The 113816-nt window shown below is 72.7% G+C and carries 112 protein-coding genes and 1 riboswitch (2 of these 113 only partly in view); of the genes, 89 read left to right on the forward strand and 23 right to left on the reverse strand.

The genetic code is table 11. The features are described 5' to 3' along the window. Together ABZ808_RS16140 and ABZ808_RS16145 are read right to left on the reverse strand one after the other, a co-directional pair. On the reverse strand, positions 1-355 hold the 5' end (the start) of the coding sequence (locus ABZ808_RS16140) for a peptidylprolyl isomerase (RefSeq protein ID WP_357006446.1). Its footprint begins 485 nt before the window's first position; the window shows 355 of its 840 coding nt (coding positions 1-355); it begins with the start codon at positions 353-355; its stop codon lies off the left edge, out of view. Positions 356-414: 59 nt separating this feature from the next. Then, the gene (locus tag ABZ808_RS16145) at positions 415-1299 is read right to left on the reverse strand and encodes a peptidylprolyl isomerase (protein ID WP_357006449.1); all 885 of its coding nucleotides are present in this window, start codon (positions 1297-1299) and stop codon (positions 415-417) included. A 264-nt stretch (positions 1300-1563) separates the two neighbouring features. Here ABZ808_RS16145 and ABZ808_RS16150 point away from each other — a divergent pair, with 264 nt between their 5' ends. The 3 genes from ABZ808_RS16150 to ABZ808_RS16160 all read left to right on the forward strand — a co-directional run bounded on the left by ABZ808_RS16150 (position 1564) and on the right by ABZ808_RS16160 (position 4686). Next, a complete protein-coding gene (locus ABZ808_RS16150) occupies positions 1564-2274 on the forward strand; it encodes an MBL fold metallo-hydrolase (RefSeq protein WP_357006452.1) in 711 nt (236 codons plus the stop codon). A gap of 70 nt (positions 2275-2344) precedes the next feature. Then, complete coding sequence (gene hisS / locus ABZ808_RS16155; protein WP_357006455.1) at positions 2345-3673, forward strand: histidine--tRNA ligase; 1329 nt, start codon at positions 2345-2347, stop codon at positions 3671-3673. A 71-nt stretch (positions 3674-3744) separates the two neighbouring features. After that, on the forward strand, positions 3745-4686 hold the full coding sequence (locus tag ABZ808_RS16160; RefSeq protein ID WP_357006458.1) for an acyl-ACP desaturase: 942 nt from the start codon (positions 3745-3747) through the stop codon (positions 4684-4686). Positions 4687-4816: 130 nt separating this feature from the next. Here the strand turns inward: ABZ808_RS16160 and ABZ808_RS16165 are convergent, their stop codons facing one another. Further along, the gene (locus tag ABZ808_RS16165) at positions 4817-5323 is read right to left on the reverse strand and encodes a PaaI family thioesterase (RefSeq protein WP_357006461.1); all 507 of its coding nucleotides are present in this window, start codon (positions 5321-5323) and stop codon (positions 4817-4819) included. Positions 5324-5378: 55 nt separating this feature from the next. Between ABZ808_RS16165 and ABZ808_RS16170 the strand changes: the two genes are divergently transcribed. Both ABZ808_RS16170 and ABZ808_RS16175 read left to right on the forward strand, forming a co-directional pair. Continuing rightward, on the forward strand, positions 5379-5855 hold the full coding sequence (locus ABZ808_RS16170) for a helix-turn-helix domain-containing protein (protein ID WP_357006464.1): 477 nt from the start codon (positions 5379-5381) through the stop codon (positions 5853-5855). 355 nt (positions 5856-6210) lie between these two features. Continuing rightward, complete coding sequence (locus ABZ808_RS16175) at positions 6211-7257, forward strand: S1 family peptidase (RefSeq protein WP_357006467.1); 1047 nt, start codon at positions 6211-6213, stop codon at positions 7255-7257. A gap of 114 nt (positions 7258-7371) precedes the next feature. On the opposite strand, the gene ABZ808_RS16180 is transcribed toward ABZ808_RS16175, so the two are convergent. Both ABZ808_RS16180 and ABZ808_RS16185 read right to left on the reverse strand, forming a co-directional pair. Next, a complete protein-coding gene (locus ABZ808_RS16180) occupies positions 7372-8019 on the reverse strand; it encodes a DUF998 domain-containing protein (protein ID WP_357006470.1) in 648 nt (215 codons plus the stop codon). Between the two features lie 26 nt (positions 8020-8045). Next, positions 8046-8765, reverse strand: a complete 720-nt coding sequence (locus ABZ808_RS16185) for a DUF998 domain-containing protein (RefSeq protein WP_357006474.1) — start codon at positions 8763-8765, stop codon at positions 8046-8048. A gap of 154 nt (positions 8766-8919) precedes the next feature. Between ABZ808_RS16185 and aspS the strand changes: the two genes are divergently transcribed. The 4 genes from aspS to ABZ808_RS16205 all read left to right on the forward strand — a co-directional run bounded on the left by aspS (position 8920) and on the right by ABZ808_RS16205 (position 13614). Further along, complete coding sequence (gene aspS, locus ABZ808_RS16190; protein WP_357006477.1) at positions 8920-10725, forward strand: aspartate--tRNA ligase; 1806 nt, start codon at positions 8920-8922, stop codon at positions 10723-10725. A 100-nt stretch (positions 10726-10825) separates the two neighbouring features. Beyond that, positions 10826-11638, forward strand: coding sequence for a sugar nucleotide-binding protein (locus tag ABZ808_RS16195; RefSeq protein ID WP_357006480.1), 813 nt, complete (start codon positions 10826-10828; stop codon positions 11636-11638). Between the two features lie 72 nt (positions 11639-11710). Further along, a complete protein-coding gene (locus tag ABZ808_RS16200; RefSeq protein WP_357006483.1) occupies positions 11711-12319 on the forward strand; it encodes a helix-turn-helix domain-containing protein in 609 nt (202 codons plus the stop codon). After that, positions 12316-13614 carry an MFS transporter gene (locus ABZ808_RS16205; protein WP_357006486.1) on the forward strand — a complete coding sequence of 433 codons (1299 nt, stop codon included), beginning with the start codon at positions 12316-12318 and terminating at the stop codon, positions 13612-13614. Before ABZ808_RS16200 ends, ABZ808_RS16205 begins: the two co-directional genes overlap by 4 nt. Before the next feature lie 178 nt (positions 13615-13792). Here the strand turns inward: ABZ808_RS16205 and ABZ808_RS16210 are convergent, their stop codons facing one another. Next, a complete protein-coding gene (locus ABZ808_RS16210) occupies positions 13793-14533 on the reverse strand; it encodes a GNAT family N-acetyltransferase (RefSeq protein ID WP_357006489.1) in 741 nt (246 codons plus the stop codon). A gap of 140 nt (positions 14534-14673) precedes the next feature. Between ABZ808_RS16210 and ABZ808_RS16215 the strand changes: the two genes are divergently transcribed. The 22 genes from ABZ808_RS16215 (at position 14674) to ABZ808_RS16320 (ending at position 41283) form a co-directional block, all read left to right on the forward strand. Then, positions 14674-14886, forward strand: coding sequence for a hypothetical protein (locus ABZ808_RS16215; protein WP_007458297.1), 213 nt, complete (start codon positions 14674-14676; stop codon positions 14884-14886). 75 nt (positions 14887-14961) lie between these two features. Beyond that, entirely contained in the window at positions 14962-16500 is a 1539-nt protein-coding gene (locus ABZ808_RS16220; protein WP_357006492.1) for a replication-associated recombination protein A, read from the forward strand. Positions 16501-18878: 2378 nt separating this feature from the next. Further along, a complete protein-coding gene (locus ABZ808_RS16225; RefSeq protein WP_357006821.1) occupies positions 18879-19577 on the forward strand; it encodes a hypothetical protein in 699 nt (232 codons plus the stop codon). Between the two features lie 141 nt (positions 19578-19718). Next, a complete protein-coding gene (locus ABZ808_RS16230; protein WP_357006495.1) occupies positions 19719-20183 on the forward strand; it encodes a DUF948 domain-containing protein in 465 nt (154 codons plus the stop codon). 29 nt (positions 20184-20212) lie between these two features. Beyond that, positions 20213-20518, forward strand: coding sequence for a hypothetical protein (locus ABZ808_RS16235; RefSeq protein WP_357006498.1), 306 nt, complete (start codon positions 20213-20215; stop codon positions 20516-20518). Beyond that, on the forward strand, positions 20515-23193 hold the full coding sequence (alaS, locus tag ABZ808_RS16240) for an alanine--tRNA ligase (RefSeq protein WP_357006501.1): 2679 nt from the start codon (positions 20515-20517) through the stop codon (positions 23191-23193). The genes ABZ808_RS16235 and alaS overlap by 4 nt, the downstream gene beginning before the upstream one ends. A gap of 72 nt (positions 23194-23265) precedes the next feature. Then, the gene (gene ruvX, locus ABZ808_RS16245) at positions 23266-23724 is read left to right on the forward strand and encodes a Holliday junction resolvase RuvX (protein ID WP_357006505.1); all 459 of its coding nucleotides are present in this window, start codon (positions 23266-23268) and stop codon (positions 23722-23724) included. Next, positions 23724-24917, forward strand: coding sequence for an endolytic transglycosylase MltG (gene mltG, locus ABZ808_RS16250; protein ID WP_357006508.1), 1194 nt, complete (start codon positions 23724-23726; stop codon positions 24915-24917). The genes ruvX and mltG overlap by 1 nt, the downstream gene beginning before the upstream one ends. Further along, on the forward strand, positions 24917-25738 hold the full coding sequence (locus tag ABZ808_RS16255; protein WP_357006511.1) for a shikimate dehydrogenase: 822 nt from the start codon (positions 24917-24919) through the stop codon (positions 25736-25738). The genes mltG and ABZ808_RS16255 overlap by 1 nt, the downstream gene beginning before the upstream one ends. 189 nt (positions 25739-25927) lie before the next feature. Continuing rightward, positions 25928-27637 carry a glycosyl hydrolase gene (locus ABZ808_RS16260; protein ID WP_357006514.1) on the forward strand — a complete coding sequence of 570 codons (1710 nt, stop codon included), beginning with the start codon at positions 25928-25930 and terminating at the stop codon, positions 27635-27637. 224 nt (positions 27638-27861) lie between these two features. Beyond that, positions 27862-29793 carry a hypothetical protein gene (locus ABZ808_RS16265; protein ID WP_357006823.1) on the forward strand — a complete coding sequence of 644 codons (1932 nt, stop codon included), beginning with the start codon at positions 27862-27864 and terminating at the stop codon, positions 29791-29793. Between the two features lie 93 nt (positions 29794-29886). Then, the gene (locus ABZ808_RS16270; protein WP_357006517.1) at positions 29887-30438 is read left to right on the forward strand and encodes an acyltransferase; all 552 of its coding nucleotides are present in this window, start codon (positions 29887-29889) and stop codon (positions 30436-30438) included. Next, entirely contained in the window at positions 30431-32026 is a 1596-nt protein-coding gene (locus ABZ808_RS16275; protein WP_357006520.1) for a lipopolysaccharide biosynthesis protein, read from the forward strand. The genes ABZ808_RS16270 and ABZ808_RS16275 overlap by 8 nt, the downstream gene beginning before the upstream one ends. Before the next feature lie 63 nt (positions 32027-32089). Continuing rightward, complete coding sequence (locus ABZ808_RS16280; RefSeq protein ID WP_357006523.1) at positions 32090-33391, forward strand: O-antigen ligase family protein; 1302 nt, start codon at positions 32090-32092, stop codon at positions 33389-33391. After that, a complete protein-coding gene (locus ABZ808_RS16285) occupies positions 33388-35001 on the forward strand; it encodes a lipopolysaccharide biosynthesis protein (protein ID WP_357006526.1) in 1614 nt (537 codons plus the stop codon). Before ABZ808_RS16280 ends, ABZ808_RS16285 begins: the two co-directional genes overlap by 4 nt. Before the next feature lie 8 nt (positions 35002-35009). Beyond that, positions 35010-35912: a sulfotransferase domain-containing protein gene (locus ABZ808_RS16290; RefSeq protein ID WP_357006825.1), complete on the forward strand. Its 903-nt coding sequence runs from the start codon at positions 35010-35012 to the stop codon at positions 35910-35912. Then, positions 35909-37171 (forward strand): hypothetical protein, encoded by a 1263-nt coding sequence (locus tag ABZ808_RS16295; RefSeq protein ID WP_357006528.1) that lies wholly within the window; start codon positions 35909-35911, stop codon positions 37169-37171. The genes ABZ808_RS16290 and ABZ808_RS16295 overlap by 4 nt, the downstream gene beginning before the upstream one ends. A gap of 214 nt (positions 37172-37385) precedes the next feature. Next, positions 37386-37865, forward strand: a complete 480-nt coding sequence (locus ABZ808_RS16300) for a UDP-N-acetylglucosamine--LPS N-acetylglucosamine transferase (RefSeq protein ID WP_357006531.1) — start codon at positions 37386-37388, stop codon at positions 37863-37865. 68 nt (positions 37866-37933) lie between these two features. Continuing rightward, on the forward strand, positions 37934-38545 hold the full coding sequence (locus ABZ808_RS16305) for a glycosyltransferase (protein WP_357006828.1): 612 nt from the start codon (positions 37934-37936) through the stop codon (positions 38543-38545). After that, a complete protein-coding gene (locus ABZ808_RS16310; protein ID WP_357006534.1) occupies positions 38542-39462 on the forward strand; it encodes a glycosyltransferase family 2 protein in 921 nt (306 codons plus the stop codon). The genes ABZ808_RS16305 and ABZ808_RS16310 overlap by 4 nt, the downstream gene beginning before the upstream one ends. A 139-nt stretch (positions 39463-39601) precedes the next feature. Then, a complete protein-coding gene (gene aroC, locus ABZ808_RS16315) occupies positions 39602-40780 on the forward strand; it encodes a chorismate synthase (RefSeq protein ID WP_357006537.1) in 1179 nt (392 codons plus the stop codon). After that, positions 40780-41283: a shikimate kinase gene (locus ABZ808_RS16320; RefSeq protein ID WP_357006540.1), complete on the forward strand. Its 504-nt coding sequence runs from the start codon at positions 40780-40782 to the stop codon at positions 41281-41283. Before aroC ends, ABZ808_RS16320 begins: the two co-directional genes overlap by 1 nt. 5 nt (positions 41284-41288) lie before the next feature. Here ABZ808_RS16320 and ABZ808_RS16325 read toward each other — a convergent pair whose 3' ends face one another. From ABZ808_RS16325 to ABZ808_RS16340, 4 genes are all read right to left on the reverse strand, one after another. Then, complete coding sequence (locus tag ABZ808_RS16325; RefSeq protein WP_357006543.1) at positions 41289-42086, reverse strand: hypothetical protein; 798 nt, start codon at positions 42084-42086, stop codon at positions 41289-41291. Beyond that, complete coding sequence (locus ABZ808_RS16330) at positions 42086-42592, reverse strand: sigma-70 family RNA polymerase sigma factor (protein WP_357006546.1); 507 nt, start codon at positions 42590-42592, stop codon at positions 42086-42088. Before ABZ808_RS16330 ends, ABZ808_RS16325 begins: the two co-directional genes overlap by 1 nt. 122 nt (positions 42593-42714) lie before the next feature. Further along, positions 42715-43377, reverse strand: a complete 663-nt coding sequence (locus tag ABZ808_RS16335) for a hypothetical protein (RefSeq protein WP_357006549.1) — start codon at positions 43375-43377, stop codon at positions 42715-42717. Between the two features lie 153 nt (positions 43378-43530). Continuing rightward, positions 43531-44259: an alpha/beta fold hydrolase gene (locus ABZ808_RS16340; protein WP_357006552.1), complete on the reverse strand. Its 729-nt coding sequence runs from the start codon at positions 44257-44259 to the stop codon at positions 43531-43533. 129 nt (positions 44260-44388) lie between these two features. Between ABZ808_RS16340 and aroB the strand changes: the two genes are divergently transcribed. The 4 genes from aroB to nusB all read left to right on the forward strand — a co-directional run bounded on the left by aroB (position 44389) and on the right by nusB (position 47344). Beyond that, positions 44389-45468 carry a 3-dehydroquinate synthase gene (gene aroB, locus ABZ808_RS16345; protein ID WP_357006555.1) on the forward strand — a complete coding sequence of 360 codons (1080 nt, stop codon included), beginning with the start codon at positions 44389-44391 and terminating at the stop codon, positions 45466-45468. Further along, on the forward strand, positions 45465-45896 hold the full coding sequence (aroQ, locus tag ABZ808_RS16350) for a type II 3-dehydroquinate dehydratase (protein WP_357006558.1): 432 nt from the start codon (positions 45465-45467) through the stop codon (positions 45894-45896). The genes aroB and aroQ overlap by 4 nt, the downstream gene beginning before the upstream one ends. A gap of 456 nt (positions 45897-46352) precedes the next feature. Next, complete coding sequence (gene efp / locus ABZ808_RS16355) at positions 46353-46910, forward strand: elongation factor P (protein ID WP_357006561.1); 558 nt, start codon at positions 46353-46355, stop codon at positions 46908-46910. 23 nt (positions 46911-46933) lie between these two features. After that, entirely contained in the window at positions 46934-47344 is a 411-nt protein-coding gene (gene nusB / locus ABZ808_RS16360) for a transcription antitermination factor NusB (protein WP_357006830.1), read from the forward strand. 69 nt (positions 47345-47413) lie between these two features. On the opposite strand, the gene ABZ808_RS16365 is transcribed toward nusB, so the two are convergent. Continuing rightward, positions 47414-47902 (reverse strand): transcriptional regulator, encoded by a 489-nt coding sequence (locus ABZ808_RS16365; RefSeq protein WP_007458348.1) that lies wholly within the window; start codon positions 47900-47902, stop codon positions 47414-47416. Between the two features lie 288 nt (positions 47903-48190). Between ABZ808_RS16365 and pyrR the strand changes: the two genes are divergently transcribed. The 18 genes from pyrR to ABZ808_RS16455 all read left to right on the forward strand — a co-directional run bounded on the left by pyrR (position 48191) and on the right by ABZ808_RS16455 (position 69348). Then, on the forward strand, positions 48191-48775 hold the full coding sequence (pyrR, locus tag ABZ808_RS16370; protein WP_357006564.1) for a bifunctional pyr operon transcriptional regulator/uracil phosphoribosyltransferase PyrR: 585 nt from the start codon (positions 48191-48193) through the stop codon (positions 48773-48775). Further along, on the forward strand, positions 48772-49698 hold the full coding sequence (locus ABZ808_RS16375) for an aspartate carbamoyltransferase catalytic subunit (RefSeq protein ID WP_357006568.1): 927 nt from the start codon (positions 48772-48774) through the stop codon (positions 49696-49698). Before pyrR ends, ABZ808_RS16375 begins: the two co-directional genes overlap by 4 nt. Further along, the gene (locus tag ABZ808_RS16380; protein WP_357006571.1) at positions 49695-50972 is read left to right on the forward strand and encodes a dihydroorotase; all 1278 of its coding nucleotides are present in this window, start codon (positions 49695-49697) and stop codon (positions 50970-50972) included. The genes ABZ808_RS16375 and ABZ808_RS16380 overlap by 4 nt, the downstream gene beginning before the upstream one ends. After that, complete coding sequence (gene carA, locus ABZ808_RS16385) at positions 50969-52162, forward strand: glutamine-hydrolyzing carbamoyl-phosphate synthase small subunit (RefSeq protein ID WP_357006574.1); 1194 nt, start codon at positions 50969-50971, stop codon at positions 52160-52162. The genes ABZ808_RS16380 and carA overlap by 4 nt, the downstream gene beginning before the upstream one ends. Further along, entirely contained in the window at positions 52155-55502 is a 3348-nt protein-coding gene (carB, locus tag ABZ808_RS16390; RefSeq protein WP_357006577.1) for a carbamoyl-phosphate synthase large subunit, read from the forward strand. Before carA ends, carB begins: the two co-directional genes overlap by 8 nt. Then, positions 55499-56545, forward strand: coding sequence for a quinone-dependent dihydroorotate dehydrogenase (locus tag ABZ808_RS16395; RefSeq protein ID WP_357006581.1), 1047 nt, complete (start codon positions 55499-55501; stop codon positions 56543-56545). Before carB ends, ABZ808_RS16395 begins: the two co-directional genes overlap by 4 nt. 352 nt (positions 56546-56897) lie before the next feature. Further along, positions 56898-58172, forward strand: coding sequence for an adenosylmethionine--8-amino-7-oxononanoate transaminase (locus ABZ808_RS16400; protein ID WP_357006584.1), 1275 nt, complete (start codon positions 56898-56900; stop codon positions 58170-58172). Between the two features lie 73 nt (positions 58173-58245). Further along, a complete protein-coding gene (gene pyrF, locus ABZ808_RS16405; protein ID WP_357006587.1) occupies positions 58246-59082 on the forward strand; it encodes an orotidine-5'-phosphate decarboxylase in 837 nt (278 codons plus the stop codon). Between the two features lie 178 nt (positions 59083-59260). Further along, positions 59261-59578, forward strand: a complete 318-nt coding sequence (gene mihF, locus ABZ808_RS16410; protein ID WP_053655462.1) for an integration host factor, actinobacterial type — start codon at positions 59261-59263, stop codon at positions 59576-59578. A 25-nt stretch (positions 59579-59603) separates the two neighbouring features. Then, entirely contained in the window at positions 59604-60137 is a 534-nt protein-coding gene (locus ABZ808_RS16415; protein WP_357006590.1) for a guanylate kinase, read from the forward strand. A 63-nt stretch (positions 60138-60200) separates the two neighbouring features. Continuing rightward, positions 60201-60464 carry a DNA-directed RNA polymerase subunit omega gene (gene rpoZ / locus ABZ808_RS16420; protein ID WP_030335666.1) on the forward strand — a complete coding sequence of 88 codons (264 nt, stop codon included), beginning with the start codon at positions 60201-60203 and terminating at the stop codon, positions 60462-60464. Positions 60465-60478: 14 nt separating this feature from the next. Next, positions 60479-61687, forward strand: coding sequence for a bifunctional phosphopantothenoylcysteine decarboxylase/phosphopantothenate--cysteine ligase CoaBC (gene coaBC / locus ABZ808_RS16425; protein WP_357006593.1), 1209 nt, complete (start codon positions 60479-60481; stop codon positions 61685-61687). Positions 61688-61774: 87 nt separating this feature from the next. Continuing rightward, a complete protein-coding gene (gene metK / locus ABZ808_RS16430; RefSeq protein ID WP_357006596.1) occupies positions 61775-62968 on the forward strand; it encodes a methionine adenosyltransferase in 1194 nt (397 codons plus the stop codon). 59 nt (positions 62969-63027) lie between these two features. Further along, a complete protein-coding gene (locus ABZ808_RS16435; RefSeq protein ID WP_357006599.1) occupies positions 63028-65070 on the forward strand; it encodes a primosomal protein N' in 2043 nt (680 codons plus the stop codon). A 242-nt stretch (positions 65071-65312) separates the two neighbouring features. Next, complete coding sequence (locus ABZ808_RS16440; RefSeq protein ID WP_357006603.1) at positions 65313-66296, forward strand: AAA family ATPase; 984 nt, start codon at positions 65313-65315, stop codon at positions 66294-66296. 129 nt (positions 66297-66425) lie between these two features. Continuing rightward, positions 66426-66983: a peptide deformylase gene (gene def, locus ABZ808_RS16445; protein ID WP_053655520.1), complete on the forward strand. Its 558-nt coding sequence runs from the start codon at positions 66426-66428 to the stop codon at positions 66981-66983. A gap of 5 nt (positions 66984-66988) precedes the next feature. Then, positions 66989-67915, forward strand: coding sequence for a methionyl-tRNA formyltransferase (fmt, locus tag ABZ808_RS16450; protein WP_357006606.1), 927 nt, complete (start codon positions 66989-66991; stop codon positions 67913-67915). After that, positions 67870-69348: a transcription antitermination factor NusB gene (locus tag ABZ808_RS16455; RefSeq protein WP_357006833.1), complete on the forward strand. Its 1479-nt coding sequence runs from the start codon at positions 67870-67872 to the stop codon at positions 69346-69348. Before fmt ends, ABZ808_RS16455 begins: the two co-directional genes overlap by 46 nt. Before the next feature lie 66 nt (positions 69349-69414). Here the strand turns inward: ABZ808_RS16455 and ABZ808_RS16460 are convergent, their stop codons facing one another. Together ABZ808_RS16460 and ABZ808_RS16465 are read right to left on the reverse strand one after the other, a co-directional pair. After that, positions 69415-70305, reverse strand: coding sequence for a septum formation family protein (locus ABZ808_RS16460; protein ID WP_357006836.1), 891 nt, complete (start codon positions 70303-70305; stop codon positions 69415-69417). Between the two features lie 83 nt (positions 70306-70388). Then, positions 70389-71279, reverse strand: coding sequence for a septum formation family protein (locus tag ABZ808_RS16465; RefSeq protein ID WP_357006610.1), 891 nt, complete (start codon positions 71277-71279; stop codon positions 70389-70391). 253 nt (positions 71280-71532) lie between these two features. Here ABZ808_RS16465 and rpe point away from each other — a divergent pair, with 253 nt between their 5' ends. The 7 genes from rpe to ribH all read left to right on the forward strand — a co-directional run bounded on the left by rpe (position 71533) and on the right by ribH (position 77740). Beyond that, a complete protein-coding gene (rpe, locus tag ABZ808_RS16470) occupies positions 71533-72213 on the forward strand; it encodes a ribulose-phosphate 3-epimerase (RefSeq protein WP_357006613.1) in 681 nt (226 codons plus the stop codon). 1 nt (position 72214) lies between these two features. After that, positions 72215-73171, forward strand: coding sequence for a response regulator (locus ABZ808_RS16475; protein ID WP_357006616.1), 957 nt, complete (start codon positions 72215-72217; stop codon positions 73169-73171). 78 nt (positions 73172-73249) lie between these two features. Further along, positions 73250-73420: riboswitch (FMN riboswitch) on the forward strand. 161 nt (positions 73421-73581) lie between these two features. Then, the gene (gene ribD, locus ABZ808_RS16480) at positions 73582-74643 is read left to right on the forward strand and encodes a bifunctional diaminohydroxyphosphoribosylaminopyrimidine deaminase/5-amino-6-(5-phosphoribosylamino)uracil reductase RibD (RefSeq protein ID WP_357006621.1); all 1062 of its coding nucleotides are present in this window, start codon (positions 73582-73584) and stop codon (positions 74641-74643) included. Position 74644: 1 nt separating this feature from the next. After that, positions 74645-75286, forward strand: a complete 642-nt coding sequence (locus tag ABZ808_RS16485) for a riboflavin synthase (RefSeq protein WP_357006624.1) — start codon at positions 74645-74647, stop codon at positions 75284-75286. After that, complete coding sequence (gene pnuC / locus ABZ808_RS16490) at positions 75286-75975, forward strand: nicotinamide riboside transporter PnuC (protein WP_357006627.1); 690 nt, start codon at positions 75286-75288, stop codon at positions 75973-75975. Before ABZ808_RS16485 ends, pnuC begins: the two co-directional genes overlap by 1 nt. Continuing rightward, the gene (locus tag ABZ808_RS16495) at positions 75972-77237 is read left to right on the forward strand and encodes a bifunctional 3,4-dihydroxy-2-butanone-4-phosphate synthase/GTP cyclohydrolase II (RefSeq protein ID WP_357006630.1); all 1266 of its coding nucleotides are present in this window, start codon (positions 75972-75974) and stop codon (positions 77235-77237) included. Before pnuC ends, ABZ808_RS16495 begins: the two co-directional genes overlap by 4 nt. A gap of 2 nt (positions 77238-77239) precedes the next feature. Beyond that, on the forward strand, positions 77240-77740 hold the full coding sequence (gene ribH, locus ABZ808_RS16500; RefSeq protein ID WP_357006839.1) for a 6,7-dimethyl-8-ribityllumazine synthase: 501 nt from the start codon (positions 77240-77242) through the stop codon (positions 77738-77740). A 19-nt stretch (positions 77741-77759) separates the two neighbouring features. Here the strand turns inward: ribH and ABZ808_RS16505 are convergent, their stop codons facing one another. From ABZ808_RS16505 to ABZ808_RS16515, 3 genes are read right to left on the reverse strand one after another with little or no spacing between them, the layout of a single operon-like run. Continuing rightward, positions 77760-78503, reverse strand: a complete 744-nt coding sequence (locus tag ABZ808_RS16505) for an amino acid ABC transporter ATP-binding protein (protein WP_357006632.1) — start codon at positions 78501-78503, stop codon at positions 77760-77762. Positions 78504-78505: 2 nt separating this feature from the next. Next, positions 78506-79351, reverse strand: coding sequence for an amino acid ABC transporter permease (locus ABZ808_RS16510; RefSeq protein WP_357006635.1), 846 nt, complete (start codon positions 79349-79351; stop codon positions 78506-78508). Further along, the gene (locus tag ABZ808_RS16515; protein ID WP_357006638.1) at positions 79348-80211 is read right to left on the reverse strand and encodes an ABC transporter substrate-binding protein; all 864 of its coding nucleotides are present in this window, start codon (positions 80209-80211) and stop codon (positions 79348-79350) included. Before ABZ808_RS16515 ends, ABZ808_RS16510 begins: the two co-directional genes overlap by 4 nt. Before the next feature lie 145 nt (positions 80212-80356). On the opposite strand from ABZ808_RS16515, the gene ABZ808_RS16520 reads away from it, so the two are divergent. The 17 genes from ABZ808_RS16520 to argH all read left to right on the forward strand — a co-directional run bounded on the left by ABZ808_RS16520 (position 80357) and on the right by argH (position 97761). Next, positions 80357-80620, forward strand: coding sequence for a phosphoribosyl-ATP diphosphatase (locus tag ABZ808_RS16520; protein ID WP_030335709.1), 264 nt, complete (start codon positions 80357-80359; stop codon positions 80618-80620). A gap of 47 nt (positions 80621-80667) precedes the next feature. After that, a complete protein-coding gene (gene hisG, locus ABZ808_RS16525; RefSeq protein ID WP_357006642.1) occupies positions 80668-81513 on the forward strand; it encodes an ATP phosphoribosyltransferase in 846 nt (281 codons plus the stop codon). 361 nt (positions 81514-81874) lie between these two features. Continuing rightward, positions 81875-82345: a PH domain-containing protein gene (locus ABZ808_RS16530; protein WP_357006645.1), complete on the forward strand. Its 471-nt coding sequence runs from the start codon at positions 81875-81877 to the stop codon at positions 82343-82345. A 493-nt stretch (positions 82346-82838) separates the two neighbouring features. Further along, complete coding sequence (infC, locus tag ABZ808_RS16535) at positions 82839-83486, forward strand: translation initiation factor IF-3 (RefSeq protein ID WP_357006648.1); 648 nt, start codon at positions 82839-82841, stop codon at positions 83484-83486. Positions 83487-83505: 19 nt separating this feature from the next. Continuing rightward, positions 83506-83700 carry a 50S ribosomal protein L35 gene (gene rpmI / locus ABZ808_RS16540; protein WP_007458415.1) on the forward strand — a complete coding sequence of 65 codons (195 nt, stop codon included), beginning with the start codon at positions 83506-83508 and terminating at the stop codon, positions 83698-83700. A gap of 32 nt (positions 83701-83732) precedes the next feature. Next, a complete protein-coding gene (rplT, locus tag ABZ808_RS16545; RefSeq protein ID WP_091087503.1) occupies positions 83733-84125 on the forward strand; it encodes a 50S ribosomal protein L20 in 393 nt (130 codons plus the stop codon). Positions 84126-84154: 29 nt separating this feature from the next. Next, positions 84155-85006 (forward strand): RNA methyltransferase, encoded by an 852-nt coding sequence (locus ABZ808_RS16550; protein WP_357006651.1) that lies wholly within the window; start codon positions 84155-84157, stop codon positions 85004-85006. Positions 85007-85225: 219 nt separating this feature from the next. Further along, entirely contained in the window at positions 85226-86293 is a 1068-nt protein-coding gene (gene pheS, locus ABZ808_RS16555; RefSeq protein ID WP_357006654.1) for a phenylalanine--tRNA ligase subunit alpha, read from the forward strand. A 40-nt stretch (positions 86294-86333) separates the two neighbouring features. Beyond that, on the forward strand, positions 86334-88913 hold the full coding sequence (gene pheT, locus ABZ808_RS16560) for a phenylalanine--tRNA ligase subunit beta (RefSeq protein ID WP_357006657.1): 2580 nt from the start codon (positions 86334-86336) through the stop codon (positions 88911-88913). Between the two features lie 200 nt (positions 88914-89113). Further along, a complete protein-coding gene (gene argC / locus ABZ808_RS16565) occupies positions 89114-90115 on the forward strand; it encodes an N-acetyl-gamma-glutamyl-phosphate reductase (protein ID WP_357006660.1) in 1002 nt (333 codons plus the stop codon). A gap of 55 nt (positions 90116-90170) precedes the next feature. Next, the gene (argJ, locus tag ABZ808_RS16570) at positions 90171-91343 is read left to right on the forward strand and encodes a bifunctional glutamate N-acetyltransferase/amino-acid acetyltransferase ArgJ (RefSeq protein WP_357006663.1); all 1173 of its coding nucleotides are present in this window, start codon (positions 90171-90173) and stop codon (positions 91341-91343) included. A 114-nt stretch (positions 91344-91457) separates the two neighbouring features. Further along, the gene (argB, locus tag ABZ808_RS16575) at positions 91458-92363 is read left to right on the forward strand and encodes an acetylglutamate kinase (RefSeq protein ID WP_357006666.1); all 906 of its coding nucleotides are present in this window, start codon (positions 91458-91460) and stop codon (positions 92361-92363) included. After that, a complete protein-coding gene (locus ABZ808_RS16580; RefSeq protein WP_357006668.1) occupies positions 92360-93619 on the forward strand; it encodes an acetylornithine transaminase in 1260 nt (419 codons plus the stop codon). The genes argB and ABZ808_RS16580 overlap by 4 nt, the downstream gene beginning before the upstream one ends. Next, positions 93616-94569, forward strand: coding sequence for an ornithine carbamoyltransferase (gene argF, locus ABZ808_RS16585; protein WP_357006671.1), 954 nt, complete (start codon positions 93616-93618; stop codon positions 94567-94569). The genes ABZ808_RS16580 and argF overlap by 4 nt, the downstream gene beginning before the upstream one ends. Continuing rightward, positions 94566-95081, forward strand: a complete 516-nt coding sequence (locus tag ABZ808_RS16590; RefSeq protein WP_357006674.1) for an arginine repressor — start codon at positions 94566-94568, stop codon at positions 95079-95081. Before argF ends, ABZ808_RS16590 begins: the two co-directional genes overlap by 4 nt. Then, positions 95078-96280: an argininosuccinate synthase gene (locus tag ABZ808_RS16595; RefSeq protein ID WP_357006677.1), complete on the forward strand. Its 1203-nt coding sequence runs from the start codon at positions 95078-95080 to the stop codon at positions 96278-96280. Before ABZ808_RS16590 ends, ABZ808_RS16595 begins: the two co-directional genes overlap by 4 nt. Before the next feature lie 17 nt (positions 96281-96297). Next, positions 96298-97761 (forward strand): argininosuccinate lyase, encoded by a 1464-nt coding sequence (gene argH / locus ABZ808_RS16600; RefSeq protein ID WP_357006842.1) that lies wholly within the window; start codon positions 96298-96300, stop codon positions 97759-97761. A gap of 46 nt (positions 97762-97807) precedes the next feature. On the opposite strand, the gene ABZ808_RS16605 is transcribed toward argH, so the two are convergent. Further along, positions 97808-98161, reverse strand: a complete 354-nt coding sequence (locus ABZ808_RS16605) for an MmcQ/YjbR family DNA-binding protein (protein WP_357006681.1) — start codon at positions 98159-98161, stop codon at positions 97808-97810. Between the two features lie 111 nt (positions 98162-98272). Next, positions 98273-98725 carry a DNA-binding protein gene (locus ABZ808_RS16610; RefSeq protein ID WP_357006684.1) on the reverse strand — a complete coding sequence of 151 codons (453 nt, stop codon included), beginning with the start codon at positions 98723-98725 and terminating at the stop codon, positions 98273-98275. Between the two features lie 117 nt (positions 98726-98842). Here ABZ808_RS16610 and ABZ808_RS16615 point away from each other — a divergent pair, with 117 nt between their 5' ends. From ABZ808_RS16615 to ABZ808_RS16630, 4 genes are read left to right on the forward strand one after another with little or no spacing between them, the layout of a single operon-like run. After that, positions 98843-99943 carry a hypothetical protein gene (locus ABZ808_RS16615; RefSeq protein WP_357006687.1) on the forward strand — a complete coding sequence of 367 codons (1101 nt, stop codon included), beginning with the start codon at positions 98843-98845 and terminating at the stop codon, positions 99941-99943. Continuing rightward, entirely contained in the window at positions 99940-100257 is a 318-nt protein-coding gene (locus ABZ808_RS16620; protein WP_357006690.1) for a hypothetical protein, read from the forward strand. Before ABZ808_RS16615 ends, ABZ808_RS16620 begins: the two co-directional genes overlap by 4 nt. Positions 100258-100263: 6 nt before the next feature. Further along, positions 100264-100641: a YbaB/EbfC family nucleoid-associated protein gene (locus ABZ808_RS16625; RefSeq protein WP_357006693.1), complete on the forward strand. Its 378-nt coding sequence runs from the start codon at positions 100264-100266 to the stop codon at positions 100639-100641. 2 nt (positions 100642-100643) lie between these two features. Further along, a complete protein-coding gene (locus ABZ808_RS16630; protein WP_357006696.1) occupies positions 100644-101015 on the forward strand; it encodes a YbaB/EbfC family nucleoid-associated protein in 372 nt (123 codons plus the stop codon). 56 nt (positions 101016-101071) lie between these two features. On the opposite strand, the gene ABZ808_RS16635 is transcribed toward ABZ808_RS16630, so the two are convergent. Beyond that, positions 101072-101698, reverse strand: a complete 627-nt coding sequence (locus tag ABZ808_RS16635; protein WP_357006700.1) for a DNA-3-methyladenine glycosylase — start codon at positions 101696-101698, stop codon at positions 101072-101074. Between the two features lie 166 nt (positions 101699-101864). Between ABZ808_RS16635 and ABZ808_RS16640 the strand changes: the two genes are divergently transcribed. The 4 genes from ABZ808_RS16640 to ABZ808_RS16655 all read left to right on the forward strand — a co-directional run bounded on the left by ABZ808_RS16640 (position 101865) and on the right by ABZ808_RS16655 (position 105077). Further along, on the forward strand, positions 101865-102950 hold the full coding sequence (locus ABZ808_RS16640; RefSeq protein WP_357006703.1) for an exo-alpha-sialidase: 1086 nt from the start codon (positions 101865-101867) through the stop codon (positions 102948-102950). Further along, positions 102951-103226, forward strand: a complete 276-nt coding sequence (locus ABZ808_RS16645) for a ubiquitin-like small modifier protein 1 (RefSeq protein WP_357006706.1) — start codon at positions 102951-102953, stop codon at positions 103224-103226. 82 nt (positions 103227-103308) lie between these two features. After that, a complete protein-coding gene (locus ABZ808_RS16650; protein WP_357006708.1) occupies positions 103309-104448 on the forward strand; it encodes an LLM class flavin-dependent oxidoreductase in 1140 nt (379 codons plus the stop codon). After that, positions 104445-105077 (forward strand): FMN reductase, encoded by a 633-nt coding sequence (locus tag ABZ808_RS16655; protein WP_357006711.1) that lies wholly within the window; start codon positions 104445-104447, stop codon positions 105075-105077. Before ABZ808_RS16650 ends, ABZ808_RS16655 begins: the two co-directional genes overlap by 4 nt. Here ABZ808_RS16655 and ABZ808_RS16660 read toward each other — a convergent pair. From ABZ808_RS16660 to ABZ808_RS16670, 3 genes are all read right to left on the reverse strand, one after another. Further along, positions 105070-105942 (reverse strand): universal stress protein, encoded by an 873-nt coding sequence (locus tag ABZ808_RS16660; protein WP_357006714.1) that lies wholly within the window; start codon positions 105940-105942, stop codon positions 105070-105072. The two genes, ABZ808_RS16655 and ABZ808_RS16660, sit on opposite strands and share 8 nt — an antisense overlap. Positions 105943-106099: 157 nt before the next feature. Further along, entirely contained in the window at positions 106100-106981 is an 882-nt protein-coding gene (locus ABZ808_RS16665; RefSeq protein ID WP_357006717.1) for a universal stress protein, read from the reverse strand. A 154-nt stretch (positions 106982-107135) separates the two neighbouring features. Further along, the gene (locus tag ABZ808_RS16670) at positions 107136-109838 is read right to left on the reverse strand and encodes a cation-transporting P-type ATPase (RefSeq protein ID WP_357006720.1); all 2703 of its coding nucleotides are present in this window, start codon (positions 109836-109838) and stop codon (positions 107136-107138) included. Between the two features lie 207 nt (positions 109839-110045). Here ABZ808_RS16670 and ABZ808_RS16675 point away from each other — a divergent pair, with 207 nt between their 5' ends. The 3 genes from ABZ808_RS16675 (at position 110046) to ABZ808_RS16685 (ending at position 112652) form a co-directional block, all read left to right on the forward strand. Then, positions 110046-110546, forward strand: a complete 501-nt coding sequence (locus ABZ808_RS16675) for a GNAT family N-acetyltransferase (RefSeq protein ID WP_357006723.1) — start codon at positions 110046-110048, stop codon at positions 110544-110546. A gap of 9 nt (positions 110547-110555) precedes the next feature. Beyond that, complete coding sequence (locus ABZ808_RS16680) at positions 110556-111197, forward strand: hypothetical protein (protein WP_357006726.1); 642 nt, start codon at positions 110556-110558, stop codon at positions 111195-111197. Between the two features lie 123 nt (positions 111198-111320). Further along, complete coding sequence (locus ABZ808_RS16685; protein ID WP_357006728.1) at positions 111321-112652, forward strand: hemolysin family protein; 1332 nt, start codon at positions 111321-111323, stop codon at positions 112650-112652. Positions 112653-112656: 4 nt separating this feature from the next. On the opposite strand, the gene ABZ808_RS16690 is transcribed toward ABZ808_RS16685, so the two are convergent. After that, positions 112657-113046 (reverse strand): PaaI family thioesterase, encoded by a 390-nt coding sequence (locus tag ABZ808_RS16690; RefSeq protein ID WP_357006731.1) that lies wholly within the window; start codon positions 113044-113046, stop codon positions 112657-112659. Positions 113047-113145: 99 nt separating this feature from the next. Here ABZ808_RS16690 and tyrS point away from each other — a divergent pair, with 99 nt between their 5' ends. Then, on the forward strand, positions 113146-113816 hold the 5' portion of the coding sequence (gene tyrS / locus ABZ808_RS16695; RefSeq protein WP_357006846.1) for a tyrosine--tRNA ligase. 622 nt of this gene lie beyond the right edge of the window; the window shows 671 of its 1293 coding nt (coding positions 1-671); it begins with the start codon at positions 113146-113148; its stop codon lies off the right edge, out of view.

Below are 113816 nucleotides of genomic sequence, written 5' to 3' on the forward strand. Positions count from 1 at the left end.
CGGTGATCGGGCCCAGGTTGGTGTCGATCGTCATGGTCTGCACACCGGTGCCGGACTGCTGGTTGCTGGGCAGCCCGACGTCCTTGATCTGCGGGGACCGCTGGTCCGCGGGCAACTCGGTGAACGCGCACTCGGACGCGCCGGGCGCCGGGGCGGCGGTGTCGGTCTTGTCGTCGTCGCCGCCGAGGGTCATGGCCAGCCAGACGGTGCCGGCGACCACGAGAACCAGGGCAGCCCCCGCGCCGATGATCGCCTGGGTCTGCCGGCGCTTACGGGCCTTGCCCGCGCGCTCGGCCATCTCCTTCTCGAGCCGGGCGCGTGCCGCCGCGCGCTGCCGCTCTCTGGTGGACGTCACGCCTGGATCCTCCTGGCTGTCTGCTGCGGGGTGTCGCTCGGGTGGGTGGGGCGAGCTGTTCAGCCCGCGCTTGGGCTGCTCGCCGGGGCGCTGGTGGACGACGGCGACGGTGCCGCGCCGGTGGTCGGCTCACCGACGGTGAGGCTCTGGATCACCACGTCGGACTTGGGCCTGACCTGCGCCCCGGTCCCATTGTCCACGGTCGGCAGGGCACCGATCTTCTCCACCACGTCCAGCCCGCCGGTGACCTTGCCGATCACCGGGTACTTCGGGTCGGTGGTGGTGAAGTCCTTGAAGAAGATCAGGAACTGGCTGCCGTTGCTGCCCGGCGGGTTGGAGATCATCGCCACGGTCCCCTTGGGGTACGTCGGCGGCTGACCGGGCGCCGGGCTGGCCGACGGTGACGCGGACGGCACCGACGGCACGTCCTCGTCGTAGAACGAGTAGCTCGGGCCGCCGAGACCGGTGCCGCTGGGGTCGCCGCAGCGCAGCGCGCCCTCGGTGGTGATCTCGTGGCACTGGGTGTTGTCGTAGAACGACCGGCTCGCCAGGTGGGCGATGCTCGCGGCGGCACACGGGGAGCTGGTCAGGTTCAGCTCGGCGGTGATCGGCGCGCCCTGGTTGGTGGTGACCGTCATGGCCCGGGTGCCCTCGGTGGGCAGGTCCGTGGTCGCCGGCGTGCCGACGTCCTTGAGGTTGGTGTTGACCGCGGCGTCCTGCGGCGTCCAGATGCAGGTCTCCTCCGCCGCGGCGGTCTGCTCCGGCTCCGAGTCGAACGCCCCGAGCGCCCAGGCCGAGCCGGCCACGATCACCGCGAGGACCAGGAAGACGCCGACACCGGCCTGGATCTGTCGACGGCGCCGCGTGGCGGCGGCCCGACGGGCCATCTGCCGATCGAGCTTGGCCCGCGCGAGTTTGCGCTGCCGGTCCCTGCTGGAAGCCACCCGTGCTCCCCTTCCTCTGCCTGGTCGCCGCCGGCGGCCGGGCGTCCCGGCCCGTCCGGGCGTCACGTGTGTCGCGCCACACGCCCGCCAGAGTGTACGGCTAGCGACTGGGAATGGGTGTACGAGGTCCACCCCGTCCCGAGCAGCGCTTATCGGACGTTGTCACTGTGCCCGCCGGTGCCGGTGGGACGGACGCGGCAAACCCGCTCGCCGGGCCGGTTAGGCTGCTGGGCAGGACGACAGCTCGACGGAAGGACAGCGCCCGTGCTCGTGGCCGGCTTTCCCGCGGACGCCTTCGGCACCAACTGCTACGTGGTGGCGACCGCGCCGGGGGAGCAGTGCGTGGTGGTCGATCCCGGCATCGGGGTGCTCGACCAGCTCGACGCGCTGCTCGCCGAGCACCGCCTGCACCCGGCCGCCGTGCTGCTGACCCACGGGCACCTCGACCACACCTTCTCGGTCGCGCCGGTCTGCGGCGCCCGCGGCATCACCGCGTACGTGCACCCGGGCGACCGGGAGATGCTGGCCGACCCGGCCAAGGGTCTGTCGGCCGACCTGGACTCGCTCTTCGGCGGTCGGCTGAGCTACAGCGAGCCGGACGACGTGGCGGAGCTGATCGACGGCGCCACCCTCACCCTCGCTGGCCTGGAGATCGCCGTCGACCATGCCCCGGGCCATACCGGCGGGTCGGTGCTGTTCCGGCTGCCCGGCGCGGGCTCGGGCTGGGAGGCCGACGAGATCTGCCTCTCCGGCGACGTGCTCTTCGCCGGCTCGATCGGCCGCACCGACCTGCCGGGCGGGAGCATGCCGGCCATGCTCACCAGCCTGCGCGACAAGATCCTCCCGCTGGCCGACGACACCGTCGTGCTGCCCGGGCACGGCCCCAGCACCACCATCGGCCGCGAGCGCGTCAGCAACCCGTACCTCATCGAGGTGGCGGGGCCGGCGCCGGCCGCGCCCACCCGGGGTCTCTAGTCCCCGTCCGCGCCGCGCGCGGACCCACGACCGCACCGCGCCACGACGCGGGACCGCAAGGAGTGCGCCCATGAGCAAGCCCACGCCCATCTCCGGTTTCCCGGAGTGGACCCCCGGTCAGCGGATGATCGAGCAGTTCGTGCTCGACAAGATCCGGACCACCTTCGAGTTGTACGGCTTCGCCCCGCTGGAGACCCGCGCGGTGGAGCCCCTCGATCAACTGCTGCGCAAGGGGGAGACCTCCAAGGAGGTCTACGTGATCCGGCGGCTGCACGCCGACGCCGAGGGCGCGACCGGTGACGACCAGCTCGGCCTGCACTTCGACCTCACCGTGCCGTTCGCCCGGTACGTGCTGGAGAACGCCGGCAAGCTGGCCTTCCCGTTCCGCCGCTACCAGATCCAGAAGGTGTGGCGGGGGGAGCGGCCGCAGGAGGGGCGCTACCGGGAGTTCGTCCAGGCCGACATCGACATCGTCGACCGGGACACCCTGGCACCACACCACGAGGCGGAGATCCCGCTGGTGATCGGGGACGCGCTGCGGTCGCTGCCGATCCCGCCGGTGACCATCCAGGTCAACAACCGCAAGGTCTGCGAGGGTTTCTACCGGGGCATCGGGCTGACCGACCCGGAGGCGGCGCTTCGTGCCGTCGACAAGCTCGACAAGATCGGCCCGGCGAAGGTGGCCGAGCTGCTGGCCCAGACCGCCGGGGCGAGCGAGGCGCAGGCCAAGGCGTGCCTGGCGCTGGCCGAGATCTCCGCCCCGGACGCGTCGTTCGCCGACGCCGTACGGGCGCTGGGGGTGACCGACCCGCTGCTCGACGAGGGCATCGAGGAGCTGGTCCGGGTCGTCGAGACCGCCGCCGAGCACTCGCCCGGCCTGTGCGTGGCGGACCTGCGCATCGCCCGTGGCCTGGATTACTACACCGGCACTGTCTACGAGACCCAGCTGCGCGGCTACGAGCGGTTCGGCTCGATCTGCTCCGGCGGTCGGTACGACAGCCTGGCCAGCCTCGGCGCCACCTCGTTCCCCGGGGTGGGGATCTCGATCGGCGTGACGCGGCTGCTCGGGCTGCTCTTCGGCGCGGGCGAGCTGTCGATCTCGCGGGAGGTGCCGACCGCCGTGCTGGTGGCGGTGACCGGCGAGGATCAGCGTGCGGCCAGCAACCGGGTGGCCGAGGCGCTGCGGCGGCGCGGGGTGCCGACCGAGGTGTCGCCCAGCGCGGCGAAGTTCGGCAAGCAGATCCGCTACGCCGAGCGACGCGGCATCCCGTACGTCTGGTTCCCGGGCGTCGACGGCGCGCCGGGCGAGGTGAAGGACATCCGCTCGGGTGAGCAGGTCACGGCCGACGCGGGGGGCTGGATGCCGCCGGTCGAGGACCGTGAGCCGAGAGTCAGCTGAATCTCACCACTGGCGCGCAGCGCCGCGGGGACCTACGGTAGCGTAAGTTACGCCACCGTAGGGAGTTTCTCGTGACCTTGAGCACCACACTGAGCCAGACCGCACTCCTCGTCGAGCTGGAGCCGGTGGTCGCACGCAACCTCGACCGCCACCTCTCGCTCGCCAAGGAGTGGTTCCCGCACGAGTACGTGCCGTGGAGCGAGGGGCGCACCTTCGACGGCCCGCTCGGTGGTGAGGCGTGGTCGCCGACCGACTCGACGATCCCGGACGTCGCCCGTACCGCGCTGATCGTCAACCTGCTGACCGAGGACAACCTGCCCTCGTACCACCACGAGATCGCCACCCTGTTCGGCCGCGACGGCGCGTGGGGCACCTGGGTGCACCGGTGGACCGCCGAGGAGGGCCGGCACGGCACGGCCATCCGCGACTACCTGACCGTTACCCGGGCGGTCGACCCGGTGGCGCTGGAGCGGGCCCGGATGATCCACATGTCCGAGGGCTACACCAACGCCCACGGCGACGAGGTGCTGCACTCGCTGGCGTACGTCTCGTTCCAGGAGCTCGCCACCCGCATCTCGCACCGCAACACCGGCAAGGCCACCGGCGACCCCGCCTGCGAGGCGCTGCTGGCCCGGGTGGCCGCTGACGAGAACCTGCACATGGTCTTCTACCGCAACCTGCTCGCCGCCGCGTTCGAGCTGGCGCCGAGCCAGGCCATGCGGGCCGTCGCGGACGTGGTGGCCGACTTCCAGATGCCGGGCAGCGGCATCGAGGGTTTCGCCCGCAAGTCGGTGGCGATCGCCTTGGCCGGCATCTACGACCTGCGCCAGCACCGCGACGAGGTGTTGCAGCCGGTGCTGCGCCAGTGGGACGTGTTCAACGTGACAGGTCTGAACGCCGACGGCGAAGCCGCCCGCGAACAGCTCGCCGCCCAGCTCGACAACCTGGACCGCGCCGCGAGCCGCTTCGAGGAGAAGCGCGACGCCCGCGCAGCCCGCCTGGCCCTCCGCTAAACCCCCACCCCGGTCCCCGTCCCCGCACCCCGTCCCCGCGATCTTGCACTTGGTGCCCCCGCGAATCGGGGCAAGCCGCCTATTTCGGCGACCGAAAGTGCAAGATCGCGGGGTGATGGGGTCGGGTGGGTTAGGGCAGGGGGTAGATCAGGCAGGTGCTGGTGGCGTGGGCTATCAGGCGGGAGCCGGCGTCGGTGAGGCGGGCTTCGGCCAGGGCCGTACGGCGGCCACGCTGCAACACGGTGCCCTCGCAGCGCAGCATGCCGCTGTCGACGGTGACCGGGCGGAGGAACTTCACGTTCAGGTCCAGCGAGGTGTAGCCGACGCCGGCGGGCAGCGTGGTGTGCACGGCGCAGCCGGCGGCGGTGTCCAGCATCGTCGAGATGACACCGCCGTGGACGGTGCCCAGCGGGTTGTAGTGGAACTCCCGCGGGATCAGCTCGACGACGACCCGGCCCTCTTCGGCCTCCATCCGGCCCATGTCGATCAGGTCCATCACGGGTGGCCCAGCCAACTCCCCGGCGATCATCGCGCGGATCATGTCGATGCCGCTGCGCCGTCCGACCTGCGCGGCGTTGGTCGCCGGGTCCGACCAGGTGAAGGTACGGCTGCGCGCCGGCTCCTGGGTCTGTGTCATGGACGCAGCCTGGCAGCCGATTGCTGAGTCTGTCAATTAGACCTAGCCTGGTCGAATGAGGCCTGCGGCACTGGACTGGTCGGTGGAGAACTGCACCATCGCCCGCGCGATGGAGATCCTCGGCGAGCGGTGGACGCTTGTGGTGCTCCGCGAGGTCTTCAACGGCGTACGACGCTTCGACGACATGCGGGTACGCACCGGGATTCCACGTCAGGTGCTGACCAACCGGCTGGCCGTGCTGGTGGAGCGGGACGTCCTGCGGCGCGAGCCGTACCGGGAGCCGGGCAGCCGGTTGCGCCACGAGTACCGGCTGACCGAGATGGGCCTGGCCCTGTGGCCGGTGCTGGTCGCCGTGCTCGGCTGGGGCGACCGGTACCTCGCCGACCCGGAGGGCTCGCCGCTGCGGGTGGAGCACCGCGACTGCGGCGCCGAGGTGCGCGTCGAGCTGCGCTGCGCCGTGGGGCACGAGCTGGCCGAGCCCCGCGAGGTGCAGCCCCGGCCGGGTCCGGGCGCACGCCGCCGCACCCCCTGACACCGCCCGCCCGGGTCGCCCGCCGCGCCGACATGCCGCGCGCCGACATGCCGCGCCGATGTGCGGCGCGCCGACGCGCCGCGTTGTGGCGCGAAACGTGCCCCGGGACGGACGGTGTCCGAAACGGATCCGGCGGTCGTTCGGTGTGACGGTAGTTGTCCGCCAGCGTGTCAGTGGTGTTGCGGCAATGTCACCGGTGAAGGTCGACGAATTCGGGCGAAACCAAGTCTTGTTAATGATCTTAAGTATGTGAATACTTCAGTGCACTCGGACGGTTTTCCCAGATCGGCCGGGTTGCCCTCGGGTCAGCCGCCCTCCGGCGAGACCCGTACCCCCCGCCCAGGAGGTTTGTTACATGCGACCCACGAGGTCCTCATTCCGCGTTGCGGCGACCGTCGCAGTGAGCGGAACCCTGGTCGTCGGCTCGCTCATCGGCGCACCCGCCCAGGCCGCCCCCGCCGCCTCGCCCGACGCCGCCGCCGCCCTCTCCGCTCAGCTCGGTGACCGCTCCGCCGGCTCGTACATCGACGCCAGCGGCAAGTCCGTCGTCACGGTGACCGACGCCGCCGCGGCCAGCAAGGCGAGCAAGGCCGGCGCTGTCGTCCGGTACGTCACCCGCGGTTCCGCCGAGCTCAACCGGGCCACCGCAGAGCTGGAGCGCTCCGCGAAGATCCCGGGCACCGCCTGGTGGAGCGACCCGGTCACGAACCAGGTCGTCGTCTCCGTCGACAGCACCGTCACCGGCGCCAAGCTGGAGCGGGTCAAGGCCGCCGCGGCGCGTGCCAACGGCGCGGTGCGGGTCGAGGCCGAGGCCGGCGTGCTGAGCACCCGGATCTCCGGTGGCCAGGCCATCTACGCCGGTGGCGGCGGGCGCTGCTCGCTCGGCTTCAACGTGCGCAGCGGCAGCACCTACTACTTCCTGACCGCTGGGCACTGCACCAACATCTCGGCGAGCTGGTACTCGAACTCCGGCCAGACCGCGCTGCTCGGCACCCGGACCGGCACCAGCTTCCCGGGCAACGACTACGGCATCGTGCGGCACAACAACACGGCCAACGCCGCCGGCAACGTCTCGCTCTACAACGGCAGCTTCCGGGACATCACCGGCTCCGGCAACGCCTCGGTCGGCCAGGCGGTGCAGCGCTCCGGCAGCACCACCGGCCTGCGCAGCGGTTCGGTGAACGCGACCAACGCCACGGTGAACTACGCCGAGGGCTCGGTCTCCGGTCTGATCCGTACCAACGTCTGCGCCGAGCCGGGCGACAGCGGCGGCTCGCTGTTCGCCGGCGGCACCGCCCTGGGCCTGACCTCCGGTGGTAGCGGCAACTGCCGCACCGGTGGCACGACCTTCTTCCAGCCCGTCACCGAGGCCCTGAGCCGCTACGGCGTCAGCGTCTTCTGATCCACGCACCGCTCGCGGGCCGCCGGAGGATTCCGGCGGCCCGCGTCGTCTTGTCAGTCCCGCCGCTGTCGGCGGCGCCACGCGCAAACGGCGATGTGGTGCCCGCGACGGCGGTCAGCGTGGCCCGGACGAAGCCGGCCGTCGCTGAGAGACCAGCGCGGTCAGCACGGCGGCCAGTGGCACGACCGCCTCGGCGCCCGCCACCAGTCGCTCCGTCAGCCCGATCCGCGCTCCGTCGGTGAAGAACTCGACGGCGAACCAGCCGAGCAACCCGAGCAGGACCACCGCCGCCGCGAGCGCCGCCCCGCGTGCGCGTCCGCTCGGGGCTGGCCCGTCCGGTGGCTGGCGCTGATCCCCACCCAGGGACGGCGTCGCTCGGCGGGGCACGGCCAGGGCGGGGCAGACAGCCAACGCCACGAACGCCACACCGGCGGCGACGACGTGCGTCGTCGAGCCGTCCGGGCGCTGCGGGAAGGCGACCAGCACCAGGGTGGCCAGCCCGCCCAGCGCGAGCAGCCCTCGGCCCGCGGGCGCGGCGGTCACCAGGCCGAGCGCGGTCACCAGGTGACAGAGGCCCAGACCGGTCAGACCGGCCGTCATGATCCAGCGGTGGTCCGCGCCCGTGGCGGCAAGCGCGCTGATGGTCTGCCGGACCGGGTCGAACCCGTCGGGTTGGGCGGCCTGCGCCAGCGTCCAGCCCCCGATGAGAAACAGTGGTGCGCCACCGGCCGACAGCAGGGCCCAGCGGGGTACGGCGGACATCGGGTGATCGTAGCGGCGCGCCCGGCTCACGCGAGCCGGTCAGGCCCCGGGGCTGGTCGAAGAGGATCCGGGGGTACGACACCGGTCGCCGGTAGTTCGGGACCGACAGCTACGGCACCGCCAGCGGCCCACGCGAGGTGTGCCCGACGGGCCGACAGGACGGCGAGCAGCGGCCAGAGCGACACGGCCACCGCCGTCACCCGCTCGGCCAGGCCCGTGCGGGAGCCGCTGGTCACCTCGAACGCGAACCAGCCGAAGAGCGCCAGCAGCACGACCGTGGCGCTCAACCCGACCGCCCGGCGGAACGCCCAGGGCGGCTCCGGCGCGGCCGGATGCGCGGCGTCCCGGCCGCGCGGCAGCCGCAGCGCCGAGCCGGCCGGCCAGAGCGCCAGGGCGAGGACGGCCACGGTCGCCGTGATGCCGTGGCTGACGGAACCGCCCACCGTCGGCCGGGGGAAGGCGACAAGCGCGATGGTGGCCACCCCGGCGACGGCGAGCAGGAAGCGGCTGGGCAACCCGGCGGCGTGCAGCACGACGGCGATCGCCAGGTAGCAGCAACCGAGCAGCACCAGCGAAGTGATCATGATCCAGGCGTCGACGGCGTCGTGCCCGGCCAGCTCGCTGATGGTGTCCCGGATCGGGTCGTAGCCGGCGGGTTGCCGGGCTTCCGCGACCGTCCAGCCGGCCACCAGCACCAGGGGCGCGGCCACCGCCGTGGCGACGGCCCAGTTCGGTACGGCGCGCATTTCGCCACGTTAACCAAGACTTCGGGCCGCCGAGCAGGGTTCGCCCATCCACCCACCGGGGAATAGTCGCGGGCTGCCGGGGGCCTCCCAGGAAGACCGGCCGCCCCTGACAGAATGCGGAAGAGGACTGTTCCACGATGAGGAGTTGCCAGCCGTGATCCGTACCCACAATGCCGGAAGCCTGCGCGCGACGGACGCCGGCTCGACGGTGACGCTGGCCGGCTGGGTGGCCCGCCGGCGCGACCACGGCGGCGTCATCTTCGTCGACCTGCGCGACGGCTCCGGCGTGGTCCAGGTGGTGTTCCGGGAAGAGGACGCGCACGCGCTGCGCAACGAGTTCTGCGTGAAGGTCACCGGCGAGGTGACCCGGCGCCCCGAGGGCAACGAGAACCCGGAGCTGCCCACCGGCGACGTCGAGGTGACCGCCGCCGAGCTGGAGGTGCTCTCCGAGGCGGCGCCGCTGCCGCTGCCGGTGGACGACCAGGTCGAGGCCGGCGACGACATCCGGCTCAAGTACCGCTACCTGGACCTGCGTCGCAGCGGCCCGGCGAACGCGCTGCGGTTGCGCTCGCGCGCCAGCCACCTCGCCCGGGGCGTGCTGCACGAGCGCGACTTCCTGGAGATCGAGACGCCGACGCTGACCCGCTCGACGCCGGAGGGCGCCCGCGACTTCCTGGTGCCGGTCCGGTTGCAGCCCGGCAGTTGGTACGCGCTGCCGCAGTCGCCGCAGCTGTTCAAGCAGCTGCTGATGGTCGGTGGCATGGAGCGGTACTACCAGATCGCCCGCTGCTACCGCGACGAGGACTTCCGCGCCGACCGGCAGCCGGAGTTCACCCAGCTCGACATCGAGATGTCCTTCGTGACCGAGGACGACGTGATCGACCTCGGTGAGGCGATCGTCTCGGCGCTCTGGAAGGACCTGGCCGGGCACGAGATCAGCCGGCCGATCCCGCGGATCACCTGGCACGACGCGATGGCCCGGTACGGCTCCGACAAGCCGGACCTGCGCTACGGCGTCGAGCTGACCGAGCTGACCGACTACCTGCGCGGCACCGAGTTCCGGGTGTTCGCCGGCGCGATCGACGCGGGCGGCTACGTCGGTGCGGTGGTGATGCCGGGCGGCGCGTCGCAGACCCGCAAGGAGCTGGACGGCTGGCAGGACTGGGCCAAGGCGCGCGGTGCGCGGGGCCTCGCGTACGTCGTGCTGGACGCCGAGACCGGCGAAGCGCGCGGGCCGGTGGCCAAGAACCTCTCCGCCGAGCACCTGGGCGGGCTCGCCGACGCGGTCGGCGCCAAGCCGGGCGACGCGGTGTTCTTCGCCGCCAGCGCCACCACCCGGGAGGCGCAGGAGTTGCTGGGCGCGGCCCGCGTCGAGATCGCCAAGCGGGCCGGCCTGATCGACGAGAGCGCGTGGGCGTTCTGCTGGGTGGTCGACGCGCCGATGTTCGAAAAGACCGACGACGGTGGCTGGACGGCCGTGCACCACCCGTTCACCTCGCCGAACGCCGAGTGGGTGGACCGGTTCGAGGAGGCCCCGGACCGCGCTCTCGCGTACGCGTACGACATCGTCTGCAACGGCAACGAGATCGGCGGCGGGTCGATCCGTATCCACCGGGGTGACGTGCAGAAGCGGGTCTTCGACCTGCTCGGCATCACGCCGGAGGAGGCGCAGGACAAGTTCGGCTTCCTGCTGGAGGCGTTCAAGTACGGCGCTCCGCCGCACGGCGGCATCGCCTTCGGCTGGGACCGGGTCTGCATGCTGCTCGCCGGTGCGGACTCGATCCGCGAGGTGATCGCGTTCCCCAAGACCCGGGGCGGCTTCGACCCGTTGACCGGCGCGCCGACGCCGATCACCGGCCAGCAGCGCACCGAGGCCGGCATCGACGCCAAGCCCAAGCCGGCCGCCACCCCGCACACCGGCACCGCCGGCCCGGCGGCTCCGGTGGCCGACCCGGTCTGACCCCACTCGCCCCGTCGTTTGGTTGATCAAGAGGTTTGCGTCATCATCGCCCGGCGAGATGACGCAGACCTCTTGATCGTCGACGGGGGAGTGGGCTGGGATGCGGGTACTTGTCGTTGGGGGTAGCGGTTTTCTGGGGCGGACCGTCTGTCGGCGGGCCGTTGACGCCGGGTGTTCGGTTGTGGGGACGTTCCACTCCGGTGAGATCGCGGTGCCGAATGTCGCCGCGCGACGGCTGGACGTGACCGACCGGGCCGCCGTGCGCGCGCTTGTCGCGCAGGTGCGGCCGGACGCCGTGGTGAGCACCCCCTACCGGTACGACGACTGGACGGTCACCGCCGACGGGGCCGCGCACGTGGCCGTCGCCGCCGCCGAGGTGGGCGTCCGGCTGGTGCACGTGTCCAGCGACGCGCTGCACGCCGGCCGCCCCTCGCCCTACCTCGACGACGACGTGCCCACCCCGATCCACGCGTACGGTGCCGCGAAGGCGGCGGCGGAGACCGCCGTGCGGGCGATCGACCCGGGCGCGGCGCTGGTGCGTACCTCGCTGATCGTGGGGGAGGGCAGTAAACAGATCCAGCTCTGCAGGGACGCGCTCGCCGGCCGGGCCGTGCTGTTCACCGACGAGACCCGCTGCCCGGTCGACGTCACCGACCTGGCCGACGCCGTGCTGGAGCTGGCCTGCTCGTCGTACGCCGGCCTGCTCAACGTGGCCGGCCCCGACGCCGTCAGCCGAGCCGAGTTGGGCCTGCTGGTCGCCGCGCGGTTCGGCCTGGACACGGCCGCGCTGAAGACCACCACCGGCGGTGCCGCCGGGGTGGTCCGCCCCACCGAGGTACGCCTGGACTGCTCCCGCGCCGCCGGTCTGCTGCGGACCCGGCTGCGGGGAGTGCGCGAACTACTGGGCCGCTGAGCACTCGATCCTCTGCATACTTCTTGTGCATACATGTTGTGCACAAGAAGTATGCAGAGTTATTGTGCATGCATGGCGAACGACGGAGAGACCCCGCGGCCAGCGCCGCGCGAGGTGCGAATCGACAAGCGGCAGGTCCGGGTGCTCGCGCACCCCCTCCGGATGCGACTGGTCGGGGCGCTGCGGGTGAACGGCCCCGCCACCGCCACCACGCTGGCCGAACTGCTCGGCACCAACACCGGCGCGACCAGCTACCACCTGCGCCAACTCGCCGAGGTCGGGCTGGTCATCGAGGACCCTGACCGGGGCAGCGGCCGGCAGCGCTGGTGGCAGGCCGCCCACGACGTCACCAGTTGGGAGCCGACCGACTTCGATGACGACCCCGATGCCCGAGCCGCGATCGAGTGGATCCAGGGCGACCAGGTGCGCCTGCTCGTCGAGCACGCCGAGCGCTGGTTCGCCACCCAGCACGAGTGGTCCCCCGCCTGGCGGGACGCCCTGGGCATGGGAGACATCTTCATGACCATCCCGCCGGCCCGGCTGGAGGAGCTCAAGGCGGAGGTGTGGCAGGTGCTGGAGCGGTACCACCGCGAGGCCGAATCCGTCGACCCCGTCGACCCGGAGGCACGCCCGGTGCAGGTATTCCTGGCCGCCTACCCGTTACGGGAGGGCCTCCGGTGAGCGCGCTGACCGTACGCCAGGTCCGGCACCGGTTCCTGCTCCTGCACGGGCTGCGCTGGCTGCCCAGCGGCCTGATCATTCCGGTGATGATCCTGTTGATGCAGGAGCGTGGCCTGTCGCTGTCCCAGATCGGGCTGGTCACCGTCGCCCAGGGGCTGGTCGTGTTGGCACTGGAACTGCCCACCGGCGGCCTCGCCGACGCGCTCGGCCGCCGGCCGGTCCTCCTGGTGGCCTGGATACTCGGTCTGGCCTCCCTGCTGATCTTCGCGGTCGCCGACTCGTTCGCGGTCTTCGTGCTGGTCTGGGCCCTGCAGGGGGTCTTCCGGGCCCTCGACAGCGGCCCACTTGAGTCCTGGTACGTCGACGCCACCCTCGCCGCCGACCCGGAGGCGAAGTACGAGCCGGGCCTCGGCTACGCCGGCACCGTCATCGGCGTGGCCATCTCCGCCGGCGCGCTGCTGGCGGGCGGCCTGATCGCGCTCGGCCCGATCGGACCGGTCAGCGCGCTCACCGTCCCGGTGCTCGTCGCCGCGGCTTTCCAGGTGGTGGCCCTGGCCGCCCTGCTGACACTGCTGCGGGAGGCCGGCCCGGCCCAGGGCGCTGGGGCGGTGCGGGCGTCGATCGTCGAGGCGCCGCGGATGGTCGGCCAGGCGTTCGGGCTGCTGCGCCGCTCCCGGGTGCTGCTGGCACTCGTCGCGGTGGAGCTGTTCTGGGGCTTCGGCATGGTCACCTTCGAGTCGCTGCTGCCGGTCCGGCTCGCCGAGGTGGTCGGAGATCCGGACCGGGCGGCGGCGCTACTCGGACCGGCGAACTCGGCGGCCTGGCTGGCCAGCGCGGCCGGTGCCGCCCTCACCCCGCTGCTGCTGCGCTGGCTGGGCGCCGCGCCCAGCGCCGCCCTGCTGCGCATCCTGCAGGGCGCGACGGTGGTCGGGATGGGTCTGTTCGCAGGCCCGGTCGGGGTGCTCGTGGCCTACCTCGCCTGCTACAGCATTCACGGGGCGTCCAACCCGGTGCACATGGGGCTGCTGCACCGCCAGGTCGACGGGCCGTACCGGACCAGCGTGATCTCGCTGAACTCGATGATGGGCCAGCCCGGCTTCGCGGTCGGCGCGGTCGTGCTCACCGCCCTCGCCGACAGAGTCAGCGTCACCGCCGCGATGCTCGTCGGCGCTGTCGTGCTCGCCGTGGCCGCCCCGCTCTACCTGCCGGCCTGGCGGGCCGGTCGCCGGCCCGCGGACCCGCCGGCCGACCCGGGCGTGGTTCCCGTGCCCGCCGAGCCCTCGGCCAGTCGCTGAAGCCCAACACCTCACCAGCTCGCCGGACCGCGCCTCCCGGCCGCCGCGACCCAAGGGGGTCGCGCGTACCGCTCCGGCCGTGAGGGAAGGGGGCCCTGCCGACGGCCGCCCGCACCGCTCTGGCCGTCGGCAAGGGACTCCTGCTGACGGCCGGAGCTACCGGCCCCGGCGCCTCGTCTCAGGCGAGGCGCACCGAGGTGAGGCTGAGGGTGCTGGTGAAGCCGAGGCGCTGGTAGAGCCGTGCCGCTCCGACGTTGTCCAGGTAGACGCCGAGCGCGACGGTGTCGTGGCGTGCCAGCAGCGCCCGGGTCATCCCGGCGGTCAACGCCGCGCCCAGTCCTCGGCCACGCTGGTCGGGAGCGACGGTCAGGCCGGCGAGGAACCCGACGTCGCCCCGGCTGCGGTCCGCGCCGCACGCCACCAGCCGGTCGCCGGCCCGGATGCCGTACCAGTCCACGACCTGGTCGTCGCCAGGGCGGGAGGTGCTGCTCGGGAAGGCCTCGTCGATCAGCACCTCCAGCGCCGGGTGGTCGGCCTCGGTGAGCCGTACGACCCGCTGCTCGTCCGGTTGCTCCGGCGGTGGCGTGTCGGTCCAGTGGAAGTCCCAGTCCGCGTGCCGGTCCACCGCCAGGCGGCCCGCCCGTAGAGCGGGATCGTGCCGGGGCAGGTGCAGCCGGTCCTGTGGGCGCAGCACCCCGTCGGCGACCAGCGCGACGCAGACCTCGATCGCCGGGCTGGCCGGGCCGACCGCGCTGGCGGCAGGCCCGTGCGGGGACGGCGACAGCCAGAGCACCGTGTCGTCGCGCCGGTAGCCGCTCGCTGGCGCGTCGAGCCCGAGCGCGTACCGGGCGTACGGGTGGTGATCGGTGGCGGCCAGGATGGCGGTCCGGTCGTGGAGCATCTGGTCGGAGATGATCATGGCGGTCAGCCTATGAAGCCGATCCACGGGCGACCGCTCCGGGTCGGGTGGCCGGGCCCGATCCACGGTGGAGATTGACGAGTCGACCGATTGGGTACATCACGCGCCGACCTACTGGGAACCCCCACCGGAGGACCGACATGCTCGCCATTCTCGCGGCCATCGTCTTTGGCTTCGCCCTGCTGCTCGACCTGCTCAACACCGACTTCGGCGCGCCGGACCTGTTCAACTGGAACACGCTCGTGCTGATCGGGCTACTCCTGCTCTCGCTCTACCTGGCCGGTGTGGGCAGCGGCCCGCGCGGCGGTGGCGGCGGCCGCTGGTACCGGGGTCGTCGCCCCGGCCGTGGCTGACCGGAACCGATCATCGGTGGCCCGGTCCGCAGCGCGATTCCGGCGTCGCGGACCGGGCCCGGTACTGTCGTCGTGATGGAGTCCGACGCCCTCTTCACCCTCGGTGTGCCCACCGGGTCGCGCAGCGCGCCCGAGGGTCCTGCCGGTGTCGACGGCTTCACTCCGGTAGCGGACGATTCGCCCCTGCCCGTCCGGATGCGCCCGGCGACCCTCGACGAGTTGGTCGGCCAGGACCACCTGCTCGCCCCCGGCGCGCCGCTGCGGCAGCTGGTCTCCGGCGGCGCCCCGCTGTCGGTCATCCTCTGGGGACCGCCCGGCAGCGGCAAGACCACCATCGCGCACCTGGTGGCCGGGGCCACCGAGCGCCGGTTCGTCGCCATGTCGGCGCTCTCCGCCGGGGTCAAGGACGTCCGCGCCGTCATTGAGGCGGCCCGTCGCCAGCGCCGCTCCGGCGGCCCGCAGACCGTGCTCTTCATCGACGAGGTGCACCGCTTCAGCAAGACCCAGCAGGATTCGCTGCTCGCCGCCGTCGAGGACCGTACGGTGACGCTGCTCGCGGCGACCACCGAGAACCCGTACTTCTCGGTCATCTCCCCGCTGCTGTCGCGGTGCGTCCTGCTCACCCTGCAACCGCTCGACGACAGCGCGGTGCGCGGCCTGCTGCGCCGGGCGGTCGCCGACGAGCGCGGCCTCGGTGGCGCGTTCACCCTGGCCGACGAGGCCGAGGACCACCTGGTCCGGCTCGCCTCCGGGGACGTCCGCAAGGCGCTGACCGCGCTGGAGGCGGCGGCGGCCTCCGCCACGGCGCTCGGCGTCGGGCGGATCGACCTCGCCACCGCCGAGCAGGCGGTCGACGTGGCGGCGGTGCGCTACGACCGGGACGGCGACGCCCACTACGACGTGGTCAGCGCGTTCATCAAGAGCATGCGCGGCTCGGACGTGGACGCCGCGGTGCACTGGCTGGCACGGATGCTGGTCGCCGGTGAGGACGCCCGGTTCATCGCCCGCCGGTTGGTCATCTTCGCCAGCGAGGACGTGGGCATGGCCGACCCCGGTGCCCTGGGCGTGGCCACCGCGGCCGCGCACGCCGTCGAGTACGTCGGGCTGCCCGAGGCGCAGCTCAACCTTGCCCAGGCGGTGATCCACCTGGCCACCGCCCCCAAGTCGAACTCGGCGACCACCGCGATCGGTGCCGCCATCGCCGACGTACGGGCCGGCCGGGGCGGCCCGGTGCCGCGCGGGCTGCGCGACGCGCACTACGCCGGCGCCCGTGGGCTGGGCCACGGCACCGGCTACCGCTATCCGCACGACGACCAGCGTGGCGTGGTCACCCAGCAGTACGTCCCGGACGACCTGGTGGGCACCGACTACTACCAGCCCAGCCCGCACGGGGCGGAGCGGTCGGTGGCGACCCGGTTGCCGCTGCTGCGCCGGATCGTGCGCGGCCTGCCGGCGCCGTCCGCCCGACCGGAGGCCCCGACAGCCGGGCCACCCGTAACGGAGCGGACCCCACCGGCGCTTGCGGGTGAGAACGGTCGCCCGATCACGGGCACGGGCGGTCCCGGCACGATGCAGGACAGCGGCACGGACGCCGCAGGAGAGGGTCAACAGTGAGATCGCGTGGTGCGGACCGCCCGGACGAGGGCCCGGACGAGCGGCGTGATCCCCGCGCCAAGGGCCGCCGCTGGGGTCGAGGCCGAGCCGAGGCGGAGCCGGAGGAGCCGGTATCCGGCGAGGAGTTCGGCTGGATCGACGACCTGCGCTCGGCCAAGCAGCAACGCACCGAGTTGGGCCCGGACGGTGCGCCGGCCGAGCCCGTGCCGCCGCGCGCGGGTGCGCCCACGGCGCCGGACGCGCCGCCCGGTCCACGCCGGGGCGACCCGGACGGCACCGGGACGCGTCGTCCGACTGACGGCCCCTGGCCGGGCGAGCCGCCAGCGGTTCGCCGCCCGGACGAGCGGCCACCGGCCGACCGTCCCCGCGCCACCGGTCCCGGCGTCCCCGCCCAGGGCCAGCCGGCGCCGCGCGGCGCGCAGCCGGTGCCCGGCACCGGTCCCCGCGCCGCCGGACCGCCGCTGGCGCCACCCGCCGCCCGCCCGGCCGGCGGTGACCCGGCAGGACCGCCCGGGCCGCGGCCTTCGTCCGGTGCTCCCGCCGGCGCGGCACGACCGCGTCCGGCGACGGCTCCGCCCGGCCCACCCGTGGGCCCACCGACCTCGGGCGCCCCGGCCGGTCGCCGCCCGGATGCTGCCGCGCCGGCTGGCCGGGCGGACGCGATGCCGCCGCTGCGCCGCCCGGACGCCGTCCCGCCGAACCGCCGCCCCGGGGCGGAGCCCACCGAGCCCGGCCGTCCACTGCCCACCGACGGCCCGCCCACGGGTCGGCGCACCGCCGGGCCCGTCGCCGGTCCGGCGCGCACCGCCGGGCCACCCGCCGCCGCTGGTCCGGCCCGGTTCGACGGGCCGCCGCCTGGTGTCGTACCGCCGGTCTCCGACGGCCCGCGACCCGACCCCGCGATCGACCGCGACCCGCGCGGGGCCCAGCGTCGTCCCGGCCCGGTCGATCCGGGGGCGCCGCAGCCACCCGTTCCCCCCCGCTCGGCCGCGGGCGGTCGCCGCCGCGCCGCTGAGCAGCAGGAGCCCGTGGTGCCCCGCTCGGGCAACGCGCCACCGATGCCTCCCGCGTCCGCCGCGCAGCGCGGTGCCGCGCAGTCCGGCCCGCTGCCGACCGGTCTCGCGCCGTCCGTCCCCGCACAGTCCGGCCCGCCGCCGACCGGCCAGGGGCAGCCCGGCCCCGCGCAGCCCGATGCCGCGCCGGCTGGTCACGCGCGCACGGGAACCCCGCCGGCTGGCCCCGCACGCCCGGGGGCCGCGCCCACCGACGGTGCCGGCCGCCGCCGGGCAGCTTCCGACGAGCAGGGCCGGCGCGCTCCGGCCGGCGCTGAACCCCGGGCGGACCGCCCGGAGCGACCGGCCGACTGGCTGCGTCAGGCCGGCCGGCTGCCGCACACCGACCCCGGCCTTCCGGTGGTCAACCGGCGCGGCGGCGGTGCACCCGCTCCGGTCGGCAACCGGCCCGCCGGGCGTCGTCCGGCGCCGTCCGGCGGCGACCTGACCGGCTCCACCGGCCCGCTCGCCGTGCCGGACCCGGCTGCGGACCGCACCGCCGGCCAACGGCCCGTCGGGCCACCACCGGATCCGGGCGCGCCCGCTCGCGCCGCCCGGCCAGGCCTGGCGGAGTCCACCGGAGAACAGCCGAGCGGTGCCGTGCCGCCGGTCAGCGGCGAGCGGCCCGCCGGCCGCCGGGGCGCTCCGGCGCCCACCCCGGATCCGACCGGTCGGCGCAGACCCCACGCCCAGCCCGGCGCCGACGCAGCGGCCGCTGCCCGGCCCGGCGAGCGCGGCGACGACCCGTACGCCGGTCCCGCTGGCGGCGTGCCCGGCGCGCCCGCCCGGGGCGGCGCACGCTCCACCCCGCCCGGCGGGCGGGCACGGGTCGGCCCTGGCGACGCGCCGATCGCCGGCGCCGGTCGCCGGGGCCCCGACGGCCCACCCCGCCCCGGAACCGACGTACCCGACCGGGGCGCCCCACGCCCGGATGGTCCGGCTCGTGCCGCTGTCCCGCCGGGTGCCGGCCCGGATGGCCCGCCCCGACCGCGCCCGGACGGTCCGGCTCGTGCCGCCGTCCGCCCGCCGGGCGCCGGGCACCCGCCCGTCGGCGTCGTTCCGCCCGGCGGCGAGCCCGGCGGCGGTCCCGGGTCGCCCGTGGCGGCGCGTGGCGGTGCCTCGCCCGTTCGCCCGGCGGATCGCGCCGCCGGCCGTGCCCTGCCGCCGCACCGGGAGCCTGGCCGTCCCGAGCCGAGCGGCGTCGCGCCCGTGCCGCCGCCCGGACGCCCCGGCGAGCCCGTCGGCGTGGCCCGTGCCGCCGCCGTGGTGCCCGCCGCGACCGGGCCGGCGGACCGCCCGATCCCCGAGCCAGCCGGCGGGGCCGCGCTGCGCGCGGCCAACCAGGACACCCCCGACGACGACGGGGCCGCCCCGGGCGCCCGGGGCGAGCTGCGCCGGCAGTTGCGCGAACGACGCCGGCTGCGGGCGGCGGTGCTGGTGCTGGTCAGCGTCGTGCTGCTCGGCGCGGTGCCGCTCTTCTTCGGCGTCCGTACGCTGAGCCGGGACCCGGTCTTCGACAACCTGGACCAGCTCAACGTGCCCGGCTGGGCCGCGACGAAGACGGTCGACGACGTCAGCGGCAGCCGTTGGTGCCTGCTCGACTGCCGGCTCCGTGAGCGCACCGTCACCTCCGACAAGTCGCCGGAGGAGACGACGACGGTGTACGAGACGGCGCTGCGCCAGGACGGCTGGCAACCGTGGAAGGTGAGCCGCTGCCCGGAGCAGGAGACCAAGGGCACCTACACCTGCTGGCGTCGGGACGAGCTGACCCTCGACCTGTGGGTGCGTTCGCCGACCTGCGTGCCACCACCGGTCGACGGCGAGCCGGCGCTCGTGCCGTCACCGGAGCCGTCGGCCGCTGCGGCGGAGTGCACCGGCTCGTTGGTGTCGGTGAAGGTGCGTAATGCGATCGACGACGAGCGGACCAGGCCGCAGCCCGCCACCGACCCGTCACTGACCGGCGAGGATCCGTTCCCGACGGTCAGTGCGGATCCGCTCGGCGACGTGACACCCTCACCGTCCTGAGCCGGTCTCCATCACGGACGGTAGGGTCTGGGGCTGGCGGGCCCGCCCGCGACCGTTGACTGGCGACAGTTCGGTGCGGGTACAAGGTGGTGCGTTCCGGGGACGTCGGGTCCGGCGGAACTCTGTATGAGGAGGACAGGCGTGGGCGACATTGGAGAGGTCGCGGCGCTGATCGCGGCGTCGGCGTTCGCGGTGCTGGTGCTCATCCTGACGCTGCCGATTCTGCGGCTGCGGCACACGGTTGACGCCACCACCCGGATGATCAACGACCTCAACGATCGGACCGCGCCGCTGCTCAGCGACGTGAACACCACGGTGAAGAACGTCAACACCGCGCTGGAGCAGGTGCAGACCTCGCTCGACGGCGTGAACCTTCAGCTGGCGAAGGTCGACACCATGACCAGCCACGCGCAGAACGTCACCGCCAACGTCGCCAACCTGGCCACGGTGGTCTCCGCCGCTGCCGCCAACCCGCTGGTCAAGGTGGCCGCGTTCGGCTACGGCGTGCGCAAGGCCGCCGCCGGCCGTCGGGCCGCCGAGACCGAGCGCGAGGTACGCGACACCATCAAGCAGCAGCGACGGGCCGCCCGGCGCGGCAACCGCTGACCAGCCGGCGCACCAGGAGGTAGCGAGACATGAGGCGCTTGTTCTGGCTCGGCATCGGCGTGACCGTCGGCGTGATCGTGGTCCGCAAGGCGACCCGGACCGCCCAGTCATACACGCCGGCCGGTATCGCCAGCACGTTGTCGGAATCCGCTGGCGGCCTGGTCGAGTCGCTGCGTAGCTTCGTGGAGGACGTCCGAATCGGGATGGCCGAGCGCGAGCAGGAGATCCACCAGGCGTTCGCCCAGGGCGAGGCGTTCGACGACCAGTTCGCCGAGCTGCGGGAAGACCCGCGGATCGGCGATCGAGAAATCTTTCCGGAGGAACACCAGCGATGAAGACGGCGGAGATCAAGCGGCGGTACCTCGCGCATTTCGAGGCGAACGGCCACGCCGTGGTGCCGTCCGCTCCGCTGCCCGCCATCAGCGATCCGAACCTGCTGTTCGTCAACGCCGGTATGGTGCAGTTCGTCCCGTATTTCCTGGGTCAGCAGACCCCGCCTTACCAGCGGGCGGTCAGCGTGCAGAAGTGCATCCGTACCCCGGACATCGACGAGGTCGGTAAGACCAGTCGGCACGGCACGTTCTTCCAGATGAACGGCAACTTCTCCTTCGGTGACTATTTCAAGGACGGCGCGATTCCCCTCGCGTGGGATCTGGTCACCAAGTCGCAGGCCGATGGTGGGTTCGGTCTGGACCCGGAGCGGGTCTGGCCGACGGTGTACCTGGACGACGACGAGGCGTACGAGATCTGGCGGTCGGTGGGTGTGCCGGCGGCGCGGATCGTGCGTCGGGGCAAGGCGGACAACTTCTGGTCGATGGGGATTCCGGGGCCGTGCGGTCCGTGCTCGGAGCTGTTCTACGACCGGGGTCCGGAGTACGGCCGCGAGGGCGGCCCGGCGGTCGACGAGGACCGCTACATGGAGTTCTGGAACCTCGTGTTCATGCAGTTCGAGCGGGGTCCGGGCACGACGAAGGACGACTACCCGATCCTGGGTGAGCTGCCGGCGAAGAACATCGACACCGGCATGGGCCTGGAGCGGATGGCCTCGATCCTGCAGGGCGTCGACAATCTGTACGAGATCGACGAGGTGCGGCCCATCCTGGACCGGGCGGCCGAGCTGACCGGTAAGCGGTACGGCGCGCACTCCGGGCATGTGGCCAGCGAGTCGCACCCGGACGACGTACGGCTGCGGGTGGTCGCCGACCACGTGCGGACCGCGTTGATGCTGATCGGCGACGGCGTGACCCCGTCCAACGAGGGTCGCGGGTACGTGTTGCGTCGGATCATGCGGCGGGCGATCCGGTCGATCCGGCTGCTCGGCTGGCAGGACCGGGCGCTGCCCGAGTTGCTGCCGGTGGCGCGGGACTGCATGGCGCCGTCGTACCCGGAGTTGGCGAGCGACTTCGACCGGATCTCGCAGTACGCGTACGCGGAGGAGGACGCGTTCCTGTCGACGCTGCGCGCGGGCACGACGATCCTGGACACGGCGATCGCCGAGACCCGCACGGCGGGCGGCAGCGCGTTGTCGGGTGCGAAGGCGTTCCAGTTGCACGACACGTACGGCTTCCCGATCGATCTGACCCTGGAGATCGCGGCCGAGCAGGGCCTCAAGGTCGACGACGAGGGTTTCCGCCGGCTGATGGCCGACCAGCGGACCCGGGCGAAGGCCGACGCGCAGGCCCGCAAGACCGGCCACACCGACGTGTCGGCGTACCGGTCGGTGCTCGACTCGGGTGGCCCGGTGACATTCACCGGGTACAGCGAGGTGGCCCGCGAGTCGCGGGTGCGGGCGCTGCTGGGCGGGTCCGGCCCGCTCCAGGCGGCGACCGAGGGCGAGACCATCGAGCTGGTGCTCGACACGACCCCGTTCTACGCCGAGGGCGGTGGCCAGCAGCCCGACCACGGCATGATCACCGTCGGCGACGGCCAGGTCGAGGTGCTCGACGTGCAGCAGCCGGTGCCCGGCCTGATCGTGCACCGGGCCCGGGTGGTCCGGGGCGAGGTGCGCGCGGGCGACACCGGCTACGCCGAGATCGACACCACCCGGCGGCGGGCGATCTCCCGGTCGCACACCGCCACCCACCTGGTGCACCAGACCATGCGTAACTTCCTCGGGGAGTCGGCGACCCAGGCGGGTTCGTTGAACGCGCCCGGTCGGCTGCGGTTCGACTTCAACACCCCGACCGGTGTCTCCCCGACCGTGCTGCGGGACGTGGAGCAGCAGGTCAACGAGGTGCTCCTGGCCGACCTGGAGGTGCACGCCTTCATCACGTCGCTGGATGAGGCGCGACGGATCGGGGCGATGGCGCTCTTCGGCGAGAAGTACGGCGAGGAGGTGCGGGTCGTCGAGGTGGGCGACTACGCCCGGGAGCTGTGCGGTGGCACGCACGTGGCGCGCTCTGCCCAGCTCGGCCTCGTGAAGATCCTCTCTGAGTCGTCGATCGGTTCCGGTGTGCGCCGGGTCGAGGCGCTGGTCGGCATGGACGCGTTCGGCTTCCTGGCCCGCGAGCACCTGTTGGTGTCCCGGCTGGCCGAGCTGTACCGGGTGCCCAACGACCAGGTCGCCGACCGGGTGGAGCAGACCGTCACCCAGCTCCGGGACGCGGAGAAGGAGCTGGAGAAGCTGCGCGCCCAGTTGGTGCTGGGTGGTGCGGGGGCACTCGCCGCGCAGGCGAAGGATGTGCGCGGGGTGGCGTACGTGGGCACCGAGGCGCCGGAGGGCGCGGCCGGCAACGACGTGCGGACCCTGGCCCAGGAGATCCGCGGCAAGATCGACCCGGCGCGGCCGGCGGTGGTCGCGGTGGCGGCCCGCGCGAACGGCAAGGCGTCGCTGGTGGTGGCGGTCAACGCCGCCGCGCGCAGCCGGGGCCTGGCGGCCTCGGATCTGGTGAAGGCGGCGTTCTCCGGGCGCGGCGGGGGCAGCCCCGACCTGGCCCAGGGCGGCGGGCTGCCCGCGGCCGAGGCACCGAACCTGCTCCTCACCGTCGAGAAGGCGATCACTGAAGCGTGATACCACGATCGTTGTCAGCCAGGGCGGACCGATTGGTCCGCCCTGGCTCGTCTGGCCCTCAGGTGACCGTCGGTGAGTGAGCGCATGCGTGGTGTGCGGATCGGCGTGGACGTCGGTCAGGTGCGGGTGGGGATCTCCCGCTCGGATCCGGATGGCATCTTGGCCACGCCACTGGTCACCCTCGCCCGGGATCTCACCGCCGCGCCGGACGCGGTGCCCAGTGACCTTGCCGAGCTGGCGGCGCTGGTGGCCGAACATGAGGCCGTCGAGGTTGTCGTCGGCCTTCCGGTCAATCTCGCCGGCAAGCATGGTCCGGCGGCGGTCCATGTGAAGGCGTACGCTGACCGACTGGTCGATGTGATAGCGCCCGTCCCGGTAACGCTCACTGACGAGAGGATGTCGACCGTGGTCGCTTCTCGTAGGCTGGCCGAGCGTGGCGTTCGGGGCAAGCGTCAACGTGCGGTTGTCGACCAGGCGGCCGCAGTGGAGATCCTGCAGAGCTGGCTGGACGCGCAGCGGAGGCGGACGTAATGATCGACGATCTGGACCTTGGGTTCGACGAGCCGGAGCGCGGGGAGAAGGGGCGCCATCGGCGCGGCTTCCGCAAGCGCAAGGGCGGGTCCGGTGGCGGCCGGGGCAAGACGTTCCTGGCGCTGATGATGGCCCTGGTCCTGCTCGGCACCATCGGCGGCGGGGCATTCTACGGTTTCGACCGGATCCAGAACTACTTCGTCACGCCCGACTACGACGGCGCCGGGTCCGGCGAGATCACCGTCGAGATCAAGAACGGCGCACTGCTCGCCGACATGGCCGCCGCGCTGGTCGCCGCCGACGTGGTGAAGAGCCAGAAGGCGTTCATCGAGGCCGCCGAGGCCAACTCGCGTAGCAAGAACATCCAGCCGGGCACGTACAAGCTGCGCAAGCAGATGAGCGGTGAGAGCGCCGTCACCGCGATGCTCGACCTGAAAAACAAGATCGTCAACGGGCTGACCATCCCCGAGGGGCGCACCAGCAAGAACATCTACAAACTGCTCTCCGAGAAGACCAAGATTCCGGTGAAGGAGTTCGAGGCCGCCGCGAAGGACCCGGAGGCGCTCGGCGTACCGGAGTGGTGGTTCACGCGCGACGACGGCAAGAAGGTCGTCAAGTCCATCGAGGGTTTCCTTTACCCGGACACGTACGAGATTCCGCCGAAGGCCACCGCGGAGAGCATCCTCAAAATGATGGTGGACAATTTCCTGTCGGTGACCGGCGAGATGAAGTTCGCCGACCGGGTGCAGAAGGAGCGCAGGGTCAGCCCGTACGAGGCGCTGATCGTCTCGTCGCTGGCCCAGGCCGAGGCGGGCAACCCCGACGACCTCGGCAAGGTCGCCCGGGTGGCCTACAACCGGGTGTACGGCGAGTTCCCCTGCAACTGCCTGGAGATGGACGTCACGGTCAACTACTACCTGGAGTCGATCGGCAAGCCGACCAAGACCTCCGCGCAGATGACGGCATCGGAGTTGGACGACCAGAAGAACCCGTACAACCGTAAGCTGCGGGGTCTGATCCCCACGCCGATCAACAACCCCGGCAAGCAGGCGCTGGAGGGGGCGATGGCCCCGCCGGCGGGCAAGTGGCTCTACTTCGTGGCCATCGACAAGCAGGGTCACTCCGCCTTCGCCGAGACGTACCCGGAGCACCAGCGCAACGAGGCCAGGGCCCGCGAGGCCGGCATCATCTGATGGCGCCGCGTCGGAGGGCCGCCGTCCTGGGTAAACCGATCGGGCACTCGCTCTCCCCGGTGATCCACAACGCCGGCTACGCCGCCGCCGGGCTGGCCGGGTGGTCGTACACCCGGGTCGAGTGCGCGGCGGCGGAGCTGCCGGCCCTGGTCGCCGGCCTGGGCCCGGAGTGGGTCGGGTTGTCGGTGACCATGCCGGGCAAGGAGGCGGCGCTCGCGGTGGCCGCCGAGGCATCGCCGGTCGCCGCCGCCGTCGGTGCGGCCAACACGTTGGTACGGCGCCCGGACGGCTCCTGGTACGCCGACAACACCGACGTCGCCGGCATGGTCCAGGTGCTGACCGACGCCGGGGTGCGCGCTGGTGCTGCCGTGACGGTGCTGGGCGCGGGCGGTACGGCCCGGGCAGCGCTCGCCGCCGCCGCGCGGCTGGCCTGCTCCTCGGTGACGGTGGTGGCGCGCCGGGCGGAGGCGGTCGACGACCTGCGGCCGGTGGCAGACGCGGTAGGTGTCGTGCTGAACGCCGGGGCCTGGGGCGACGCGCCCCGGCACCTGGGCGCCGAGGTGGTCGTCTCCACCGTGCCGAAGGGGGTCGCCGACCCGTTGGCCGAGGAGGGGACCTGGTCGGCGGGCGCGGTGGTCTTCGACGCGCTCTACGATCCGTGGCCGACGCCGCTGGCGGCAGCCGCCGTCGCGGCGGGCCTGCGGGTGGTGTCCGGACTGGACCTGCTGCTGGCGCAGGCGGTCGGCCAGTTCGAGCAGTTCACCGGTGTGGCCGCCCCGGTCGAGGCGATGCGGGAAGCGCTGCTCGCGGCTCGACGCTGATAGTTTTGCCCCACAGGGATCTGTCCGATGTGCTCCGGTCCATTCGCCACCCGCCTCTGTTGGGCGACTGCCCAGCGCAGAGTCTTAGCTGACGCTTAAGACGCGCTTACGGAAATCTGTCCTGCCCGCGACTGTCCCTGGTCATGGATACGCTGCTCACCGTTACGCCAGCAGACACAGGGAGTTTCCTTGACCAGGCACGGACTGCACCGCATGGCCCGGTTCCGCTCCGGCCCCCGCCGCAAGGCGATCGCCCTCGGCGTGGTCGGAGGCTCCGTGGTGGCCGGCATCGTGGCGACCACGCTGCCGCTGCTGGCCAGCGACGACCTGTCGATCCGCGCGGTGGCGGACACCACCGCGACCGCCGTGTCCCAGGACGGCGACAACGCCGCCAAGACGACCCTGGCCACCTGCCCGGCGCGCTGTGACGGTAACCCGCGGGGCGGCCGGGAGGCCGTCATCGAGTTCGCCGTGACCACCGTGCCGGCAGCAGCCGTCAACGTCCGGGCGACCCTGCGGGTGCACGCCTGGCAGCAGTTCGCCGCTACGGTGACGGCGCACGCCTCACCGCTGAGCGCCCGCGAGACGCGGCCGCGCGTCGCGCCGGCCGGCACCGCTCTGGACACGGTGACCGGCGTCGCCAAGGGCGCCAACGAGTGGGACATCTCCAGGCTGGTCACGGGCAACGGCACCTGGACGGTCTCGCTGGCCCAGAGTGGCCTGGACACCCGGATCTACTGGGCGTCGGTCGAGAACAGCAACCCGGACCTGCGCCCCAGCCTGGTGATCAGCTACGACATCGGCACCGCGCCGTCGTCGGCGCCGACCACCCGTCCGGCGCCGCCGCCGACGACGCCGAGCGCGCTGCCGACCACCGCCGCGCCCAAGCCGTCGCCGACCGTCGCGCCGACCCGGACGCCCACCGCGACGGCGAGCCCGGCTCTTCCGTCCGGCAAGTGCGGCTCGGTGTCGGACAAGCTCGTCCCCTCCTGCGGCGCTTGGTGGGGCATGTACTCACCCGCCGGGGCGGCCGGCGGCTGGGACCACGGCAAGGCGGTCACCGACGTGGAGGCGCAGGTCGGCCGCAAGTTCGACATCGTGCACCGCTACCACGACTTCTCCAACGCGGGCAGCAACGGCGCCTTCCCCGACGCGTACGAGCAGCAGCAGATGCGCGAGGGCCGGTTGATGTTCTTCGCCTGGGAGTCCCGCAACTTCTCCGCCGGCACGACGATGAAGTGGGCCGATGTCTACAGTGGGCGGCAGGACGCGACGATCGACGCGGTCGCCGGTCGCATCCGGGCCGCCAAGGTGCCGGTGTTCATCGGCTTCGACCACGAACCGGAGGACGAGCCGGAGAAGGGCAGCGACGCCGAGTTCGTCCGCGCCTGGCGGTACGTGCACGAGCGGTTCGCCAAGGCGGGCGCGGACAACGCCGTCTGGGTGTGGACGATGATGGGCTGGTCCGGGCACTACTCCCGGTACGCCGGCCTCTACCCCGGTGACCGCTACGTCGACTGGGTGGCCTACGACCCGTACAACTTCCACGTCTGCAACGGCAGTACGGTGTGGAAGAGCCCGAGCACGACGGTGGGCAGTTTCTATCGCTGGCTGGACCAGAACGGCATCGGCGCCGGCAAGCCCCGGATGCTCGCCGAGTTCGGCACGAACTTCAACTCCGCCGACCCGGGCGCCAAGCAGCGCTGGTTCCAGGAGTTCCCGGCGGCCCTCAAGGCGCACCCGAAAATCAAGGCCGCCATCTACTTCAACTCGCCGGGCATGACGACTCGTACGGCGACCTGTGACATGACGATGAATCACAATGCCTCGGCATTGGCGGGCTTCGCTCAGGCCGGCCGGGATTCCTACCTGCGGCAGCCGACCGGAGGGAGCCGTTGATCACAAAGATGCCCTGACAGCACGCCGTTTACCGGGATCGGGCAGCCGATTCTCCGGCGTCTGTCGGTTTGCAGATTCATGCACCGCCCAATCGGCGGATGCGCCTGACAGGGTGGACGAGGCAGGCTACCTCGGGTTCTCATCCATCTTGGAGGCGCAGCGTGCCTAAAATTCCGCCCTTGTGGCGTTTGTCAGGAAGACGTCGTACCCGGGCGGCGGTCGTCGTGCTGGCGGTCGTCGCCGCGGCACTCAGCGTGCCCACGGCGTCCTCAGCGGCGGTGGTTCCGGTCCCGACGACGCAGACCCTGGTGTCCACGAATCCCGCCGACCAGACCCCGCACGCCCGCGACGGTGAGACCCGCGCCTTCGCGCAGGTCGGCAACACCGTGTTCGTCGGCGGCAGCTTCACCCAGATCCGGCAGACCGCCACGTCCGCCTGGGTCACCCAGCGTTACCTCTTCGCGTACGACCGCACGACCGGCGCCATCTCCACCACCTTCCTGCCGGTGCTCGACGGCGCGGTCAACACGCTGATCGCCGGTCCCGGAGGCACGCTGATCGTCGGCGGCGCCTTCAAGAACGTCAACGACGTTTCCCGCAAGAACCTGGTCGCGCTCGACCCGAGCACCGGTGAGATCATCGACAGCTGGGTCGGGCGCTCCGACGGCGGCAACGTCCGTGACATGGCGTTGAACGGCAACTGGCTCTACGTGGCCGGCGCGTTCAACTGGCTCAACGGCACCGCCCACGCCGGCCTCGCCCGGATCAACGCGACCACCGGTGCCATCGACCCGACCTTCAACATCAACGCCAGCGTCGGGCGGCGCGGCACCAACTCGTACGTGTGGGCGATCGACGTCGCGCCGGACGGCAACACGCTTGTCGTCGGCGGTAACTTCACGCTCGTCAACGACCTGCCGCGCAACCAGATGGCGCTGGTCGACCTCTCCGGCACCCCGACGGTGCTGGACTGGAGCACCGAGAAGTTCGTTCCGCCGTGCGCGGACCCGGCGACCTTCGTGCACTACGTGCAGGACGTGCGGTTCGGCGAGGACGGCAGCTGGTTCGTGGTCGGCACCAACGGCGGCTCCGGCTGGCCGGCCGCGTACTGCGACGCGCTGGTCCGCTTCGAGACCGCCGCCCGGGGCAGCGGTCAGCTCGCCACCTGGGCCGACTACACCGGCAACGACACCATCACCTCGGTGGAGGTGGCCGACAACGTCATCTACCTGGGCGGGCACTTCCGCTGGCTGAACAACCCGAACGCCAGTGACCGGGCCGGCAACGGCGCGGTCGACCGGCTCGGCATCGCCGCGGTCACCCCGGCCACCGGCATGCCGGTGAACTGGAACCCGCGTCGCAGCGGCAGCGCCTCGATGCCGTCGGGCACCAGCAACTGGGGCTCCGCGGTGCCGGTGCTGTGGCGTGGGACGGACGGCCTCTACTTCGGCCACAACTCCGACGGGATGGGCAACGAGTACCACGGCCGACTGGGCATGTTCCCGCTCGCCGGCGGGCGCACCTTCACGCCGAAGAACCCGCCGACGGCGACCACCGGCAACCTCTACCTGGGCACCGGCCCGGGCACGTTGGCGAAGGTGCCGTTCGACGGCACCACGCTGGGTACGGCGGACACGGTCAGCCAGCCCAACTACACGGCGGCCGGCGCGACCTGGCGGGTGGCCGACCGGATCTACTGGTCGCACACCGTGGCGGGCACGCCCACCGGCAGCCGGATCGACATCTCGATGTTCAACGGCGGCGCGATCGGCGCGCCGTGGGAGGCGTCCGGCTACAACGACTGGTTCAACGCGGCGGCGCTGACCGGCGCGTTCTTCCTCGACGGGCGGCTCTACTACACCCGTACCGGCGCCAACAACCTCTACTACCGCTTCTTCGAGATCGACGGCAACTACCTGGGTGCCACCGAGTTCGCCCTGCCCACCAGCGGCGTCACGTGGTCGACGGTGCGCGGCATGGCATGGGTTGACGGCAAGATCGTCTACGGTGCGACCGACGGCACGCTGCGCAGTGTGCCGTTCGACCCGACGGCCGCGCCGGCCGCGGTGGTCGTGGGGACGACAGCGACGGTGATCGCTCCGGCGACCACCGAGCTGTCCTGGTCCACCCCGTCGACGTTCTTCTCGGTGCAGTAGCGGTTAACCGTTCGTAACGGAACATCGGTAGATTGTTCACGTTGGGCCGGCGGCGGTGTCACCGCCGCCGGCCCCGCGACATGGGGAGGGTCGTTGGTCGGCGCCGCTGGCATCCGCGCGAAGAGCGCGGTGCGCCTGGTCTTCGCGGTCAAACGCGGTTGGTACCGGCTCCGCTACCGCCGGCTGACACTCGGCCGCGACGTGGAGATCCGGGGGCGGATCCGGCTGCGTCGCGGAGTGCGGGTGACCATCGGCGACCGGACCCGGATCAACAAGCTGGTCCGCTTCGCCGGCCCCGGCGAGGTGCGCGTCGGCGCCGACTGCCTGCTCAACGCCACCTGGATCGGCACCTGGACGTCGGTGACCGTGGGGGACCGCTGCCTGCTGTCCGACTGTGAACTTCTGGACAACGACTTTCACAATCTGCAACCCGAGCAGCGGCACGCGCCGCCCAGCCCGGCTACACGCGCCCCGATCGTTATCGAGGAGAATGTGTGGATCGGCGCGCATGCCCTCGTCATGAAGGGGGTCCGCGTCGGTCGGGACAGCGTCGTGGGCGCGGCGACGGTGGTCCGCACGGACGTGCCACCCCGCGTCGTCGTCGTCGGCAACCCCCAACAGACGGTGAAGAAGTTCCATGACTGACGCAGCACCCGCCTCCTGGTCGACGGACGGCCCGCCCACCGGAGCCGCCCGGTCCGTCACGCTGACCGACCTGCTGCGGGTGCCGCTGCACCGGCTCCGCCTGGTGGGCGCGGTCGCCCTGGTCGGCCTACTCGCCGCGCTCGGCTACGTGCTGCTGGTGCCGGCGGCGGTGACCGCGAGCGCGGTGGTCGCGGTCCGGCCCGTGGTCACCGACGCCTTCACCCCCAGCGGTGCGAGCGCCGACCGCGCGGTCAACATGAACGTCGAGAGCCGCATCGCCACCGGCACCGAAGTGGTCCAGCGTCTCGCCAGCGGGGTCGGCGGCGACCCGCGCGACATCCGCGACGCACTCGAGGTCGAGGTCCCCACCGGCGGGCAGATCCTGCGCTTCAGCTACCAGTCGAAGGACGCACAGCGTGCGGTGAGCGGCGCCAACCTCGCCGCACAGGCATATCTGGACGTGCGACGCGCCATGTACGAGCAGCAGCGCACCGAGATGGTCCGCTCCTACGACGAGAGCATCACCAAGGTCGCCGCCCAGCAGACCGCCGTGCAGAAGCGCGTGAGCACCGCCAAGGACTCCGCCGCCGGAGACGCCGCGCTGGCCGAGCTGGCCGGGATCAACAACCAGCTCACCCAGCTCAACTCCTCGCGGACCGAGATCGCGGCGGTCGACGTCAACCCCGGCTGGATCACGCAGACCGCCGAGCGGGCGCTGGCCAGCTCCGCCGGGAACCGGCCGCTCTACCTGGTCGCCGGCCTGCTCGGCGGCACGCTGCTCGGCGTCGTGCTGGCGTACGCCTGGGAGGCGACCGACCGGCGGGTGCGCTCGGTCGCCGACGGCCGGGACGCCACCGGCCTGCCGCTGCTCGGCACGGTGCGTCGCCCGACATTCCGGGGCAGCCCGCGAGCCGCCGACGCGGACATCCGGTACGTGGCGATGGCGGTCGCCGAGCGGGTTCGCCAGCCGGCCCGGGTGGCGCTGGTCACCGCCCGCGAAGACGCCACGGCGCTCACCGCCGGGCTCGCCGTGGCGCTCGCCGTCGACGGTCGGGAGGTCTTCGTCGCCGACGACAGTGGGCGGGCCGACCGGCTGCGCGCCGCCGTGCTCGCCGACCGTGGGCGGCTGCCCATCGACCCGTCCCGGCCGCAGGTGCCCAAACCCCGTCCGGCCGTCAGCCCACCCGCGGCAGCCACCCCGGACAGCGCCGCCACCCGGCGGCCCTCCCCGCACCCGCCCGGCGCCCGCCCGTCCACCGACCCGGACGCCACCCTGACGCTGCCCCGGGTCGCCTCCGCGCGCACCGACAACAGCCGGCCGGTCGCCCCGGACGAGGTGGCCGTGGGCGTGGGCACCGTCCGCTTCGGCACCTGGCGGCAGGGCGCGGACCACGGGCTGGTGCTGTACAACGCCCCACCCGGGGAGTCCGACGAGCGCGGCGTCGCGGTGGCCCGGCAGGGCAGCGCGGTGGTGGTCGTCGAGCGGGACCGCACCCGGCAGAGTGACCTGCGACGGCTGGTGGAGCGGCTGCGGGCCGCCGGCGTCACCCCGCTGGGCTTCGTGCTCACCCGCAACGGCCGGGCCTGACGGGTGTCGGTCACCCGCGCCCCGGCGACCGAACCGCCGCCCGGGGGCGCCCCGTCCGCCGGCGTGCCCACCCCGCCGACCCCGCCGCCCGCCCTGCTGCCGCTCTGGCCGCTGGCGATGATGTTCGGTCTGGTGCCGCTCTGGTGGCTGCTCGGAGCGTTCTACCTCGGCTGGCCGCTGCTGGGGGCGCTGCTGCTCGCGCTGCTGTTCACCCGGGGCCGGGTGCCGCTGCCGCCGGCCGCCGGCATCTGGCTGCTGTTCCTGGCCATCGTGGTCGTCAGCGCCACCCAACTGTCGTCGCCGGCCTCGCTGTTGACGTTCGGCCTGCGGCTGGCCTTCTACCTGACCGCGCTCGTGGTCGGCGTCTACGTCTACGCCGCCGCCCGGGAACGCGCCGACCTGGCGCCGGTGCTCATACCGCTCTGCGCGTTCTGGCTCGCGCTGGTGGTGCTGGGCTGGCTCGGGGTGCTGGTGCCCCGCCTGGCGATGACCACCCCGATGGAGGTGCTGCTGCCCGGCGGGGTGGCCGGCACCCCGTTCATCCAGGACATGGTGCACCTGACCACAGCGGAGTACAGCGCACGCTCGCTCAACCCCATCTACCGGCCGGCCGCGCCGTTCGCGTACACCAACAACTACGGCAGCGCGTACGCCATGACCCTGCCGTCCGTGGTGGCGTTCACCATGCTGTGCCGGCGAGGGCTGCTGCGCTGGGTGCTGCTGGTGTCGCTGCCGTTGTCGCTGGCGCCGGCGTTCCTCACCCTCAACCGGGCGATGTTCCTCAGCCTCGGCGCCGGGCTGGCGGTGCTCGGGGTGCGGGCCAGCCTGCGCGGCAACGTCCGGGTCGCCGCGTCCATCGTCGGCGTGGTGGTGATCGGCGCGCTGGCCACACTTGTCATCCCGATCACCGACCTGATCAGCCAGCGGGTTGACTCCAGCGACACCAACACCGACCGGCTCTCGCTCTACAGCGAGGTGATCCGCCGCGTGCAGGAGTCGCCGTGGCTGGGCTACGGCGCGCCGGTGAACGTCGACACCGTCTCCGCCGCCGCGCCGATCGGCACCCAGGGGCAGTTGTGGATGGTGCTGTTCAGTCACGGCGTACCGGCGCTGGTCTGTTTCCTGGCCTGGTTCGTCGCCGCCGCGGTGATCTGCGCGCGGGCGACCTCACCGGCCGGGCAGTGGCTGGCCGTGGTGCCCGTGGTCTGCCTGGTGCAGATCCCGTTCTACGGCATGGCCAACCAGAATCTGGCTGTCGCGTTCTTCGCGGTCGCCTTCGCAATGGCGCTGGCCGAACGGGAACGCCTGGCCCGGTCGGGCCGGTGGCATCCGCCGGCCGCTCGTCGCACGGCGGTGTCGGCATGACCGCCGCCACCCGAGGGCCGGCCGACGCCGGCACGGGCCACCCGGCGCCGCCGCCCGACGCGGCCGACGTCGGCGCGGCGGAGACGCGGCGCAGCGCGCGCAGCGGGGTCGCCGGGCTGCTCGGCGCCGCCACCAGCGGACTGTTCGGCTTCGTGCTGGCCGTGGTGATCACCCGGGGGTACGGCACCGCTGGCGCCGGCGCGTTCTTCGCCGCGATCGGGGTGGTCACCGTGGCCACCGCGGTCTGCACGCTCGGCGCGGAGACCGGCCTGATGTGGGCACTGCCCCGACGCCGGATCGGCCGACGGGGGGACGCCGCCCGGCTGCTCCCGGTGGCGCTGATCCCGCCGCTGCTGGCCGGGCTCCTGGTCGCGGGCGTCGGGATGCTGGCCGCCGACGCGCTCGCCCCCCAACTGTTGCAGGGCTCCGGCGCGGACGGCCAGGCGCTGCTCACGGTCACCTTCGCGGCGGTGCCGGTGGTGGTGGCGATGACGCTGCTGCTGGCCACCCTGCGCTGCGTGCGACCCATCCGCGCGTACGTCGGGGTGCAGTTCCTGCTGCTGCCGGTGGCCCGTCCGGCGCTGGTCGGTGCCGCCGCGCTGGCCGGCGCCGGCCTGCTCGCCGGCATGACCGGCTGGCTGGTGCCGGCGGCGCTGGCGCTGCTGGTCTGTCTCATCCTGGTGGCCGGCCCGCTCGGGCTGGGCCGGGGTGCGCCGCTGCGCTCCAGTCGCGCCGACTGGTCGACGTTCTGGCGCTTCGCACTGCCCCGGGCCGCCTCGGCGGCCATCGACGCGGGCAGCATGTGGGTGGGCGTGCTGCTCACCTCGGTGCTGGCCGGCCCGGAGGACGCTGGCGTGTTCGGCGCGGTCGGCCGGTACGTGCTGGCCGGTCAGTTGGCCATGCAGGGGCTGCGGGTGGCGGTGTCACCGCAGTTGTCCCGGCTGCTCGGCCGGGGCGAGCGGGCCGCCGCCGCGGCCGTGCACCGGCAGCTGACCAGTTGGGGTCTGGTGCTGTCCTGGCCGGTGTACCTGCTGCTGGCGGTGTTCGCGCTGGCCTTCCTGCAACTGTTCGGCCCGGAGTTCACCGCTGGCGTGCCCGCGATGACGGTGCTCGCGCTGGCGATGCTTGTCAACACCGGCGTGGGCAACGTGCAGAGCCTGCTGCTGATGGGCGGGCGCAGTGGGCTGCATCTGGTGTCCACCCTGGCGGGGCTGACCATGACCGTCGCGCTGGGGCTCTGGCTGATCCCGGAGCACGGCGCCACCGGCGCCGCGCTGGCCTGGGCCGCCGGCATCGCCACCGAGAACCTCAGCGCGGCAGGCTTCGCCCGGTCGGTGGTCCGGGAGCCGCTTGTCGACCGCACGACGCTGCGCGCGGCGGCGGCCACGGTCGCCGGTGTGGGTCTGGCGTCCGGCGTCGGCGTGCTGTTGGGCGGGCGCGGCCTGCCCGGCCTCACGGTGGCGCTGGGAGTGCTGCTGGCCGGTTGCGTCGGCTTGTTGACGTTGCCCCGGGTGCGCGCCGGCATCCGGGTGACCATGAGGCAGATCCGTGGGCGGGACGACGCGGCGCCGACCGCCGAACCCACCCCGGTCTCGACGAGAGGTAGGTGAGGTCCGTCGTGGCGTCCATCCGTGACCGGGTCAAGCAGTTGGTTCCGACCCAGGTGACCACCCGGGTGAAGGAGTCCCTGGTCGACTACGGGGTCCGTACCAGTGACCGGCGGCCACTGCCGGACTTCCTCATCATCGGCACCAAGCGGGGCGGCACCACCTCCCTGTGGAACTACCTCATCCAGCACCCCCTGGTGCCCCGGCTCTTTCCCGCGTGGAACACCAAGTCGGCGCACTACTTCGAGGAGCACTGGGGTCGCGGCGAGGCGTGGTACAGGTCGCACTTCCCGACCGAGCGGCACCGCGAGGCCCTGGAGAGGCGGCACGGCGGGCCGGTCCGGGTCGGTGAGGCCGCGCCGCTGTACATGTTCCACCCGCTCGCCGCGCAGCGGGTCGCCGCGCTCATGCCGACGGTGAAGCTGATCGTGCTCCTGCGCGACCCGGTGGAGCGGGCGTACTCGCACTGGAAGGAGCGCCGCACCCACGGCATCGAGCCGTTGGACTTCGCCGCCGCGCTGGCCGCCGAGCCGGAGCGCACGGCGGGGGAGCGGGAGCGGCTGATCGCCGAGCCGGAGGCGTTCAGCGAGGCGTACGACTGGTACACGTACCGGGCTCGGGGGCGTTACCTGGAGCACCTGGAGCCGTGGCTGGAGCGCTTCGACCGGTCGCAGATCCTCTTCCTGCCCAGCGAGGACCTGTACCGCGACTCGCGCGCCACCTACCGGCGCACCCTGGACTTCCTCGGGCTGCCGCCGTACGACCTGCCGGACTTCAAGGTGTACAACGACCGGCGTTCGGCGCCGTTGGAGCCGGCGGTACGCGCCGAGCTGACCGACTACTACCGGCCCTACAACGACGCGCTGCGCGAGCGGCTCGGATTGGACCTCGACTGGGCGGACCGGGCAGCGTGACCACGGAGGTCGCCCCCGCCACGGACCCTCGGTCCCGGCGCGACGGTCTGGGCTGGGTGAGTCGCGCCGTGTTCCCGGACGACCGGGTCGGCCTGACCGTGGGCGGCGCCCTGCCGGCCGGCCATCGGGCGGTGGCCCGGTACGCGGTGGTGCCGTCGGTGGCCCGTGCCCGGTTCCTGGTGCCGTTGGGCGCGCCCCGGGCCGGCACGGCGTCGCTGCTGGCGTACAACGCGTTGCGCCCGCCGAAGGTGCGTGCGCTGCGGGCGGCGCTCGGTGGGCTGGCCCGGTTCGGCGAGGCGGGCCTGGCGCCCTTCCCGACGCTGACCGTCTCGGTGCCGGCGGGGACGCCGGCGGTCGATCTGCTGCTGACCGAGCGGCTCGCCGCCGCGCTCGGCGGTACGCCGCTGCTGGCCGCCTTCGGGGTCCGCCCACCGGACCCGAACGGCAAGCCCACCCTGCAACTGTTCGACGCCGACGGTCACCCACGCGGTTACGCGAAGATCGGCTGGAACGACGCCACCCGCGCGCTGGTCACCGCCGAGGCGGCGGCGTTGCGGGAACTGCGCGCGGTGACCGGCGTCGCCGACCACCCGACACCGCCGGGGCTGCTCACCGAGACGGCGTGGGCCGGCCAGGTGGTGGCGGTGATCGAACCGTTGCCGCCCGAGGTGCGCGGCGTACCGGTCGACGACCCGCCCCGGATCGCGGCGCTGCTCGCGGTGGCCCGCCGAGGCGCCCCGGCGGGTGTGCCCCGACCGCTGGCCTCCTCGACGTTCCTGGCCCGGCTGGCCGCGCTGGCCGACCGGGCCGCCGTGGCCGAGCCGGCAGGTGCGCGGGCGGTCGCCGCAGTCGCCGCGCTGGCCCGCCGGCACGGCGACACCGCCGTCGAGTTCGGGCACTGGCACGGCGACTGGGTGCCGTGGAACCTGGGCCTGCACGCCGGCCGGCTGGTCGCGTGGGACTGGGAGCACAGCGCGCCGGACGTGCCGGTCGGCTTCGACCTGGCGCATGACGCCTTCCAACGATCGCTGGTGCTGCGCGGGGAACCGGCCGCCGTGGCCGCCGCGGCCGTCGACGAGCACCTGGGTCGGCACGGTGAGCGGCTCGGCCTGCACCCGGGGCAGCGCCGGCTCGTGGCCGACGCGTACCTGGTGGAGATGTGGCTGCGGACCTGGCGGTTGGCCGATGCCGGCGCGGGCTGGAACGCCGCGCTGCATCCCGCACTGTTGGACGTCATCGAGAAACGACATAGCGCCTGAACTGGGGAAACCGTGACGCGGTGAATGTGTCGTAGAGTGACGACGAACTAGCAGGTCGTGACGGTTGTCGATGGGTCCCGGACGGACGGTGGGCCCGGGCGCACCGGGTGGAGATCGTCACCTCGTCCGGTCGCGCTATTCAACGTCCGCGCAACGTGTGATCTGCTTCTGGCTGGCCTGAACCTGAATTCCAAGCGAACTTGTGGGGAGTCGCGTGGACGCGAACGACGACGACGGCGATTCGCCGGTGCTGCTACTGGTGGGATCCAGCGGCGGACACCTGGCCCAACTGCTCGCTCTGCGGCCCTGGTACGAACAGTGGCCGCGCCGCTGGGTCACCTTCGACACCCCCGAGGCGGTGTCGCTGCTGGCCGGCGAGGACCTGGTGCCCGCGCACCACCCGACCACCCGCAACATCCCGAACCTGTTGCGCAACGCGCTGCTGGCCTGGCGGGTGCTGCGGGGCCGGCGGGTCGCCGCGGTGGTCACCACCGGCGCCGGCGTGGCCGTGCCGTTCGTGGTGCTGGCCCGCCTGCGACGCATCCCGACCGTCTACATCGAGGTGTACGACCGGATCGACACCCCGACGCTGACGGCCCGGCTCTGCCGCCCGTTCCTGTCCGCGATGCTCGTGCAGTGGGACGAGCAGCGCCGGCAGTACCCGGAGGCCACCGTCGTCGGAACGCTGCTGTGAGCGGGGAGACGGGCACCGCCCGGCGTCCGCAGGCGCCCCACCCCGACAGCACCTCGGAGCCGGCCCGGCTGCCCCGCCAACGCGACACCGCGCCGGCCGCGCAGACCCGACTGCTCGTCGCGGTCGGCACCGACAAGCACCCCTTCGACCGGCTCGTCGACTGGCTGGCGCAGTGGCACACCGGTGCCGCCCAACCGGTCGGGCTGACCGTGCAGCACGGGCACACCCGGGCGCCGCACCTGCCCGGGGCGGTGCCGTTCCTCGGCCACGACGCTTTGCAGCGGGCGATGGCCGACGCCGACCTGGTGGTCTGCCACGGCGGCCCGGCGACGATCCTGGAGGCCCGCCGGCACGGCCACCTGCCCATCGTGGTGCCCCGCGACCCGGCGCGCGGGGAGCACGTCGACGACCACCAGCAGCTCTTCGCCCGCCGGCTCGGCGCGGCCGGCCTGGTGGCGCTCTGCGAGACCCGCGAGGCGCTGCACGACGCGCTCACCGCCGGGCAGGCCGACCCGTCCCGGTACGCGGTCGCCGCCGACCCGGACGCCCACGAGGCGCGGCGGGCGGCGGTGGCCCGGGTCGGGCAGATCGTGGAGGACCTGGTGGCCCGGTCGACCCGGCGCCGCCCCCGCTGGCGGACCTGGCCGCGTTCCGGCCAGGGTACGGAGGAGATTCGATGACCCGGCAGCCGACAGTGAGCGTCGTGGTGCCCACCCGGGACCGGCCCGAGCTGCTGCGCGCCGCGTTGGCGGCGATCCTCGCCCAGGAGTACGCGGGCGGAATCGAAGCCGTGGTGGTGTTCGACCAGTCCACGCCCGACGAGTCGCTGACCGGGTTGACCGGTCCGGACCGCACCGTGCGGGTGATCCGCAACGAGCGCACACCGGGGCTCGCCGGGGCCCGCAACAGCGGCACCCTCGCCGCCGAGGGTGAGCTTGTCGCCTTCTGCGACGACGACGACGAGTGGCTGCCGGGCAAGCTGGCCGCCCAGGTCGACGCGCTGGCCGCCGACCCGGCGGCCGAGTTCGTCTGCTGCGGCATCCGGGTCAGCTACGACGGGCACACCGTCGACCGGGTGCTCGACAAGGACCGGATCACCCTGGCCGACCTGCTGCGGGACCGCATGACGGAGCTGCACCCGTCCACCTTCCTGATCCGCGCGACAGCGCTGCGCGACGGGTTCGGCCTGGTCGACGAGGAGATCCCGGGCAGCTACGCCGAGGACTACGAGTTCCTGCTGCGGGCCGCCCGCAGCGCGCCGCTGATCAACCTGCGTACCCCGTCGGTGCTGGTCCGCTGGCACAAGCGCTCGTATTTCGCCCAGCGCTGGGACACGATCTCCGAGGCGTTGCAGTGGTTGCTGCGGCGCTACCCGGAGTTCGCCGACCAGCCGGCCGGTGAGGCACGCGTCACCGGGCAGATCGCGTTCGCCCGGGCCGCCTCCGGTGACCGGCGGGGCGCGCTGCGCTGGGCTCGGCGAACCCTGCGCCGCAACCCCCGCGAGCCGCGCGCCTACCTGGCGCTCGCGGTCGCCGGCCGGGTGGTTCGCGCCGACGCGGTGCTGCGCACCCTGCACAAACGCGGCCGGGGGATCTGATCCCGTCGCCGACGGTGGCCCGGCGGGGAGCTCCCACCCGGCCACCGTCGGCGGCTGCCCGCCGGCCTTCGCCGTCCGCAGGGCGGGACGCGGCGGGCAGCCCACCGGGCCGACGGCCCGGCGTGACAGACTGATCGCTGTGTTGCGCTGGTTGACTGCAGGTGAATCGCACGGTCCCGCCCTGGTCGCGATGATGGAGGGGGTGCCGGCCGGCATCGAGGTGACCACCACCGAGATCGCCGACGACCTGGCCCGCCGCCGGCTCGGCTACGGCCGCGGCGCCCGGATGTCGTTCGAGCGGGACGAGGTCGAGGTGATCGGCGGGCTGCGGCACGGCGTCACCCTGGGCAGCCCGGTGGCGATCCGGGTGGGCAACTCCGAGTGGCCGAAGTGGCGCACGGTGATGGCCGCCGACCCGGTCGACCCGGACGAGCTGGCCCGGCAGGCCCGCAACGCTCCGCTGACCCGCCCCCGGCCCGGCCACGCCGACCTGGCCGGCATGCAGAAGTACGGCCACACCGACGCCCGCCCGATCCTGGAGCGCGCCAGCGCCCGGGAGACCGCCGCCCGGGTCGCCGTGGGCGCGGTCGCCAAGGCGCTGATCCGGCAGGCACTCGGCATCGAGATCGTCTCGCACGTCGTCGAGCTGGGTCCGGTGGCCGCGAAGCCCGGGCTGCGCCCGAGCCCGCAGGACGCCGCCCGGATCGACGCCGACCCGCTGCGCTGCCTCGACCCGGAGGCCAGCGCCCTGATGGTCGCCGAGGTCGACGCCGCGAAGAAGGCCGCCGACACTCTCGGCGGCGTGGTCGAGGTGCTGGCGTACGGGGTGCCCCCGGGGCTGGGCAGCCACGTGCAGTGGGACCGCAAGCTCGACGCCCGACTCGCCACCGCGCTGATGTCCATTCAGGCGATCAAGGGAGTGGAGATCGGCGACGGGTGGCAGCAGGCCCGCTCGCGCGGCTCCGAGGCGCACGACGAGATCATCCCGTCGGCCACCGGTGTCCGCCGGGTCACCGACCGGGCCGGCGGGCTGGAGGGCGGCATCACCACCGGCGAGCCGCTGCGGGTCCGCGCCGCCATGAAGCCGATCTCCTCGCTGAACCGGGCCCTGGCGACCGTTGACGTCACCACCGGTGAGCCGGCGACCGCGATCAACCAGCGCTCGGACGTCTGCGCGGTGCCCGCCGCGGCGGTCGTCGCCGAGGCGATGGTGGCGCTGGTGCTGGCCGAGGCGGCCACCGAGAAGTTCGGCGGTGACTCGGTCGCCGAGATCCGCCGCAACCTCGCCGGCTACCTCGACGCGCTGGTCATCCGCTGATGGCGCCGGTCGTCGTGCTGGTCGGCGCGCCCGGCTGCGGCAAGACCACGGTCGGGCAGGCCCTGGCCGCCGCCCTCGGTGTGGAGTTCCGGGACACCGACGCCGACATCGAGCAGATGGCCGGCAAGCCCATCCCGGAGATCTTCATCGACGAGGGTGAGGCGCACTTCCGTACGCTGGAACGGGCCGCCGTGGCCGCGGCGCTCGCCGCCGGCACGGGCGTGCTCGCCCTCGGCGGCGGCGCGGTGCTGGCCGAGGAGACCCGCGCCGCCCTGGTGGGGCACCGGGTGGTGCACCTGTCGGTGGAGTTGCCCGACGCCGTGAAGCGGGTCGGGCTCGGTGCGGGCCGGCCACTGCTGGCGCTCAACCCGCGGGCCACCCTCAAGCACCTGCTGGACCAGCGTCGGCCGCTCTACGCGGAGGTGGCCACCGAGACGGTGACCACCGACGGCCGGACCCCGGCGGAGGTCGTCGCCGACGTCGCCGCGCTGCTGCCCCGCTGACCCGGTCAGCCGCCGAGCGGACGGCGGGCGGGGCCGTTGTCGACGAACCGGAACGTGCTGCGCAGCGGTGCGTCACCGACCTCCTCCAGGATGATGCCCCTGGTGGGGGAGTGCTGGAGGTACGCCGACGCGTTGCTGATGGCGTACGCGCGCTTGCCGCTGGCGGTGATGGTGAAGCGCTGCGCTGGGTTGTTGTTGTCGCAGACGGCCCCCTCGACCGTCAGCGGCCCCGAGTTGCCCGGGTTGTAGGCCTGCCAGCAGGCCGGTTCGTCGTTGGCGGGGTGGTTGTCGGCCTTGCCGTATGCCTTGATCAGGTAGGTGTCGCCGCCGAGCGGGGTGGGGACGAACAGTTGGCGGCCACTGTTGTCGTCGACCTCCATGAGCTCGCCGTCGAGGGCGATGCCGCCCTCGGTCGCCTGCACCCGCACGATGGTGACCTCCCGCGTGCCGGAGAGCACCGGGTCGGTCGGGCTCGACGGGGTGGACGGCGGCCCAACGGGCGGCGTGACCGTCGCTGTCGTGGTCGGTGACGGTGTCGTGGTCGGCGTCGCGGGCGCGGAGGGCGAACCGGATGCGGGAGGGCCGACCGGCGACGTGGGTGGACCTGCGTTCGGCCGGCCCACCGCTACGCCCACGGTGAGCAGACTCACCAGCGCGACACCGACCGCTACCGAGGCCGCGTGCCGCCGCGCGCGGTGCGCGTCGCCGCGCTGGCGGATGACCGCGGCGTCGGCGAGACGGCCGCGACGCGCACCGTCCTCGGCGAGCGAACGCAGGCCGTCGTCGAGGTTCTGGTCGGCCATCAGGACCGCGTCCCGTCCAGGACGTCCGGCTCGGCGCCGGTGACGTGCTCGGCCAGGGCTCGGCGGCCCCGCGCGAGCCAGGTCTTGACCGTGTTGGGCGACGTTCCGGTCTCGGCGGCGATCTCGGCGACGCTGAGGCCGACGAGGTGATGCAGGACGATGACCCGACGCTGGTCGGCGGAGATCAGGCGGAGGCCCCGCACCAGCGCCACGTGATCGGGGCCGACCGCGTCGACGTGCTCCTCGGTCGTGTCCCGGTGGTGCGCTCGGAGTCGGTTCACCGCCTTGCGCCACGCGGAGACCGCGATGCGGTAGGCGACACGACGCACCCATGCTTCGGGACTGTCGCACTCACGCACCCTGTTCCACCGATCCCACGCGCGGAGGTACGCCTCTGCCACGGCGTCTTCGGCCTCGGCGTGACTGCCGATCATCGCGTACACCTGACCCAGGACACGGCGGGAGGAGGCGGCGTAGAAGTCGTCGAACTCCTTCGCGTCGCGCATGTGCCGCTACTCCCGCCTGGACCGGACCGCGCTCCGGGTGATCCACCTGCCCGGCCCGCGGTCCGGTGCTCGCTGACCGTCCCCGACTGCCGTGCAGAAGGATAGATCATCCACAATGTAGGTCAGCCGCCGGCGGGGCGCCGGGCGGGACCGTTGTCGACGAACCGGAACGTGCTGCGCAGCGGTGCGTCACCGACCTCCTCGAGGATGATGCCCCTGGTGGGGGAGTATTGGAGAAACGCTGACCTGTTGCTGAGGGCGTACGCGCGCTTGCCGCTGGCGGTGATGGTGAAGCGCTGCGCCGGGTTGTTGTTGTCGCAGACCGCCCCCTCGACCGTCAGCGGCCCCGAGTTGCCCGGGTTGTAGACCTGCCAGCAGGCCGGTTCGTCGTTGGCGGGGTGGTAGTCGACCCTGCCGTACGCCTTGATCAGGTAGGTGTCGCCGCCGAGCGGGGTGGGGACGAACAGTTGGCGACCGCTGTTGTCGTCGACCTCCATGAGCTCGCCGTCGAGGGCGATGCCGCCCTCGGTCGCCTGCACCCGCACGATGGTGACCTCCCGCTTGCCGGAGAGCACCGGGTCGGTCGAAGCGGCCGGGGTGGACGGACCCGACGTGGACGACGACGGGCTGGGCGATGCTGGCACCGCCTCGGAGGCGGTGGCCGAGGCGGACGTGGAGGGCCCGCTGGATGCGACCGGAGCCGTGGTCGGATCGGACTGGCACGCCACCAGCGCGCTGCCGCACACCACCAGCACCGCGCCGGTGGCCCATTTCACCTTGGACATGCCCAACTCCTCACCTGCTGCCCCGCGGCTGCCCGCCGGGAGTCGCCATGGACGCCACGCCGGCCCTTCTCGCCAACGCGCCCCCAACACGCCTGCTCTCGCCCGCCGGTTTCACACGGTGCACAGGGAATCTCGGGCGGCGGCCCGGCCCGCTCAGTCGCGGGCGGCCGTGTCGAGCACGTCGGCCAGAGCCTTGGGCTCGCTGAGCATCGGCCAGTGCCCGGTGGGCAGCTCGAACAGCCGACCACCGGTCAGCCCGGCGAAGAACGGGTGCCCCTGGCCGATCATCTCGCGGACCACGGTGAGCGGGAAGGTGCTGGCGACCAGGGCGGTCGGCACCGGGCGGCCGCCGGTGCGGCGCACCGGGTCGGTCGCCGTGCGCAGCGGCTGCGGGGTGGCCCGCTCACGCAGCAGGGCCAGTGTCGGCTCGTCCAGCCCGGCCAGGTTGGTCGGGTCGGCCGCCGGGTCCCAGGCCGGCGGCGGCAGCAGATGCCCGGCGCCGATCACGGCCCGCAGCCGCTCCTGCTCCTCCGGCGGCACCGTGTCGAACTGCCCCGTGCCGTCCGGCAACGGCCCACTCTCCACGTAGACCGCTCGGGCGATGCGGTCCGGGATGCGGTCCGCCGCCTGGGTGACCGGCATCCCGCCGCCGGAGTGGCCAACCAGCACCACGTCGCGCAGGGCCTCGACCTCGATCAGCCGGACGATGTCGGTGGTGTGCGTGTCCAGGCTCACCTCAGGCCCGGCGAGGTGGTCGCGCTCGGCCAGCCCGGTCAGCGTCATCGGGTAGACCTCGTGCCCCTGCGCGCGTAGCGCCCCGGTCACGTCCCGCCACGCCCAGGCGCCCAACCAGAACCCCGGCACCAGCACGAACGTCGCCATCTGTCGCTCCTTCTCTCGGTTGTCGAGCCGACCCTACGGCCGACGGCCGACAGTTCTGTCCGGTTTCACCCTGTGGTCGCGGTCGTCTCCCGCCGCCGTCGCGCCACGCGCTGGACTAGGCTGCCGGCGATGGACGACGTGACCCGGATCCCGGTCGGCGGCGAACGGCCGTACGACGTGCTGGTCGGACGCGACCTGCTGGACGCGCTGCCCGGGCTGCTGCCCGGCGCGACCCGGGCGGCGGTGCTGCACGCGCCCCCGCTCAAGACCCTGGCCGACGCGCTCGGCGAACGGCTGCGCGCGGCCGGGGTCGAGCCGCTGCCGATCGAGGTGCCCGACGCCGAGTCGGGCAAGCAGATCGACGTGGCCGCCGCCTGCTGGGACCGGCTCGGCGCGGCGGGCTTCACCCGTACCGACGCGGTGGTTGGCGTGGGCGGGGGCGCGGTGACCGACCTGGCCGGCTTCGTCGCGGCCTGCTGGCTGCGCGGGGTGCGCTGGGTGCCGGTGGCCACCTCGCTGTTGGGCATGGTGGACGCCGCCGTGGGCGGCAAGACCGGGATCAACACCGCCGCCGGCAAGAACCTGGTGGGCGCCTTCCACCCGCCGGTCGGCGTGCTGGCCGACCTGGCCACCCTGGACAGCCTGCCGGCGATCGACCTGGCGGCCGGTCTGGCCGAGGTGGTCAAGTGCGGCTTCATCGCCGACCCGGTGATCCTGGACCTGGTCGAGCGTGACCCGGCGGCGGCCACCGACCCGCGCGGGCCGGTGGCCCGGGAGCTGATCGAGCGGGCGATCCGGGTCAAGGCCGACGTGGTCGCCGGTGACCTGCGCGAGTCCGGCCTGCGGGAGGTCCTCAACTATGGGCACACCCTCGCGCACGCGATCGAACAGAACGAGGGCTACCGCTGGCGGCACGGCCACGCCGTGTCCGTGGGGCTGGTGTACGCCGCGGCGCTGGCCCGCCTCGCCGGCCGGCTGGACGCGCCGACCGCCGACCGGCACCGGAGCGCCCTGGCCGCGCTCGGCCTGCCGGTGAGCTATCCGGCCGAGGCGTGGGAGCGACTGTTGGCCGTGATGCGGGTGGACAAGAAGGCCCGGGGCAGCAAGCTGCGTTTCGTGGTGCTGGACGCGCTGGCCCGCCCGGCGATGCTGGAGGGCCCGGACGACGCGCTGCTCGAGGCGGCCTACCGCGAGGTGTCCGCGCCGTGAGGGTCTACGTGTTGAACGGGCCGAACCTGGGCCGACTGGGCACCCGGGAGCCGGCGGTGTACGGCTCGACCAGCTACGCCGATCTGGTGGCGCTCTGCGAGGCCACCGGCCGGGAGGTGGGGCTGGACGTGACGGTCCGGCAGACCGACGCCGAGCACGAGCTGCTCGGCTGGCTGCACGCCGCCGCCGACGAGAGCGCGGCGGTGGTGCTCAACCCGGCCGCCTGGTCGCACTACTCGTACGCGGTCCGCGACGCCTGCGCGATGCTGCGCGGGCCGCTGGTCGAGGTGCACCTGTCCAACATCCACGCCCGCGAGGAGTTCCGGCACCACTCGGTGGTCTCGGCGGTGGCCACCGGGGTGATCTGCGGCCTCGGTATCGACGGCTACCGCCTCGCCCTGCACCACCTCGCCACCCGCGCCAGCTGACAAACGCCCGACGCCTCCGTCGCGCTCCCGCCCGCCGGGCCCAGCCCCTCCCGCAGCCTCGCCGTCTCGGCGCACCGAGCGTGATGCCGGCCCCCGGGCGCCCGGCTGTCACCGTCGGTTGCCCCCGCCCCGCCCGGCTCCGGGGACGACCCTCCCGGTTCGCTGCCTTTGCTCTGCTTCAACTGACGCAACACCGGCGGTGAGCTGCGCGTACCCGATGGTTGGTGTCGATCGGCCCTGCCCCTCGGGGTGCACGAAGGGTGACTGTTGCGTCAGGTGAAGCAGAGCAAAGGGCCGGAGAGGGTGGGGCCACCGTGACGCGTGGGTGACGACCTGTCACCACTGTCGGGTGCTGCCCCTGCGGCGGATGAGGCGGCCGACCACGGCGGGTAACACGTCTCGGTGCAGCTTGTAGACTTGGCAGGTCTGTCCGCCAATTGATGATCAAGGCAGGAAATGGCCTCCACCAACGACCTGAAAAACGGCCTGGTACTCAACCTTGACGGCGAGCTCTGGTCCGTCGTCGAGTTCCAGCACGTCAAGCCCGGTAAGGGTGGTGCCTTCGTGCGCACCACGCTGAAGAACGTGCTGTCCGGGAAGGTGGTCGACAAGACCTTCAACGCGGGCACCAAGGTCGAAACCGCGACCGTGGACAAGCGCACGATGCAGTACCTGTACGCCGACGGCGAGGACTACGTCTTCATGGATCTGGAGACCTTCGACCAGATCACCGTTCCCGGCGGCACCGTCGGGGAGGCAGCCAACTACCTGCTGCCCGAGGCGGAGGCGACCGTCGCCACCCACGAGGGTGTGCCGCTCTACATCGAGCTGCCCACCAGCGTCGTGCTGGAGGTCACCTACACCGAGCCGGGCCTGCAGGGCGACCGGTCGACCGGCGGCACCAAGCCGGCGACCGTCGAGACCGGTGCCACCGTGCCGGTCCCGCTGTTCATCACCACCGGTGAGAAGATCAAGGTCGACACCCGCGACGGCCGTTACCTCGGCCGCGCCTGATGGCTGAGGGTCCCAAGCAGCAGATGCCGGCGCGCCGCAAGGCGCGCAAGCGGGCGCTGGACGTCCTCTACGAGGCCGACCTGCGGGACCGGCCCCCCGTGGAGGTGCTGGCCGGCTACCTCCAGCGCATCGAAAAGCCCCACCCGGAGCATCTGGGTTACGCGGTGGGCCTGATCGAGGGGGTCGCCGAACATCTCAACCGGATCGACGAGCTGATCGCCAGCTACGCCGAGGGCTGGACCCTGGACCGGATGCCGGTGGTCGACCGCAATCTGGCCCGGGTCGCCGTCTACGAGTTGCTCTACGTCGACGAGATCGACGACGCGGTGGCGATCAGCGAGGCCGTGGAGCTGGCCCGACAGATGTCCACCGACGATTCGCCGCGCTTCCTCAACGGCCTGCTCGGCCGCATCGCCGAGTACGCCACCCGCTGAGGTCAGGCACCCGCACCAACGAAAAGGCCCGTGCCGGATGGCACGGGCCTTTTCGGGTGGATCGACAGCTCAGGAGGCGAAGAACGCCCGTGGGTCGGCGACCAGCACACCGTGCTCGGTGAGCCGCTCGATCAGCCCCGACGGCGAGGCGTCGTAGACGATCGCGAGCGCCCGCAGGTCGTCGGCGCGGATGGAGAGCACCCGACCGTTGTAGTCACCACGCTGCTGCTGGATGGCGCGGGCGTAGCGGGCGACGTAGGCCAGGTCCTCGGAGGCCTCGTCGTAGAGCCGCTCCAGGTCCAGGACGATCTTGCTGGTGGGCTCGTGACGGACACCACTGCCGTCGGGCAGCAGCTCCGAGACGGGGACACGGTAGAACTCGGCCAGCTCGGCCAGACGGGAAACCGTCACGGCCCGGTCGCCACGCTCGTACGAGCCGACCACCACGGCCTTCCACCGCCCGTTCGACTTCTCCTCCACACCCTGCAGGGACAGGCCCTGCTGCTGGCGGATGGAGCGCAGGCGGGCGCCCAGAGATTTGGCGTATTCAGAGGGCATTCGGACACTCCCAGTGCTGCTCGGGGTTCTCCCGTCGATCGCTACGGAGCGTGACGGTACGGGGAATGCGACACGTGGTCAAGTGGTCGGGACCCCACCGTTGGGGAGCACTGGGGGAGTTATCCCCATTCGTCGGCCTGATCCGATGGTCAGCAGCCGCCGTCCATCGGCGGGGTGACCACTGGTAACGTGGCGTGAAGCCCCGGCCCGAGTTGCGTCAGCGGTCCGGCCGGAGGTGCCCGACATCCTTTAACGACCCGTCCCGTGAGGCGGGGAAGGAGGTCTGCCGTGGCGTACCCACCGGCGGCCCGCTCGTCACCACCGCGACAACCCTCGGTGAAGGTCATCCTCGACAGCGCCGACGTGCAGCGCGTGGTCGACCGCATCGCCCACCAGATCCTGGAGAAGACCCAGGGCGCCGCCGACACCGTGCTGCTGGGGATTCCCACCCGCGGCGCGCCCCTGGCGCGGCGGCTCGCGGCCCGGATCAGCACCTTCGAGGCAGTCGACATCCCGGCCGGTGTGCTCGACATCACTCTCTACCGTGACGACCTGCGTCGGCACGGCACCCGCGCGGTCGGCCCCACCCAGGTGCCCAGCGGCGGCATCGACGGCAAGCGGGTCATCCTCGTCGACGATGTGCTCTTCTCCGGCCGCACCGTCCGGGCCGCGCTCGACGCGCTCAACGACGTGGGCCGCCCGGCGTCCGTGCAGCTCGCCGTCCTGGTCGACCGCGGCCATCGGGAGTTGCCGATCCGCGCCGACTATGTGGGCAAGAACATTCCCACCTCGCTCGCCGAGAGTGTCAAGGTGACGCTCGCCGAGACCGACGGTGTGGACGAGGTCAAGCTCTACGGAGGGGCAACGGCATGATCAGGCACCTGCTCTCGGGTGCGGACCTGGACGCCGACACCGCCACCGAGATCCTGGACACCGCCGCCGAGATGGCCACGGTCGCCGGCCGCGAGATCAAGAAGCTGCCCGCGCTGCGCGGCCGTACGGTGGTGAACCTCTTCTACGAGGACTCCACCCGCACCCGGATCTCGTTCGAGGCGGCGGCGAAGCGGCTCAGCGCCGACGTGATCAACTTTTCCGCGAAGGGGTCCAGCGTCACCAAGGGCGAGAGCCTGAAGGACACCGCGCTGACCCTGCAGGCCATGGGCGCCGACGCGGTGGTCGTCCGGCACCCCGCCTCCGGCGCGCCCCACCGCCTCGCGAACTGGGTGGACGGGTCGGTGGTCAACGCGGGCGACGGCACCCACGAGCACCCCACCCAGGCGCTGCTGGACGCGTTCACCATGCGGGCCCGGCTGGGCCGACTCGCCGGTCTGTCCGTCGCCGTGGTCGGGGACGTGCTGCACTCCCGGGTCGCCCGCTCGAACGTCCTGCTGCTCTCCACCCTCGGCGCGAAGGTCACCCTGGTCGGCCCGCCGACCCTCATCCCGGTCGACATCGCGGGCGCCCTCGCTCCCGGCACCGACGTCTCCTACGACCTCGACGCGGTGCTGCCCGACGTCGACGTGGTGATGATGCTGCGGGTGCAGCGGGAGCGGATGAAGGACTCCTACTTCCCCTCCGCCCGCGAGTACGCCCGCCGCTACGGCCTGGACGGCCCGCGCATGCGCCGGCTGCCCGAGCACGCGATCGTCATGCACCCCGGCCCGATGAACCGGGGCATGGAGATCACCCCCGAGGTGGCCGACTCACCCCGCTCCACCATCGTCGAACAGGTCACCAACGGGGTCTCCGTGCGGATGGCCGTCCTGTACCTGCTGCTCGGAGGAAACAACCGGTGACCGCGTACCTCATCACCAGCGTGAGCGTCGTCGGCGCCGCGCCGACCGACGTGCTGATCCGCGACGGCGTCGTCGCCGAGGTCGGGCCCGGCCTGTCCGCGCCGGACGCCACCGTCGTCGACGGCACCGGGCTGGTCGCCCTGCCGGGCCTCGTCGACCTGCACACCCACCTGCGCGAGCCCGGCCGCGAGGACGCCGAGACCGTCGAGTCCGGCTCCCGGGCGGCGGCGTTGGGTGGCTACACGGCGGTCTGCGCGATGGCCAACACCTCCCCGGTGGCCGACACGGCGGGCGTCGTCGAGCAGGTGTGGCGGCTCGGCCGCGAGGCCGGGCTGGTCGACGTGCAGCCGATCGGCGCGGTCACCGTCGGGCTGGCCGGCGAGCGCCTGGCCGAGCTGGGCGCGATGGCCGATTCGGCGGCCCGGGTGCGGATCTTCTCCGACGACGGGCACTGCGTCGCCGACCCGTTGCTGATGCGCCGGGCCCTGGAGTACGTCAAGGCGTTCGACGGGATCATCGCCCAGCACGCCGAGGAGCCCCGGCTCACCGAGGGCGCCCAGATGCACGAGGGCGAGGTCTCCACCCGGCTCGGGCTGATCGGCTGGCCGGCGGTCGCCGAGGAGGCGATCATCGCCCGGGACGTGCTGCTCGCCGAGCACGTAGGCAGCCGACTGCACGTCTGCCACGTCTCCACCGCCGGCAGCGTCGAGGTGCTGCGTCAGGCCAAGGCCCGCGGGGTACGCGTCACCGCCGAGGTCACCCCGCACCACCTGCTGCTCACCGACGAGCGGGCCGAGAGTTACGACCCGGTCTTCAAGGTCAACCCGCCGCTGCGGACGGCCGCGGACGTCGCCGCGCTGCGCGCCGCGCTCGCCGACGGCGTCATCGACATCATCGCCACCGACCACGCCCCGCACGCCGTGGAGGACAAGGAGTGCGAGTGGGCGTACGCCCGACCGGGAATGCTCGGTCTGGAGACGGCCCTCTCCATCGCGCTCGACGTGCTGGGCCCCGAGTGGGACCTGATCGCCGAGCGGATGTCACGCACCCCGGCCCGGATCGCCGGGCTGACCGGGCACGGCGTCGACCCGGCACCCGGTGTGCCGGCCAACCTGACCCTTGTCGACCCGACCGCCCGCCGCACCATCGAGCCGGCGGAGCTGGCCAGTCGCAGTCGCAACACCCCGTACGCCCGCATGACGCTGCCAGGTCGCATCGTGGCGACCTTCCTGCGCGGCGAGCCGACGGTCCTGGACGGAAAGGCTGTCAAGTGAGCAAGCGCAGGCCCGCGATTCTCGTACTCGAGGACGGGCGCACGTTCCACGGCGAGGCGTACGGCAGTGTCGGGGAGACCTTCGGCGAGGCCGTCTTCAACACCGGCATGACCGGCTACCAGGAGACCCTCACCGACCCCTCCTACCACCGGCAGGTGGTCGTGCAGACCGCCCCGCACATCGGCAACACCGGCGTCAACGCCGAGGACGACGAGTCCGACCGGATCTGGGTGGCGGGGTACGTGGTGCGCGACCCGGCCCGCATCGGCTCGAACTGGCGGGCCACCGGCGGTCTGGAGGACCGGCTCGCCACCGAGGGCGTGGTGGGCATCAGCGGGGTGGACACCCGTGCGCTGACCCGGCACCTGCGCGAGCGGGGCGCCATGCGGGTGGGCATCTCCAGCATCGACACGGACCCGCAGAGCCTGCTGGCCCGGGTCCTCGCGTCACCGCAGATGGTCGGCGCGGACCTCTCCGCCGAGGTGACCACCGCCAAGCCGTACGTCGTCGAGGCGATCGGCGAGCGGCGGTTCACCGTCGCGGCGCTGGACCTGGGCATCAAGCGCAACGTGCCACGGCGGCTGGCCGAGCGTGGGGTGACCACCCACGTGCTGCCGGCCTCGTCGAGCATCGAGGACCTGCTCGCCACCGGCGCGGACGCGGTCTTCTTCTCGCCCGGTCCGGGTGACCCGGCGACCGCCGACGGGCCGGTGGCGCTGGCCCGGGAGGTGCTGACCCGGCGGATCCCGCTGTTCGGCATCTGCTTCGGCAGCCAGATCCTCGGCCGGGCGCTGGGCTTCGGCACGTACAAGTTGGGCTACGGCCACCGTGGGATAAACCAGCCGGTGCTCGACCGGGTCACCGGCAAGGTGGAGGTGACCAGCCACAACCACGGCTTCGCGGTGCAGGTGCCGGGTGCCGGTGACGGCGCGGTCGTCCCCGACCAGGTGATCGACACCGAATTCGGCGGTGTGCGGGTGTCGCACGTCTGCCTCAATGACAACGTGGTCGAGGGGCTGCGTGCCGTGGACGTGCCCGCGTTCACCGTGCAGTACCACCCGGAGGCGGCGGCCGGCCCGCACGACGCGGACTACCTCTTCGACCGATTCGCCGAGCTGATCGAGGGCCGTGACCTCGACCAGCAGACCAGCGAGGGCCGGAACCACAGCGAGGGGCGCAGCAATGCCTAAGCGGAGCGATCTCAAGCACATCCTGGTGATCGGCTCGGGGCCGATCGTCATCGGGCAGGCCTGCGAATTCGACTACTCCGGCACCCAGGCGTGCCGGGTGTTGCGCAGCGAGGGGATCCGGGTCAGCCTGGTCAACTCCAACCCGGCCACGATCATGACCGACCCGGAGTTCGCCGACGCCACGTACGTCGAGCCGATCACCCCGGAGTTCGTGGAGTTGGTCATCGCCAAGGAACGCCCGGACGCGATCCTGGCGACCCTCGGCGGGCAGACCGCGCTGAACACCGCCGTCGCCCTGCACGAGAACGGCGTCCTGGAGAAGTACGGCGTCGAGTTGATCGGCGCGAACATCGACGCGATCAACCGGGGCGAGGACCGCCAGCTGTTCAAGGAGATCGTCGCTAAGGCCGGTGTCCGGCTCGGCGTCGACGACCCAACCGGGCTGGTGCCCCGCTCGCGGGTCTGCCACTCGATGGACGAGGTCGAGGAGACCGTCGCCGAGCTGGGCCTGCCGGTGGTGATCCGGCCGTCGTTCACCATGGGCGGTCTGGGCTCCGGCATGGCGCACACCGCGGAGGACCTGGCCCGCATCGCGGGCGACGGCCTGGCCGCCAGCCCCGTGCACGAGGTGCTCATCGAGGAGAGCGTGCTCGGCTGGAAGGAGTACGAGCTCGAGCTGATGCGCGACCGGCACGACAACGTGGTGGTGGTCTGCTCGATCGAGAACATCGACCCGATGGGTGTGCACACCGGCGACAGCGTCACCGTGGCCCCGGCCATGACGCTCACCGACCGGGAGTACCAGCGGCTGCGTGACCTGGGCATCGCGGTGCTGCGCGAGGTCGGTGTGGACACCGGCGGCTGCAACATCCAGTTCGCGGTCAACCCGGCCGACGGCCGGATCGTCGTGATCGAGATGAACCCGCGGGTGTCCCGCTCCTCGGCGCTGGCCTCCAAGGCGACCGGCTTCCCGATTGCCAAGATCGCCGCGAAGCTGGCCATCGGCTACACCCTCGACGAGATCCCCAACGACATCACGTTGAAGACCCCGGCGGCGTTCGAGCCGACCCTGGACTACGTGGTGGTGAAGATCCCCCGGTTCGCGTTCGAGAAGTTCCCCGGCGCGGACCCGGAGCTGACCACCACGATGAAGTCGGTGGGCGAGGCGATGAGCCTCGGCCGTAACTTCACCGAGGCGCTGAACAAGGCGATGCGCTCGATGGAAACCAAGTCGTCTGGTTTCTGGACCGTGCCGGACCCGGCCGGCGTGACCCTCGCCGACACCCTCGCCGCGCTGCGCATCCCGCACGACGGTCGGCTCTACACCGTCGAGCGGGCGCTGCGCCTCGGCGCGTCGATCGCCGAGGTCAACGCGGCGTCCGGCGGCATCGACCCGTGGTTCCTGGACCAGATCGTCGCGCTGATCGAGCTGCGGGCGGAGATCGTGGACGCCCCGGTGCTCGACGCCGAGCTGCTGCGCCGCGCCAAGCGGGCCGGCCTGTCCGACCGGCAGCTCGCCGCGCTGCGGCCGGAGTTGGCGGCCGAGGACGGCGTACGGACCCTGCGGCACCGGCTCGACGTGCGCCCCGTCTACAAGACCGTGGACACCTGCGCGGCCGAGTTCGAGGCGACCACGCCGTACCACTACTCGACGTACGACTCCGAGACCGAGGTCGTGCCGTCGGACCGGCCGAAGGTGCTGATCCTGGGCTCCGGCCCGAACCGGATCGGGCAGGGCATCGAGTTCGACTACTCCTGCGTGCACGCCGTTCAGGCGCTGCGGGCGGCCGGTTACGAGACCGTCATGGTCAACTGCAACCCGGAGACCGTCTCCACCGACTACGACACCGCCGACCGGCTCTACTTCGAGCCGCTGACCTTCGAGGACGTCCTGGAGGTTTGGCACGCTGAGGACTCGTCCGGCCGGGCGGCCGGCGGGCCGGGCGTGGTCGGGGTGGTCGTCCAGCTCGGCGGGCAGACCCCGCTCGGGTTGGCGCAGCGGCTCAAGAACGCGGGCGTGCCGGTCGTCGGCACCTCCCCGGAGTCGATCCACCTGGCCGAGGAGCGGGGCGCGTTCGGCGCGGTGCTGGCCCGGGCCGGGCTGCGTGCGCCGGCGCACGGCATGGCCACGTCCTACGACGAGGCCAAGGCGATCGCCGACGAGATCGGCTACCCGGTGCTGGTCCGGCCGTCGTACGTGCTGGGCGGGCGGGGCATGGAGATCGTCTACGACGACCCGACGCTGCGCGACTACATCGGTCGGGCCACCGACATCTCCCCGGACCACCCGGTGCTGGTGGACCGGTTCCTCGACGACGCCATCGAGATCGACGTGGACGCGCTGTGCGACGCCGACGGCGAGGTCTACATCGGTGGCGTGATGGAGCACATCGAGGAGGCCGGCATCCACTCCGGCGACTCGTCGTGCGCGCTGCCGCCGATCACCCTCGCCGGGTCGCACCTGGCCGAGGTCCGCCGCTACACCGAGGCCATCGCGCGTGGTGTCGGCGTCCGCGGCCTGCTCAACGTGCAGTACGCGCTCAAGGACGACGTGCTCTACGTGCTGGAGGCCAACCCGCGCGCGTCGCGGACCGTCCCGTTCGTCTCGAAGGCCACGGCGGTGCCGCTGGCCAAGGCGGCGGCCCGGATCGCGCTCGGCGCGACCATCGCCGAACTGCGCGCCGAGGGCCTGCTGCCGGCGACCGGTGACGGCGGCACGATGCCCGCCGACGCGCCGATCGCGGTCAAGGAGGCGGTGCTGCCGTTCAAGCGCTTCCGTACCCGCGCGGGCAAGGGGATCGACTCGCTGCTCGGGCCGGAGATGAAGTCGACAGGCGAGGTGATGGGCATCGACACCAACTTCGGGCATGCCTTCGCCAAGAGCCAGTCGGCCGCGTACGGTTCGCTGCCGACCGCCGGGAAGATCTTCGTCTCGGTGGCCAACCGGGACAAGCGGGGCATGATCTTCCCGATCAAGCGGTTGGCCGATCTGGGCTTCGAGATCGTGGCGACCACCGGCACCGCCGAGGTGCTGCGTCGGCACGGCATCGCCTGTGAGCAGATCCGCAAGCACTACCAGGCCGGTGAGGGGGACGACGCGGTGTCGCTGATCCTCGGCGGCCAGGTGGCCCTGGTGATCAACACGCCGCAGGGTTCGGGTGCCAGCGCCCGCTCCGACGGCTACGAGATTCGCAGCGCCGCCGTCACCGGGGACATCCCCTGCATCACCACGGTCCCCGGCGCCGCCGCGGCGGTGATGGGCATCGAGGCGCGGATCCGGGGCGACATGCAGGTCCGCCCGCTACAGGACCTGCACGCCATGCTGCGGGCCGCCCAGTGACCCTGTTCGAGCGGGCGGTACGGCCCGGGCTGTTCCGGATCGGCGGCGGCGACGCGGAGGCCGCGCACGAGTGGACACTGCGGCGGCTGGCCGCGCTGTCCCGGCGTCCGGCCGCGCTCGCCGCGCTCCGCGCCCGGTACGCGGTGAGCGCGCCCCGCACGGTCTTCGGCGTCCGGTTCCCGAATCCCGTCGGGCTGGCCGCCGGCATGGACAAGGACGGTGCGGCCCTGCCGGCCTGGCCGGCGCTCGGCTTCGGCTTCGTCGAGGTGGGCACGGTCACGGCCCACGCCCAGCCGGGCAACCCCCGGCCCCGGCTGTTCCGGTTGCCGGCCAGCGAGGCCGTGGTCAACCGGATGGGCTTCAACAACGCCGGTGCCGCCGCGCTGGCCGCCCGGCTGGCGGCGCTGCCGCGCCCGATCGGCGTGCCGTTGGGCATCTCGCTCGGCAAGTCCAAGGTGACTCCGCTGGACGAGGCGGTCGAGGACTACCTCACCTCGTACCGCGCGCTGCGCGGGCACGGCGACTACTTCGCCGTGAACGTCTCCTCGCCGAACACGCCGGGACTGCGCTCGTTGCAGGACCGCACACACCTGGACGCGCTGCTGGCCGCGCTGGTGGGGGAGAAGCCGGTCCTGGTCAAGATCGCCCCTGATCTGACCGAGGCGGCCATCGCCGAACTGCTGGAGGTCTGCCTGGCCCGGGGCGCGGCCGGGGTGATCGCCACCAACACCACCCTGGGCCGGGATGGGCTGGCACCGGTGGACGCGGAGCGCGGCGCGCAGGCCGGAGGTCTGTCCGGCCGTCCGCTGACTGGGCGGGCCCGGGAGGTGGTCGCCTTCGTCCACCGGGAGACCGGTGGCCGGTTGCCGATCGTCGGGGTCGGCGGAGTGCTGGACCCGGACGACGCCGCCCGGATGTTCGACGCCGGTGCCGCCCTGGTGCAGCTCTACACCGGCTTCATCTACCGGGGCCCCGCCCTGGTTCGGGCCGTCGCCCGCGCGACCGCCGCCACCAGAGCACCTGATCCGGTCCCCGGCCGGTGACCGTCGGGGCCGCTGTGCCGACTGCGGCCATCGTGCCTCGTGGTGGCGGCGGCGGTCGTGGTCGTGGTCGTGGTGGCCGTGGCGTCGCGTGTCACGCCGCTGCGGCCCCTGCCCTGTCCCTGCAGCCTTTGCTCTGCTTCAACCCACGCAACGGCCGACGTCCGGTATTCGGACACCGGGTGTTGCGTGGAGTGAAGCAGAGCAAAGGCTGTGCACACGTGGCCCGGCACCGCCGCGCCACGCCCGGCGTCCGGGCCGTGCCGACTGTTCGGGCCGTGCTGACTGTCCGGGCCATTCCGGCTGTCGGGGCCATTGGGGGCGACCGGCCCGTCCACGCCTGGAAGGAGCGCACGTGACACCCGAGGAGATCCTGGCTGCCGACCGGGCGCACGTCTGGCATCCCTACACCGCGCTGCCGCCGGCGAACCCGCCGTACGTGGTGCACAGCGCCGAGGGGGTGCGGCTGCGGCTGGCCGACGGCCGGGAACTGGTGGACGGGATGTCGTCCTGGTGGGCGGCGATCCACGGCTACCGGCACCCGGTGCTGGACGCGGCCGTGACCGACCAGCTCGGCCGGATGAGCCACGTGATGTTCGGCGGCCTCACCCACGAACCGGCGGTGCGGCTCGCCCGGACCCTGGTCGAGCTGGCCCCGGAGGGTCTGGAGCACGTGTTCCTGGCCGACTCCGGCTCGGTCAGCGTCGAGGTGGCGGTGAAGATGTGCCTGCAGTACCAGCGGGCGGTCGGCCGGCCGCAGCGGCGCCGGCTGGCGACCTGGCGGGGCGGCTACCACGGCGACACGTTCCACCCGATGAGCGTCTGCGACCCGGAGGGCGGGATGCACCACCTCTGGGGCGACGTGCTGCCCCGGCAGGTCTTCGCCCCGGTCCCGCCGGGTGGCTTCACCGATCCGCCCGACGACGCGTACGTGGCGGCGTTGGCGGACACGATCGAGCGGCACGCCGACGAACTGGCCGCCGTGATCGTGGAGCCGGTGGTGCAGGGCGCGGGCGGGATGCGCTTTCACCATCCCGGGTACCTCCGGGTGCTGCGCGAGGTGACCCGTGCGCACGGGGTGTTGCTGATCTTCGACGAGATCGCCACCGGGTTCGGCCGTACCGGCACCATGTTCGCCGCCGAGCACGCCGGGGTGGCCCCGGACGTGATGTGCGTGGGCAAGGCGCTCACCGGCGGCTACCTGACCCTGGCCGCGACCCTGTGCACCCCGGAGATCGCCCGGGGCATCTCCGCCGCGGGCGTCCTGGCCCACGGGCCCACCTTCATGGGCAACCCCCTGGCCTGTGCGGTGGCCAACGCATCCATCGGGCTGCTGCGGGCGGGGGACTGGGCGGGGCAGGTCGCCAGGGTCGGCGAGGGGCTGCGCATCGGCCTGGAGCCCCTGCGCGGCACGCCCGGCGTGGCCGACGTGCGGGTGCTCGGCGCGATCGGGGTGGTCCAGCTCGACCACGAGGTCGACCTCGGCGCCGCCACCACGGCGGCGGCCGAGCAGGGGGTGTGGCTGCGGCCGTTCCGCGACCTGATCTACACGATGCCGCCGTACGTCACCGACGACGCCGACCTGACCCGGATCGCGGCCGGGGTGGCGGCGGCGGTGGCGGCCGGCTGAGGCGGCCCGGCTGTCGGGTCGACGGGGTACTCCGGGCGGGTCGCCGCCCGGACGAGGAGAGGGGAAGTACCGGATGGAGAGTTTCGGCGCCCGACTGCACCGCGCCGTCGGCGAGCGAGGGCCGCTCTGTGTGGGCATTGATCCGCATCCCGGTCTGCTGGCCCGTTGGGGTCTCGCCGACGACGTCGACGGTCTTGACCGGTTCACCCGGACCGTCGTGGACGCCCTCGGTGACCGGGTTGCGGTGGTCAAGCCTCAGTCGGCCTTTTTCGAGCGTTTCGGGTCCCGCGGTGTGGCGATCCTTGAGTCAACTATCCGACAGTTACGGGAAGCCGGTTCGCTCGTTTTGTTGGACGTCAAGCGTGGCGACATCGGCTCAACGGTCAGCGCGTACGCCTCGGCCTACCTTGATCCATCCAGCCCCTTGTATGTCGACGCCGTCACAGCGAGCCCCTACCTGGGAGTAGGTTCGCTGGCCCCGATGTTCGAGTTGGCCGCCGAGCACGGCGGCGGTGTCTTTGTGCTGGCCCTCACCTCGAACCCCGAGGGAGCCGCCGTCCAGCGGGCTCGCACCGCCGACGGGCGCACCGTCGCGCAGACCGTGATTGACGAGATTTCCCAGCTCAACAGGGGTGCGACCCCGCTCGGAAGCTTCGGTCTGGTGGTCGGCGCGACCATTGGGGACACCGGTCACGACCTATCCGGGGTGGGGGGTCCGCTGCTCGCGCCGGGGCTCGGAGCGCAGGGTGCCGGCGCTGCCGATCTGCGGACCGTGTTCGGTTCGAGCCTCACCTCGGTGCTCCCGTCGTACTCCCGCGAGGTGCTCTCGGCCGGCCCGGATGGCACCGCCCTGCGGGCCGCCGCCGACCGGGTGCTGGCCGAGTGCAGGGCCGTTCTGGCTGCCCGGTGACTGACTGACGGCTCGGTCACTCTGCGATGATCATCGCGCGCCCACGTTGCCGAAAGCTCCGCTGACCGCTAGTTTTCCCCGCGCTGGGAACCACGGACCCCTTGGTTCACAGCGACACCACGTTTCACAGATGCGGCGGTGCGCCCCGCCCGCCGCGATAGGGACCTGAGGAGAACTGGTGCCGCTCCCGTCACTGACCCCCGAACAGCGCGCTGCCGCGCTCGAGAAGGCCGCGGAGATCCGCAAGGCCCGCGCCGAGCTGAAGGAGCAGCTCAAGCAGGGCAAGACCACCCTCGGTGCCGTCCTTGAGCGGGCCGAGGGCGACGATGTCGTCGGCAAGCTCAAGGTTTCGGCCGTCCTGCAGGCGATGCCGGGCATTGGCAAGATCCGGGCTACCCAGATCATGGAGAAGCTCAAGATCGCCGACAGCCGTCGCCTGCGCGGCCTCGGCGAGCAGCAGCGCAAGGCACTGCTTGGAGAGTTCGCCGCCAACTGAACCTGGCAGCGTGTAGAAACAAGCGGTGAGCACGGATGACGAGGCGCGCCCGGCGGCTCGGCTCACTGTCCTGGCTGGACCTTCGGGTTCCGGCAGGGAGAGTGTCGTCGAGCTTGTCCGGGCGCGTTCTCCGTCCGTGTGGATCCCGGTGCCGGCAACTACCAGGCCGCGCCGGGAGCCGGAGGTGGACGGGGAGGACCGTGTCTTCCTCGCCGCCGCGGAGTTCGAGCGCCGGGTGGCCGCCGGTGACCTGCTCGAGTGGTCCCGGATCGGCCCGTACCGCCGGGGCACCCCGTACCCCCCGCTGCGCGCCCGGCTCGACGCCGGGCAGCCGGTCCTGCTCCCGCTCGACCTGGCCGGCGCCCAGCTGGTCCGGGCGCGACTGCCCGACGCCCGGCTGGTGCTGCTGAGCCCACCCGGGCACCGGCCCGACGCCGCTGTGGTGGCGGCCTTCGCGTACGCGCTGACCCACGACCTCACCGATCGGGTGGCTACCGAGCTGGTAGGCTTACTCGGTTCTTCTTATCCGGATCCGGCCTGGTCGCGCGTGCGTGGCTGACGCCGGCCGCCGTTGAGACTCAGCACCGCGTCCGCGCGGCTCGAAAGACGCAGAGGTTAATTCGTGGGATCCATCGCCAACCCCGAAGGCATCACCAACCCGCCGATCGACGAGCTCCTCGAGAAGACGACGTCGAAGTACGCGCTGGTCATCTTCGCCGCCAAGCGTGCGCGCCAGGTCAACGCCTACTACAGCCAGCTCGGTGAGGGCCTCCTGGAGTACGTCGGCCCGCTCGTCGAGACCACCCCGCAGGAGAAGCCCCTCTCCATCGCCATGCGCGAGATCAACTCGGGCCTGCTCACCGCCGAGCCGACCGACCAGCCATAAGCGTCGGCACGCCGATGTCCGCTCGGATCGTCCTCGGGGTCGGTGGCGGCATCGCCGCCTACAAGGCATGTGAGCTCCTGCGGCTCTTCACCGAGTCAGGTCATCAGGTCCGTGTCGTGCCGACCGCGTCGGCGCTCCGGTTCGTCGGGGCGCCGACCTGGGCGGCGCTCTCCGGCCAGCCGATCGCCGACGACGTCTGGTCCGACGTGCACGAGGTGCCGCACGTCCGGCTCGGTAAGCAGGCCGACCTTGTGGTTGTCGCGCCGACCACCGCGGACCTGCTCGCCAAGGCCGCGCACGGGCTCGCCGACGACCTGCTGACCAACACGCTGCTGACCGCGCGCTGCCCGGTGGTGCTGGCCCCGGCCATGCACACCGAGATGTGGGAGCACCCGGCCACCGTCGCCAACGTCGCCACACTGCGCGCCCGAGGTGTGCGGGTCATCGAGCCGGCCGTCGGTCGACTCACCGGCGCCGACACCGGCAAGGGTCGGCTGCCCGATCCGTCGGAGATCTTCGCGGTCGCCCGTCAGATCCTGGCCCGCGGCGGGCCGGCGCCGGCCGACCTGACCGGTCGCCGGCTGGTGGTCACCGCGGGCGGCACCCGCGAACCCCTGGACCCGGTCCGCTTCCTCGGCAACCGTTCGTCGGGCAAGCAGGGCTACGCGTTCGCCCGCGCGGCCGTCGCCCGGGGCGCCCGGGTCACGCTTATCGCCGCGAACGTCTCCCTCGCCGACCCCGCGGGGGTCGACCTGGTCCGGGTGGGCTCCACCGCCGAGCTGCGAGAGGCCACGCTGAAGGCCGCCGTCGAGGCCGACGCGGTCGTGATGGCGGCGGCTCCGGCCGATTTCCGGCCGGCGACGTACGCGGCTGGCAAAATCAAGAAGTCGGACGACGGTGTCGCGCCGACCATCGAGCTCGTCACGAACCCGGACATCGCGGCGGAGCTCGGCCAGCGCAAGCGGCCGGAGCAGGTGCTGGTGGTGTTCGCCGCCGAGACCGGCGACGCGGAGGCCAACGGTCGGGCGAAACTCGCCCGCAAGCGGGCCGACCTGATCGTGGTCAACGAGGTCGGGCCCGACAAGGTCTTCGGCGCCGACACCAACACCGTGACGGTCATCGGAGCGGACGGCTCGGTGAGCCGGCTGCCGGAGCAGGCCAAGGAGGCCGTGGCCGACACCGTGTGGGATCTCGTCGTGGCGCGGCTGGCCGACCGCTCCTGACGGGTGGAACAGGAAGCGACCGATCCCGACACCGGCCGCAGTGGTGACTAGACTGCCGCGGAACGACTTCACACGCTTAGGAGTGCCGTGACACGCCGCCTCTTCACGTCCGAATCGGTCACGGAAGGCCACCCGGACAAGATCGCCGACCAGATCAGCGACGGTATTCTCGACGCGCTGCTCACCGAGGATCCACACAGCCGGGTTGCGGTGGAGACCATGATCACCACCGGCCAGGTGCACATCGCCGGTGAGGTCACCACCAAGGCGTACGCCGACATCCCGACGATCGTGCGTCGGACGATCCTCGACATCGGCTACGACTCGTCGAAGAAGGGCTTCGACGGCGCGTCCTGCGGCGTCAGTGTCTCCATCGGCGCGCAGTCCGAGGACATCGCGCAGGGCGTGGACAACGCCTTCGAGTTGCGCACCGGCGCGTCGGAGAGCGCGCTTGACGCGCAGGGCGCCGGCGACCAGGGCATGATGTTCGGCTTCGCCTGCTCGGAGACACCGGAGCTGATGCCGCTGCCGATCGCCCTCGCCCACCGGCTGGCCCGCCGCCTCGCCGCAGTGCGCAAGGACGGGGTCATCCCGTACCTGCGCCCGGACGGCAAGACCCAGGTCACCATCGAGTACGAGGGGCTGCGCCCGGTCCGGTTGAACACCGTGGTCGTGTCCAGTCAGCACGCCGCGGACATCTCGCTGGAGTCGCTGCTCACCCCGGACGTCCGCGACCACGTCATCGCCCCGGAGCTGGAGAGCCTCGGTCTGGACACGGACGGCTACCGCCTGCTGGTCAACCCGACCGGCCGGTTCGAGATCGGCGGCCCGATGGGTGACGCCGGCCTGACCGGCCGCAAGATCATCGTCGACACCTACGGCGGGTACGCCCGGCACGGCGGCGGCGCGTTCTCCGGCAAGGATCCGTCCAAGGTGGACCGCTCGGCGGCGTACGCGATGCGTTGGGTGGCCAAGAACGTGGTCGCCGCCGGCCTGGCCGAGCGGTGCGAGGCGCAGGTCGCCTACGCCATCGGCAAGGCGCACCCGGTGAGCCTGTTCATCGAGACGTTCGGCACCGAGACGGTGCCGGTCTCCTCGATCGAGAAGGCCGTGACCGAGGTGTTCGACCTGCGCCCGGCCGCGATCATCCGGGACCTCAACCTGCTCCGCCCGATCTACCAGCAGACCGCCGCGTACGGCCACTTCGGCCGGGAGCTGCCGGACCTGACGTGGGAGAGTACCGACCGGGCCGCCGACCTCAAGTCGGCCGCGGGAGCCTGACCGCCACCAGGCGTAGCGACCGGCGACCCGCAGCGGGGTCGCCGGTCGCGCGCGTCTGCGTGGATGTCCCGTTGGCGCACCTGGACCGGCCGTTCGACTACCTGGTGCCGGCCGACCTGGACGACGTGGCCGTGCCCGGCACCCGGGTGAAGGTGCGCTTCGCGGGGCAGCTCGTCGACGGCTGGCTGCTGGCCCGCGCTGACGACTCCGGGCACACCGGCCGGCTCGCCTACCTGGAGAAGGTGGTCTCGCCGGAGCCGGTGCTGTCGCCCGAGGTGGCCCGGCTGGCCCGAGCGGTCGCCGACCGGTACGCGGGCAACCTCGCCGACGTGCTCCGGCTCGCCGTGCCGCCCCGGCACGCCCGCGTGGAGAAGGAAGCCCGCGCCGACCAACCCGCCCCTGACGCCCCCACCGAGGCCGCCGCTCGCCCTGTCGACGAGGGCGGCGATCACACCGTCGACGCGACCGAGGCGGCCGGACGGGGTGCGGTCGCCGACCCGCAGGCGTCCACGGCCGGTGTCGACGCCGACCCGGCGGCTGGATCCGCGCCGGTGGATCCGCGCGGGTGGCGCGACTACCCGACCGGGCCGGCCCTCCTGACGGCGCTCACCGACGGCCGGGCGCCCCGCGCGGTCTGGTCGGCGCTGCCCGGCGAGGACTGGGCGGCCCGCTACGCCGACGCGGTGGCTGCCACCGTCGCCGGAGGGCGCGGCGCGGTGGTCGTGGTGGCCGACGCCCGTGACCTCGATCGGCTCGACGCTGCGCTGACCAGCGTGCTCGGGTCGGGACGGCACGTCAGTCTCTCCGCCGCGCTCGGGCCGGCCCGGCGCTACCGGGCGTTCCTCGCCGCCCGGCGCGGGGAGGTGCCGGTGGTGATCGGTACCCGCGCGGCCATGTTCGCCCCGGTGGACCGCCTCGGCCTGGTCGCGGTCTGGGACGACGGCGACGACCTGCACTCCGAACCCCGGGCGCCCTATCCGCACGCCCGCGACGTGCTGCTCACCCGCGCCCAACTCGCCGAGGCCGGCGCGCTGGTCGGCGGGTACTCCCGCACGGCCGAGGCGCAACTGCTGCTGGAGACCGGGTGGGCCCGGGAGGTGGTCGCCGATCGGGCGACGGTGCGGGCCCGGATCCCGGCCATCGCGCCGACCGGTGACGACCCGCAGTTGGCCCGTGACCCGGGGGCGGCCACCGCGCGGCTGCCCAGCCTGGCCTGGACGGCCGCCCGGGACGCCGTCCGGGCGGACCTGCCGGTGCTGGTGCAGGTGCCCCGCCGCGGCTATCTGCCCTCGATCTCCTGCGCCGACTGCCGGACCCCGGCCCGCTGCGCGCACTGCGCCGGCCCGCTCGCGTTGCCGTCGGCCGGTGGCACCCCGGCCTGCCGCTGGTGCGCCCGGGTGGCCGCCGCGTACGCCTGCCCGGAGTGCGGTGGGCGGCGCCTGCGGGCGGCGGTGACCGGTGCCCGACGTACCGCCGAGGAGTTGGGCCGGGCTTTTCCCGGCGTGCCGGTGCGGACCTCGGGCCGGGAGGAGGTGCTGACCGACGTGCCGGGCGGCGCGGCCCTGGTGGTGGCCACGCCCGGTGCCGAGCCGGTCGCCGAGGGCGGCTACGGCGCGGTGCTGCTGCTTGACTCGTGGGCCCTGCTGACCCGGGCCGACCTGCGCGCCGGTGAGGAGGCGCTGCGTCGCTGGATGGCCGCCGCGGCCCTGGCCCGGCCAGCCCCGGCCGGCCGGGTGGTGGTGGTCGCCGACGGCGCGCTCGCCCCGGTGCAGGCTCTGCTGCGGTGGGACGCCGCCTGGTTCGCCGGCCGGGAGTTGGCCGAGCGCCGGGAGTTGGGTTTCCCGCCGGCGGTACGGATGGCAAGCGTCACAGGCCCGGCCGAGGCGGTGGCCGACCTGCTCGCCGCGGCCCGGCTGCCCGGCGACGCCGAGGTGCTCGGCCCGGTGCCGGCCGACGAGGGCCGGGAGCGGATGCTGGTCCGGGTGCCCCGCGCCCGGGCCGCAGCGCTCGCCGAGGCGCTGCACTCGGCCGCCGGCGTGCGGGCCGCCCGCAAGGCCGCCGACCCGGTCCGTCTCCAGGTCGATCCGTTGAGCCTCTTCTGACCGTTCCGGTCCGCACCGACGGCTCCCGGCCTGGTCCGGGACGGTGGCGCTCGCACACCGCGTCCGGCAAAGCGGTGGCGCCCAAGTGGTAGCATCGCCCGTCATGCCATGGCGTACGACGGCTCCAGGTCGCGACGGGGCGTCAGACGCGCCGAGCTGGGTCCTCGCAGGATGGCGGGAACGCGTCGGTCGGGCGCGATGTCGATGATGTCAATGAGCCGGTGATCAGGGGTGGACCAGTCGTGACCGTTCGACAATCGATCGTCTTCAACGGCGACCTCGGCAGCGGCAAGAGCACGGTTTCGGTGGAGATCGCCAAACGGCTCGGGATGCGCCGGGTCAGCGTGGGTGACCTCTACCGGGAGATGGCGCAGCAGCGGCAGATGACCGCCCTGCAGCTCAACCTGCACGCCGAGCTCGACCAAGCCGTCGACGGCTACGTCGACCAGCTCCAGCGGGACATCGCCGCCTCCGGCGAGCACCTCGTCATGGACTCCCGCCTGGCGTGGCACTTCTTCACGGACGCGCTCAAGGTGCACATGATCACCGAGCCGGGGGAGGCGGCCCGGCGGGTGCTGGCCCGCCCGTCCGGGCCGGCGGAGAGCTACGCCTCGCTGGAGGAGGCCAAGGCCAAGCTCCGCGAGCGCAGCGAGAGTGAGCGCAGCCGGTTCATCGTTCGCTACGGGGTGGACAAGGCCCGCCTGCGTAACTATGACCTGATCTGCGACACGACCCGGGCGTCCGCCGCCGAGGTGGTCGAGCACATCATCGCCGCGTACGAGGGCACGCTCGGCGCCGACGTGCTGCGGGAGGGTCCGCCGCTGCTGCTGCTGGACCCGGCCCGGGTCTACCCGACCGAGGACATCGCGACCCTGCGCGGTCTGTGGGACACCGAGTTCGTCGGCGATGTGGCCGAGGCCGGTGACGAGTCGCTGGAGCCGCTGAAGATCGGCTTCACCGGCGAGTACTTCTTCGTCGTCGACGGTCACCGCCGGCTCAGCGCCGCTCTGCAGAACAGCTTCTCCCTGGTGCCCGCCCAACTGGTCGCCGAGGTCGACGAGCCGGTGGTGGGCGGCATGAGCGCCATCGACTACTTCGCCGCGCAGGTGCGCCCCGGCCTGGTCTACGACTGGGAGTCCGCCCACAAGATCCAGCTGCCGCTGCCGGAGCCCGCGCTGCTCGGCGGCGACGCGGTCCTCGCGGGCGACACGGGCGTCAGCGCCTGAAGCAGGGCTGAGCCCGTGACGCTTGGCACACCGGCGGTGGTCGATCGAGGTACGCCGGCCGGTGCCCGACCGCGCACTCCGTAGACTGGTACGGCACCGCACGTCCCACCCATGAAGGAGCCGTCCCGCGTGACCGTCCAGCCCATCCGTCTGTTTGGGGATCCGGTGCTGCGCACGCCGGCCGATCCGGTGGTCGACTTCGACGCCGAGCTGCGTCGGCTTGTGGCCGACCTGACCGACACGATGCGTGAGCAGGGCGGCGCCGGCCTGGCCGCGCCGCAGCTCGGTGTGAGCCTGCGTGTCTTCACCTTCGACGTCGACGACGTGCTCGGGCACCTGATCAACCCGGTGCTGGAGTTTCCCGACGAGGAGGAGCAGGACGGCCCGGAGGGCTGCCTGTCGATCCCCGGGCTCTACTTCGACACCAAGCGTCGGCAGAACGTCATCGCCAAGGGCTTCAGTTCGTTCGGCGACCCGATGCAGATCGTCGGTACCGGCCTGATGGCCCGCTGTGTGCAGCACGAGACCGACCACCTCGACGGGGTGCTCTTCCTCGACCGGCTTGATCCGGAGGGGCGTAAGGAAGCCATGAAGGCGATCCGTCAGGCCGAGTGGTACGACGCGGCAGCCCCGCCGACGGTCAAGTTGAGCCCGCACCTCAGCGACCCCTTCGGTCTGGGTCGGTGACCCGGATGCGTGTGATCTTCGCCGGTACGCCGGCCGTGGCCGTTCCCGCGCTGGCCGCCGTCGCGGCCTCCCCGCACGAGCTGGTGGCCGTGGTCACCCGGCCCGACGCGCCCGCCGGGCGGGGGCGCGGCCTGTCCCGCTCCCCGGTCGGCGCGTGGGCCGACGAGCACGGCGTCGAGGTGCTCACCCCGGCCCGCCCCCGCGACCCGGAGTTCCTCGACCGGCTGCGCGAGCTGGCACCGGACTGCGTGCCGGTGGTCGCCTACGGCGCGCTGGTGCCGCCAGCGGCCCTGGAGATCCCCCGGTACGGCTGGATCAACCTGCACTTCTCCCTGCTGCCCGCCTGGCGCGGCGCCGCGCCCGTGCAGCACGCGGTGCTGCACGGCGACGAGCTGACCGGTGCCAGCGTCTTCCAACTGGAGCAGGGTCTGGACACAGGCCCGGTCTACGGCACCCTGACCGACGAGATCCGTCCCGCCGACACCTCCGGCGACCTGCTGGAGCGGCTCGCCGACTCCGGCGCCGGGCTGCTGGTGGCGGTGCTCGACGCGATCGCCGACGGCACCGCCCGGGCCGAGCCGCAGCCCGCCGACGGCGTGTCGCTGGCGCCGAAGCTGACCGTGGAGGACGCCCGGGTGCGCTGGGCTGACCCGGCCTTCGCCGTGGACCGGCGGATCCGCGCCTGCACTCCGGCCCCGGGCCCGTGGACGACCTTCCGGGACGAGCGGGTGAAACTCGGCCCGGTCACGCCGGTGGCCGACGGCCCGGACCTGAAACCAGGGGAGCTGTTGGTGGAGAAGTCCCGGGTGCTGGCCGGTACGGCCACCGTGCCGGTACGCCTCGGCGAGGTTCGAGCCGCGGGCAAGCGGGCCATGTCGGCGACCGACTGGGCGCGCGGCGTCCGGGTCGGCACCGGCGAGGCGTTCGCGTGACGGCCCCGGAGGGGACCCGCCCGAGCCGTGGTGGCCCGTCGGCCGAACGCGGTGCGGACCGCCGGCCCGTTCGGCCTCCGCTGGACCGGCCGCGACGCGCGGCGTACGAGGCGGTGGCCGCCGTGCACCGCGACGACGCGTTCGCCAACCTGGTGCTGCCCATCATCCTGCGCGACGAGGGGTTGTTCGGTCGGGACGCGGCCTTCGCCACCGAGCTGACCTACGGCACCCTGCGCCACGTGGGCACGCTGGACGCGATCCTCAGCGACGCGGCCGGCCGGGACGTGGCCCGGATCGACCCGCCGGTCCGCGACGCGCTGCGGATCGGGGCGTACCAGCTGCTGCACACCCGGGTACCCCCGCACGCGGCGGTCTCGTCGACCGTCGATCTGGTCCGCTCGGTCGCGCCGGGCGCCACCGGGTTCGCCAACGCGGTGCTGCGCGAGGTGTCCACCCTCGACTCCGACGGCTGGGTGGCGAAGCTGGCCCCACCGATGGAGACCGACCCGGTCGGGCACCTGGCGCTGGCGTACAGCCATCCACAGTGGATCGTGCGGGCCTTCTCCGAGGCGCTCGGCGGTGACCTGGGTGAGACGGCCCGGCTCCTGATCGAGGACAATGAGCGGCCTCCGGTGCACCTGTGCGCCCGTCCCGGCCTGATCGACCCGGTCGAGCTGGCCGATCAGGTCGGCGGTGCGCCAGGCGCCTTCTCGCCGTACGCCGTCTATCTGCCCGGTGGCGCGCCGGGCGACGTTCCGGCGGTGGTCGACGGCCGCGCCCACGTCCAGGACGAGGGCTCGCAGCTCGTGGCCGCGGCGCTCGCCGACGCGCCGTTGGACGGCCCGGACGGGCGCTGGCTGGACCTGTGCGCCGGTCCGGGCGGCAAGGCTGGCCTGCTCGGCGCGCTGGCCGCGCAGCGCGGCGCCCGCCTGACCGCTGTGGAGGTGGCCGAGCACCGCGCGCGGTTGGTGTCCCAGGCGACCCGAGGTCTGCCGGTGACCGTGCTGACCATGGACGGCCGCGAGGTCGGCGCGGACCCGAAGTTGCCGGAGGGGCACTTCGACCGGGTGCTGGTGGACGCTCCGTGCACCGGGCTGGGGTCTCTGCGCCGCAGGCCGGAGTCGCGTTGGCGCCGCCAGCCGTCCGATCTGCCGCAGCTGACCCGGCTGCAGCGGGAGTTGCTGGGTGCGGCGTTGCGGGCGGTGCGTCCGGGTGGCCTCGTCGCCTACGTCACCTGCTCGCCACACACGGTGGAGACGCACGTGACGGTGACCGAGGCGGCGCGTCGCAGCGGGGTGTCGGTGGACTTCGTCGACGCCCGGCCGTTGCTGCCGGCGGGCATGCCCGGCCTGGGTGACGGCCCCACCGTGCAGCTGTGGCCGCACCGGCATGGCACCGACGCGATGTTCATGGCCGTCCTGCGCCGAGGCTGAGTCGCACCGCGCCGACGAAGGGGGCCCCTGTCGACGACAGAGGCCCCCTTCGTCGAGCCGGGCCGGTCAGGTGACCGGGAGGCCCTTGGTGCCGGCGTTCTTCATCGAGCGGGTCAGGTCCCGGTCGCTGATCCAGAGGAAGCACTGCACGCCCCGGTTGCCGTTCTTCCACTCCTCCTCGTACGGCTGGTAGTAGATCGATCCGACGCGGAAGTCGAGTTGGGAGTTGTCCGGCACCTTGGCGTACTTGGCGGTCAACGACTGGCAGGCCCGGTGGGTCCGCTTGGTGGCGCGGTTGAACTCCGTGTAGCTGATGTCCGGGGCCTGCCAGATCCCGACGAACTCGGCGTGGTGCTTGGCGGTGCAGGAGACCGGCACCATCTCCTCGACCTCGTCCTTGACCAGCTTCGGGTTGAAGCAGCGGTACGCCAGTGGCGCCGCACCGGTGAGCGCCCCCCGGAGGCTGCCGGTGCGCAGGTCGACGGCGGTGTCGTCGATGCTGGCGATCTCCGCGACGTCGCAGCGGTACCAGCGGGCGCCACCGGCCCAGGCGGGTGCGGACGGCAGCACGACGGTCAGGGTGAGTCGCCCGGTGCGCCGGTCGGCGCCGACCGCCTTGCTGACCTCGGTCTCGCAGGCGTCCTGCGCGGCCCGCATGCCCACCGAGCCGGGCAGCGGGGGCGTGGCGCGGTCGGCGCCCGGACCGGTGAGCGTGCCGACGTGCATGGTCTCCACCCGGTGCGACTCGCCGCAGTCCATCGGGTTGTAACCGCTCAGGAAGCCCACCTGCTGCGAGGAGTGGTGGCAGACACCGGCGGTGGGCACGAACTGCTGCGCGGCGACGGGTGACGGCCAGTCGTCGGTGAGGTCACGGTCGACTCCGGCGGGTGCGCCACAACCGGCGAGCACCATGGCCACCGCCGCGCCCCCGACCACCGCCGTCAACCACCGTCGCATCTCCGACCTCCCGCCGCCGGTGGCGTCCGGCTGACCCCAGCCAGTCGGTAGCGCCACGGCGCAGGAGCATACGGCACCGTAGGTCAGATTGCGGGTAGTCCCTCGGGGCCGGCGCCGCGCATCGAACGGGTGAGTTTGCGGTCGTCGCTCCACAGGAAACAGCGCACCCCACGGTCACCCTCCTCCCACTCCCGCTGCGACGGTGGGTAGTAGATGGACCCGGCCCGGTACGGCAGGTCGCTGTTGTTCGGCACGGCGGCGTACGCGGCGATCAGCGCCATGCAGCGCCGGTGCGCCTGGTCGCCGGAGCGGGTGAACTCCGCCCAGGTCATGTCCTGTTCCTCGTAGACGCCGACGAACTCCGCGCGGTGCGGCTCGGCGCAGAGCACCGGCGCCATGTAGTTGAGGTTGTCACCGATCAGCTTGGGATCGAAGCAGCGGTGGAACAGCGGGGCGTCGCCGATCAACGCGCCGCGCAGGCTGCCGACGCGGTTGACCGGCCGGGTGTTGTCGATGCTGTCGGTCTCGCTGAGCTCGCAGCGGAACCAGCGAGCCCCGCCGGACCAGGCCGGCGCGGAGGGCAGCGAGACCGACAGGGTGAGCCGCGCCGTGTGCCAGTCGCCGCCGAGCATCTCCCGGGCCCGCTGGTCGCACTCGGCGCGGGCCGCGCGCAGTGTCGTCGAGCCGGGCCCCGGACGGGTGCCAGCCAGGGCGGCGGGGCCGGTGAAGGTGCCGACGTGGATCGCCTCGGAGAGGTGGCTGCGGGCACAGTCCACCGTCTCGTACGTGCTGGCCTGCACGATCGAGGTGATCCGGGGCAGGCAGGTGTCGGTGGCGGGGGTGAACGGAGTCGGAGCCCGCAGCGCCGGCCAGTCGTCGGTGAGGTCGCCGTCCGGGCCTCGCGCGTGCCCACAGCCTGTCAGCAGCATCGCCGTGACGCCGGCCAGCGCCAGCGCTGGAAGCCACCGTCGCATCGTCCGCCCTTCCGGAGCTGGCGGCCGGTCACCGCGCCCCGCGGCAAGACTCCGGCGGGCGTGCAGCCTACGGCACCGTCCCCGTTGGAGTGTTGTCGCGTTTCCGTCGATCGGCTAGCCGCTGATGTCTGTTCGTCCGGATTTGCCGATCCGGATCGGCCAATTCTGCACGACGGGTCACTGTCGCATCACATCGCGTTCCACATGGTGCCGCGATGCGGGCAGCGGATGGCCGCGTTCGTACACTGGCCCCGTGACCGTACCGCCGCCGATCGTCGCGCCGAGCATCCTGGCCGCCGATTTCGCCCGCCTCGCCGAAGAGGTCCGTGCCGTCGAGGACGCCGCGGACTGGTTGCACGTGGACGTGATGGACAACCATTTCGTGCCGAACCTGACCATCGGGCTGCCCGTGGTGCAGAGCCTGCGGGCCGCCACCACGATGCCGTTCGACGTCCACCTGATGATCGAGGACCCGCGTCGGTGGGCTCCCGGCTACGCCGACGCCGGGGCGTACAACGTCACCTTCCACGCGGAGGCGGCCGACGACCCGGTGGCGCTGGCGAAGGACCTGCGCGCGGCCGGCGCCAAGGCCGGGCTGGCCATCGACCGGGACACGCCGATCGAGCCGTACCTGGACCTGCTGCCCAGCTTCGACACCCTGCTGATCATGACGATCAAGGCCGGCTTCGGTGGGCAGCGGTTCATCCCGCAGATGCTGGACAAGGTCCGCGCCGTCCGCCGGCACGTCGACGCCGGGCACCTGGAGCTGCGCATCGAGGTGGACGGCGGGATCGCCGCCGACACCATCGAGCAGGCGGCCGCCGCCGGGGCCGACGCGTTCGTGGCCGGCACCGCCGTCTACGGCGCCGCCGACCCGGCGGAGGCGATCCGGCACCTGCGGGCGCTGGCGGAACGCGCCGCTTCCGGCGCCTGAGGTGGAACCCGACGGCGACCGCAAGGACGTCATTCTCGTCGTCGACGACGACGAGGACATCGCTCGGTTCGTCGAGTTCAACCTGCGCCTGCACGGCTTCGAGGTGATCCACGCCAGCGACGGCCAGGAGGCGCTCGACATGATCGAGCGGGAGCGGCCGGACCTGGCCGTGGTCGACCTGATGATGCCCCGGATCGACGGCCTGGAGCTGACCCGTCGGCTGCGCGCCGACCCGATGACCTCCGCCCTGCCGGTGATCATGCTGACGGCGAAGGGGATGACCGTGGACAAGGTCCACGGGCTCAGCGCCGGCGCCGACGACTATCTCGTCAAGCCCTTCGACACCGCGGAGCTGGTGGCCCGGGTCTCCTCGACGCTGCGCCGCAACAAGGAGTTCCGGGAGGTCTCCCCGCTGACCGGGCTGCCCGGCAACAGCCGGATCCGTCGGGAGATCAGCGACCGGGTCCGGCAGGGGGTGGACTACGCGGTCGGCTACGTCGACATCGACCGGTTCAAGAGCGTCAACGACCGGTACGGCTTCGTCCGCGGCGACGACTTCATCTCCACGCTGGCTCGCAGCCTGCACCGGGCGGTGGTGGCGGTCGGGTTGCCGCCGGCCTTCCTCGGCCACGTCGGCGGCGACGACTTCGTCATCGTCTGCACCCCGGGCCAGGTGCGCCCGCTGACCTCCCGGGCGGTGGTCGACTTCGAGAACTCCGCCGACATGCTCTACGACCCGACCGACCGCGAGCGCGGTTTCGTCGAGCTGAAGGACCGCCGGGGCACCATCCGCAGGGCTGCCCTGGTCACCCTCTCCATCGGCGTCTCCCTCTCCGACGCCGGCAAGCGATTCACCGACCCCCTTGAGGCCATCGCGGTGGCCTCGGAGATGAAGACGGTGGCCAAGAGCCAACCTGGGTCGTATGTCGCGGTGGACCGCCGCCGCGGCGTCCCGTGAGCGTGACGCCGCTGTGAAGTAGCTCGCCTGGAGTGGCGACGTATCCCCGTCGGCGTGTAAGACTTCGGGGTACCCACCACGCGCTGGCGGGACTCGGTGAAATTCCGAACCGGCGGTGATCCACGGTCCAACCGTGGTCAGCCCGCGACCCGGACGGCTCTGCCGCCCGGTGGACCTGGTGTAAATCCGGGGCCGACGGTTGGGAGCGGCTCGTCTGCTCCCAGACAGTCCGGATGGGAGACAGCGCGCGGGACGGACGGGTCCGAGCCGGCCGCTGGCTTCAGCGTGCCGGTCGACCCCCCGGGGCGGCTGTGCCGTACCCGGACTCCGCCGCCGCCTGCCCGCGGCCCCATGCCGCCTCCCTGACCGCCCGCGCGCGGACCGGCGAGTGAGAGGGCAGGGGCAGGGCGATGGCCAGCGTCTCCGTCGATGAGGCGATGCGGCGTGCGATCGAGCTGGCGGCGCGCGGGCTGGGCACCACCAGCCCCAACCCGGTGGTCGGCTGTGTGCTGCTCGACGCGGACGGCGAGGTCGTCGGGGAGGGCTTCCACGCCTACGCCGGCGGGCCGCACGCCGAGATCGTCGCGCTGGCCCAGGCCGGCCCACGGGCCGAGGGCGGCACCGCCGTCGTCACTCTGGAACCCTGCGACCACACCGGCCGCACGGGCCCCTGTAGCAGCGCGCTCGTCCAGGCCGGCGTGGCCCGGGTGGTGATCGCCGTACCCGATCCGAACCCGGTGGCGTCCGGCGGCGCCGCCACGTTGCGCTCCGCCGGGGTCCGGGTGGATCTGGGGGTACGCGGCGACGAGGCCCAGGCCGGCAACGTCGCGTGGCTGACCTCGATGCGCCGGGGCTGGCCGTACGTCATCTGGAAGTACGCCGCGACGGTGGACGGCCGGTCCGCGGCGGCGGACGGCACCAGCATGTGGATCACCTCGGAGGCGGCCCGGATCGACGTGCACGCGCTGCGCGGCACGGTCGACGCGGTCGTCGCCGGGGTCGGCACCGTGCTCGCCGACGATCCCCGGCTGACCGCCCGCAACCTGCGCGACGGCAGCCTGGCCATCCGGCAGCCGCTGCGGGTGGTGGTGGACAGCTCGGGGCGTACACCCGTCGACGCCCGGGTCCGCGACGGCGCCGCGCGGACGTGGATCGCGACCGCCGCCGAGGTGGGCGCCGACCCGGACGGCCGGGTCGACCTGCCGGCGCTGCTCGCGGCGCTGCACCAGCGTGGCGTCCGCGCGGTCCTGCTGGAGGGTGGCCCCCGGCTGGCCGGCGCGTTCCTGCGAGCCGGCCTGGTCGACAAGATCGTCGGGTACGTCGCGCCCCGGCTGCTCGGCGCCGGCCCGACCGCCCTGGTCGACGCGGGAGTGACCACCATCGCTGAGGCCATCGATCTGGAGTTCGTCGACGTTACGCAGATCGGTCCGGATCTCCGGATCACCGCATTGCCCCGCAAAAGGGAGGGCTGACATGTTCACCGGCATTGTCGAGGAGCTGGGCGAAATCGTCCGGGTGACGCCCACGGCGGACGATTCGGCGCTGGTCGCCGTACGCGGCCCGCTGGTCACCTCCGACGCCCGGCACGGCGACTCCATCGCCGTCAACGGCGTCTGCCTGACCGTCGTGGAGGCAGCCGACGGCGTCTTCACCGCCGACGTGATGGGCGAGACGCTGCGCCGCTCCGCGCTGGGCGCGCTGCGCCCCGGTGACCCGGTCAACCTGGAGCGGGCCGCCGCGCTCGGCAGCCGGCTCGGCGGGCACCTCGTGCAGGGCCACGTCGACGGCGTCGGTGAGCTGATCTCCCGGGAACCGGCCGAGCAGTGGGAGACGGTCCGGTTCCGGCTGCCCGCCGCCCTGGCCCGGTACGTGGTGGAGAAGGGCTCGATCACCATCGACGGCGTCTCGCTGACCGTGGCCGAGGTCGGTGCGGACCAGTTCGCCGTCGGGCTGATCCCGACCACCCTGAAGCTGACCACGCTCGGCGCGAAGGGCGTCGGCGACCCGGTCAACCTTGAGGTCGACGTGGTGGCCAAGTACGTCGAGCGGCTGCTCGGCGCCCGGCTCACCGACACCGCCGCCGGGGCGACCGGCGGCACGGGCGGGGTGGCCTGATGGGCCCGCTCGGCTGGTTGCTCGACGCCCAGGTGCAGGTGGCCGGCTCGCCGGTGCTGGCCCGGGAGATCGTCGGCAACGGCTTCGGGTTGATCTCCGCGCTGCTCGGGTTGCGCCGGGTGGTCTGGGCCTGGCCGGTCGGCATGATCGGCAACGCGCTGCTGTTCACCGTCTTCCTCGGCGGGGTGTTCGCCACCCCGCAGGCGCACGACCTGTACGGGCAGGCCGGCCGGCAGGTGTTCTTCTTCGCGGTCAGCGTCTACGGCTGGTGGCGGTGGCGGCGCAACCGCCGTGCCAACGCCGGGCAGGCCGCGGTGCTGCCGCGCTGGGCCACCGGGCGGGAGCGCCTGGCGATGCTGCTGGCCGCCGGGGTGGGCACCGCGCTCGCGTACCCGGTGCTCGCCGCGCTGGGCTCCTGGGGTCCGCTGCCGGACGCCTGGATCCTCACCGGCAGCCTGCTGGCCACGTACGGCATGGCCCGGGGCTGGGTGGAGTTCTGGCTGCTCTGGATCGCGGTCGACGCGGTCGGCGTGCCGCTGCTGCTGCGCGGCGGGTTCTACCCGTCGGCGGTCATGTACCTGGTCTACGGCGCCTTCTGCGCCTGGGGTTTCGCCGCCTGGTGGCGCACGTCGCGCGCCATTCGTCCCGTCACCTCGATCCCGTCCACCTACACGGAGGCCGTCGCATGACCAGCTTCGGAAGTATCGAGCAGGCGGTCGCCGACATCGCGGCCGGGCGGCCGGTCGTCGTGGTCGACGACGCCGACCGGGAGAACGAGGGCGACCTGATCTTCGCGGCCGAGTTGGCCACGCAGGACCTCATGGCGTTCATGGTGCGCTACACCTCCGGGTACGTCTGCGTGCCGCTGACCGAGAGCGAAGCCGACCGGCTCGACCTGCCGCCGATGCACCACACCAACCAGGACCGGCGCGGCACCGCCTACACGGTGACCGTGGACGCCCGGGAGGGTGTCAGCACCGGCATCTCGGCGGCCGACCGCGCGCACACCATCCGGCTGCTGGCCGACGCCGCCACCGACCCGACCGACCTGGCCCGACCCGGGCACGTCGTGCCGCTGCGGGCCCGCGAGGGCGGGGTGCTGCGCAGGCCGGGGCACACCGAGGCGGCGGTGGACCTGACCCGGCTGGCCGGTCTGCGCCCGGCGGGCGTGCTCTGCGAGCTGGTCAACGACGACGGCACCATGATGCGCCTGCCGGACCTGGAGAAGTTCTGCGCCGAGCACGGCCTCACCCTGATCACCATCGCCGACCTGGTCGCCCATCGGCGGCGTACCGAAAAGCAGGTCGAACTGGTCGCGGACGCCCGGATGCCGACGCGGCACGGGGTGTTCCGGGCGCTCGGCTACCGCGCCGAGCACGACCCGGCCGAACACATCGCGATGGTGCTCGGTGACCTCGGCGACGGCCAGGACGTGCTGGTCCGGGTCCACTCCGAGTGCCTGACCGGGGACGTGTTCGGCTCGCTGCGCTGCGACTGCGGCCCGCAGTTGGACGCCGCGCTGGCCCGGGTCGCGCGCGAGGGCCGGGGCGTGGTGCTGTACGTGCGCGGGCACGAGGGGCGCGGCATCGGGTTGCTGCACAAGTTGCAGGCGTACCAGTTGCAGGACCAGGGCCGTGACACGGTGGACGCGAACCTCGACCTGGGCCTGCCGGCCGACGCCCGCGACTACGGCACCGGCGCGCAGATCCTCTACGACCTGGGCGTGCGCTCGATGCGGCTGCTGACCAACAACCCGGCCAAGCGGGCCGGGTTGGAGGGCTACGGGCTGGCCATCACCGGGCGGGAGGGGCTGCCGGCCGGTGCGCACCCGGAGAACCTGCGCTACCTGCGCACCAAGCGGGACCGGATGGGGCACCTGCTGGACGAGTTGGATGAGGTGTCCGAGGCGCCGCTGGGGCGTCCGGTCGCCGACGACGAGATCGGAGTATGACGATGGCGGGTTTCGGTGAGCCGGGAGTCGACGCGGTGGACGCCGCAGGGCTGACCGTCGGGGTGGTGGCCGCCCGGTGGCACGGCGAGCTGACCGACCACATGCTGGAGCGCGCGGTGGCCGCCGCCGAGGCGTGCGGGGCGCGGTCCGTGGTGGCCCGGGTCGCCGGCTCCGTCGAGCTGCCGGTCGTCGCGCAGGCCCTGGCGCGCCGCTGTGACGTGGTGGTCGCGCTCGGCGTGGTGGTGCGCGGCGCCACCGCCCACTTCGACTACGTCTGCCGTTCGGTGACCGACGGTCTGACCCGGGTGGCGCTCGACGAGGGCAAGCCTGTCGCGCACGGTGTGCTCACCGTGGAGACCATCGAGCAGGCCCGGGACCGGGCCGGGCTGCCCGGCTCGGCGGAGGACAAGGGCTGGGCGGCGACCGTGGCGGCGCTCGACGCGGCGCTGGCCGTGCGGAACGTGGCCACGGGCAACGCCCAGCGCGTCGGCTTCGGCGGCTGACCCGCCGGGCGCGGTGCCGTCACAGGCGGCCGGCCTCGATGATCCGGTGCAGGAACTGCCGGGTACGGGGCTGGGTCGGCTCCCCGAACACCTGCTCCGGCGGGCCGCTCTCCACGACCCGTCCCGCGTCGAGGAAACAGACCTCGTCGGCGACCTCCCGGGCGAAGCCCATCTCGTGGGTGGCCAGCACCATGGTCATCCCGTCGGCCTTCAGGTCCCGGATCATCGACAGGACCTCACCGACGAGTTCCGGGTCCAACGCCGAGGTCACCTCGTCGAGCAGCATCAGCCGGGGCGAGTTGGCCAGCGCCCGCACGATCGCCACCCGCTGCTGCTGCCCGCCGGAGAGCCGGTCCGGGTAGGCGTCCGCCTTGTCGCCCAGCCCCACCCGGTCGAGCAGATCCCGGGCCTGGGCCTCCGCCTCGGCCCGTTCCCGCCGGTGTACGCGGCGGGGCGCGAGGGTGATGTTCTCCAGCACGCTCAGGTGCGGGAAGAGGTTGTACGCCTGGAACACCATGCCGATCCGCCGCCGGACCCGGTCCGGGTCCACCCGTGGGTCGGAGATGTCCTCCCCGTCCAGCTCGATGGTGCCGTCGTCGAGTTCCTCCAGCAGGTTCACACACCGCAGCAGGGTCGACTTGCCCGAACCGGAGGCGCCGATCAGGGCCACCACCCGGTGCTCGGCGACCGTCAGGTCGAGCCGGTCCAGCACGACGTGGCCGGCGAACTCCTTGCGCAGGCCCCGGCAGCGCAGCAGAGCCATGGTCAGCCTCCCGACTGTCGACGGGCCGAGCGCAGCGTCACCCAGTCGGTGACCGCGATCAGCGGGATCGCCAGCAGCACGAAGAGCACCCCGGCCACGACGTACGGCGTGTAGTTGAACGACTGGGCGGTGGCGATCTGGGCGGCCCGCACCGCGTCGATCGGCCCGGCCAGCGAGACCAGCCCGACGTCCTTCTGCAGGGCCACCACGTCGTTGAGCAGCGGCGGCGCCACCCGGCGGACGGCCTGTGGCAGCACCACGTGCCGCATCGTCTGCCGGTAGGTCAGACCCAGCGAGCGGGCCGCCGCGAGCTGGCTGGGGTGCACCGACTCGATGCCGGCCCGGAACACCTCGGCGAGATAACCGCCGTAGGTGAGGACCAGCGCGGCCCCACCGAGCACCAGCACCGGCGGCATGCCCTGCAATCGCAGGCCGGGCACGCCGAGGGTGAGCAGGTAGAGCACGATGATCAGCGGCAGGCCGCGAAAGGTGTAGGTGTAGCCGGCGGCCAGCGCCCGGACCGGGAAGAAGACCGGGCCGCGCAACGTCCGCAGCACCGCGATCACCAGCCCGAGCAGCAGCGCGCCGACCGCACAGCAGACCAGCAGTCGGACGTTGAGCCAGAGCCCGCTCAGCACCGCCGGCAGCGCGTCCCGGGCGATCTCCCGGTCCAGGAACGACCGCCGCACCCGGTCCCAGCCGGGCGCACCGGTCACCGCGACGACCAGCAGCGTGCCGAGCGCCGCCGTGGAGCAGGCCGCGACCACCACGCTCCGGACGGTCTGCCGATGCCGGTACGCGGACCGCCGCCGCTGTGCCTCGGAGGGAACGTGATCCAGGAGCGTCACCGCAGCTCGGCCGCCCCCGCCACCTGCGCGAGCCACTTCTGCTCCAACTGCTTGAGCGTGCCGGCCGCGGTGAGCTGACCGATCGCGCCGGTCACGCATTTGGTCAGCGGGGAGTTCTTGTCCAGCAGCAAACCGAACGCCTCGGGCGTACCGACCTGCGGCACCTGCCCGACGATCGTCGCGTCGGTGATCTCCGCTCCGGTGATGTAGAAGGCGGTCGGCAGGTCCACCACGAGACCGTCCAGCTGCCCGTTCTGCAGGGCCTTCTTGGCGTCGTCGTTGCTGTTGTAGACCTGCGGTTTGGCGGAGGGCTTGATCACATCGGTGATCGCCTGGTAGCTGGTGGTGCCGACCTGGGCGCCGAGCCGGGCGTCGCGCAGATCGGCCAGCGACGTCCTGCCGGCGATCTTCGAGGACTTCAACGCGACGACGGTCTGCCGCACCAGGTAGTACGGCGCGGAGAAGTCGACAGCCTGCTTGCGCTCCTCGGTGATGGAGAACTGGTTGATGTCGAAGTCGAAGTCCTTCGGCCCGGGCGCGATCGCGGTGTCGAACTTGACCCGGGTCCAGGTGACGTCGCCGCGGGCGTAGCCGAGCTTCTCCGCCACCGCGTACGCGACCGCGGACTCGAAGCCCTCGCCGCTCTCCGGCTTGTCCTTCGAGAACCACGGCTCGTACGCGGGCTGGTCGGTGGCGATGGTCAGCTTGCCCGGCGTACGGGTGGGCAGGCTGTCCCTGGCGCAGGACAGCGCCGCGGTGACAGTGGGGGTGGGAAGCTCCTTCTGTGGCGCGCATCCGGCGGTGGCGACGACGACGGCACCGGCGAGGGTGAGCGCGAGGAGACGTGAACTGCTGGCCATGGCCGACAGCGTAGAGCTCCATGGACATCGATCGAAGATTGTCCCACCATGCCGATAGGGAATTGCCGCCTCGATGTCCCGCTGACTGGGTGTCGGCGGACCCGGACGCGCGGTGCGAGTCGACCGGCTGGAAGAATCGTTCCCCGTGAAGACGTTCGAGGAGTTGTTCGCCGAGCTGCAGGCCAAGGCCGCCGCCGGCACCCCGGGCTCGGGCACCGTTGCCGCCCTGGACAAGGGGGTGCATTTCATCGGCAAGAAGGTCGTCGAGGAGGCGGCCGAGTCGTGGATGGCCGCCGAGCACGAGGGGCCGGAGCGCACCGCCGAGGAGATCTCCCAACTGCTCTACCAGGTTCAGGTGCTGATGCTCGCCAGCGGTCTCGAACTCAAGGACGTCTACCGACATCTGTGAGTGCCCCCACCCGTTGATCGCCATCCGGATCGAAGGAGCACTCCGTCATGTTGCGTGTCGCCATTCCCAACAAGGGCACCCTGGCCGAGCCGGCCGCCCAGATGCTGCGCGAGGCGGGCTACCGCCAGCGCACCGACCCCAAGGACCTCGTCTGCCGGGACGAGGCCAACGACGTCGAATTCTTCTACCTGCGTCCCAAGGACATCGCCACCTACGTCGGCTCCGGTGACCTCGACCTCGGGATCACCGGCCGGGACCTGCTGATCGACTCGGCGGCGCCGGCGGAAGAGGTCGTCGACCTCGCCTTCGGCCGGGCCACCTTCCGCTTCGCCGCCCGCCCCGACGACATCGCCTCCGTGCAGGACCTGGGCGGGCACCGGATCGCCACCGCGTACCCGGGGCTGGTCGAGCGGCACCTCGCCGAGGTGGGGATCAAGGCCGACGTCATCCGCCTCGACGGCGCGGTGGAGAACGCCGTACGCCTCGGTGTCGCCGACGTGATCGCGGACGTCGTGGAGACCGGCGCGACCCTGCGCCAGGCGGGCCTGGTCGTGTTCGGCGAGCCGCTGCTGCGCTCCTCGGCGGTGCTGGTCCGTCGTGCCGGCGCGCCCGCGCACGCACAGGCCGAGCAGTTGCTGCGACGCCTGCACGGTGTGCTGGTGGCCCGCCGATACGTGATGCTCGCCTACGACGTGCCGGCCGGCCTGCTGGACCGCGCCAGCGGGCTCACCCCGGGCATCGAGTCACCCACCGTCTCGCCGCTGCACCGCGAGGGCTGGGTGGCGGTGCAGGCGATGGTGCTCCGCGACGACGTCCACCGGATCATGGACGAGCTGTACGAGTTGGGCGCGCGCGCCATCCTCGTCACCAACATCCACGCCTGTCGGCTCTGACGAAGTGGGCGCGTCCGCCGCCGTGGGCGCGTCCGTCGCAGTGGCGCGCGCCCGCCGGGCTGGCGAGGTCGGCGGCCGGCTTGATCGACTCCATGTCGCCGATATGGGGGTATCGCCCGCGTGGGACACCCCCATATCGGCGACCTCGTGTGGATCTACCCCCGGTAGCGCCTGCCGTGGACAGCGGCCGCGCGACGACCACGCCCTGACGTCGGAAGATCGCGCAGGATCCTGGAAGTAGGGGCTTCGGTCGCGCCGGGAGGCCACTACTTCCAGGATCCTGCGCGGATCCCGTCCCCGGTGCTGTCGTGGTCGGCGGGTGGTGCGGTTGTCGCGCCGGGGTGGGTGGCAGACTGGTGGGGTGAGTGAAACCGAGCTGGTCCGCCTGAAGCCGCGCCGCATCCGGGTGGTCTGCTGGTCTGCGGCGATTGCCCTGGTGGTGGTGTTCGGCGTGATCGCCACCTCGCTGAGCGGCCCGACAGGCAGCGGCTACGGCACCTTCCAACGTGGCGACCAGCTCGCCATGGCTGGCCTGGGCGTGTTCGGCGCGCTCGGCTTCCTGCTCTTCACCCGCCCGAGGGTGGAGGCCGACACGCACGGCGTCCGGGTGCGCAACGTCATGAGCTCGTACCAGCTGCCCTGGGAGGTCATCCGGGGTGTCCGCTTCGACCGCGGTGCGCCCTGGGCCAGCCTGGAGCTGCACGACGACGACCTGCTGCCACTGATCGCCCTGCAGGCCGCCGACAAGGAGTTGGCCGTCGATGGGGTCCGCGCTCTGCGCCGGCTGCACGAGGCGCACCAGTCCCGCCTCGCCGAGCGCGCCAACCGCTAGCCAGCCCGCCCGCCGCCTGGCCGGCCGCTGGCCACGCACTCGCCAGCCAGCACCCCCACCCGCCGCCTGGCCGGCCGCTGGCCACGCACTTGGCAGCCAGCACCCCTAGCGGCCACCAGCCCGCCGCCATTGACCGCCTTCAGCGCCAGCGGGACGGGGGAACCAGCGGGACGGCGTGCCCGGTTTGAGGGTGACCAGGGCGGCGGTGTAGTGTTGTCGAGTCGACCAGGCTGTCTCCGCATGCGAGCAGGCAGCCACGAAAGCGGAGCGCCTGCTCCCACCCGAGTCGCCGCTACGGTGGCCGGGTCCGGTCCCCGATTCCGGGCATGTCCCGGCGTCGGATGCGCGATCCTGTGATCGTGCCGACCGGTCGAGCGGGCCCTGGCATCTGCCGGGGCCTTCTGCTTTCCAGGATGACCCCCACCCGGGGGCCGCAGGGGTCGGCAACTGAGCAGAAACGACTCGAGGAGGCCCCATCAGCGTCGAACCACGCGTGAACGAGCAGATCCGGGCACGTGAGGTCCGACTGGTCGGCCCCGAGGGTGAGCAGGTGGGCATCGTCCCGCTGGAGCGCGCCCTTCAGCTGGCCGCGGACGTCGATCTGGACCTGGTCGAGGTTGCGCCGATGGCGCGCCCGCCGGTGTGCAAGCTCATGGACTTCGGCAAGTTCAAGTACGAGAGCGCACTCAAGGCGCGCGAAGCGCGGCGTAACCAGCAGCAGACCGTCATCAAGGAAATGAAGCTCCGGCCGAAGATCGACCCGCACGACTACGAGACCAAGAAGGGTCACGTGGTGCGGTTCCTCAAGGCGGGCGACAAGGTCAAGGTGACGATCATGTTCCGCGGTCGCGAGCAGAGCCGCCCGGAGCTGGGTTACCGGCTCCTGCGTCGGCTCGAATCCGAGATCACGGAACTGGGATACGTCGAGGCCGCTCCGAAGCAGGACGGCCGAAACATGATCATGGTTCTCGCTCCGCATCGGGCCGTCAAGGCCTCCGCGGTCGCCGCTACGGCGTCCCGTGGTGCACCTCGGGAGCGGGCAGGGGACGAATCCGCCCCGGCAGCCGATGAGACCGCAGCGGCCGGCGAGACCGCAGCAGCCGTGGACAGCGGCATCGCCGCCGACACCAGCGGCGAGTAACAGGGGAGAGACGTTCCACATGCCGAAGATGAAGAGCCACACGGGTATGGGTAAGCGGGTCAAGGTGACCGGCAAGGGCAAGATCGTTGCCCAGCAGGCCGGCCTCCGTCACAACCTGGAGAAGAAGCCCTCCACCCAGACCCGCCGGCTGACCGGCACGGTCGTGCTGGCCAAGGCCGACGTCAAGCGCATCAAGAAGCTGCTCGGCCGCTGACGCGCGCCACCTTTACGTAATAAGGAGTTGAGATGGCACGCGTCAAGCGGGCTGTGAACGCCCAGAAGAAGCGTCGTACCCTGCTGGAGACCGCGAGCGGTTACCGCGGTCAGCGCTCCCGGCTGTACCGCAAGGCCAAGGAGCAGGTGCTGCACTCGATGCAGTACGCCTACCGGGACCGTCGTGACCGCAAGGGCGACTTCCGGCAGCTGTGGATTCAGCGGATCAACGCGGGTGCCCGGGCGAACGGGATGACCTACAACCGCCTGATCCAGGGCCTGCGTCTGGCCGGCATCGAGGTCGACCGCAAGATCCTGGCCGACATGGCTGTCAACGACGCCGCTTCGTTCGCGGCGATCGTCGAGCTGGCCCGGGCCGCGGTCGCGGCCGAGGGCACCGGCGGCGCGGCGGCTCAGGCCGCCTGATCCCCACGCACCAGAGCGAGGCGTCTCCCGTGTCGGCACCGCCGTCCGGGGGGCGCCTCAATCGTGCCGGAGGAGCGCACACCATGGCCTTCACACCGCGTACACCCAGGGTTGTCGCCGCCCGCCGGTTGCAGCGCCGCCGGGACCGCGACGCCACCGGCCGTTTCCTGGCCGAGGGGCCGCAGGCGGTCCGCGAGGCCCTCGCGCGGCCGGGGTTGGTCACCGAACTGTTCGGTACGCCCGCAGCCCTCGACCGTTACCCGGAGTTGGCCGCGACGGCGGCGCGGGCCGACGTGCCGGTCTCCGAGGTGACCGACGACGCCCTCGCCGCGCTGGCCGAGACGGTCGCCCCGCAGGGGCTGGTCGCCGTCTGCCGGCACCTGGACGTGTCGTTGGAGCAGGCCCTCGCGGGCGCGCCCCGGCTGGTGGCGGTGCTCGCCGAGATCCGCGATCCGGGCAACGCCGGCACGGTGCTGCGCACCGCCGACGCGGCCGGGGCGGGTGCGGTGGTCTTCGCTGGCGACGCCGTCGACCCGTACAACGGCAAGTGTGTGCGGGCCTCGGCCGGCAGCCTCTTCCACGTCGACGTGGTGCGCGCCCCCGACCCGGCCCAGGTGGTCGACGCGCTGCGGGCCGCCGGGCTGTCGATCTTCGCCACCACGGGGTACGGCGACAGCGATCTCGACGACCTGACCGACTACGGCCGACTCGTCGGGCCCACCGCCTGGCTGTTCGGTTCGGAGGCGCACGGGCTGCCCGAGGAGTTGACCGCCGCCGCCGACGCGCGGGTGCGGGTGCCGCTGTACGGGCGCGCGGAGAGCCTCAACCTGGCTGCTGCCGCCGCCGTCTGCCTGTACGCTTCAGCGAGAGCACAGCGCTGATGGTGACCACACCCGGCGCGACTGACCGCAGGGGAGAGCGTCCGTCGATGAGCGCGCAACGGCGTTCGTTTAGCCAGCCCGCCGGTGTCGGCGGGCGGCGGGCCTGACCTGCTCCCTGCACAACTCCTACCGGCGGGCTGCGGCACAGCCGCGCGTCCGTAGACTCGCCTAGCCGCCCCGATGAGGGCTGGCGCCGCCGTGAGGGAGTGCCCGTACGCCATGAGCTACCGCAACGATCCGTACGACCCGAAGCAGGTCGCCCTGCTCGACCCGGCCGCCCTGGCCGAGGCCGTCGCCGACGCCACGAAGGCGTTCGAGGCCGCCGCCGACCCGGACGCGTTGACCGCGCTGCGTTCCGCGCATCTCGGTGACCGGTCCCCGGTGTCGCTGGCCCGCCGGGAGATCGGCGCGCTGCCGCCTGCCGCGAAGTCCGACGCCGGTAAGCGGGTCAACGAGGCCCGCCGGGCGATCGAGGCCGCGTACGCCGAGCGCTCCGAGGTGGTGGAGCGCGAGCAGGCCGAGCGGGTGCTGGTCGAGGAGCGGGTGGACGTCACCCTGCCGTACGACCGGCGCCCGCGTGGTGCCCGGCACCCGCTGAGCACCCTGATGGAGTCGATCAGTGATCTCTTCGTCGGGATGGGCTACGAGGTGGCCGAGGGCCCCGAGGTCGACCTGGAGTGGGTCAACTTCGACGCGCTGAACATCCCCGCCGACCATCCGTCGCGTGGGTTGATGGACACCTTCCACATCGCACCGCAGGGTTCCGGTCTCGTTCTTCGTACGCACACGTCGACCGTGCAGACCCGTACGATGCTCAGCCGCAAGCCGCCGATCTACGTGATCGTGCCCGGCCGCGTCTACCGCACCGACGAGATCGACGCCACCCACAGCCCGGTGTTTCACCAGGCCGAGGGTCTGGTGGTCGACAAGGGCATCACGATGGCGCACCTGCGGGGCACGCTGGACCACTTCGCCCGCGCGATGTTCGGCCCCGAGGCGAAGACCCGGTGGCGGCCGCATTACTTCCCGTTCACGGAGCCGTCGGCGGAGTTCGACGTGTGGTTCCCCGAGCACCGCGACGGCCCGCAGTGGGTCGAGTGGGGCGGTTGCGGGATGGTCAACCCGCGGGTGCTGCGCGCCTGCGGTGTCGACCCGGAGGTCTACTCCGGGTTCGCCTTCGGCATGGGCATCGACCGGACGCTGATGATCCGGCACGGGGTCAGCGACATCCGCCATCTCTTCGAGGGCGACGTGCGGTTCAGCCGCGCGCTCGGGACCGGGGCGTAGGCGATGCGGGTACGAGACACGGGAACGGTGGTCTGAAGTCATGCGAGTTTCTGTCAGCTGGCTGCGGGAGTACGTCGACCTCCCCGCCGACCTGCCCACCGGTGACCTGGAGCAGGCCCTGGTCGACCTCGGCATCGAGGTCGACTCCGTGGTGGACCTGCGCGAGACCGTCAGCGGTCAACTCGTCGTCGGCGAGGTGCGCGAGATCGAGGAGCTCACCGGCTTCAAGAAGCCGATCCGGTTCTGCCGCGTCGACGTGGGCCACGCCAACGGCACCGGCGAGCCGCAGGAGATCGTCTGCGGGGCGCGCAACTTCGCCCCCGGTGACCGGGTGGTGGTGATCCTGCCCGGCGGCGTGCTGCCCGGCGGCTTCGCGATCGGCGCCCGCAAGACGTACGGGCACAACTCCGCCGGCATGATCTGCTCGGCGAAGGAGTTGGGCCTGGGCGAGGACCACTCCGGCATCATCGTGCTGCCGCCGGACGTGACGGCCAAGCCGGGCGACGACGCGCGGCCCGTCGTGGGTCTCGACGACGTCGTGCTCGAGCTGGAGATCACCCCGGACCGGGGGTACGCGCTGAGCCTGCGCGGCCTGGCCCGGGAGTTGTCGCACGCGTTCGACGTGCCGCTGCGCGACCCGGCCCTGGTGCCGGCGCCGGGTGGCACCGAGACGCCGGCGTACCCGGTGGAGGTGCGCGACCCGGTCGGCTGCGACCGGTTCACCGCCCGCCTGGTCCGCGGTGTCGACCCGACCGCGCCCACGCCGTCCTGGATGCAGCAGCGGCTCGTCACCGCCGGCATCCGCAGCATCTCGCTGCCGGTCGACATCACCAACTACGTGATGTTGGAGCTGGGCCAGCCGATGCACGCCTTCGACGCCGATCGGATCGCCGGGTCGCTGGTGGTCCGCCGCGCCGAGGCGGGGGAGAAGCTGACCACCCTCGACGGTGTCGACCGCGTGCTCACCGCCGACGACATGGTCATCTGCGACGCTGGGCTGGACAACCCCGTCGCGGGCGAGGGCGCCGGCGTCCCGATCTCCCTCGCGGCGGTGATGGGCGGTGAGACCAGCGAGGTCGTCGCCGGCACCACCACCGTGCTCTTCGAGGCGGCGCACTGGGACCCGGCGATGGTCGGGCGGACGGCCCGCCGGCACAAGCTGTTCAGCGAGGCCGCGAAGCGCTGGGAGCGGGGCGTCGACCCGGCCGTGGCGCTTGTCGCGCTGGAGCGGGCCGTGCGGCTGCTCACCGAGCACGGCGGCGGCACCCCGAGCGCGGAGATCCTGGACATCGACCACGTCCGGCCGCGTACCCCGATCAGCCTGCCGGCGGACCTGCCGACCCGGCGGATCGGCGTCGAGTACCCGCCAGCGCGGGTGATCGCCCTGCTGGAGCGGGTCGGTTGCACTGTCGCGCAGGGCGCGGACCGGTTGGCCGAGGACCCGGGTGCGGTCGGCGTGGCCAGCGGGGCCGGGGTGGCGCTCAGCGTCACCCCGCCGACGTGGCGGCCCGACCTGACCGACCCGGCCGACCTGGTCGAGGAGGTGGTCCGCCTCGACGGGTACGACAAGGTGCCGTCGGTGTTGCCGACCGCACCGCCCGGTCGCGGCCTGACCCCGCGGCAGCGTCGGCGGCGGGCGGTCGCCGGGTCGCTGGCCGAGCGGGGGTACGTCGAGGTGCTCGCGCACCCGTTCGTGTCGCCGCAGCTGGCGGACCTGCTCGGCCTGCCGGCCGACGACCCGCGCCGGCCGGCGGTGCGGCTGGCCAACCCGCTGTCGGACGAGGAGCCGCTGCTGCGTACCACGCTGCTCGGCCCGCTGCTCGGCATCCTCAAGCGCAACCTCGGCCGGGGCCACCGTGACCTGGCGCTCTACGAGATCGGTGCGGTGTTCCACCCGCGCCTGGACGCTGTGAGCCCGCCGGCGATGGGCGTCGACCGGCGCCCCACCGACGCCGAGTTCGCGGCCGCCGACGCGGTGGTGCCGGCACAGCCGGTGCACGTGGCGGCGGTGCTGGCCGGTGACGTGGATCCGGCGGGCTGGTGGGGTCCGGGTCGGCCGGCCGGCTGGGCGGACGCGATCGAGGCGGCCCGCGACGTGCTGGCCGCCGCCGGGATCCCGGACGAGCGGGTCGAGGTGCGTGCCGCCGAGTACGCCCCGTGGCACCCCGGCCGCTGCGCCGAGCTGCGGGTCGACGGCACGGTCGTCGGGCACGCCGGTGAGCTGCACCCGGCGGTGGTGGCGGCGCTGGAGCTGCCCCGGCGGACCTGCGCCATGGAGGTGAGCCTGGACGTGCTGCCGCCCGCCCCGGTCATGCCCGCCCCGGCGGTCTCCGGCTTCCCGCCGGCGCTGATCGACGTGGCCTTGGTGGTGGACGAGTCGGTGCCGGCGGAGCAGGTGCGCCGGGCGCTGGAGGCTGGTGCCGGCGAGCTGCTGGAGGACGTCCGGCTGTTCGACGTGTACGCGGGCGCGCAGCTCGGGGAGGGTCGCCGGTCGCTGGCGTACAAGCTCACGTTCCGCGCGCCGGACCGGACGCTGACCGTCGAAGAGGCCCTGACAGCCCGCGACGCGGCGGTCGCCGTAGCGGCGGAGCGCTTCGGCGCGACCCTGCGCGGCGCCTAAGCCCTCACCCCTGACCCCTCGCGATCTTGCAGTTTGTGTCGCCGATCCGCGCCTTTCGTCGGCTATGCGGGGACACCAACTGCAAGATCGCGGGGGTGGGGGGGTTGATTAGTTGCATATCACTATGCAGGCTGCTGTATTAAGTTGCAGCTGACCTGCGCCGCTGCTAGCCTTCGGTGCATAGTCATGCGGAGGTGGGTATGGGGATTCGAGTCGCGGTCGCCGGGGCGAGTGGTTACGCCGGGGGTGAGCTGCTGCGCCTGATCGCCGGGCACCCGGAGTTCGACCTGGTCGCCGCCACCGCCCACAGCCAGGCCGGGCACCGCGTCGACGTGGTGCACCCGCAGCTCACCGGGCTCGACCTGGTGCTCGGCACGACCGATCCGATGACCCTGGCCGACGCGGACCTGGTCTTCCTGGCTCTGCCGCACGGCGAGTCGGCGGCCATCGCGGCGCAGCTCCCGCCCGAGGTGCGGATCGTCGACCTGGGCGCTGACCACCGGCTCGCCGACCCGTACGCCTGGGCGCAGTACTACGGCGGCACCCACGCCGGGCAGTGGACCTACGGACTGCCCGAGTTGCCCGGCCAACGGGAGCTGATCGCGAACTCCAACCGGGTCGCCAACACTGGCTGCTACGCCGCCGCGATCACCCTGGCGCTCGCGCCGCTGATCGCCGACGGCGCGGCCAACCCCGCCGACGTGGTGGTGGTCGCCGCCTCCGGCACCTCCGGGGCGGGCCGGGCGACGAAGTCGCACCTGCTGGCCAGCGAGGTGCTGGGGGACCTGTCGCCGTACCGGGTGGGCACCCACCAGCACGTGCCGGAGATCAAGCAGGCCAGCGGGGCGACGAGCTTGTCGTTCACCCCGGTCCTGGCGCCGATGCCGCGCGGCATCCTGGCCACGGTCACCGCGGTGCCGGCGCGGGGCGTCGACCCGCAGCAGGTGCTGGCGCAGGCGTACGCCGACGCGCCGTTCGTGCACGTGCTGCCGGAGGGTAGGTGGCCGCACACCGCCGCCACGCTGGGCTCCAACTCCTGCCACCTGCAGGCCACCGTCGATGTCGACTCGGGTCGGCTGATCGTGCTCAGCGCCCTGGACAACCTGGGCAAGGGTGCCGCCGGCCAGGCCGTGCAGAACGCGAACCTGATGCTCGGTCTGCCGGAGACGACGGGCCTGTCGGTCTGGGGGGTCAGCCCGTGAGCGCGAGGAGTGCAGCGCAGCGGAGCCCCGCAGTCGCGAACGAAAGGCAGGCATCGTGACGGTCACCACCCCTCGTGGGTTCCGGGCGGCCGGGGTGGCCGCCGGGTTGAAGGCCAGCGGCGGCCCGGACGTGGCGCTGGTGGTCAACGACGGCCCGGACGCCGGGGTCGCCGGGGTCTTCACCACCAACCGGGTCAAGGCCGCGCCGGTGCTCTGGACCCAGCAGGTCGTGCAGGGCGGTGTGGTCCGCGCGGTGGTGCTCAACTCCGGTGGCGCCAACGCCTGCACCGGCTCGGCCGGCTTCCAGGACACCCATGCCACCGCCGAGCACACTGCCGCCGCGCTGACCTCGGTCAGCCCTCGGCTGATCCTCGGCGCGGGTGAGGTGGCGGTCTGTTCCACCGGCCTGATCGGTGAGCGGCTGCCGATGCCGAAGCTGCTGCCCGGCGTCCGCTCGGCGATCCGCGGGCTGTCCCGCGACGGCGGCCCGGCCGCCGCCGAGGCCATCATGACCACGGACACCCGGGCGAAGACCACGGTGGCTCGGGGCAGCGGCTGGACGGTCGGCGGGATGGCCAAGGGCGCGGGGATGCTCGCACCGGGCATGGCCACCATGCTCTGTGTGCTGACCACCGACGCGGTGGCCGGGCCGGCCGTGTTGGACGAGGCGCTGCGGGCGGCCACCCGGGTCAGCTTCGACCGGGTCGACTCCGACGGCTGCATGTCCACCAACGACACGGTGTTGCTGCTGGCCAGCGGCGCGAGCGGCATCGAGCCGACCCCGGCCGAGTTGGCCGCCGCGGTCACCGCGGCCTGTCACGACCTGGCCCAGCAACTGGTCGCCGACGCCGAGGGCGCCACCAAGCAGATCGCCATCGACGTGGTCGGCGCCGCCGACGAGGACGAGGCGGTGGAGGTGGGTCGCGCGGTGGCGCGCAACAACCTGGTCAAGACCGCGCTGTTCGGCAACGACCCGAACTGGGGCCGGATCCTCGCCGCCGTCGGCACGACCGCCGCCGCGTTCGAGCCGGACGAGCTGGACGTGGCGGTCAACGGTGTGTGGGTGTGCCGGGGCGGCGCCGCCGCCGAGGACCGCTCGAAGGTCGACCTCGCCGGTCGGGACGTGACCATCCGGATCGACCTGCACGCCGGGACGTCGGCGGCGACGATCTGGACCAACGACCTGTCCCACGCGTACGTGCACGAGAACTCGGCGTACTCCACGTGAGCGCGAGGAACGCAGCGCAGCGGAGTCCCGCAGTCGCGAACGAAAGGCTGGCCCGGTGAGCGCGAGGAACGCAGCGCAGCGGAGTCCCGCAGTCGCGAACGAAAGGCTGGCCCGGTGAGTCTCAGCACCGACCTCACCCGCGCCCAGGTCAAGGCGGAGACGCTGATCGAGGCGCTGCCCTGGCTGGCGCGCCTCTCCGGCTCCACGGTGGTCATCAAGTACGGCGGCAACGCCATGACCGACCCGGCTCTGCAGCAGGCGTTCGCCGCGGACATGGTCTTTCTGCGCTACGCCGGCCTCAAGCCGGTGGTGGTGCACGGCGGTGGTCCGCAGATCTCCGCCATGCTGGGTCGACTCGGCATCGCCAGCGAGTTCCGCGGCGGTCTGCGGGTGACCACCGCCGAGGCGATGGACGTGGTCCGGATGGTGCTCGTCGGGCAGGTCGGCCGGGAGCTGGTCGGGCTGATCAACTCGCACGGCCCGTTCGCCGTCGGCCTCTCTGGTGAGGACGCCCGGCTGTTCACCGCGGTGCGCCGCCCGGCGTACGTGGACGGGTTGCCGGTCGACGTGGGTCAGGTCGGCGACGTCGAGTCGGTCGACGTGTCGGCGGTCACCGACCTCATCGAGGCCGGTCGGATCCCGGTGATCTCCACGGTGGCGCCGGACGTCGACGGGGTGCTGCACAACCTCAACGCGGACACCGCCGCCGCGGCCCTCGCGATCGCGCTGCGGGCCCGCAAGTTGGTCGTGCTCACCGACGTGGCCGGCCTGTACGCCGACTGGCCGGACACGACCAGTCTGGTCTCCGAGATCGTCGCGGACGACCTGGCCAAGCTGCTGCCCAGCCTGGAGTCGGGGATGGTGCCGAAGATGGAGGCCTGCCTGCGGGCGGTCCGCGGGGGAGTGCCCGCGGCGCACGTCGTCGACGGCCGGGTGGCGCACTCCACGCTGCTGGAGGTCTTCACCTCGGAAGGGTTCGGAACGATGGTGGTGCCGGGAGACGGGACGGTCGGAGCATGAGCAGCCTGGCGCAACGCTGGACGCAGTCGATGATGGACAACTACGGCACGCCGCCGCTGGCGCTGGTCTCCGGCTCGGGCGCCGTCGTGGTCGACGACGCGGGCAGGGAATACCTGGACCTGGTCGGCGGGATCGCGGTGAACGCTCTCGGCCACGCCCACCCGGCGGTGGTGGCCGCCGTGTCGAAGCAGGTCGCCACCCTCGGGCACGTCTCCAACCTCTACATCGCCGAGCCGCCGGTGGCCCTCGCGGAGCTGCTGCTGGCGCTCGCCGGCCGGCCCGGCCGGGTCTTCTTCGCCAACTCCGGCGCGGAGGCGAACGAGGCCGCGTTCAAGCTGTCCCGGCGCACCGGCCGCAGTCACGTGGTGGCCACCAACGGCGGTTTCCACGGCCGCACCATGGGCGCCCTCGCGTTGACCGGGCAGCCGGCCAAGGCCGACCCGTTCCGCCCGCTGCCCGGCGACGTGACCCACGTCGACTACGGCGACGTGGCCGCGCTCGAGGCGGCGGTCACCGACGCCACCGCCATGGTGATCCTGGAGCCGATCCAGGGCGAGAACGGTGTGGTGGTCCCGCCGGCCGGCTACCTCGCCGCGGCGCGGCGGATCACCGACCGGCACGGCGCGCTGCTGGTTCTCGACGAGGTGCAGACCGGCATCGGCCGTACCGGCCACTGGTTCGCCCACCAGGCCGAGGGCGTGGAGCCGGATGTGATCACCCTGGCCAAGGGGCTCGGCGGTGGACTGCCGCTCGGCGCCACGCTGGCCTTCGGTCGGGCCGCCGACCTGCTCACCCCCGGCTCGCACGGCACCACCTTCGGCGGCAACCCGATCAGCTGCGCCGCCGCGCTCGCCGTGGTGTCGACCATCGCCCACGAGGGGCTGCTCGACCACGTCAAGCGGGTGGGCGAGCGGCTGCGCCGGGGGATCGAGGCGCTGGGCCACCCGCTGGTCTCCGATGTACGCGGCGCCGGGCTGCTGCTCGGCGTGGTGCTCACCGCGCCGATGGCGGCGGCGCTCGCCGCGTCACTGCGGGAGGCCGGTTTCCTGACCAACCCGGTGCAGCCGGGCGTGCTCCGGCTCGTACCGCCGCTGATCCTCACCGCCGCCCAGGCCGACGCCTTCCTGGCCGCGCTGCCTGCCGCCCTTACCGCGGCAACTCCCACCAGCGCGGGGCCGGACGGAAAAGCGGCACCGCAGAGGATCCCGACACCGCTGACCTTGCCCACCACCACCAGTACGGGGACGAGCGCATGATCCGGCACTTCCTGCGCGACGACGACCTCTCGCCCGCCGAGCAGTCCACGGTGCTGGACCTGGCGGCGCGGATGAAGACGGACCGGTTCGGCCACCGGCCGCTGGCCGGCCCGCGTTCGGTGGCGGTGCTCTTCGACAAGCAGAGCCTGCGGACGCGGATCTCGTTCGACGTCGGCATCGCCGAGTTGGGCGGGCATCCGCTCGTCGTGGACACCCAGGTCACCCACTTCGGTCGGGGCGAGACCCTGGCCGACGCCGGGCGGGTGCTGTCCCGCTACGTCGTGGCCATCGTGTTGCGTACTCACGGCGACGACCGGATCGCCGAGGTCGCGGCGGGGGCGAGCGTACCGGTGATCAACGCGCTCACCGACGGCTTCCACCCCTGCCAGCTGCTGGCCGACCTGCTCACCATCCGCGAACGGCTCGGTGGCACGGCCGGACGCACCCTGACCTACGTGGGGGACAGCGCGAACAACATGGCGCAGTCGTACCTGCTGGCGGGGGCGATGGCCGGGATGCACGTGCGGATCGCCGGGCCGGAGGGTTTCGCGCCGGCTCCGGAGGTCGTGGCGCGGGCGGCGGAGATCGCCGCCGGCACCGGCGGGTCGGTACGGGTCCTGACCGACCCGGTTCAGGCGGTACGCGACGCCGACGTGCTGGCCACCGACACGTGGACGTCGATGGGGCAGGAGTCCGACGGGCTGGACCGGATCACCCCGTTCCTGCCCTATCAGGTCAACAAGGAGCTGCTCGGCCAGGCCGCGCCGGACGCCATCGTGCTGCACTGCCTGCCGGCGCACCGCGGCGAGGAGATCACCGACGAGGTGCTCGACGGGCCGCAGAGCGCGGTCTTCGACCAGGCGGAGAACAGGCTGCACGCCCAGAAGGCCCTCCTGACGTTCCTGCTGGACGCCGACGCCGTGAGCGGGGCGACGGGGGAGGCGCGGTGACCACCCCGCTGACCCGTGCCGCCCGGCACGCCCGGATCGTGGAGCTGATCCGCGACCGGGCCGTCCGCTCGCAGACCGAGCTGGCCGACCTGCTCGCCGCCGACGGGGTCGGCGTCACCCAGGCCACCCTCTCGCGGGACCTGGAGGAGCTGGGCGCGGTCAAGGTGCGCGGCGGCGACGGGCCGGCGGTCTACCTGATCCCCGAGGACGGCCACCGACCGCTGCGCGACGCCGAGGCCGCGCCGGCCCGGCTGGTGCGGCTGCTGCGCGAACTGCTCAACGGCGTCGACTCCAGCGGCAACATCGCCGTGTTGCGTACGCCGCCGGGCGCGGCCCAGTACCTGGCCAGCGCGTTGGACCGGGCGGGCCTGCCCGAGATCGTCGGCACCATCGCCGGCGACGACACCATTCTCGTCGTGGCCCGCGAGGCCGTCGGCGGAGCCGCACTCGGTGACAAGCTCTCCGGTTGGGCCCGTCGGGATGACACCGTTGAAGGGAACACCACAGCATGACCGAGCGGGTTGTTCTCGCGTACTCCGGCGGGTTGGACACCTCCGTCGCCATTCCCTACCTGGCCGAGCAGACCGGCGCCGAGGTGATCGCGGTGGCGGTCGACGTCGGGCAGGGCGGCGAGGACCTCGACGCCATCCGGCAGCGCGCCCTGGACTGCGGCGCAGCCGAGGCCGAGGTGGTCGACGCGCGCGACGAGTTCGCCGCCGACTACTGCCTGCCGGCCATCCGGGCCAACGCCCTCTACATGGACCGCTACCCGCTGGTGTCGGCGCTGTCCCGGCCACTGATCGTCAAGCACCTGGTGGCGGCGGCACGCCAGCACGGCGGCACGATCGTCTCGCACGGCTGCACCGGCAAGGGCAACGACCAGGTCCGGTTCGAGGTGGGCCTGAACGCGCTCGCCCCCGACCTGAAGATCATCGCCCCGGCCCGGGACTTCGCCTGGACGCGGGACAAGGCCATCGCGTTCGCCGAGGAGAAGGGGCTGCCGATCGACGTGTCGGCCAAGTCCCCGTACTCGATCGACCAGAACCTGTGGGGCCGCGCCGTGGAGACCGGCTTCCTGGAGGACATCTGGAACGCCCCCGTCGAGGACCTCTACTCGTACACCGGCGACCCGGCGCAGGCACGCGACGCCGACGAGGTGGTGATCACCTTCGACGGTGGCGTGCCGGTGGCTATCGACGGTGAGACCGTCACCCCGTACCAGGCGATCCGGGAGCTGAACCGCCGCGCCGGCGCCCAGGGCGTGGGCCGGCTCGACATGGTCGAGGACCGCCTCGTCGGCATCAAGAGCCGTGAGGTGTACGAGGCGCCCGGCGCGATCGCGCTGATCACCGCCCATCAGGAGTTGGAGGCGGTCACCGTGGAACGGGACCTGGCCCGGTTCAAGAAGGGCGTCGACCAGCGCTGGGGTGAGCTGGTCTACGACGGCCTGTGGTTCTCGCCGTTGAAGGACTCGCTGGACGCGTTCATCGACGACGCGCAGCGGCACGTGAGCGGCGAGGTGCGGTTGACCCTGCACGGCGGTCGCGCCACCGTCACCGGTCGGCGCTCCGAGGCGAGCCTCTACGACTTCGGGCTGGCCACCTACGACACCGGTGACACCTTCGACCAGTCCCTGGCGAAGGGTTTCGTACAGCTGTGGGGCCTGCCGAGTGGGCTGGCCGCCGCGCGTGACGCCCGGCTGGGCGGCTGAGGAGCATGGAGACCACAATGGGCCGGGTGGACGACAAGAGCCTGACCGAGAACAGCGCCGCCACCAACCGGACAAGCCTGTGGGGTGGCCGGTTCGCCGGTGGCCCCGCCGAGGCGCTCGCCCGACTGTCGGTGAGCGTGCAGTTCGACTGGCGCCTGGCCCCGTACGACATCGCCGGTTCCCGGGCGCATGCCCGGGTGCTGGCCGGCGCCGGCCTGCTCGACCCGGAGGAGTTGGGCCGGATTCTGGCGGCCCTGGACGACTTGGAGGCGGCCTGCGCCTCCGGGGCGTTCCGTCCGACGGTCGACGACGAGGACGTGCACACCGCGCTGGAGCGGGGCCTGCTGGAGCGGCTGGGCAGTCTCGGCGGCAAGCTGCGGGCGGGTCGGTCCCGCAACGACCAGGTGGCCACGGACCTGCGGCTCTATCTGCGTGATCACGCCCGGGGCGTGGCGAGTCGGCTGGTCGAGTTGGCCGAGGCGCTCATCGAGCAGGCCGAGCGGCACATCGACACCGCCGCGCCGGGCATGACGCACCTGCAACACGCCCAGCCGGTCACGTTCGGGCACTGGCTGCTCGCCCACGTGCAGCCGCTGCTGCGCGACCTGGAGCGGCTGCACGACTGGGACCACCGGGCGGCGATCAGCCCGCTCGGCGCGGGCGCGTTGGCCGGTTCCGGGCTTCCGCTGGACCCGGTGGCCGTGGCCAAGGAGTTGGGGTTCCGCACGTCGTTCGCCAACTCGATGGACGCGGTGGCTGACCGGGACTTCGTCGCGGAGTTCCTCTTCACCACGGCCATGATCGGTGTGCACCTGTCCCGCCTCGGCGAGGAGGTGGTGCTCTGGACCTCGCACGAGTTCGGGTGGGTGGAGCTGGACGACGCCTTCGCGACCGGTTCGTCGATCATGCCGCAGAAGAAGAACGCGGACATCGCCGAGCTGGCCCGGGGCAAGTCCGGTCGGCTGGTCGGGGGTCTGGTGACGGTGCTGACCATGCTCAAGGGTCTGCCGATGACCTACGACCGGGACATGCAGGAGGACAAGGAGCCGGCGTTCGACGCGGTCGACACCCTGGAGCTGCTGCTGCCGGCCCTGGCGGGAATGATCTCGACGATGACGGTCCGGGTGGACCGCCTCGTCGCCGCCGCGCCGGTCGGTTTCTCGCTCGCCACGGAGGTCGCCGACTGGCTGGTCCGGCGCAACGTGCCGTTCCGCGACGCGCACGAGATCACCGGCCGCCTGGTGGCGCTCTGCGCGGTCCGCGAGTGTGAGCTGGAGGAGGTCTCCGACGCCGACCTGGCCGCGGTCAGCGAGCACCTCGACCCGTCGGTGCGTGACGTGCTGTCGGTCCGCTCGGCGCTCGCGGCCCGGACCACTCCCGGCTCGACCGGCCCCGGCCCGGTCGCCGACCAGCTCGCCGCTGCGGCGGACCGGGTGGCCGGCTGGCGGGACTGGGCCACCGAGCGGGTCGTCCCGCGCTGACCTCACCGTGGCGCCGGAGCTGCCCGCTTCCGGCGCCACGGCCGGTTCAGGCCGTCGGGCGCTCGCGCTTGGGGAGCTTGGCCACCACCATGTCGTACGACGAGTCGACCGCCTCGGTCAGCTCGTCGGGGTCGATTCCGCCGTCGAGGCGCAGCGTGTTCCACCCGGACCGGCCGATGTAGGCCATCGGGCGGGCGTCGTCGGGGTGGCGGTGCAGCCATTCGTCGGCGATCTCGCGGGTCGCGCCGCACTTCACGCCGACCGTCGGCTGACCGTCGCCGTTGCCGAGGAAGGCGAAGATCCGGCTGCCGACCTTCACCACCTCGTCGTTCTCCCACGGCCGGTCCAGCCACGCCCCCGGCTTGGCCAGGCAGTACGTCAGCATCTCCGCGCGGTCCATGGATCTCCTCCGGAATCGTCGTGGGCACAGTGTGCCCGCCCGAGCGTCACCCGGCGCGCGACAAGCCGACCTGACCCCGGGGCGTGCCCCCTCACCGGCCCGGTGCGCCGGTCAGCCCTCCTGTCGCGGTGCGGGATCGGCGGTCTGCTCGGCGGAGCGGGCGGCGACCCGCTCGTAGCGCTGCCGGGCGGCCTGCGCGCTGCCCAGCCCCAGCCCGTACGCGATGGACTGCCAGGTGAGCCCCCGGTCGCGGGCCAGGGTCAGCAGCCCCGCCTCCAGCGCGTCGAGTTCGGCGCGGACGTGCGGCAGCAGGGTCAGCGCGGCGGTGAGGTCGGCGGCGTCGACCGGTTCCTCCGTCGGCTCCCGCTCGGCCCCGCCCGCGGCCAGTGCGGTGACCAGGGCGACCGCCTCCCACGGGTCCAGCACGTACGGGTGGGCCCAGCGCCCTCGCCGCGCGCCGGTGCCGGCGTGCCGCTCGCTGATGCGCTGTAGCGCCTCGTGGGTGCGGTGGGCGCGGACCCGCGCCGGGTCGGGCGCGGTGAACGGGTCATCCGTGGTCGTCATGTCCCGAGCACACCCTATGAACGTAACCTTGTCAACAGAACGTTCAAAGCCTGCCCCCTGGGTGACCGGTCGCGGTGGTAGCGTCCGACCGACTGCTGACCTGCGGGGGAGAGCAGATTGACGACGTCGGTGGAGACGCAGGCCCTGCGCGGCGCGGCCAAGGCCTACCTGGAGTACGGCAGGCAGCTGCACGACGATGTGGGCAGGGCCCTGCCCAGGTGCTCGATCCCGAGCACGGCGATCCCGACCCCTGACTGCGGGTTCACCGAGACGTACTCGGCCGCCTACACCGCCGCCGACCTCGGCGCACGCGCGTGCGCCGACGTGTTCACCGCGATCGGCAGTGCCCTGCTCCGGGTGGCCAACCACTACGAGGGCCAGGAAGCCGAGAACGCCAAGCTGTTCGGCGGCACGGCGATCCCGGCGCCGGCCTTCCCCGTGCCGCGTGAGATGTCGACGTCGCCGAGCGGCGGCGAGATGGCCCGGTTCGTCGCCGCGGAGACCGGCATCATCATCGCCCTGGAAACCGCGACAGTCGGCCTGATGGTCGCCGCCGCCGCGATCCCGGCGCTCTTTGTCCACTTCGCCGGTATCGCCGCGCTGGCCCTGCTCAAGGACCCGTTCCCCTACTTCGACGCGGCCGGCGGGTGGGGTGAGCTGGAGCAGCACCTGTCGCTCGCCGCCGCGCAGGTCCTTCCGCTCGCCGAGCGGGTCGTCAACGAGGCGAAATGGGAGGGCGAGGGCGCCAACGCGTTCCTCAACTACGTCGCCAACCAGTTCGATCCGGCCGTCAACCAGCTCTCCACGCTGGTCAGCGAACTCAAGAACCAGTGCCTGACGATGGGGGTGGTGATGTCGTTCGCCGACGCGAGCTACCTCGTCGGCACCGCCATCATCACCGGCGGGCTCGTCGCCGCAGCCCTCGACCCGGAGCCGATCACGCGCGAGGCGCTCGGCTGGACGCTCTCCGCGCAGTACGTGCTGGAGGTCGGTGCCCTGATCGTCGAGGTCGCCGGCGTCGCCGCCGCCGTGGCGGTGACCAACGGCGCGGTCGTCACCGAGACACAGAAGCTCAACGGATACTTCGGTCAGCAGAGCACCGAGATGACCGTCAACTCCGCCGCGCTCACCCCGCAGCGGATGACCGAGATCCAGACCTGGGAGGGCGGCGGTTGGACGAACACCAAGGTCCCCGACCCGGTGCGGCAGCCGTCATGACCGACCTCCGCGCCCAGCGCAACCGCGCCCTGGCCCGGGTGCTGCCGCTGCTCGCCCTGGCGTTCGTCGTCTCCGGCGTCGCGGCCTATCTGCTGCTCGGCCCGTCCGAGGTCGCCGGCTGGCTCGTCGCCGCGCTCGGCCTGGCGATCGCCGTCACCGCGATCGTGCTGTTCCACCGTTTCCCGGACGCCGAGACCCGTAAGCGGTACCCGCCGGGCCAGCTCGGCCTCGCGCGGGTCGGCCTCTGGTGGCTGGCGGCACTGTCGCAGGGGCCGGCCTTCATCGCTCTGACCCTCCTCCTGGACCGGAGCTGATCCCCCGTGAACGAGTTCGTCGAACGGTTCCTCGACACGAGTGAGCGCCACTACCGCAGCGACAGCGCACCGCAGAAGCTCACCGACGCGGCGCGTGACTTCCAGGCCGGCCTGACCGAACTGATGAGCCAGACGGCGTCGGCGACGGACCAGCGCGGCTACGTGGAGGCGACGGTCTCCCTCGGCCGCACGGTCGTCAAGACGTACATCAGCCCCCAGGCCATGCGCGACCTCGACGCGGGGGAGCTCGGCGAGGTCTGTGTGGAGGCGATCGCCGCGGCTCGGCTGGTCGCCGCCGAACAGTTCACGGCCCAGGTGGGCGACTTCCCCGACCGGTTCACGCACCTCGATCCGGCCGAGCTCATCCGCAGAGGCAGGGTGTAGACGTGACGACGAGGGATCCGTACGAGACCGTCGAGGCGCTGCGTAACCTGGTGGCCGATCCCGAGGGCCTCCAGCGCCGCGTCCAGGGCCTCGTCAGCGACGTCCAGGGCGAGACCTTCACCGGCACCGCCCTCGACGGCGGCGTCACCGCCACCGTCAACGGCCTCGGCGCCCTCCAGTCGATCGAGATCAGCACCGTGGCGAAGCGCGCCACCGACAACCTGACCCTCGGCGACGCCGTCACCGAGGCGGTCGCTGCCGCCGAGCACAACGCCCGCGCCACCCTGGTCAGCCGCGTTGTCGGGGACGCCATGCACCAGCGTTTCGGCGTTCTCCTCGACGAGGCCCGCCTCCGCCGCTTCATCCCCGAGTAGCCCGACCAGGTGCCGTGGCAGCGCTGCTGGTCAGCCGTTTGCTCGTGGTGGCCGTTCTAGCGACGGGCGGGTCCGCCACCCCTGCGGTTTCGGGGTGCGTGACGGCGGTAGGCGCTGACCGTCGGGTCGTCGGTGATCCAGAAGCGCCAGGGGACGTCGTGGGCGGCGGCTACTCCCACCCGGGGCCCGGCAGAGATCGCCGACGGGGCAACCGGGCGTGTCGGCGGGAGCAACAGAAGCGGACCGCTGCCGTCGAGCACGGAGGTTCCGTTCGCCTCCGCGGTGACTCCCAGCGCGACCACCAGCCGGGCTGGCCCACGCGCCAGGTCGCGGTCGGCGACCTCCCCTCGACGTTTGCGGGCGAGGTCGAATCCGTCGACGACCTCACCCGCCCGCAGCAGGACCGCCGCCGCCTCTCCCGTACGGCCGCAGACGATGTTCAGGCACCAGTGAACCCCGAACACGAAGTAGGTGTACGCGTGCCCCGCCGGCCCGAACATGACAGTGGTCCGGGGAGTTGGCCCCCGGTGAGCGTGCGAGGCGGGGTCCTCGCCGGTCCCCGCGTACGCCTCGACCTCGGTCAGCCGGACCCGGACGCCGCCGGTCGAGATCTCCCATCCCAGCAGCGCCCGCGCCGTCTCGGGCACCTCGGCGGCGGGGGCGTGCAGCCACGAGTAGTCCACCGGTCAAGGAAACGCCGGGTGGCGGAGATCGGCAAACCGGCGGCGGTGCTGACGGCGTGTGGCCGGGCCTGCCGCCGAGCGTGACTGTCGGCGTGTGCCTGACGGGATGTGTCGGGGGGTGTGGCCATAATCACCGCACCTACCCGAGGACGGTTCGGAGGACGTCATGGCAACGCTGCTCGCGATCGGCACGGCCAAGGGGCTGTTTCTCGCCACCAGCGCCGACGACCGGCGCAGTTGGGAGATCACCGGCCCGCACTTTCCGATGACGGGTGTCTACGCGGTGGCGGTCGACACCCGGCGTTCCGCCCCCCGGCTGCTCGTCGGGATGACCAGCTCACACTTCGGCCCCAGCGTGGCCACGAGCGACGACCTCGGCGCCTCCTGGGACGAGCCCGACCAGGCGCCCATCGCGTTCCCGTCCGACACGGGCGCGGCCCTGGGGCGGGTCTGGCAGTTGATGCCGGCCGGTCCCGACGAGCCGGACGTGGTCTGGGCAGGCACCGAGCCCTCGGCGCTGTTCCGCTCCGCCGACGGCGGTCGCAGCTTCGAGTTGGTCCGCTCGCTCTGGGACCATCCGCACCGGCCGCAGTGGGACGAAGGGTTCGGCGGCCAGGCCGTGCACACCGTGCTGCCCCACCCGCGTGACCCGGCTCGCCTGCTGGTCGCCATGTCCACCGGCGGGGTCTACCGCTCGCAGGACGCGGGGGCGACTTGGGCTCCGGCCAACACCGGCATCCGCGCCTACTTCCTGCCCGACGAGTGGCCGGAGTTCGGCCAGTGCGTGCACAAGGTCGCCCGGGACGCCGGCGACCCCGACCGGCTCTACGCGCAGAATCACCACGGCGTCTACCGCTCCGACGACGACGGCCGCACCTGGTCGTCCATCGCTGACGGGCTGCCCAGCGACTTCGGTTTCCCGATGGTGGCCCACCCGGGTCGGGCCGGCGTGGTGTGGACGTTCCCGCTGGTGGCCGACAGCGTGCGGTTCCCGGCCGACCACCGCTGCCGGGTGTACCGCTCGGTCGACGCCGGGGGCAAGTGGGAGCCACTGTCGGTGGGGTTGCCGGAGGGGCCGTTCTATCCGGCGGTGCTGCGCGACGCGATGTGCGCCGACGACTCCACCCCGGGCGGGGTCTACTTCGGCACCCGCTCCGGTGAGGTCTATGCCAGTCGCGACGAGGGCGACTCCTGGTCACCGGTGGCGGCGCACCTGCCCGACGTGCTCTGCGTCCGGGCCGCGGTGATCTGAGTGGTCACCGTGCTGCTGCCCGGTCCGCTGCGTGGCGAGGCCGGCGGCGCCAGCCGGCTCGACGTCGACGCCTGTGGCACGCTGCGGGCGGTCCTCGACGAGCTGGCCGCCGCCCACCCCCGGTTGGCCCGGCGGATCCGCGACGAGCGTGGCGAGCTGCGTCGATACGTCAACGTCTACGTCGACGGGGAAGATTGCCGGCACTCCGGCGGGCTGGCCACGCCGGTCGGTGAGGGTGCCCAGGTGCAGGTGCTGCCGTCGGTGGCGGGCGGTTGACGGAATAGTTGACTCGTCAAGTATGTTGACCGGAGCGTCCGGGTAATCCACCAGGGCCCGGTCGACACGCGAGGAGCTGGTCATGCAGTTCGGAGTCTTCACCGTCGGGGATGTCACGGTCGATCCGACCACCGGTCGGGAGCCGACCGAGCATGAGCGGATCAAGGCGATGGTCGCCATCGCGCTCAAGGCCGAAGAGGTCGGGCTGGACGTGTTCGCCACCGGCGAGCACCACAACCCGCCGTTCGTCCCGTCGTCACCGACCACCATGCTCGGCCACATCGCGGCGCGCACCGAGCGGCTGCTGCTGTCCACCGCGACCACGCTGATCACCACCAACGACCCGGTGAAGATCGCCGAGGACTACGCGATGCTCCAGCACCTGGCCGACGGCCGGGTCGACCTGATGATGGGTCGCGGCAACACCGGCCCGGTCTACCCGTGGTTCGGCAAGGACATCCGCGCCGGCATCCCCCTCGCGATCGAGAACTACGACCTGCTGCGCCGGCTGTGGCGCGAGGACGTGGTCGACTGGAAGGGCCGCCACCGCACGCCGCTGCAGTCGTTCACCTCGACGCCGCGCCCGCTCGACGGCGTGCCGCCGTTCGTCTGGCACGGATCGATCCGCAGCCCGGAGATCGCCGAGCAGGCCGCCTACTACGGCGACGGGTTCTTCGCCAACCACATCTTCTGGCCCAAGGAGCACACCCAGCGGATGGTCGGGCTCTACCGCGAGCGGTTTGCGCACTACGGCCACGGCTCCGCCGACCAGGCCATCGTCGGCCTCGGCGGGCAGGTGTTCATGCGCCGCAACTCGCAGGACGCGGTCCGGGAGTTCCGGCCGTACTTCGACAACGCCCCGGTCTACGGCCACGGGCCGTCGATGGAGGAGTTCACCAGGGAGACCCCGCTGACCGTGGGCAGCCCGCAGCAGGTCATCGACCGCACGCTGGGCTTCCGCGAGTACGTCGGTGACTACCAGCGCCAGCTGTTCCTGATGGACCACGCGGGGCTGCCGCTGAAGACGGTGCTGGAGCAGCTCGACCTGCTCGGCGAGGAGGTCGTGCCGGTGCTGCGCAAGGAGTTCGACTCGCTGCGCCCGGCGCACGTGCCGGAGGCGCCCACGCACGCCTCGCTCGTCGCCGCGGCGGGCGGCGGCACGGACAGCACCGTGCACGCCGTCGACGACGTCACGGGCAAGGCGCCCGAGGTGTCCCGATGAGCCAGCGCACCCTGGCCGTGGTCTCGGCGGGGCTGAGCCAGCCCTCGTCCACCCGGCTGCTCGCCGACCAGCTCGCCGCGGCGACCCGCGACGAGCTGGTCCGGCGCGGCTCCACCGTGCAACTACGCGTCGTCGACCTGCGGGAGTACGCCCACGACGTGGTGAACAACATGCTCACCGGGTTCCCGCCGGCGGCGCTGCGCGAGGCCACCGAGGCGGTGACCGGGGCGGACGGGATCATCGCCGTGACGCCGATCTTCAACGCCTCGTACAACGGGCTGTTCAAGTCCTTCTTCGACGTGTTGGAGGGCGAGTCACTGGTCGACCGGCCGGTGCTGATCGGCGCCACCGGCGGCACCGCCCGGCACTCGCTGGCCCTGGAGCACGCCATCCGCCCGATGTTCAGCTACCTGCGGGCGGTGGTGGTGCCCACCTCGGTCTTTGCCGCACCGGAGGACTGGTCCGGTGGCACCGCGGACGGCGCCCTGCGGGGCAGGATCCAGCGTGCCGGCGGCGAGTTGGCCGACCAGGTCGAGCGCCGGCCACCCGCCAGCGGCCCGGCCGACCCGTTCGCCCTCACCACCGACTTCCTCCAGATGCTCGGTCGGGGTGACGGCCCGGTCAACTGACCGGGTGGGCGACAAGCACCGGGCAGTGTGCGTGCTGGATCACCGCCTGGCTGACCGAGCCGAGCAGCAGACCGGTCAACCCGTGCCGGCCCCGGGTGCCCACGACCAGCAGCGACGCCGTGCCGCTGGCCTCGACGAGCCCCTGGGTCGCGTCGGTCGCCCGGACCGGATGTTCCCGCACCACCAGGTCGGGATGCTCGGCGCGCACCGTGGCCGAGGCGTCGGCCAGCAGCCGCACCGCCTCGGCCTGGTGCGCGGCCAGCGACTCCTCGATCTCCTCCGGCACCGGGCGGTCCTCCTCCAGCGGGCTGATGTGCACCAGCACCAGCGGGACCTTCCGTAGCGTCGCCTCGACGGCGCCGTAGCCGACGGCGAGCCGGGACGCCTCGGACCCGTCCACGCCGACCAGCACCGGCGCGTCCACACCGATCGCCTGCTCGTCCGGGCGGACCACCAGCACCGGGCAGTGCGCGTGCGCGGCCACCTGCGCACCCACCGAACCGAGCAGCAGCCCGACGAACCCGCCCAACCCACGACTGCCCACCACGACGAGATCGGCCCGGCGAGACTCCTCGACCATGGTGGCACCGGGCCCACCCGCGACCTGGCGCACCTCGACGGTGAGGCCCGGCCACCGGTCGGCGAGGTCCGCCGCCGTACGCTCCAACATCTTCTGCGCCTCCTCGGAGGGCGCCGGAACCCCGAGGTCGTACGGGTTGAGCGGCACGCCGTAGCCGAGCGGGTGCAGGTAGCCGTGCACCAGCAGCAGCGGCCGGGACCGGAGCTGCGCGGCGTGGGCGGCGTGCTCCGCGGCGACGAGGCTGGACGGCGATCCGTCCACACCCACCACGACAGGTCGATTCATCAGCTCTCCCAGGGTCGGTCAGCTCATTGTCGGGGGCGCGCCGCTGCCGCGCCGCCGAACGCGCCGGCACGGACCAACCCAACGGCTCCGGCCGGCGCGAGCACCGAACACGGGTCCGCGCCGACCGGAGAGCGGCCGGCGCGGACGAAACGACGGGTCAGCTCTTGCGGCTCTGCCGGACGACCGCCACCGGGCTCGCCGAGTGGTGCAGCACCGCGTGGCTCACCGAGCCGAGCAGTACGCCGGCCAGCGCGCCCCGGCCGCGCGCCCCGACGACGGTGAGCTGCGCCGCGGCCGACTCCTCCACAAGCAGCCGGGCGGGCGCGCCGTACGCCACCCGCTGCCGTACGTGCACGTCCGGGTACTGCTCGGACCAGCCGGCGAGCGCCTGGGCGAGGACGCGCTCCTCTTCGCCGGCGAGCGCCTGCACGTCGTAGCCCAGCGGCAGGAGGTCGCTCGGCGGGACGGGGATGGTCCAGCCGTGCACGGCCACCAGGTTGGTGCCCCGCAACGAGGCGGCCTCGTACGCGAAGCCCAGCGCCTCGGCGGACAGCGTCGAGCCGTCGACCCCGACCACGACCGGCCCGTCGGCGCGGGCCTCACCCTTGACCACGAGCACCGGGCAGTCGGCGCGGGCGGAAACCTGCACCGCCACCGACCCGAGCAGCAGCCCGCCGAAGCCACCCAGGCCCCGGCTGCCGAGCACCAGCAGCTTCGCGTCCCGCGCCTCGGCCAGCAGCACCGGCGTGGCCGCGCCGTCGACCACGGCACCGGTGACGGTGAGATCCGGTGCGACCTTGCTGGCCTCGGTCACCGCTTCGGCGACGAGCTTCTCGGCCTGGGCGCGGAACCCGGCGTCGGCGGGAGCGCCCGGCGCCGGCGTCAGCGGCACCTCGTAGAGCGGCCAGATGAACGCGTGCACCACCCGCAGCGCCCGGCCTCGCGTTGAGGCCTCCCGGGCGGCGACCCGCACCGCCTCCAGCGCTGATGTCGAACCGTCAACAGCCACCACCACGGGGGCACCGGATCGCTTGGTCATCACGTTCCTCCTTCGTTCGAACTCCATTCTCCTACGGCGTCGGCCCGATGATCAGGGCAGGAGGGTAGAAGGCGGGGGGCCATTGGTCCCGTCGCCGGCCCGCGACCGCCGCCAGAAGGCGTCCGCGTGCCGACGACGGCGGCCCGGTGTCCGTCTAGCGCGACCCGTCGGTGGCGTCCGAGCGCCGCGACTGCGGCCCGGCATCCGCGTGCCGCAGCTGCCCTTCGGCGGCGTCCGAGCGTTGCGACTGCAGCCCGGCGGTGCCGTCCACAGCATCGTCGGACGGTGCCGACGGCGGCGTCGGGCGGCGGCGGGTCAACCGCAGCACCAGGCCGGGCAGGGCGCTGACGGCCGCGCAGGCCAGCAGCACGGTCGGCGTCAGCGGTTCGGTGTCGAGCAGGTCGCGCAGCGGGGCGAACAGAACCCCGCCGACCTGGAGCAGCGCCGACACCGCCACGGCGACGAGGAGGCCGGGGTTGCCACGTCGCGTACCGGCGGGGCGGGGTGCCCGCACCGCCAGCGCGACGCCGAGCTGGGCCAGCCCCAGCACCACGAAGACCACGGACTGCCAGGGCAGGTCCTGGGCGGCGGCGACCACGCCGGCACCGAGCACCACGGCGGCGATCAGCGCGCCGGTGACCAGGACGTCCCGGCCCAGCCCGGCGCCGAGCACCGACTCCTGCGGCGAGCGGGGTGCTCGACGCAGCGTGCCGGGTTCGGCCGGCTCCGCGCCAAGGGCCACCCCGGGCACCCCGTGGGTCAGCAGGTTCACCCAGAGGATCTGCGCGGGTTGCAGCGGCACTGCCAGGCCGAACAGCGGGCCGACCAGCATCACCAGGATCTCGGCCACTCCGCCGGCGAGGGCGTACCGCAGGAACCGGCGGATGTTGTCGTAGATGCGCCGGCCCTCGCCGATGGCGGCGGTGACGGTGGACAGGTCGTCGTCGACCAGCACCAGGTCGGCGGCCTGCCGGGCGACCTCGGTGCCGCCGCCCATCGCCACCCCGATGTCGGCGCGGCGCAGCGCCGGCGCGTCGTTGACCCCGTCACCGGTCATCGCCACCACGTGTCCACGGGACTGCAGGTCGGCGATGATGTCGAGCTTCTGTTCCGGCTGGGTCCGGGCGAACACCCGGGTGTCCGGGTGCGCCGGCGTCGACCCGTCGTCGCCCCGGGCGAGGGGGTCACCGTCTCGCCACAGGCCGAGCTGCGAGCCGATCGCGGCGGCGGTGGCCGGGTGATCCCCGGTGATCAGCAGCAGCCGTACCCCGGCGGTGTCGAGGCTGTCGGCGATCTCGGGGGCGCCGGCGCGCAGCGGGTCGCCGACGGCGGTCAGCCCCAGCGGGCGCAGGCCGGTCGGTGCGGCGAGGTCCGGCAGTGTCTCCACCAGGGCGGCGGCGACGGCGAGCACCCGCAACCCTTCGGCGGCGAGCTGGTGGGCGCTGCGGGTCAGCGCGGCGATCTCGTCGTCGGTGGCGTCGAGCAGGGTCGAGTTGAGGACACTCTCCGGGGCGCCCTTGCAGACCACGAGGTAGCGCTGGTCGCAGGACCGGTGCGCGGTGACCATGCGGCGTTGGGCCTGGTCGAAGGGGTGTTCGGCGACCCGCGGCCAGGCGCCGCGGGTGGTCTGCGGGTCGAGGCCGGACCGGGCGGCGAAGGCGACGAGCGCCGCTTCGAGGGGGTCGCCCACGGCGCCCCAGTCGGGTCGCTCGTCGTCCGGGGGTGACAGGGCGGCGTCGTTGCAGAGCAGCCCGGCCCGCGCCAGTCGGCGCAGCTCCTCCGGTACGGCCACCGCGGCGCCATCCCGATGTACGGCGCCGTGTGGGGCGTACCCACTGCCGGTGACCTGGTACCGCGCCCCGTCGGTGGTGACGACCTGCTGCACCGCCATCCGGCCCTCGGTGAGGGTGCCGGTCTTGTCGGAGGCGATCACCGTCACCGAGCCGAGGGTTTCCACCGCGTGCAGCCGGCGCGGGATGGCCTTCGATGCGGCCATCCGGCGTGCGCCAAGCGCCAACGCCAGGGTCACCACCGCCGGCAGCGACTCGGGCACGGCCGCGACGACCAGGCTCACCGCTGTGACGGCCATCTCCACGATCGGTCGGCCGCTGATCACCCCGATCGCGAAGACCAGCCCGGACAGCGCGACCGCGACCAGCCCGAGCGTGCGGCCCAGAGCGGAGAGCCGGCGCTGCAACGGTGTGGCCGAGGGACGGGTGCCCGCCACCAGCGTGCTGATCCGTCCCAACGCGCTCGCCGGCCCCGTCCGGAGCACGGTGCCGTCCGCGCGTCCGGTGGTGACCACCGTCCCGGCCAGCGCCTCCTGGCCGACGGTCCGCCCCACCGGCACCGACTCGCCGCTCAACGCGGATTCGTCCAGTTGCAGACGGTTGGCCTCGACCAGCAGCAGGTCGGCCGGCACGATGTCACCGGCCTCGATCCGGACCAGATCGCCGTGCACCAGGTCGGCGGCCGGAACGGCCAGATCCCGGCCGTCACGCACCACCCGGGCGGCGGGGGCGGCGAGTTGGCCCAGCGCCGCGATGGCCCGGTCCGCGCGGATCTCCTGCACCAACCCGATGACCGTGTTCACCAGCACGACCAGGAGGATCACCGCGGTGTCCGGGTAGTCGCCGAGCACGGTCGTGACCACGGCCGCGGCGAGCAGCAACGCCACCAGCGGGTCGGTCAGCTGACGCAGGACCCGTACGGCCACATGCCGGCGCGGTGGCGGCGCCACCGTGTTCGGCCCGTTCGCCCGCAACCGGGCGGCGGCCTCCGCCGCGTCGAGCCCGACCGGGACGGGCACGTCGACGGTGTCCTCCAGCGTCCGGCCCTGCACGCCGGTATTCGCCACCGTGAGCTCCCCTACCTCGCGCGGCGTGTCTCGGGCACGCCATCTCTCTCCACCCTCCCGCCGTGTGGGCCCACCCGGCAGGGGCGTTGCGCCCGCCCGGCCCGGGACCAACGGCCCCTATGACGGTGGAACGGACCTGCCGGCGAAGGTGAGGCCGGTCACTGCGCGGTAGCGACGCCGGGGACGGGTCCCGCGTACCCTCGTCGGATGATTTCCGACCTGCGGCTGCGCCCGGTTGGCGCGGACGACCTCGTGGAGTTCTTCCTGCACCAGCAGGATCCGGAGGCCAACCGGATGGCCGCGTTCGGCCCTGCGGACCCGGCCGACCACCGCGAGTTCGCCCGACACTGGGCGCGGGTGCTCACCGACCCGGCGAACCTGGTCCGCACCGTCGAGGTCGACGGCGAGGTGGTCGGTCACGTCACCGCCTTCCCGGTGGGCGACCGCACCGAGGTCAGCTACTGGATCGACCCGGCGCGTTGGGGTCGGGGTCACGCCACGGCGGCCCTGGCGGCCCTGCTGCCCGAGTTGCCCCGGCCGGTGCACGCCCGCGCCGCCAAGGACAACGCCGCCTCCCTCGCGGTGCTGCGTAAGTGCGGCTTCGTCGTGGTCGGCGAGGACTCGGGGTACGCCAACGGCCGCGGCGTCGACGTCGAGGAATGGCTGCTCGAACTGCCCACCGATGGGCCTGACCTGGGCGGGCACTAGTCTCGCGGGGTGAACTGGTTGGATCTGGTCGGCTGGGCCGGCTCCGCGGTGCTGGTCTGGTCGCTGCTGCAGTCCCGTGTCCTGCGGCTGCGGGCGCTCAATCTCGTCGGCTGCCTCGTGCTGATCGGCTACAACGCCGCCATCGAGGTCTGGCCCATGGTCGGGCTCAACATCGTCCTCGCGGTGATCAACATCTGGTACCTGCGGACGATGCTCGCCACCCGCCACGACGAGCAGACCTACCAGGTGGTGGAGGTCGGCGTCGACGACCAGTTCCTGGCCCACACGCTGCGGGTGCACGGGCCGGACATCGCCCGCTTCAACCCCCACTTCCACTGGGACCCGACCGCCGCGAACCGCTCCGCCTTCCTCGTGGTCACCGCCGACGAGGTGGTCGGCGTGGTGCTGTCACACGCCGAGGCGCACGGAGTCGCCCAGATCGACCTGGACTACGTCACCCCGAAGTTCCGCGACTTCACCCCCGGCGAGTTCGTCTACCGGCGCAGCCGCCTCTTCACCGAACGGGGCTTCCACCGGGTGGTCAGCCCGCCCGGCATGCTCGCCCCCTACTACCACCGGCTCGGCTTCCGCCGCGAGGGCGACTCGTACGTTCTGGATCTGCCCGCCGCACCCGCCTCCGGCTCCGCGTAGCGCCACCCAACAGGATTCGTCCGCCGTCCGACGGGGCACAGACACGCGTACGCCGGGCGGGGCCGCCCGGCGGGCACCGCGCGAACCGGCCGGTGCCACCACCGGAGAGGGAGCGAACCGGGCGTGCAGAGCTACGGGAGCCAACTGGCCCTGGTCGGAATTCTGATCGTCATCAACGCGCTCTTCGCCGGCAGTGAGATGGCGTTGGTGTCGCTGCGGGACAGCCAGATCCAGCGGTTGGAACGCACCAGCCGGGGCGGGCGGGTGCTGGCCCGGCTGGCGAAGGACCCGAACCGTTTCCTGGCCACCATCCAGATCGGCATCACCCTCGCCGGCTTCCTGGCCTCCGCCGCGGCGGCGGTCTCGCTGGCCAAGCCCCTCGTACCGCTGCTCGGGGCGTTCGGGAGCGCGGCCGAGACGGTGGCGATCGTGGTGGTGACCCTCGCGCTGACCTTCGTCACCCTGGTCTTCGGCGAGCTGGCCCCCAAGCGGATCGCCATGCAGTCCGCCGAGCGCTGGGCGCTGCTGGTGGCCCGCCCGCTCGACCTGCTCGCCACGTTCACCCGGCCGGCCGTCTGGGCGCTCGGCGCGACCAGCGACCTGGTGGTCCGGCTGGTCGGGCTCAACCCGAAGCACGAGCCGGAGGAGATCGGCCCGGACGAGCTGCGCGACATCGTCGCCGGCAACCACGGCTTCACCAAGGAGCAGCGCACCATCATCGCCGGCGCCGTGGAGATCGCCGACCGGCGGTTGCGGGCTGTCCTCGTACCCCGGTTGCAGGTCTTCACGCTCGACAGCGGGACCACCGCGGAGGCCGCGCGGCTGGTGCTGGCCGCCACCGGGCACTCCCGGGCGCCGGTGGTGCGCCACGGCGGCCTGGACGACACGGTCGGCGTGATCCACCTGCGTGACCTGGTGGGAGTGCCCGACGACCGCCCGGTCGACGAGATCGCCCGGCCCCCGATGCTGTTGCCGGACTCGCTGCCCGTGGTGGATGCGCTGCGTCAGTTCAAGGCCGAGCGGCAGCACATCGCGCTGGTCGTGGACGAGCGCGGCGCCGTCGACGGGATCGTGACGCTGGAGGACATCCTGGAGGAGATCGTCGGGGAGATCTACGACGAGACCGACCGGGACGGCTACTCGGTGCGCCGCGACGCGGACGGCGCGCTGCTGCTGCCGGGCACCTTCCCGGTGCACGACCTTCCGGACATCGGCGTCGAGCTGCCGTCGCGGCCGGCCGGCGACTACACCACGGTCGCCGGGCTGGTCCTGGCCCGCCTCGGGCACATCCCCACCGTGGCCGGCGAGGACGTCACCCTGGACGGCTGGGTGCTCATGGTGGCCGGCATCGACCACCGGGCCATCACTGAGGTACGCGTGAGCAGGCTCCCCGACGAGGCCGACACCGACGTCGACACCGACGCCGAGCCGGTGCTGGACGAGGCCCGCAGCTGACCGCTCAGTCGTTGGAGAGGTTCTGTAGCCGGACCTGACCACGGGCGACCAGCCGCTCGTCGGCGTCGGTGATCTCCACCTGCCAGAGCTGCTGGCTGCGGCCCCGGTGCACCGGAGTGCCGACCGCCCGCAGCTCGCCGTCGCGGACGGCCCGCAGGAAGTCGGTCTGGTTCGACACCCCCACGACCGTGCCCCGGTCGGCCAGCCAGAGCGCGCCGCCGACACTGGCCGCGGTCTCCACCACCGAGCAGTACACGCCGCCGTGCTGGATGCCGAACGGCTGGTGCAGCTCCGGCCGGACCCGCCAACTGATCACCACCTGATCGGCGGTCGCCTCCTCGAACTTCAGGCCGAGCAGGGCGACGAGCCCACCCGTGACGTCCGGTATCTCCACGGAAACCCCTCCTCGATCAACAAGGGGCAAGCGTAACCGCGCCGGGTTGCGCGAAACCCGGTACGGGTCGGCGCCGGCGATGGGGGAGAATCGGTGACCGTGACCGACAGCAGCCTCCCGCCCTCCGGGCGGGCCTCCCTGACCGATGACCTGCTCTGGCGTGGCCTGATCCAGGACTCGACCGGCCTCGACGAGCTGCGCGAGCTGCTCGACGGTGGGAGCGCCGCCACCTATTACGTGGGCTTCGACCCCACCGCGCCGAGCCTGCACGTCGGCCACCTCATGCAGGTCACCATGGCCCGCCGGCTGCAACTCGCTGGGCACCGCCCGTTGCTGCTGGTCGGCGGGGCGACCGGGCAGATCGGTGACCCGAAGGAGACCGCCGAGCGCACGCTCAACCCGCCCGAGGTGATCACCGCCTGGGTCGAGCGCATCCGTGCGCAGCTCGCACCCTTCGTGTCGTACGAGGGGGACAGCGCGGCGCAGCTGGTCAACAACCTGGACTGGACCGGCGAGATGTCGGTGGTCGAGTTCCTCCGCGACGTGGGCAAGCACTTCCCGGTCAACAAGATGCTGGCGCGGGAGGTGGTGCGCGCCCGGTTGGAGACCGGCATCAGCTTCACCGAGTTCAGCTACCAGCTGTTGCAGGCCAACGACTTCTTCGAGCTGCACCGCCGGCATGGCTGTCAGCTCCAGTTCGGTGGCTCCGACCAGTGGGGCAACATCACCGCCGGCGTCGACTACGTACGCCGGCGCGGCGCGGGGCCGGT

Source organism: Micromonospora sp. NPDC047527, assembly GCF_040643015.1.
In the GTDB taxonomy this organism is placed as follows: domain Bacteria; phylum Actinomycetota; class Actinomycetes; order Mycobacteriales; family Micromonosporaceae; genus Micromonospora.

Bases quoted from the DNA above. Each gene is read 5' to 3' on its own strand.
- hisS (WP_357006455.1), top strand. From the start codon at position 2,345: ATGAGCAAGCCCACGCCCATCTCCGGTTTCCCGGAGTGGACCCCCGGT.
- ABZ808_RS16165 (WP_357006461.1), bottom strand. From the start codon at position 5,323: ATGACACAGACCCAGGAGCCGGCGCGCAGCCGTACCTTCACCTGGTCG.
- ABZ808_RS16170 (WP_357006464.1), top strand. From the start codon at position 5,379: ATGAGGCCTGCGGCACTGGACTGGTCGGTGGAGAACTGCACCATCGCC.
- ABZ808_RS16175 (WP_357006467.1), top strand. From the start codon at position 6,211: ATGCGACCCACGAGGTCCTCATTCCGCGTTGCGGCGACCGTCGCAGTG.
- ABZ808_RS16180 (WP_357006470.1), bottom strand. From the start codon at position 8,019: ATGTCCGCCGTACCCCGCTGGGCCCTGCTGTCGGCCGGTGGCGCACCA.
- ABZ808_RS16185 (WP_357006474.1), bottom strand. From the start codon at position 8,765: ATGCGCGCCGTACCGAACTGGGCCGTCGCCACGGCGGTGGCCGCGCCC.
- ABZ808_RS16195 (WP_357006480.1), top strand. From the start codon at position 10,826: ATGCGGGTACTTGTCGTTGGGGGTAGCGGTTTTCTGGGGCGGACCGTC.
- ABZ808_RS16200 (WP_357006483.1), top strand. From the start codon at position 11,711: ATGGCGAACGACGGAGAGACCCCGCGGCCAGCGCCGCGCGAGGTGCGA.
- ABZ808_RS16210 (WP_357006489.1), bottom strand. From the start codon at position 14,533: ATGATCATCTCCGACCAGATGCTCCACGACCGGACCGCCATCCTGGCC.
- ABZ808_RS16215 (WP_007458297.1), top strand. From the start codon at position 14,674: ATGCTCGCCATTCTCGCGGCCATCGTCTTTGGCTTCGCCCTGCTGCTC.
- ABZ808_RS16220 (WP_357006492.1), top strand. From the start codon at position 14,962: ATGGAGTCCGACGCCCTCTTCACCCTCGGTGTGCCCACCGGGTCGCGC.
- ABZ808_RS16235 (WP_357006498.1), top strand. From the start codon at position 20,213: ATGAGGCGCTTGTTCTGGCTCGGCATCGGCGTGACCGTCGGCGTGATC.
- alaS (WP_357006501.1), top strand. From the start codon at position 20,515: ATGAAGACGGCGGAGATCAAGCGGCGGTACCTCGCGCATTTCGAGGCG.
- mltG (WP_357006508.1), top strand. From the start codon at position 23,724: ATGATCGACGATCTGGACCTTGGGTTCGACGAGCCGGAGCGCGGGGAG.
- ABZ808_RS16255 (WP_357006511.1), top strand. From the start codon at position 24,917: ATGGCGCCGCGTCGGAGGGCCGCCGTCCTGGGTAAACCGATCGGGCAC.
- ABZ808_RS16275 (WP_357006520.1), top strand. From the start codon at position 30,431: ATGACTGACGCAGCACCCGCCTCCTGGTCGACGGACGGCCCGCCCACC.
- ABZ808_RS16285 (WP_357006526.1), top strand. From the start codon at position 33,388: ATGACCGCCGCCACCCGAGGGCCGGCCGACGCCGGCACGGGCCACCCG.
- ABZ808_RS16310 (WP_357006534.1), top strand. From the start codon at position 38,542: ATGACCCGGCAGCCGACAGTGAGCGTCGTGGTGCCCACCCGGGACCGG.
- ABZ808_RS16320 (WP_357006540.1), top strand. From the start codon at position 40,780: ATGGCGCCGGTCGTCGTGCTGGTCGGCGCGCCCGGCTGCGGCAAGACC.
- ABZ808_RS16325 (WP_357006543.1), bottom strand. From the start codon at position 42,086: ATGGCCGACCAGAACCTCGACGACGGCCTGCGTTCGCTCGCCGAGGAC.
- ABZ808_RS16330 (WP_357006546.1), bottom strand. From the start codon at position 42,592: ATGCGCGACGCGAAGGAGTTCGACGACTTCTACGCCGCCTCCTCCCGC.
- ABZ808_RS16335 (WP_357006549.1), bottom strand. From the start codon at position 43,377: ATGTCCAAGGTGAAATGGGCCACCGGCGCGGTGCTGGTGGTGTGCGGC.
- ABZ808_RS16340 (WP_357006552.1), bottom strand. From the start codon at position 44,259: ATGGCGACGTTCGTGCTGGTGCCGGGGTTCTGGTTGGGCGCCTGGGCG.
- aroB (WP_357006555.1), top strand. From the start codon at position 44,389: ATGGACGACGTGACCCGGATCCCGGTCGGCGGCGAACGGCCGTACGAC.
- efp (WP_357006561.1), top strand. From the start codon at position 46,353: ATGGCCTCCACCAACGACCTGAAAAACGGCCTGGTACTCAACCTTGAC.
- nusB (WP_357006830.1), top strand. From the start codon at position 46,934: ATGCCGGCGCGCCGCAAGGCGCGCAAGCGGGCGCTGGACGTCCTCTAC.
- ABZ808_RS16365 (WP_007458348.1), bottom strand. From the start codon at position 47,902: ATGCCCTCTGAATACGCCAAATCTCTGGGCGCCCGCCTGCGCTCCATC.
- ABZ808_RS16375 (WP_357006568.1), top strand. From the start codon at position 48,772: ATGATCAGGCACCTGCTCTCGGGTGCGGACCTGGACGCCGACACCGCC.
- carB (WP_357006577.1), top strand. From the start codon at position 52,155: ATGCCTAAGCGGAGCGATCTCAAGCACATCCTGGTGATCGGCTCGGGG.
- pyrF (WP_357006587.1), top strand. From the start codon at position 58,246: ATGGAGAGTTTCGGCGCCCGACTGCACCGCGCCGTCGGCGAGCGAGGG.
- coaBC (WP_357006593.1), top strand. From the start codon at position 60,479: ATGTCCGCTCGGATCGTCCTCGGGGTCGGTGGCGGCATCGCCGCCTAC.
- fmt (WP_357006606.1), top strand. From the start codon at position 66,989: ATGCGTGTGATCTTCGCCGGTACGCCGGCCGTGGCCGTTCCCGCGCTG.
- ABZ808_RS16460 (WP_357006836.1), bottom strand. From the start codon at position 70,305: ATGCGACGGTGGTTGACGGCGGTGGTCGGGGGCGCGGCGGTGGCCATG.
- ABZ808_RS16465 (WP_357006610.1), bottom strand. From the start codon at position 71,279: ATGCGACGGTGGCTTCCAGCGCTGGCGCTGGCCGGCGTCACGGCGATG.
- ribD (WP_357006621.1), top strand. From the start codon at position 73,582: ATGGCCAGCGTCTCCGTCGATGAGGCGATGCGGCGTGCGATCGAGCTG.
- ABZ808_RS16485 (WP_357006624.1), top strand. From the start codon at position 74,645: ATGTTCACCGGCATTGTCGAGGAGCTGGGCGAAATCGTCCGGGTGACG.
- pnuC (WP_357006627.1), top strand. From the start codon at position 75,286: ATGGGCCCGCTCGGCTGGTTGCTCGACGCCCAGGTGCAGGTGGCCGGC.
- ABZ808_RS16495 (WP_357006630.1), top strand. From the start codon at position 75,972: ATGACCAGCTTCGGAAGTATCGAGCAGGCGGTCGCCGACATCGCGGCC.
- ribH (WP_357006839.1), top strand. From the start codon at position 77,240: ATGGCGGGTTTCGGTGAGCCGGGAGTCGACGCGGTGGACGCCGCAGGG.
- ABZ808_RS16505 (WP_357006632.1), bottom strand. From the start codon at position 78,503: ATGGCTCTGCTGCGCTGCCGGGGCCTGCGCAAGGAGTTCGCCGGCCAC.
- ABZ808_RS16515 (WP_357006638.1), bottom strand. From the start codon at position 80,211: ATGGCCAGCAGTTCACGTCTCCTCGCGCTCACCCTCGCCGGTGCCGTC.
- hisG (WP_357006642.1), top strand. From the start codon at position 80,668: ATGTTGCGTGTCGCCATTCCCAACAAGGGCACCCTGGCCGAGCCGGCC.
- rpmI (WP_007458415.1), top strand. From the start codon at position 83,506: ATGCCGAAGATGAAGAGCCACACGGGTATGGGTAAGCGGGTCAAGGTG.
- rplT (WP_091087503.1), top strand. From the start codon at position 83,733: ATGGCACGCGTCAAGCGGGCTGTGAACGCCCAGAAGAAGCGTCGTACC.
- pheS (WP_357006654.1), top strand. From the start codon at position 85,226: ATGAGCTACCGCAACGATCCGTACGACCCGAAGCAGGTCGCCCTGCTC.
- pheT (WP_357006657.1), top strand. From the start codon at position 86,334: ATGCGAGTTTCTGTCAGCTGGCTGCGGGAGTACGTCGACCTCCCCGCC.
- argC (WP_357006660.1), top strand. From the start codon at position 89,114: ATGGGGATTCGAGTCGCGGTCGCCGGGGCGAGTGGTTACGCCGGGGGT.
- ABZ808_RS16580 (WP_357006668.1), top strand. From the start codon at position 92,360: ATGAGCAGCCTGGCGCAACGCTGGACGCAGTCGATGATGGACAACTAC.
- argF (WP_357006671.1), top strand. From the start codon at position 93,616: ATGATCCGGCACTTCCTGCGCGACGACGACCTCTCGCCCGCCGAGCAG.
- ABZ808_RS16595 (WP_357006677.1), top strand. From the start codon at position 95,078: ATGACCGAGCGGGTTGTTCTCGCGTACTCCGGCGGGTTGGACACCTCC.
- argH (WP_357006842.1), top strand. From the start codon at position 96,298: ATGGGCCGGGTGGACGACAAGAGCCTGACCGAGAACAGCGCCGCCACC.
- ABZ808_RS16605 (WP_357006681.1), bottom strand. From the start codon at position 98,161: ATGGACCGCGCGGAGATGCTGACGTACTGCCTGGCCAAGCCGGGGGCG.
- ABZ808_RS16610 (WP_357006684.1), bottom strand. From the start codon at position 98,725: ATGACGACCACGGATGACCCGTTCACCGCGCCCGACCCGGCGCGGGTC.
- ABZ808_RS16620 (WP_357006690.1), top strand. From the start codon at position 99,940: ATGACCGACCTCCGCGCCCAGCGCAACCGCGCCCTGGCCCGGGTGCTG.
- ABZ808_RS16640 (WP_357006703.1), top strand. From the start codon at position 101,865: ATGGCAACGCTGCTCGCGATCGGCACGGCCAAGGGGCTGTTTCTCGCC.
- ABZ808_RS16650 (WP_357006708.1), top strand. From the start codon at position 103,309: ATGCAGTTCGGAGTCTTCACCGTCGGGGATGTCACGGTCGATCCGACC.
- ABZ808_RS16655 (WP_357006711.1), top strand. From the start codon at position 104,445: ATGAGCCAGCGCACCCTGGCCGTGGTCTCGGCGGGGCTGAGCCAGCCC.
- ABZ808_RS16660 (WP_357006714.1), bottom strand. From the start codon at position 105,942: ATGAATCGACCTGTCGTGGTGGGTGTGGACGGATCGCCGTCCAGCCTC.
- ABZ808_RS16665 (WP_357006717.1), bottom strand. From the start codon at position 106,981: ATGACCAAGCGATCCGGTGCCCCCGTGGTGGTGGCTGTTGACGGTTCG.
- ABZ808_RS16675 (WP_357006723.1), top strand. From the start codon at position 110,046: ATGATTTCCGACCTGCGGCTGCGCCCGGTTGGCGCGGACGACCTCGTG.